Source organism: Acinetobacter sp. H1(2024) (genome assembly GCF_046557555.1).
Classification (GTDB): Bacteria; Pseudomonadota; Gammaproteobacteria; order Pseudomonadales; family Moraxellaceae; genus Acinetobacter; species Acinetobacter seifertii.
Window position 1 is genome coordinate 401988 of record NZ_JBKGFO010000003.1, and the last position, 89791, is coordinate 491778.

At 40.7% G+C, this 89791-nt stretch carries 77 protein-coding genes, 2 tRNA genes, 3 rRNA genes and 2 pseudogenes; 41 read left to right on the plus strand and 43 right to left on the minus strand.

All coding sequences use genetic code 11. The features are described from left to right. Positions 1-83: 83 nt before the first annotated feature. Positions 84-527, plus strand: a complete 444-nt coding sequence (dtd, locus tag ACLCEG_RS11490) for a D-aminoacyl-tRNA deacylase (protein ID WP_019458570.1) — start codon at positions 84-86, stop codon at positions 525-527. Positions 528-572: 45 nt separating this feature from the next. Here dtd and ACLCEG_RS11495 read toward each other — a convergent pair whose 3' ends face one another. From ACLCEG_RS11495 to serB, 3 genes are all read right to left on the minus strand, one after another. Continuing rightward, the gene (locus ACLCEG_RS11495; protein ID WP_019458571.1) at positions 573-1052 is read right to left on the minus strand and encodes a hypothetical protein; all 480 of its coding nucleotides are present in this window, start codon (positions 1050-1052) and stop codon (positions 573-575) included. Between the two features lie 253 nt (positions 1053-1305). Further along, positions 1306-1641: a ciprofloxacin tolerance protein AciT gene (gene aciT / locus ACLCEG_RS11500; RefSeq protein ID WP_004704819.1), complete on the minus strand. Its 336-nt coding sequence runs from the start codon at positions 1639-1641 to the stop codon at positions 1306-1308. Positions 1642-2050: 409 nt separating this feature from the next. Further along, the gene (gene serB / locus ACLCEG_RS11505) at positions 2051-3274 is read right to left on the minus strand and encodes a phosphoserine phosphatase SerB (RefSeq protein WP_410567589.1); all 1224 of its coding nucleotides are present in this window, start codon (positions 3272-3274) and stop codon (positions 2051-2053) included. A 59-nt stretch (positions 3275-3333) separates the two neighbouring features. Here serB and ACLCEG_RS11510 point away from each other — a divergent pair, with 59 nt between their 5' ends. The 8 genes from ACLCEG_RS11510 (at position 3334) to glmS (ending at position 11604) form a co-directional block, all read left to right on the plus strand. After that, positions 3334-4641 carry a hypothetical protein gene (locus ACLCEG_RS11510; protein WP_410567591.1) on the plus strand — a complete coding sequence of 436 codons (1308 nt, stop codon included), beginning with the start codon at positions 3334-3336 and terminating at the stop codon, positions 4639-4641. A 238-nt stretch (positions 4642-4879) separates the two neighbouring features. After that, positions 4880-6001: a bifunctional 3,4-dihydroxy-2-butanone-4-phosphate synthase/GTP cyclohydrolase II gene (gene ribBA / locus ACLCEG_RS11515; protein ID WP_039252405.1), complete on the plus strand. Its 1122-nt coding sequence runs from the start codon at positions 4880-4882 to the stop codon at positions 5999-6001. Positions 6002-6012: 11 nt separating this feature from the next. Next, positions 6013-6483 (plus strand): 6,7-dimethyl-8-ribityllumazine synthase, encoded by a 471-nt coding sequence (ribE, locus tag ACLCEG_RS11520; RefSeq protein WP_001007829.1) that lies wholly within the window; start codon positions 6013-6015, stop codon positions 6481-6483. Positions 6484-6486: 3 nt separating this feature from the next. Continuing rightward, positions 6487-6936, plus strand: coding sequence for a transcription antitermination factor NusB (gene nusB / locus ACLCEG_RS11525; RefSeq protein WP_004704812.1), 450 nt, complete (start codon positions 6487-6489; stop codon positions 6934-6936). Between the two features lie 15 nt (positions 6937-6951). Further along, a complete protein-coding gene (thiL, locus tag ACLCEG_RS11530) occupies positions 6952-7869 on the plus strand; it encodes a thiamine-phosphate kinase (RefSeq protein ID WP_410567593.1) in 918 nt (305 codons plus the stop codon). Beyond that, complete coding sequence (locus ACLCEG_RS11535) at positions 7847-8380, plus strand: phosphatidylglycerophosphatase A (protein ID WP_000380679.1); 534 nt, start codon at positions 7847-7849, stop codon at positions 8378-8380. The genes thiL and ACLCEG_RS11535 overlap by 23 nt, the downstream gene beginning before the upstream one ends. 8 nt (positions 8381-8388) lie before the next feature. Further along, positions 8389-9753 (plus strand): bifunctional UDP-N-acetylglucosamine diphosphorylase/glucosamine-1-phosphate N-acetyltransferase GlmU, encoded by a 1365-nt coding sequence (glmU, locus tag ACLCEG_RS11540; RefSeq protein ID WP_410567595.1) that lies wholly within the window; start codon positions 8389-8391, stop codon positions 9751-9753. A gap of 12 nt (positions 9754-9765) precedes the next feature. Further along, entirely contained in the window at positions 9766-11604 is a 1839-nt protein-coding gene (gene glmS, locus ACLCEG_RS11545; protein ID WP_191028758.1) for a glutamine--fructose-6-phosphate transaminase (isomerizing), read from the plus strand. 222 nt (positions 11605-11826) lie between these two features. On the opposite strand, the pseudogene ACLCEG_RS11550 reads toward glmS, so the two are convergent. Then, positions 11827-12059, minus strand: a pseudogene (locus ACLCEG_RS11550) (hypothetical protein). Positions 12060-13055: 996 nt separating this feature from the next. On the opposite strand from ACLCEG_RS11550, the gene ACLCEG_RS11555 reads away from it, so the two are divergent. Both ACLCEG_RS11555 and ACLCEG_RS11560 read left to right on the plus strand, forming a co-directional pair. Beyond that, positions 13056-14282, plus strand: coding sequence for a hypothetical protein (locus ACLCEG_RS11555; RefSeq protein WP_410567597.1), 1227 nt, complete (start codon positions 13056-13058; stop codon positions 14280-14282). Between the two features lie 185 nt (positions 14283-14467). Continuing rightward, positions 14468-15091 carry a LysE family translocator gene (locus ACLCEG_RS11560; RefSeq protein WP_191000952.1) on the plus strand — a complete coding sequence of 208 codons (624 nt, stop codon included), beginning with the start codon at positions 14468-14470 and terminating at the stop codon, positions 15089-15091. Here the strand turns inward: ACLCEG_RS11560 and murI are convergent. From murI to hutC, 10 genes are all read right to left on the minus strand, one after another. Continuing rightward, positions 15078-15878: a glutamate racemase gene (gene murI, locus ACLCEG_RS11565; protein WP_410567599.1), complete on the minus strand. Its 801-nt coding sequence runs from the start codon at positions 15876-15878 to the stop codon at positions 15078-15080. The genes ACLCEG_RS11560 and murI overlap by 14 nt on opposite strands. A gap of 23 nt (positions 15879-15901) precedes the next feature. Further along, positions 15902-16540, minus strand: coding sequence for an HAD family hydrolase (locus ACLCEG_RS11570; RefSeq protein ID WP_410567601.1), 639 nt, complete (start codon positions 16538-16540; stop codon positions 15902-15904). Positions 16541-16639: 99 nt separating this feature from the next. Further along, positions 16640-18466, minus strand: a complete 1827-nt coding sequence (locus ACLCEG_RS11575; protein ID WP_410567603.1) for a DUF885 domain-containing protein — start codon at positions 18464-18466, stop codon at positions 16640-16642. 253 nt (positions 18467-18719) lie between these two features. Further along, complete coding sequence (gene hutG, locus ACLCEG_RS11580) at positions 18720-19640, minus strand: formimidoylglutamase (RefSeq protein WP_410567605.1); 921 nt, start codon at positions 19638-19640, stop codon at positions 18720-18722. A gap of 10 nt (positions 19641-19650) precedes the next feature. Beyond that, entirely contained in the window at positions 19651-20856 is a 1206-nt protein-coding gene (hutI, locus tag ACLCEG_RS11585; RefSeq protein WP_151749422.1) for an imidazolonepropionase, read from the minus strand. Between the two features lie 51 nt (positions 20857-20907). Continuing rightward, on the minus strand, positions 20908-22320 hold the full coding sequence (locus ACLCEG_RS11590; protein ID WP_004704780.1) for an amino acid permease: 1413 nt from the start codon (positions 22318-22320) through the stop codon (positions 20908-20910). Between the two features lie 64 nt (positions 22321-22384). Next, positions 22385-23923: a histidine ammonia-lyase gene (gene hutH / locus ACLCEG_RS11595; protein ID WP_410567606.1), complete on the minus strand. Its 1539-nt coding sequence runs from the start codon at positions 23921-23923 to the stop codon at positions 22385-22387. Between the two features lie 87 nt (positions 23924-24010). Continuing rightward, positions 24011-25687, minus strand: a complete 1677-nt coding sequence (gene hutU / locus ACLCEG_RS11600; protein WP_002054061.1) for a urocanate hydratase — start codon at positions 25685-25687, stop codon at positions 24011-24013. Between the two features lie 251 nt (positions 25688-25938). Then, entirely contained in the window at positions 25939-26514 is a 576-nt protein-coding gene (locus tag ACLCEG_RS11605; protein WP_410567608.1) for a HutD family protein, read from the minus strand. Further along, positions 26511-27263, minus strand: coding sequence for a histidine utilization repressor (gene hutC, locus ACLCEG_RS11610; RefSeq protein ID WP_005300446.1), 753 nt, complete (start codon positions 27261-27263; stop codon positions 26511-26513). The genes ACLCEG_RS11605 and hutC overlap by 4 nt, the downstream gene beginning before the upstream one ends. A 354-nt stretch (positions 27264-27617) precedes the next feature. On the opposite strand from hutC, the gene ACLCEG_RS11615 reads away from it, so the two are divergent. Continuing rightward, positions 27618-28730: an acyltransferase family protein gene (locus ACLCEG_RS11615; protein WP_410567610.1), complete on the plus strand. Its 1113-nt coding sequence runs from the start codon at positions 27618-27620 to the stop codon at positions 28728-28730. Positions 28731-28762: 32 nt separating this feature from the next. Here ACLCEG_RS11615 and zigA read toward each other — a convergent pair whose 3' ends face one another. The 3 genes from zigA to ACLCEG_RS11630 all read right to left on the minus strand — a co-directional run bounded on the left by zigA (position 28763) and on the right by ACLCEG_RS11630 (position 32404). Then, the gene (zigA, locus tag ACLCEG_RS11620; protein ID WP_410567612.1) at positions 28763-30028 is read right to left on the minus strand and encodes a zinc metallochaperone GTPase ZigA; all 1266 of its coding nucleotides are present in this window, start codon (positions 30026-30028) and stop codon (positions 28763-28765) included. A 148-nt stretch (positions 30029-30176) separates the two neighbouring features. Next, positions 30177-30857 carry a YcbK family protein gene (locus ACLCEG_RS11625; RefSeq protein ID WP_100191943.1) on the minus strand — a complete coding sequence of 227 codons (681 nt, stop codon included), beginning with the start codon at positions 30855-30857 and terminating at the stop codon, positions 30177-30179. A gap of 158 nt (positions 30858-31015) precedes the next feature. Then, the gene (locus ACLCEG_RS11630) at positions 31016-32404 is read right to left on the minus strand and encodes an amino acid permease (RefSeq protein WP_019458593.1); all 1389 of its coding nucleotides are present in this window, start codon (positions 32402-32404) and stop codon (positions 31016-31018) included. 357 nt (positions 32405-32761) lie between these two features. Here ACLCEG_RS11630 and fahA point away from each other — a divergent pair, with 357 nt between their 5' ends. The 4 genes from fahA to ACLCEG_RS11650 all read left to right on the plus strand — a co-directional run bounded on the left by fahA (position 32762) and on the right by ACLCEG_RS11650 (position 36328). Further along, entirely contained in the window at positions 32762-34069 is a 1308-nt protein-coding gene (gene fahA / locus ACLCEG_RS11635; RefSeq protein ID WP_410567614.1) for a fumarylacetoacetase, read from the plus strand. Further along, positions 34056-34688: a maleylacetoacetate isomerase gene (gene maiA, locus ACLCEG_RS11640; protein ID WP_077163762.1), complete on the plus strand. Its 633-nt coding sequence runs from the start codon at positions 34056-34058 to the stop codon at positions 34686-34688. The genes fahA and maiA overlap by 14 nt, the downstream gene beginning before the upstream one ends. A 16-nt stretch (positions 34689-34704) precedes the next feature. Further along, positions 34705-35253 carry a VOC family protein gene (locus ACLCEG_RS11645; RefSeq protein ID WP_004704758.1) on the plus strand — a complete coding sequence of 183 codons (549 nt, stop codon included), beginning with the start codon at positions 34705-34707 and terminating at the stop codon, positions 35251-35253. Positions 35254-35548: 295 nt separating this feature from the next. Continuing rightward, positions 35549-36328 carry an IclR family transcriptional regulator gene (locus ACLCEG_RS11650; RefSeq protein WP_410567617.1) on the plus strand — a complete coding sequence of 260 codons (780 nt, stop codon included), beginning with the start codon at positions 35549-35551 and terminating at the stop codon, positions 36326-36328. A 65-nt stretch (positions 36329-36393) separates the two neighbouring features. Here the strand turns inward: ACLCEG_RS11650 and hppD are convergent, their stop codons facing one another. Then, positions 36394-37449, minus strand: coding sequence for a 4-hydroxyphenylpyruvate dioxygenase (gene hppD, locus ACLCEG_RS11655; protein WP_039254007.1), 1056 nt, complete (start codon positions 37447-37449; stop codon positions 36394-36396). A gap of 519 nt (positions 37450-37968) precedes the next feature. On the opposite strand from hppD, the gene ACLCEG_RS11660 reads away from it, so the two are divergent. Continuing rightward, positions 37969-38439 (plus strand): DUF523 domain-containing protein, encoded by a 471-nt coding sequence (locus ACLCEG_RS11660; RefSeq protein ID WP_410567619.1) that lies wholly within the window; start codon positions 37969-37971, stop codon positions 38437-38439. Positions 38440-38454: 15 nt separating this feature from the next. Here the strand turns inward: ACLCEG_RS11660 and ACLCEG_RS11665 are convergent, their stop codons facing one another. The 3 genes from ACLCEG_RS11665 to pncA form a co-directional block, all read right to left on the minus strand. Next, complete coding sequence (locus tag ACLCEG_RS11665; RefSeq protein WP_410567621.1) at positions 38455-39798, minus strand: MATE family efflux transporter; 1344 nt, start codon at positions 39796-39798, stop codon at positions 38455-38457. A 176-nt stretch (positions 39799-39974) separates the two neighbouring features. Next, the gene (locus ACLCEG_RS11670) at positions 39975-40913 is read right to left on the minus strand and encodes a bile acid:sodium symporter family protein (protein ID WP_410567623.1); all 939 of its coding nucleotides are present in this window, start codon (positions 40911-40913) and stop codon (positions 39975-39977) included. A gap of 54 nt (positions 40914-40967) precedes the next feature. Continuing rightward, positions 40968-41612 carry a bifunctional nicotinamidase/pyrazinamidase gene (gene pncA, locus ACLCEG_RS11675; protein WP_191000939.1) on the minus strand — a complete coding sequence of 215 codons (645 nt, stop codon included), beginning with the start codon at positions 41610-41612 and terminating at the stop codon, positions 40968-40970. 328 nt (positions 41613-41940) lie between these two features. On the opposite strand from pncA, the gene dapA reads away from it, so the two are divergent. The 5 genes and pseudogenes from dapA (at position 41941) to ACLCEG_RS11700 (ending at position 45760) form a co-directional block, all read left to right on the plus strand. Continuing rightward, entirely contained in the window at positions 41941-42834 is an 894-nt protein-coding gene (gene dapA / locus ACLCEG_RS11680; protein ID WP_004704743.1) for a 4-hydroxy-tetrahydrodipicolinate synthase, read from the plus strand. A 15-nt stretch (positions 42835-42849) separates the two neighbouring features. Continuing rightward, the gene (locus tag ACLCEG_RS11685) at positions 42850-43449 is read left to right on the plus strand and encodes a lipoprotein-34 precursor (NlpB) (RefSeq protein WP_077165362.1); all 600 of its coding nucleotides are present in this window, start codon (positions 42850-42852) and stop codon (positions 43447-43449) included. Positions 43450-43485: 36 nt separating this feature from the next. After that, entirely contained in the window at positions 43486-44205 is a 720-nt protein-coding gene (purC, locus tag ACLCEG_RS11690) for a phosphoribosylaminoimidazolesuccinocarboxamide synthase (RefSeq protein ID WP_002119240.1), read from the plus strand. Positions 44206-44396: 191 nt separating this feature from the next. Next, positions 44397-44600 carry a hypothetical protein gene (locus ACLCEG_RS11695; RefSeq protein ID WP_019458601.1) on the plus strand — a complete coding sequence of 68 codons (204 nt, stop codon included), beginning with the start codon at positions 44397-44399 and terminating at the stop codon, positions 44598-44600. A gap of 321 nt (positions 44601-44921) precedes the next feature. Beyond that, positions 44922-45760, plus strand: a pseudogene (locus tag ACLCEG_RS11700) (formate/nitrite transporter family protein). Positions 45761-45774: 14 nt separating this feature from the next. Here the strand turns inward: ACLCEG_RS11700 and ACLCEG_RS11705 are convergent. The 3 genes from ACLCEG_RS11705 to ACLCEG_RS11715 all read right to left on the minus strand — a co-directional run bounded on the left by ACLCEG_RS11705 (position 45775) and on the right by ACLCEG_RS11715 (position 48885). Then, on the minus strand, positions 45775-47040 hold the full coding sequence (locus tag ACLCEG_RS11705) for a replication-associated recombination protein A (RefSeq protein ID WP_004704731.1): 1266 nt from the start codon (positions 47038-47040) through the stop codon (positions 45775-45777). Positions 47041-47145: 105 nt separating this feature from the next. Continuing rightward, entirely contained in the window at positions 47146-48315 is a 1170-nt protein-coding gene (locus ACLCEG_RS11710) for a PQQ-dependent sugar dehydrogenase (protein ID WP_410567656.1), read from the minus strand. A 111-nt stretch (positions 48316-48426) separates the two neighbouring features. Next, positions 48427-48885: a YcgN family cysteine cluster protein gene (locus ACLCEG_RS11715; protein WP_004704725.1), complete on the minus strand. Its 459-nt coding sequence runs from the start codon at positions 48883-48885 to the stop codon at positions 48427-48429. 193 nt (positions 48886-49078) lie between these two features. Between ACLCEG_RS11715 and ACLCEG_RS11720 the strand changes: the two genes are divergently transcribed. The 8 genes from ACLCEG_RS11720 (at position 49079) to ACLCEG_RS11755 (ending at position 54364) form a co-directional block, all read left to right on the plus strand. Continuing rightward, positions 49079-49237, plus strand: a complete 159-nt coding sequence (locus tag ACLCEG_RS11720; RefSeq protein ID WP_002053759.1) for a DUF1328 domain-containing protein — start codon at positions 49079-49081, stop codon at positions 49235-49237. Positions 49238-49408: 171 nt separating this feature from the next. Then, on the plus strand, positions 49409-50146 hold the full coding sequence (locus ACLCEG_RS11725; RefSeq protein ID WP_019458605.1) for a dienelactone hydrolase family protein: 738 nt from the start codon (positions 49409-49411) through the stop codon (positions 50144-50146). Between the two features lie 182 nt (positions 50147-50328). After that, positions 50329-50691 carry an HIT family protein gene (locus ACLCEG_RS11730; RefSeq protein ID WP_002053765.1) on the plus strand — a complete coding sequence of 121 codons (363 nt, stop codon included), beginning with the start codon at positions 50329-50331 and terminating at the stop codon, positions 50689-50691. Positions 50692-50832: 141 nt separating this feature from the next. Continuing rightward, positions 50833-51867 carry an A/G-specific adenine glycosylase gene (gene mutY / locus ACLCEG_RS11735; RefSeq protein ID WP_410567625.1) on the plus strand — a complete coding sequence of 345 codons (1035 nt, stop codon included), beginning with the start codon at positions 50833-50835 and terminating at the stop codon, positions 51865-51867. Between the two features lie 47 nt (positions 51868-51914). Next, positions 51915-52451: a M23 family metallopeptidase gene (locus ACLCEG_RS11740; RefSeq protein ID WP_151761148.1), complete on the plus strand. Its 537-nt coding sequence runs from the start codon at positions 51915-51917 to the stop codon at positions 52449-52451. 9 nt (positions 52452-52460) lie between these two features. Beyond that, positions 52461-52706, plus strand: coding sequence for a hypothetical protein (locus tag ACLCEG_RS11745; protein ID WP_001287364.1), 246 nt, complete (start codon positions 52461-52463; stop codon positions 52704-52706). A 30-nt stretch (positions 52707-52736) separates the two neighbouring features. Next, a complete protein-coding gene (locus ACLCEG_RS11750) occupies positions 52737-53297 on the plus strand; it encodes a DNA-3-methyladenine glycosylase I (protein WP_348885367.1) in 561 nt (186 codons plus the stop codon). 38 nt (positions 53298-53335) lie between these two features. Then, positions 53336-54364 (plus strand): NAD(P)-dependent alcohol dehydrogenase, encoded by a 1029-nt coding sequence (locus ACLCEG_RS11755; RefSeq protein WP_410567627.1) that lies wholly within the window; start codon positions 53336-53338, stop codon positions 54362-54364. Between the two features lie 2 nt (positions 54365-54366). On the opposite strand, the gene ACLCEG_RS11760 is transcribed toward ACLCEG_RS11755, so the two are convergent. Then, positions 54367-55791 carry a PLP-dependent aminotransferase family protein gene (locus ACLCEG_RS11760; RefSeq protein ID WP_410567629.1) on the minus strand — a complete coding sequence of 475 codons (1425 nt, stop codon included), beginning with the start codon at positions 55789-55791 and terminating at the stop codon, positions 54367-54369. A gap of 90 nt (positions 55792-55881) precedes the next feature. On the opposite strand from ACLCEG_RS11760, the gene ACLCEG_RS11765 reads away from it, so the two are divergent. Next, a complete protein-coding gene (locus tag ACLCEG_RS11765) occupies positions 55882-56256 on the plus strand; it encodes a hypothetical protein (protein WP_198071871.1) in 375 nt (124 codons plus the stop codon). Here ACLCEG_RS11765 and ACLCEG_RS11770 read toward each other — a convergent pair. Continuing rightward, entirely contained in the window at positions 56240-57142 is a 903-nt protein-coding gene (locus tag ACLCEG_RS11770; protein ID WP_077163774.1) for a LysR family transcriptional regulator, read from the minus strand. The genes ACLCEG_RS11765 and ACLCEG_RS11770 overlap by 17 nt on opposite strands. Before the next feature lie 120 nt (positions 57143-57262). On the opposite strand from ACLCEG_RS11770, the gene dkgB reads away from it, so the two are divergent. Together dkgB and ACLCEG_RS11780 are read left to right on the plus strand one after the other, a co-directional pair. Then, positions 57263-58066: a 2,5-didehydrogluconate reductase DkgB gene (gene dkgB / locus ACLCEG_RS11775; RefSeq protein WP_410567631.1), complete on the plus strand. Its 804-nt coding sequence runs from the start codon at positions 57263-57265 to the stop codon at positions 58064-58066. Between the two features lie 4 nt (positions 58067-58070). Then, a complete protein-coding gene (locus ACLCEG_RS11780; RefSeq protein ID WP_410567633.1) occupies positions 58071-59261 on the plus strand; it encodes an MFS transporter in 1191 nt (396 codons plus the stop codon). 40 nt (positions 59262-59301) lie between these two features. On the opposite strand, the gene ACLCEG_RS11785 is transcribed toward ACLCEG_RS11780, so the two are convergent. Both ACLCEG_RS11785 and dapB read right to left on the minus strand, forming a co-directional pair. Further along, positions 59302-59955, minus strand: coding sequence for an START domain-containing protein (locus ACLCEG_RS11785; RefSeq protein WP_004704705.1), 654 nt, complete (start codon positions 59953-59955; stop codon positions 59302-59304). A 51-nt stretch (positions 59956-60006) separates the two neighbouring features. Next, entirely contained in the window at positions 60007-60828 is an 822-nt protein-coding gene (gene dapB, locus ACLCEG_RS11790) for a 4-hydroxy-tetrahydrodipicolinate reductase (protein WP_004704703.1), read from the minus strand. Positions 60829-61012: 184 nt separating this feature from the next. Here dapB and ACLCEG_RS11795 point away from each other — a divergent pair, with 184 nt between their 5' ends. Further along, on the plus strand, positions 61013-61369 hold the full coding sequence (locus ACLCEG_RS11795) for a hypothetical protein (RefSeq protein ID WP_410567635.1): 357 nt from the start codon (positions 61013-61015) through the stop codon (positions 61367-61369). Between the two features lie 113 nt (positions 61370-61482). Here ACLCEG_RS11795 and dnaJ read toward each other — a convergent pair whose 3' ends face one another. From dnaJ to ACLCEG_RS11815, 4 genes are all read right to left on the minus strand, one after another. Beyond that, positions 61483-62595: a molecular chaperone DnaJ gene (gene dnaJ / locus ACLCEG_RS11800; RefSeq protein WP_004704700.1), complete on the minus strand. Its 1113-nt coding sequence runs from the start codon at positions 62593-62595 to the stop codon at positions 61483-61485. A 104-nt stretch (positions 62596-62699) separates the two neighbouring features. Further along, positions 62700-63077, minus strand: coding sequence for a hypothetical protein (locus ACLCEG_RS11805; protein ID WP_004704698.1), 378 nt, complete (start codon positions 63075-63077; stop codon positions 62700-62702). Between the two features lie 139 nt (positions 63078-63216). Then, positions 63217-66342 (minus strand): efflux RND transporter permease subunit, encoded by a 3126-nt coding sequence (locus tag ACLCEG_RS11810; RefSeq protein WP_410567637.1) that lies wholly within the window; start codon positions 66340-66342, stop codon positions 63217-63219. Then, positions 66339-67445, minus strand: coding sequence for an efflux RND transporter periplasmic adaptor subunit (locus ACLCEG_RS11815; RefSeq protein ID WP_410567639.1), 1107 nt, complete (start codon positions 67443-67445; stop codon positions 66339-66341). Before ACLCEG_RS11815 ends, ACLCEG_RS11810 begins: the two co-directional genes overlap by 4 nt. 149 nt (positions 67446-67594) lie before the next feature. On the opposite strand from ACLCEG_RS11815, the gene ACLCEG_RS11820 reads away from it, so the two are divergent. From ACLCEG_RS11820 to ACLCEG_RS11835, 4 genes are all read left to right on the plus strand, one after another. Next, positions 67595-68218 carry a TetR/AcrR family transcriptional regulator gene (locus ACLCEG_RS11820; protein WP_039254035.1) on the plus strand — a complete coding sequence of 208 codons (624 nt, stop codon included), beginning with the start codon at positions 67595-67597 and terminating at the stop codon, positions 68216-68218. Between the two features lie 171 nt (positions 68219-68389). Further along, positions 68390-71074, plus strand: a complete 2685-nt coding sequence (gene ppc, locus ACLCEG_RS11825; protein WP_410567641.1) for a phosphoenolpyruvate carboxylase — start codon at positions 68390-68392, stop codon at positions 71072-71074. Between the two features lie 297 nt (positions 71075-71371). Beyond that, the gene (locus ACLCEG_RS11830) at positions 71372-72667 is read left to right on the plus strand and encodes a solute carrier family 23 protein (RefSeq protein ID WP_068933368.1); all 1296 of its coding nucleotides are present in this window, start codon (positions 71372-71374) and stop codon (positions 72665-72667) included. A 79-nt stretch (positions 72668-72746) separates the two neighbouring features. After that, positions 72747-73637, plus strand: a complete 891-nt coding sequence (locus tag ACLCEG_RS11835) for a LysR family transcriptional regulator (protein ID WP_151750262.1) — start codon at positions 72747-72749, stop codon at positions 73635-73637. A gap of 9 nt (positions 73638-73646) precedes the next feature. Here the strand turns inward: ACLCEG_RS11835 and ACLCEG_RS11840 are convergent, their stop codons facing one another. The 3 genes from ACLCEG_RS11840 to ilvD form a co-directional block, all read right to left on the minus strand. Further along, positions 73647-74378 carry a sulfite exporter TauE/SafE family protein gene (locus tag ACLCEG_RS11840; protein ID WP_410567642.1) on the minus strand — a complete coding sequence of 244 codons (732 nt, stop codon included), beginning with the start codon at positions 74376-74378 and terminating at the stop codon, positions 73647-73649. A 79-nt stretch (positions 74379-74457) separates the two neighbouring features. After that, a complete protein-coding gene (locus ACLCEG_RS11845; protein WP_410567644.1) occupies positions 74458-75747 on the minus strand; it encodes a hypothetical protein in 1290 nt (429 codons plus the stop codon). Positions 75748-76060: 313 nt separating this feature from the next. Continuing rightward, positions 76061-77890: a dihydroxy-acid dehydratase gene (gene ilvD / locus ACLCEG_RS11850; RefSeq protein ID WP_019458622.1), complete on the minus strand. Its 1830-nt coding sequence runs from the start codon at positions 77888-77890 to the stop codon at positions 76061-76063. A 348-nt stretch (positions 77891-78238) separates the two neighbouring features. Between ilvD and fmt the strand changes: the two genes are divergently transcribed. Both fmt and rsmB read left to right on the plus strand, forming a co-directional pair. Continuing rightward, positions 78239-79201, plus strand: a complete 963-nt coding sequence (gene fmt, locus ACLCEG_RS11855; protein ID WP_410567646.1) for a methionyl-tRNA formyltransferase — start codon at positions 78239-78241, stop codon at positions 79199-79201. Continuing rightward, positions 79198-80502, plus strand: a complete 1305-nt coding sequence (gene rsmB / locus ACLCEG_RS11860) for a 16S rRNA (cytosine(967)-C(5))-methyltransferase RsmB (protein WP_410567648.1) — start codon at positions 79198-79200, stop codon at positions 80500-80502. Before fmt ends, rsmB begins: the two co-directional genes overlap by 4 nt. Before the next feature lie 42 nt (positions 80503-80544). On the opposite strand, the gene ACLCEG_RS11865 is transcribed toward rsmB, so the two are convergent. Together ACLCEG_RS11865 and ACLCEG_RS11870 are read right to left on the minus strand one after the other, a co-directional pair. After that, positions 80545-80688, minus strand: coding sequence for a methionine/alanine import family NSS transporter small subunit (locus ACLCEG_RS11865; RefSeq protein WP_004704675.1), 144 nt, complete (start codon positions 80686-80688; stop codon positions 80545-80547). Between the two features lie 12 nt (positions 80689-80700). After that, complete coding sequence (locus ACLCEG_RS11870; protein WP_004704674.1) at positions 80701-82179, minus strand: sodium-dependent transporter; 1479 nt, start codon at positions 82177-82179, stop codon at positions 80701-80703. 629 nt (positions 82180-82808) lie between these two features. Here ACLCEG_RS11870 and ACLCEG_RS11875 point away from each other — a divergent pair. Continuing rightward, complete coding sequence (locus tag ACLCEG_RS11875) at positions 82809-83501, plus strand: TIGR04219 family outer membrane beta-barrel protein (RefSeq protein WP_025465232.1); 693 nt, start codon at positions 82809-82811, stop codon at positions 83499-83501. 48 nt (positions 83502-83549) lie between these two features. On the opposite strand, the gene ACLCEG_RS11880 is transcribed toward ACLCEG_RS11875, so the two are convergent. The 6 genes from ACLCEG_RS11880 to ACLCEG_RS11905 all read right to left on the minus strand — a co-directional run bounded on the left by ACLCEG_RS11880 (position 83550) and on the right by ACLCEG_RS11905 (position 89661). Next, on the minus strand, positions 83550-84146 hold the full coding sequence (locus tag ACLCEG_RS11880; RefSeq protein WP_019458627.1) for a glutathione S-transferase family protein: 597 nt from the start codon (positions 84144-84146) through the stop codon (positions 83550-83552). 186 nt (positions 84147-84332) lie between these two features. Further along, a 5S ribosomal RNA gene (gene rrf, locus ACLCEG_RS11885) occupies positions 84333-84447 on the minus strand. 178 nt (positions 84448-84625) lie between these two features. Continuing rightward, positions 84626-87516 (minus strand): 23S ribosomal RNA (locus tag ACLCEG_RS11890). Between the two features lie 340 nt (positions 87517-87856). Next, positions 87857-87932 (minus strand) — tRNA-Ala (locus ACLCEG_RS11895). A gap of 55 nt (positions 87933-87987) precedes the next feature. Continuing rightward, positions 87988-88064 (minus strand) — tRNA-Ile (locus ACLCEG_RS11900). Between the two features lie 59 nt (positions 88065-88123). After that, positions 88124-89661, minus strand: a 16S ribosomal RNA gene (locus ACLCEG_RS11905). Together the 16S, 23S and 5S rRNA genes with 2 tRNA genes alongside form the textbook arrangement of a ribosomal RNA operon. Positions 89662-89791: the final 130 nt, after the last annotated feature.

Sequence of the window (89791 nt, forward strand, 5' to 3'; positions counted from 1 at the left end):
ATGAAATTTCCTTTTAAAAATCATTTAAATTAATTTCTGCTAAACTGCATCAATTCAAACAATTGCAGAAACTCTCTCTAACAATGCGCGCTTTAATACAACGAGTTCTTGAAGCTAAAGTGGTCGTAGACGGTGAAACGACCGGCGAAATCCAGCATGGCTTATTGGTTTTTTTAGGAATAGGCCGAGATGATACCTTCGCCATGGGTCAGAAGCTTATCGATAAAATTTTGAAATATCGTATTTTTGATGATGAGCAAGGCAAAATGGGCTGGAACGTCTCTCAGGCAAATGGTGGGATTCTGCTTGTTTCTCAGTTCACCCTGATGGCTCAAACCCAAAAAGGTTTACGTCCGGACTTTGGTCCAGCTATGCCACCTAGCGATGCAAAAGCACTCTATGAACAGTTGGTTGAATATACCCGTTCACAGTTTGAAGAAGTTCAGACAGGAATTTTTGCAGCCGACATGAAAGTACATCTCATAAATGATGGGCCAGTCACTTTCAATCTGGAAGTTGAAGCATAAATATAAAAAAAACTCCCAAATGGGAGTTTTTTTTATTTCTGGCAATTAACGACCAGTTTTTTCTTTAATAAAAGCACGTGCCTGACGTACTTTTTCTTTTACTGGTTTTGGTAACTTAGGTGGAATGAGTTTAGCTGCTTGGTTAAACCAAACAAGCAAGCTGAAATCACCTTCCATTTTAATGCTACCGTTTTGCATACCTGTCATAAATGCAGTTGGATCGCCTTTTAATAATGTTTTTACACCTTGTTCACTATCTGCAAATTGCAAAATAAAGTCAGCTTTTTCAGGTGAACCCGCGACTGTGTCGATGTGACCATGGTTAATAATAATTTGGCGAGCAACACCTAAGTCAGTACCAATTTGAATACGGAATGCACGGTCATGAACTAGTTCAATAAACTTAGGACTTGTACGTGCCAACTGTTTCATACGAAGTGCCAAACCTGCTACCAATAAATCTAACGGGTCTGTACTAACATCAACAAGTGGTAACTTAACTACAGGTATAGAAGAAAGTTTCATGAACATTCACGCCTATTGTATTTTTATGAAAATCTTGGGGCAAAACTCGACAAGGGCTTCCCTTTGACTGTTTTGTGCATCGACTGATGATATTCTAATTGGCAACGCAATCTATATATGAAACGTCAACAGACCACGCTATCGTAGCATAACTGGCTATTTTTTAATAAATGCTTTGTATAATAAAAATCATGTTTTCGTAAATAAAAAAGGCATGCTGTGCATACCTTTTTAGCGTTAGATAATACTTTAATTATCGGCTAGAACATTGCTGTTGGTCATCTTCATATACTGGCGTATGTTCTATATATTGGCGATTTGCCAAAGCCTTTTGTGCCTGTTTATCCTCACGTAATAAAACAAATGTGACCATTACCATCGCTAGACTTAGTGCAGTTAAATAACTATATGTGACTGGCATTTCAAAAGTGACTTGAACTCCAAAGCGGACCACTTCCAATAGCCCCCAAAAAAACATCCCTGCAAGCATAAAACCAAGCCAACGACGGTAAGGAGAAAAGAAAACAGCAACAAGCGCGACAGCAATTAAGCTGAATCCGGCGATAGCGGCAAAATTCGCTGTTACCATAGAAACCTCCGTCTTAATGAAAACGTCTAAAAACATTCGGTCTGAACTTCAGACCTCATTCCAAAAACAACTTTAATTCATGATTTGTGTTGAAGCTTAGAAAGCATTATGGATGTTTTTTTTTAGAAAAAAAGACCTGTTATTTGTCGATGCGACACACTTTGTCGCAACATTCTTTTGTCATTACATTTTTCTAAATTTCAAAAAGTTCTACGTCCTATATGGCATCAATTCTGGCGTGTCATTACAAAAAACTATGCTGTTTTTTTGACTGAAAATAAGTTTTTTTCAGTTTTTTTTATTGCCTTTTTTCTGTGCATAATTTTGTCATAACTTGCTTGTTTTTATGACTATTCTGCATAAAAAAAGCGCTACTCTTGAGCAGCGCTTAATGATTGTTCAGTATTATTTAAGCACGGTTCAAATCTTTGTCATGCATACCGAGTAAATACAGTACACCATCTAAACCAACGCTTGAAATCGCCTGATTCGCATTTTGGCGAACAAGCGGTTTAGCGCGATACGCTACGCCAAGTCCGGCAATCGCAAGCATTGGTAAATCATTTGCGCCATCACCGACAGCCATTGCCTGCTCTAATGAAATATCAAGTTTGTTGGCAAGCTCACGTAATAATTCAGCTTTACGTGCGCCATCAACAATTACACCTTTTACTTCACCAGTTACAACGCCATCTTGTACGTCTAAAACGTTGGCATGAACTTCATCAATACCAAGTTTACCTTGTAAATATTCAGCAAAGTATTGGAAACCGCCAGATAAAATAGCCGTTTTATATCCAAGTGCTTTTAACGTTGAAATGAGGCGTTCTGCACCTTCGGTAATGGTTAAACGCTCAGCAATTTTAGGTAAAACAGCAGCATCCAGACCTTTTAATAAAGCAACGCGTGCGCGGAAGCTTTGCTGGAAATCAAGTTCACCTTGCATTGCTCTTTCAGTAATTTCAGCAACTTGTGCGCCTACCCCTGCTTCAATCGCCAATTCATCAATCACTTCTTGCTCAATTAAGGTTGAGTCCATATCGAAGCACACTAAACGGCGGTTACGTCGATAAGCGTTGTCTTCTTGAACAGCAACATCAATATTTAATTCGCTTGAAAGAAGTAAACATGCAGCACGCATTGCTTGTGCATCTAAAGTTAGACCACTGCTTAAACCGAACTGTACACAAGCGCGACGAGGCAATGTACTGTCCTTTTCAATGTCTACACGACCTGATAAACGGGTTACAGTTTCGATGTTAAAGCCTTGGCTAGACACAATTTGTGTAACGGCTTGTAAGTGTGCAGCAGTAAGCTCTGGTGCTAAAGCCGTGACGATATAACGGGTTCGCCCACCTTCACTTACCCATTGATCGTATTCTGCGCCCGAGATTGGTTTAAAGCGCACTGTTAAGCCAATATCATGTGCTAAAATCAAAATCTCTTTCATTGCCAACGCTGTCGCAGTTTCATTATCTGAAGCGACCACGATGCCCAATGTCAGTTGATTATGAATAACGGCCTGACCTACATCCAGTATTTGCAATGAATGTACGGATAGTACTTGCATTAATCGGGTAAACTGGTTTGGTTGGTCCGGTCCTAAAAAGGATATAAGAATGATTTCTCGCATGAATTGACTCTAGTCTGAGTGACAACTATTGTAAGAATCATAATCGAATTTCAATATAATTGCCTTGGAAGTTTAACTTGATTGCGCCTAGACAAGGGCTATTTGCTAGCCTACTGATCATTAGTTTTGCATTGCATACCTTTTTATTGGTGATTGCAACGACACACCAGCTCAATGAAAACCGTGCGAGCCAAGGTCAGCTCATGACCAGCCAACTCGTAGCAGACAGCTTATCTGAGCTTGAACCTGCCAATACGGTATCTTTGGCTCTTATTGCCAATCGCTATGCGACCAATCCAAGTGTGGCATCTATTCGCATTCTTGATGCCAATAAACAAGTCCTAGCGACAAGCGGCATGTCAAAAACTCGCGAAGGCGAAGTTTTTGTTCGTGATGCTCTTCAAAACGAGAAGAAAGTCGGTTCTATTGAAATTACGCTTATTCAACCAAGTATTGGCGAAATCCTTCGTACCCAATGGCTTGCGATTTTAGCTTCGTTATTCTTACATGTTTTATTATGGCTTGCTTATCGTGCCATCGCTCGTCCAACCCGTAGTGAATACCTAGCACGTATTAACGAAGAAAATCGTTTAAAACATGAGATTCAAGAGTTAACACAAGCTCTCGCGCTTGAAAAACAAAATACAGTAACTTTGGTTGCACAAGCTCAGCAACAAGCTAAAGCGAAACCACTTGTTCGCCCACAACCAGAAAAAAGCACAGAATCTACAAACCAAGATAGTTTGGCACTCAACATTCAGTTTTATGACCCTAAACAGTTATTAAGTAGTGTTAACCAGTCTGTTTCTATACCTTATTTTAAACTTTGCCAGCTCTTCTTAAATAAAAGTATCGAGCTATGCACAAAGCATTATCATTTAAAGACTACAGATATTGAGGTCGTAGATGAGTTTCATGCAGAAGGCGCAACACTCGCAATCTCAACTTCACATCAGCACGCTGTAGAATGTCTGCTTATGGTAGGTACAGTTTTCCAATTACTATCAGACGTTTTATATAAACGTTACCGTGAAGATAAACGCTTTGCACTACAAACGCGTAGTGCTGTGTGTCATGCCGTAGAAGCAATGCAAATTGATGCCAAAGAAGCAGCTCAGCGTTTAGCACAACATCTGCATGCTAAAGAGTCTGCGCTTTATCTAGATAATGATCAGCTTAAAGCAATTCAAGACAGTTATCAGCTTGTTGCAATGCCAAACCCGAGCAATATTATGACTCGTCATGCATTTATGATTAATGGTATGAATGCTGAATGTGCAGAGCTTGCCCAAAATATTCGAACTGAAATTTTGATGGGCAAAAAATCAATTCCTCAAAATGATAGTTCGAGCAGTGCAGCATCTTAAAAGTCATTGTGCGCATTCAAACCTAGCCTAAAGGCTAGGTTTTTTTATTTAAATTCATGGTATTTATAATCAAGAATTTTATTTTCTTATGCTTTATTGAGATAAGTAAATCCAGATCTATTATGTTGAGATGTAAATTTGGATAAATCAGAATCATAGGCAAAATTCTCTAAACAGCGTAAACTATGCAAAATTTATTAAATAGAAATTGTCTTACGACAAAAAAAGGTGAAAGCGAATGCCGCTGAGTCGTGTTGAAGATCTTGTCGCCGATATTCGTGCAGGCAAAATGGTTATTTTGATGGATGACGAAGATCGCGAAAATGAAGGTGATCTTGTCATGGCAGCAACGCATGTGCGTCCTGAAGATATCAACTTCATGATTACCCATGCACGTGGTCTAGTTTGCCTAACGTTAAGCCGTGAGCGCTGTAAACAGTTAAATCTACCTTTGATGGTTGATCAAAACGGCGCTCAGCACAGCACAAACTTTACGTTATCAATCGAAGCTGCCGAAGGTATTACAACAGGTATTTCAGCAGCAGAGCGTGCGCATACAATTCAAACAGCTGTCGCAGCGCATGCTAAACCAAGCGATATCGTACAGCCGGGTCATATTTTCCCACTCATGGCTCAACCAGGTGGTGTTTTACATCGTGCAGGCCATACCGAAGCAGGCTGTGATTTAACACGTTTAGCGGGCTTTGAACCAGCTTCAGTCATTTGTGAAATCATCAATGAAGATGGCACAATGGCACGTCGTGCAGATTTAGAAATTTTTGCTGAGAAGCATGGTCTAAAAATTGGTACAATTGCCGACCTAATTCACTACCGTATGACCAATGAGCAAACGGTTGAACGTTTGGATCAAAAAACCATTCAAACTGAATATGGTGCATTTGAACTTTACCGTTATCGTGAGATTGGTAATCCGGACATTCATTTGGCTTTGGTTAAAGGCGAGCCAAAAGAAGGTGTTACAACAGTACGTGTTCATGGTTTCAGTCCAATTCGCGATTTGCTTAAGCTCAATAAAGCTGATGGTGAACCTGCGTGGAATCTAGACCGTGCACTACAGACAATTGCAGCGAGTGATCGCGGTGTTTTAGTATGGATCGGCCAAGATCATTTGCAAGACTTGGGACCAGCGTTGGATGATTTAAATAAGCCAAAACCGGTGAAATCCAATGCAGCACTTTCACATCAATATCAAACGATTGGTGTCGGTGCTCAAATTTTGCGTGATTTAGGTGTTGAAAAAATGAAGCTTCTTAGCTCACCATTACGTTTCAATGCTTTATCTGGCTTTAATTTAGAAGTAGTGGAATATATCACTGCTGATCAAATCACAACGAAATAATCGAGGTTGCTATGGCAATTCGCCGTATTGAAGGTTTATTACATCTCGCAAGCGAAGGTCGTTATGCGATTTTAGTGGGTCGTTTTAACAGCTTTGTTGTTGAACACTTATTAGAAGGCGCGATCGACACATTAAAACGTCATGGCGTAAATGAAGATAACATTACTGTTATTCACGCTCCTGGCGCATGGGAACTCCCGATCGTTGCTAAAAAATTAGCTACATCAAACCAGTTTGATGCGATTATTGCACTTGGTGCAGTAATTCGTGGCAGCACACCACATTTTGACTTTGTTGCTGGTGAATGTGCGAAAGGTTTAGGTGTAGTTGCGTTAGAAAGCAGCTTGCCTGTTATCAATGGTGTATTAACTACTGACAGCATCGAGCAAGCAATCGAACGCTCAGGTACAAAAGCAGGAAACAAAGGTAGCGAAGCTGCTTTAACTGCAATTGAAATGGTTAATTTATTAAAGGCAATTTAAAGCATGTCTCAAACACTGCAAGCCGCTTATGCAGCAAAACGCAAAGCACGTCGTTTTGCTGTACAAGGTATTTATGAGTGGCAAATGAGTCACAACCCTGTACATGAAATTGAAGCGCGTACACGTGCGGAAAATGCAATGCACAAGGTCGACTTAGGCTATTATCACGAACTACTGACTCAAGTCATTGCTCAACGTGAAGAACTTGATGCATTACTTATTCCGGTACTTGACCGGGAACTTAGTGCACTTGATGGCGTGGAACTTGCGACTTTACGTTTAGGTGCTTACGAGTTACGTGATCATTTAGAAATTCCATACCGTGTGGTACTTGATGAAGCAATCGAGCTCGCTAAGCATTTTGGCGGAGCAGACAGTCATAAGTACATCAATGGTGTATTAGACCGTCTGAGTTCGACACTGCGTAGCGCAGAAAAACAGCAAGCAGATTAATAGGCTTGATGTTCTATGGCTGAGTTTTCAATTATTGACCAATATTTTAATCGACAATCAAATCCAGATGTCGCACTTGGTATCGGTGATGACTCAGCCTTAATTACTCCCCCTCCAAATCAACAATTAGTGATCTGTGCAGATACACTGGTTGCTGGCCGTCATTTCCCTCTAGACACCTCCCCTCATGCTATCGGTTGGAAAAGCGTTGCTGTAAATCTTTCAGATATTGCTGCAATGGGTGCTAAACCCCATAGTATTTTGCTTGCAATCAGCTTACCTCAAGTTGACCATGAGTGGCTTGAAGGTTTTAGTCAGGGAATCTACGACTGTTGTAATCAGTTCGGTGTTACCTTAATTGGTGGAGATACCACCCAAGGTCCTCATCTCACCATTACCGTTACCGCAATGGGCTGGATAGAAACCGGCAAAGCCGTGTTACGTTCAGGCGCAAAAGTCGGTGATTATGTTTGTGTAAGTGGTCAGGTGGGTGATGCAGCTTACGGTCTTCAGCATTTGGGACATCCGCTGCAGCAAAGACTCGATTATCCGACACCACGTTGTCAGCTTGGGCAAGAGCTTAAAGGACTTGCCTCTAGCATGATTGATGTTTCAGATGGTTTAGCGCAAGATTTAGGACATATTTTAAAAGCATCTAAGGTTGGAGCACGACTTGCCTTAGAAAAATTACCTGTTGACCCAGTATTGCAACAATTAAAAGAACAACAACGTTGGCAATATGCGCTTGCCGGTGGTGATGACTACGAATTATGTTTTACAATAACACCGCAAAATTATGGAAAACTTTTGCAAAAACAACTGGACGTTAAGATTACAATGATTGGACAGATCGTTGAACAAACAAAACTAACTTTTGAGCATTTGGGTTCAGATTACCCGCTGCAAATTCATGGATACCAACACTTTGCATAAACCGCCGATTCATTTTAAGAACATGTCTTGGTTCAACCGCTGCATCGTTTTCTGTGGGGTTGGTTTTGGATCTGGTCTCGCCCCTAAAGCACCGGGTACTTTTGGCTCTGCTTTTGCCTTACTTTTCATTCCTATTTGGCTATCTCTCGGATTTAACTTAAGTTTAATCGCTATTATCATCATGTCGTTGGTGGGTATTTATATTTGCGGTCAAACAGCAAAGGTTATAGATGTACACGATGATGGTCGAATTGTGTGGGACGAATTTGCAGGTCAATCTATTACTCTCCTGCCTTTAATATTTTTTAATATAATGTCGTTACAATGGGCACTAATTGGTTTTTGCTTATTCCGCCTGTTTGATGTTTGGAAACCTTGGCCAATCCGTGTGGCTGACCAGAAAGTTGCTGGCGGCTTCGGAATTATGCTGGACGACATCATTGCAGGGCTTTGGGCGGCACTATGTATCATCATATTTATTACTTTCTGGGGCGTAACGCCATTTAAGTAGGTTTACTCATGTCAACTACCGTCATTATCCTTGCTGCAGGCAAAGGAACGCGAATGCGTTCACAACTACCTAAAGTATTACAGCCTTTAGCTGGCCGCCCGCTACTAGGACATGTTATTAAGACAGCAAAACAACTATTAGCAGAAAATATCATTACCATTTATGGACACGGCGGCGATCACGTAAAGCAGACGTTTGCACAAGAAAACATTCAATGGGTTGAACAAGCAGAACAATTAGGTACAGGTCATGCGGTACAAATGACTTTACCGGTACTTCCTAAAGACGGTATTTCATTAATTTTATACGGCGATGTTCCTTTAGTCCGTCAAACAACGCTAGAGCAACTTGTTGAAGCATCAAGTCAAACTGGTATTGGCATGATTACTTTACATGTCGAAAACCCAACAGGTTATGGCCGTATTGTTCGCCAAGACGGCAAAATTCAAGCGATTGTTGAACATAAAGATGCAACTGATGCACAGCGCCAAATTCAAGAAATCAACACAGGCATTTACTGTGTAAGCAATGCAAAACTTCATGAATGGTTGCCTAAGCTTTCTAATGAAAATGCACAAGGCGAATACTATTTAACTGACATCGTTGCGATGGCGGTTGCAGATGGTTTAGAAATTGCCTCTATTCAGCCAGAACTTGCTTTTGAAGTTGAAGGGGTGAATGACCGCTTACAACTTGCAGCACTTGAACGCGATTTTCAGCAACAGCAAGCAAAAGAACTTATGCAACAAGGCGTAACTTTTGCTGACCCTGCACGTTTTGATTTACGCGGTTCTGTGAAAGTTGGACACGATGTTCGTATTGACGTAAATGTCATTATTGAAGGTGACTGTGAACTCGGTGACTTTGTAGAAATCGGTGCTGGTTGTATTTTGAAGAATACAAAAATTGCAGCAGGAACCAAAGTTCAAGCTTATAGCGTTTTTGATGGTGCAATTGTGGGTGAAAACACTCAAATTGGTCCTTTCGCACGCTTACGCCCGGGCGCTAAATTGGCGAACGAAGTCCACATTGGTAACTTCGTTGAAGTCAAAAACACAACCATTGGTCTTGGTAGTAAAGCTAACCATTTCAACTACTTAGGTGATGCCGAGATCGGTGCTGACTCAAATATTGGGGCAGGTACAATTACCTGCAATTATGATGGTGCAAATAAACACAAAACCACTATTGGCGATGCAGTGTTTATCGGTTCTAATAGCTCGCTGGTTGCGCCTGTGACTATTGGAAATGGAGCAACAGTCGGTGCGGGTTCTGTGATTACGAAAGATGTAGCTGAACAAAGTCTCTCCTTTGAACGTGCTCAACAAATTTCTAAGGCAAATTATCAACGTCCCCAAAAGCGTGAAAAATAAGAGGATTGAATTATGTGTGGTATCGTCGGAGGCGTTGCAGAACGTTGTGTAACTGAGATTTTAATCGAAGGTTTAAAACGTCTTGAATATCGCGGTTATGATTCAGCAGGCGTTGCTGTACTGAATAATGAAGAAGTTTTACGTGAGCGTCGTGTAGGTAAGGTGATTAATCTTGCTGATGCGGTTGCTGATCAGCAGCTCACTGGGGTAGTTGGTATTGCTCATACACGTTGGGCAACACATGGTAAACCAACTGAAAATAATGCTCACCCACATATGTCGGGTAAAGTGGCAGTCGTTCACAACGGTATTATCGAAAACTATCAAGAGCTTAAAGATGACCTTCAAGCTTTAGGATATGTGTTTACCTCTCAAACAGATACAGAAGTTGTCGCTCACTTAGTTGCAGAAGCACTAAAAAGCACTGACAGCTTACTTGAAGCAGTACAATCTGTTGTTCCTCAGCTTAAAGGTGCATACGCACTGGGTATTATCCATAGCGATTATCCAGATGAGTTAATCACTGTACGCGAAGGTTCACCACTTGTGATTGGTGTAGGTATTGGTGAAAACTTTATTAGTTCAGACCAACTTGCGCTTTTACCTGTAACTAACCGTTTTATGTATTTAGAAGAAGGTGATATTGCTCGCCTGACTCGTACTTCAATTGAAGTATTTGCAAACGGTGAACTTGTTGAACGTCCAGTGAAAGAGCTTGACGCAACAGTAAGCAATGCTTCAAAAGGTGAATACAAGCACTACATGCTCAAAGAAATTTATGAGCAACCAGAAGCAATCAAACAAACGATTTCTCAAGCACTTGACGGCAACAGCTTACGCGAAGACTTCTTGCAAAATGCTGAAGCAGACTTTAGCAAAGTTCAAAGCGTACAAATTATTGCATGTGGTACAAGTTATCACTCAGGCATGATCGCGAAATATTGGTTTGAACAACTGATTGGTGTGCCTTGCCAAGTTGAAATCGCAAGTGAATTCCGCTATCGCTCACCTGTGATTGTTGAAAATACGCTTTATGTCTGTATTTCTCAATCAGGTGAAACAGCCGATACTTTAGCTGCATTACGTGAAACTCAAAAACGTGCTAAAGCAAACAAGCTCAGCATTCAGACTTTAACCATTTGTAACGTTGCTACGTCTTCAATGGTACGTGAAACTGATCACCACTTATTGACCCTTGCTGGGCCTGAAATTGGTGTTGCATCAACGAAAGCGTTCACGACTCAGCTTGCTGCGCTTATGCTACTCGTTCTAAAAATTGGACAAGTAAAACAGCGTATTAGCAATGTCATGATTGAAGAGATTGCCCGTGAATTGTGGCACAGCCCGAAAGTCATTCTTGATACGCTTAAAAATAACGATGAAATTTTACGTTTATCAGAATTGTTCGTTGAAAAACAACACTGTTTATTCTTAGGCCGTGGCACACACTATCCAATCGCTTTGGAAGGTGCGTTAAAGCTTAAAGAAATTTCATATATTCACGCAGAAGGTTATGCGGCTGGTGAGTTAAAACATGGGCCATTGGCACTTGTTGATAACGAAATGCCAATCGTGATTCTTGCGCCAAACGACGAAATGCTTGATAAGCTTAAGTCGAATATGGAAGAAGTTCAGGCGCGTGGTGGTGAATTATTCGTTTTCGCTGATGAAAATAGCGGTGTAGTTGAAAAAGATCGTCAACACGTTGTACAAATTCCAGCAGTAAACGAATGGCTTGCTCCAATCATTTATAGCGTACCAGTTCAGTTATTGTCTTATCACGTTGCTGTATTACGTGGTACGGACGTTGACCAGCCACGTAACTTGGCGAAGTCAGTAACTGTAGAGTAATTCAAAAAGATCATTATTAAGGCATCACCTGCTTTAATAACTGATTGATTAAGCCCGACATGTAACGCATATCGGGCTTTTTTATTGCGTTCATACGGCCACACAGCCCTTTCCCGTGAAAGAAAAATAGAGAACTCACCCTAGGCCCCCGTGCCACAACAGTCTTTTACTTTTGCGCTGATTTAAAGTGTGAGAGATCATTGCGACACAGAGATAAAAGAGCTAAGCGAACTTAGCCCATTTCAGTTTTATCGCAGCGTTGAATGCTGCTGAAAAAAGTTAGGGGCAAAGTCCTGTGGGAGAACAGGACTTTGCAAACTGGTGTGTTTTAAACGTTGTACGGTTTGAGGTGAACAAATTTTTTTAAATTCCTGCTGAGCATTGGCATCATCATTTGTAATACTGTAAGCACCGACCACAAGGTTTAAAACCAATAAATATTTATGTAGCTTCATATTATTCTCATGATTATTTATAAATTTAAATAAAATAAAAATATGATGCAAATAAATATTAAAATAATTTTTTAAATAACAGTTAATCCTTCCAAAAATATAGGAAAATAAAATAATTAAAATTTTAAAATAGAAATAATTTATAAATCTAAAAAATCAGGTCGCAAAAAACCCAAATTTTAAATAAATAAAATAGTTAACTAAAAGAGAAAATGAGTTTGAATAATGGCATGGCTAACTCCTTAAAAATGGAGTTCTACCACCAAATCACCGCGAATTAATTTAGGGTGGTAGAACGAAAGAGGGTTAGCAGACTGACCTAGCGACCAGCACGCGCGAACGCGTCCCCCTTCCGCCCTACCATAGAGAAAAAGGGGGCACAAAGGTTCCACACGGGTAATACTGAGGAAGTATAACCCGACACGCTAGGGTACGGTCTGCTAAAACCGACTGGCAATGTAGGCCAGCAACGAGATAATAATCGGTGATTTTAATTACGTCAATTTATTTTAATGAAAAAGTTTAAATATAATCATTTTATTCATATTTAAATAATATTGCCCTTCTTATTATATTCATGGCTTTTAATTAAATTTAAAATATAAACTTGAGTTATATATATTTAGTTAATAAAATAGATTAATCCTAATTTAATAGTTTATATAAATACAGCTAACATGAAGACGATTTAAGTATAAAAACAACTTATAGAACGCCCCTACTCCATAAGTCGATAAGCGAGCACTTCTAGCATCTTTTCCAAAACTTATTTCTCTGTAGCTTTATTGAATTTATAAAGCTCTAAAGCATAGTCTATGCCTTTTATTAAGAAACTCTAATAAATATAAATAAATCAGCATGTTATGTACAAAAATCAACAAAAACACTTGTCTTTTTACATGAAAAATCATGATATAAATCACGCTTCGAAATTTGCCTAATAACTATAAATTTCGACTATTACAAAAACTTTCTAATTATAAGGAGCGACTTATCATGGCTAATGGCTTTCCAGGTGGAAACTTTAGAATCGTTAATAAAGAAACAGGTGCATGTATCGCAAGCGCATACGGTGGACAAACCCATGGCTTACAAGATGCTGTAAGTTCACTTGGAGAAACGGGTAAGATAGCTTACTCTCATACAAATGACCGCCTATTTACGGTACATGACAAAGCTAAAAACATAGAAGAAGAGCTTTGGTATTTTGACAGTAGTGCAGACAGTTGGGGTCACAGAGTGAATATGCTTTATAACAAAGTTAAAGATATCCGTTCTCGTTGGGTGCTCGGTGCTTACGTTAAAACAAAAGTGATTGGATTTAAACTGAAAGACCACGACTTAGAACATTTTATTAGTCTTTTACCACAGCAAGATGAACAAACACTAGCCCATTTAAAAACCAATGATGGTCTGGATATTATTCGTTTATTAGAAACATTTATTGATATTAACGGCGAAGAAACCATTAAATCGGAACTCATTGGCAAACATGATGAGACCAAGCTAAATGACCTTTTAAATCCAGTCCTCGCTCATGAGTCAATTCGTAGCATTGAGCAAAAGTTCTATGAATATGCTCGCTCTCCTTTGCTAGGTTTATTAAATATTCCTGAACTTAAAGGTTTGTCTGAAAATCCTTTCGCTCAGCATAACGAACAACTCTATAAGATCATTCTTGCCTCTGTGCAATTAGATGTCTTGGATCTTAAAGATGAGCATCGAGATTCAGTGTTCCGATTGCATTTAAGACATCAAAATATCAATGCTCTTCTAGAAAAAATTAAAAAAGAGCAGCTTGGGGAACTCCAAGGAAAAGTATGGACAGAGCTTCAAGATGTAGAAGATCCTCAAAAAGAAGCCGTAAAAATTATTCTAGAGCTTAGAAAAACGCTAGATCTACATACTGATGAGAAAAATATGAATACGGCCAAAAAGATTCTGCAGACATGTTTAAAGTCAAATGAATCTTTTGAACAACTGCAAACAGCATTAAAAAGTACAAAAGATAAAGAAAAGCAAGCAGTTCATTGGCATAGTGGCGATATTTTCTTACAAGGCGCTGGTCGTCAGTACCAAACTAAGTGGGCATTTGAAGATGGTTATATCTTTGTAGAAGGCCAACCAGATGCGGTATTGACACATCTCTGGGATTCACATGCAACGATCAGTCAACGCTCTACTAATGATCCGAGACAGCGCTGGGAACTTAAAAGAGCTTAATAGGCAGTGACTCCAAAAACTAAATAAGTTTATTTTCAATCATCCAAAGAATTTAAATCATTCTTTGGATGATTTTGAGTTTGATAGAAGTAAATCTGATTATAAAATTGAAATACTTATAAATTTCTTATACTTTAAATTGTTTAAAATTCATTCAAAAACAGCAACAATAAGATAGGTAAAACATGATTTCTTTAGAGTTATTCATTACATTTTTAATTACTACAATTATTTTTGCTTATATTCCGGGTCCAGCAATGCTGTATACCGCTGCGCAGACGCTTTCACGTGGTAGAAAATCTGGTTTGATGGCAGCATTTGGAATTTTCTTAGGAGGCTGTTTTCATATCATCGCAGCCTCTTTGGGCCTAACAACCATCTTTCAAATAATTCCAAAACTCTATGATATTATTAAAATTTTAGGTGCTTTGTATTTAGTTTGGTTAGGCATTAAATTAATTAGATCGACCTCGTCACCGACTGTTCAGCAAAATGTTGAAAATGGTCAGTTATCTTTAAAGCAGAGCATTCTGGTCGAAGTTTTAAACCCTAAAACCGCTATTTTTTATATCGCATTTTTACCCCAATTTATTAATACCTCATTAGATTTTCCAGTTTGGTCTCAATTCATCATTCTGGGTCTGATTGTGAATCTGATCTTTGTTTCTGCTGATGTGGTTTGTGTGTTTTTAGCCAATTATATTAGCCAAAAATTAACTAAATCGAAGAAGCCCCAAAAATCTATGTCAGTGATGGGTGGACTCATTTTTATGGGGCTAGGCGTTTTTCTTGGCTTTAAAAATCAGTAGTTTCTACGGGTAAACGCGTACCTAACAAAGAAAAAGTAACGTCCGCAACTTCCAACGGGTCTGAACTGGTCCAAATAATATGATTCCCCTCATTTGGACTTTCAGAACTTAACTTATATTGATTGAGCTGACGAATTAATTGCGCTGTTACAGCTTCCGAAGGCTCAATAATTTGAATATTACCACCTACAATTTCCTGAATCGTGTCTGAGACAAATGGATAGTGCGTGCATCCTAAAATAATCGTATCGACTTTTTGCTCGACCAACGGTGCCAAAATATTTTTTAAATAATCTTTAACCTCCGCGGTATGTGCTTTGCCCGTTTCAATTTTTTCAGCCAAACCAATACACGGCACCAAAGACACTTTAATATCTTGCGCATACGTTTCAATTAAACTTTTTAAGTTTTTGCCCTTCACCGTGGTGGCAGTTGCCAAAACAGCAATATGCTTGCTCACGGTCATGGCTACCGCGGGTTTTACCGCTGGTTCTATAGCAATAAGCGGCACATTAATTTGCGCTCTAATCGTTTCAACCGCTACAGCCGTCATGGTGTTACAAGCAATCACGATCGCTTTGCATTTACCATGAGTCACTAGGTTTGAAATTAAATGCGTAGTCCGTGACACAATCCAGTCACTTTCTCTGTCGCCATAAGGGACATATTTCGAGTCCGCGAAATAGATAATATCTTCATTCGGAAGGGCCTGCCGAATATACTTAAAGAGAGACAGCCCGCCTAAACCAGAGTCAATCATTCCAATCGGGTTGTTACTATTATTCATGGTTAGTCCCGTATTTCATGTATTTAGAAAAATTCTTTCATGGTTGCCAAGTCTGTGAGCACGACTTTGGGCTGAATGGTTTTTAATTTTTCGGCCGATGTATATCCCCAACCTACCGCAGCAAAATCAATACCTGCTTTATGTGCAGCTTCGCCATCCGTGGTTTGGTCGCCGACATAAATGGCATGGTTCTTTCTTACGTCCAAAATGTTGAGAACACGCTTTATTCGCTTCGCTTTGCCAAATATAGACGAGCCGCCATCAATATGGCTAAAAAGCTCACAGAGTTCTTCACCCAGTACATTTTGACAATTTTCTTTAGAGTTAGAGGTAATAATTGCGAGCGTATATCCCTGCTTATGCAGTTCAATTAGGTGGTCACGCATACCTTCAAACAAATGAATTTCTTCATCTCTTTCTTTCATTAACCGAATAAAGTCTTTCGCAATCCAAGGCAGTTTCCACCGAGAAACATTCATCTCTTTCATAATTTCTCTAGGCGTAAGTTGTTTGTAGTACTCGACTTCGTGAAGGCTTACCGATTTAAACTTATACTTTGCGGAAAGTTGATTTAAAACATTTAGAAAAAAATGAAAGGAATCGACTAAAGTGCCATCTAAATCAAAAATAATCGCTTGATATTGTTTTAAGGTTTTTTCCATTTCTAATTTCAAAAGTATATTTTTCATTATTATATTATGTTTTTTATATCTTTTTAAATCAGGCCCAACGAGGACCTGACCTAAATTTTGAATTTTATTTTACGCTGCCGCTTTTTGTTCCTTTATCCAATTTTTAATACGGGCATCGAGTATATTTAAAGGCAAGGTTCCTGCATTTAAAACCATGTCATGGAATGCTTTGATATCAAAACGATCTCCAAGCTCCTGTTTCGCAAGCTCCCGTAGCTCTAAAATTTTGAGTTGGCCCATTTTGTATGCCAATGCTTGGGCAGGAATAGCAATATAGCGGTCTGCCTCTGCCTGAATATCTGGTTCATCTAAAGCTGAGTGTTCGCGCATAAAATCAATCATTTGCTGACGCGTCCATTTTTTATAATGCACACCAGTGTCCACCACTAGACGACAAGCCCGGAACAACTCACTCGAGAGTCTTCCATAGTCTGAAAGCGGGTCTTTATAGAAACCAACATCTTTACCCAATTGCTCTGCGTAAAGTGCCCATCCTTCAATATAAGCGGTATGGTTAGGTTGCTTTCGGAACATCGGCAAATTTGGCAGGTTTTGGGCAATATCAATCTGCATATGGTGGCCGGGAATTGCCTCATGGTAAGCAGTCGCTTCCATGGATATTTTGGAACGTTCAGAGAAGTCGCCAGTATTTACATATACTTGTCCAGGACGTGAACCATCAGGCGTGCCTTGGTGATACTCCGCACCTGCCGCTTCTTTTTCTCGATATTGCTCTACAGGTAAAACTTCGACTTTATTTTTTGGCAATAAACCAAACAGCTTCGGCAACTCTGGTTGCATTTGGGCAATATATCCACGATAAATCTCTAAAATTTCTTCACGAGATTTTGGGAAAACAGCGGGATTTATTTTTAAAGATTGTTGGAAACTTTTTAAGTCATTGAAGCCTTGTGCTTTGGCAATTTTCAGCATTTCCGCCTCTATACGAGCAACTTCTTTTAATCCCAATTGATGAATAGATTCAGGACTTTCCGAGGTGGTTGTATTGTTTTCTACATAAAAACGATAGAGCTCGTCACCGTTTGGCAAGCTCCAGATACCCTCGTGCTGTCGTCCATAGGGTAAGTAATCTTTCTGAATAAACGTGCCGAGTTTTTGATAAGCAGGCCGAACATTCTGATCTATGGCCTGTAGTATTTCACGGCTTAAACGCTCTTGTTCTGCTTTCGAAATGTTTTTTGGAAATTGCTTTAATGGAGAAGCAAAAACACTATCTTTCCCTGCTGGAGTTGCAATGCTATCAATCTGCTTTGCCACTTTTTCAAGTAAATATTTCGGTGGTATCAAACCATCTTTTTGTCCTTGTTTCGCTAACTGAATACCTTGATCAAGAATAAGAGGAATTTGTTTTAAACGAGCAATATAGTCTTGATATTGCTTAGTATTATTAAATGGAATCGAACTAATAAATCCCGGAAATTGTAAATGCAGCCCCCACATTTGATTGAAAGGCATCTCATAGAGTTTCAAATCATAATTTTTAAGTGTCTCTTTCAACTGATAAATCATTAAACCTTTATTTAATTGATCGGTTGCTGAAAACCCTGTGCTATCAATCGCTTCAAAACGTTTTAAAAAATTTTGAGTAGTTTTTTTATCTTTCTCAATCTGATTTTTTGAAGACTCGGTCCATCGATCGTTGTAGCGTAAATCGCCTAATGTCGTGGCAGTTTCGGGGTTATTTTTCAAAGTATATTCCCATTGTTCTTGTAAAAGCTGATTTAAAGCTTTCACCCGAACAGAGACATTACTGTTTTGTTTAGCTTGTGATTTTTCGGTGGTATTTGTACTTATTTCGGGGGTTGTAGCATTAGACGAATGAGACATCCAAAATAAAACACTGATACAAGCAAAATGTAAGGTTCTGTTTTTCATTTAATTATCCAAACATATTTAACGAAGTTTAAAATATAGACAAAACAAATTACGTGCCAAGCAGCCTATAAAATAGTGTAAAAATCGAGTATTTTTTTAACTCAATGATTTTATAAATTAATTTTCTTTTTAATTAAATTATTTATAGTTGCTATCTATATTCCATATTTGACTTTAATTTACCAGAAAGTCAAAAAAAGCGCACATGAGCGATCTCAGTGCACTTTTTCATTTCTACATTAAAAATTGTTTCTCAAGAAAACAAATATTGATAAACAATATAGGCAGCCAGTTTTGCTGTTCGATTGTCCAAATCAAATTTTGGATTGCACTCGGCAATATCTAAAAGTTTGATTTTGCCAGTCTCTTGAATATGCTTAAAAATTGCTTCAAAAGTGGCTAAATCAATTCCTTTTACAGCAGGTGCACTGACCCCTGGTGCAACCGCAGCCGCGAAGACATCTAAATCAATCGTAACGTACAAACAGTCTACTTTTGCAATAAAAGCATCAACCGCCGCGAGCACGTTTGGTAGGTTAAAAATATTAACCTCATGATCGCGTAAATATGAACAATTTAAAGCATCGGCCGTATCAAACAAAACTTTAGTATTGGCATGGTTAGCAACCCCAATACATAAGTAATTAAATTGTTTTTGATGCTGTTCTGAAAGTCGAGCTGCTTGTAAAAAAGGTGTTCCAGAGGTGGCATGCTCTGCTTCACGCAAATCAAAATGGGCATCAAAATTAATAATGCCTATTTTTTTATCTGGCGCGTGGGCTTGTACATATTGGAACAGACCACTAAAGCTACCAAATGCAACTTCATGTCCACCGCCCAACACAATCGGCTTTAAACCATTTTGCAGGCTATTGGCGACTTGTTCTGCTAACTCGCTTTGTGCTTGCTCTAAATTCTCATATTCGCAAGTCACTGTACCCAAATCGACCAGGCTCACTGTGCGATGAATCGGTAAGTTAGCCAGTTGTGTACGAATCGCATCTGGCGCATCGGCAGCACCAACTCGGCCTTTGTTACGTTTCACGCCTTCATCAGAGCTAAAGCCAATCAGGGCAAACTCGGCATGTTGGGTTTTATTCATAATATGATGGATACGTTGATGTGCTTCACCATCGCCATCATGACGGCCTTGCCATTTAAATGTGTGATTCATATGCCACCGTCTAAAAAATAACTTCTTGTCCATGCTGAACGACTCGCTTAGGCAAATCTCCGCCAAGCCAGTAAACAATTTCAGATGGATGCTCAATATCCCAAGCCACGAAGTCAGCGACTTTACCTTGCTCTAAACTGCCGTGTGTTTGCTCTAAACCGAGTGCTTGTGCCGCATGAATGGTGACACCCGCTAATGCTTGCTCAGGTGTTAAGCGGAATAACGTACTGCCCATATTCAGCATTAAACGTACAGAAAGTGCTGGAGATGTACCTGGATTTAAATCACTCGACAGTGCAATACGCACGCCATGCTTAATAAGGCTTTCAATCGGTGGGTATTGTGTTTCACGTAATAGGTAAAAGGCACCCGGCAATAACACAGCAACCGTACCCGACTCTGCCATAGCTTTGACATCATCTTCGGTCATGTACTCTAAATGGTCAGCCGACAAAGCATGATAACGTGCTGCCAAGCTTGAACCACCTAGCGATGAAAGCTGCTCAGCATGAAGCTTAACGGGTAGACTCAATGATTGTGCTGTTTTAAAAACACGTTCAACCTGAGCAGGTGAAAATGCCAAATGCTCGCAGAACGCATCTACTGCATCGACTAAACCTTCAGCGTGCAATTTAGGCAGCATTTCTGTACAGATATGCTCAATATAAGCGTCGCTTTGATCTTTGTATTCTGGCGGTAAAGCATGGGCAGCCAAACAGGTGCTTTTGACCGTCATTGGTAAAGCTTCACCAATTTGACGGATCACACGCAGCATTTTGCGCTCGTTTTCGTAGTTGAGTCCGTAGCCAGACTTAATTTCGATAGTCGTTACACCGTCTTGCTGCATGCAGCGAATACGCTTAAGGGCTGATTTAAGTAATTGTTCTTCGCTGGCTTCACGGGTTGCGCGTACTGTACTTGCAATACCGCCACCGCTTGCAGCAATTTCAGCATAACTTACGCCTTGTAAGCGCTTTTCAAACTCAACGCTACGGTTGCCACCAAATACACTATGCGTATGACAGTCGATGAAACCTGGGGTCACCCAAGCACCATTTAGGTCAACTGTTTCGGAATAAGTGTCGGTAGGAAGTTGTTGTTGTTTTCCAATCCAATGGATGAGATGCCCTTCGGTAACAATTGCAGCATCTTCGATATAAGAATATTGCCCATTTTGCATGGTGGCAATATGGCAGTTCTGCCAAAGTTTTTTCATTAGCCTATCCTCGAAACTGCCCAACAGTTAAACCATTGGGCAGTTGATTTGTTAGCTTTCCATTTCTATGTTTTGCTGGACAGGCTCACTTTCCTTTCCCAAGCTTTGCTCCGGCTTTACCCAAATGCGATACGCAATGGTTAATAGAGCAAGCCATGCCGCACCTACATAAATTGCAGGACGCGAGTCTGGGAAGTAGCCCATCATCACTAAAATGAACACCATAAACCCGATTGCGAACGCAGGAGCATATGGCCAGCCAAATACAGGGAAATCCAGTGCCTTAATTTCAGCAGTAGATAATTTACGGCGCATTGCCACTTGCGAGAGCAAGATCATGAGCCATACCCAAACGGTAGCAAACGTTGCAATTGATGCAATGATGACAAATACATTTTCAGGAATCAGGTAGTTCAGTACCACACCAATTAACAGCACGCCAGCCATAACCACAACAGTCATCCAAGGCACACCATTACGTGAAAGTTTCTTGAACACTTGCGGTGCTTGACCACGATTTGCCATACCGTACAACATACGGCCTGCACCAAATACATCACTGTTAATTGCTGAAATTGCAGCAGTTACCACCACAACGTTTAAAATATTTGCAGCAGATTTAATGCCTAAGTTTTCAAAAATTTGTACAAACGGGCTACCTTGGCTACCAATCTGGTTCCATGGGAAAATCGACATCAGTACAAAAATAGTGAGTACATAGAACAGTAAAATACGGACTGGAACAGCATTAATTGCTTTTGGTAAGGTGGTTTTCGGGTCTTGTGACTCACCTGCGGTTAAACCAATGATTTCGATACCGCCAAAGGCAAATACAACTACAGATAAACATGCCACTAAACCTGCAATACCATGCGGCATGAAACCATCATAAATCCATAGGTTTTGAAGCCCCGGTACAACATTGCTGTGATCAACATGGAAGCCATAAAACATAAGGCCTAAACCACCGATAATCATGGCAACAATAGCACTGACTTTGACAATTGAAAGCCAAAATTCGAGTTCACCAAAGACTTTTACATGAATAAGGTTAATTGCACCTAGGAACATAATGAGAGACAAAATCCAGATCCACCGCGGTACATCGGGATACCAGAACCCCATATAAATACCAAACGCAGTGACATCGGCAATTGCAACAATCACCATCTCAAAAACATAGGTCCAACCTGTGGTAAAACCAGCCAATGGACCAATGTACTGAGATGCATAGTGGCTGAATGAACCAGAGACAGGGTTATGGACAGCCATTTCACCCAGTGCGCGCATAACGATATAAATTGCAATCCCTGCAACGATATACGCAAGTAATACTGAAGGCCCTGCCATTTTGATGGCAGTCGCCGAACCATAGAAAAGCCCAGTTCCAATTGCTGAGCCCAATGCCAAGAAACGAATATGGCGGGTGTTTAAACCCCGCTGTAGTGTGGAGTTTTGTGACATTTTAATCTCCAATCCTTGAGGAAATTTAGTTGGATTCGGCCACTCCATGTGACCGTTTTATCAATCACACTTCAGATAAACTAGGGAGCAGTTTTGGAATGAGTAACTTGTTTAGGCAACCACTCGCAAGCAATTCGCTAGCTTGTTCGATATCCGGAGCAAAGAAACGATCTTCGCTGTAGTAAGGAACTTGATCGCGCAAGATTTTACGAGCTTGTTCAAGTTTAGGCGAGCTTTTTAAACCTTCACGGAAGTCTAAACCCTGACAAGCGCCTAACCATTCAACAGCTAAAATGCCACGAACGTTGTCAGCCATGTACCAAAGACGCTTACCGGCATTCGGAGCCATCGATACGTGGTCTTCCTGATTGGCAGAAGTTGGTAAACTATCAACACTTGCAGGATGTGCTAATGCCTTATTATCGCTCGCAAGTGCAGCAGCTGTCACTTGTGCAATCATAAAGCCTGAGTTAACACCGCCATTTGCAACCAAGAATGGTGGAAGTTGTGACATGTGGCGGTCCATCATCATCGAAATACGACGTTCTGACAGTGAGCCAATTTCAGCGATCGCCAATGCTAAATTATCTGCTGCCATTGCAACAGGTTCTGCATGGAAGTTACCACCAGAAATCACGTCGCCTTGTTCAGCAAAAACAAGCGGGTTATCCGATACAGCATTTGCTTCAATTGCTAATACTTCAGCCGCCTGACGGATTTGGGTTAAACATGCACCCATTACCTGTGGTTGGCAACGTAAAGAATATGGGTCTTGAACTTTGCTACAGTCTTCGTGTGAATGTGCAATTTCACTTGAGTCTGTTAATAGGTCACGATATGCCGCAGCTACATCAATTTGACCACGTTGACCACGTACTTCGTGAATACGCGCATCGAATGGTGCACGTGAACCCAGCATTGCTTCAACACTTAAGCCACCACAAACCGTTGCAGCAGCAAATAAGTCTTCAGCTTCAAACAAGCCACGTAACGCATAAGCCGTTGAAACTTGTGTACCGTTTAAAAGTGCCAAACCTTCTTTAGCTGCTAAAGAAATGGGTTCTAGACCTGCAACTTTTAAAGCTTCAACTGCTGGTAACCATTCACCCTTATAACGTGCTTTACCTTCACCAAGTAAAACTAAAGACATGTGTGCAAGTGGTGCTAAGTCACCTGATGCCCCTACTGAACCTTTCAGTGGAATCTGCGGATAAACTTCGGCATTAATTAAAGCCAACAAAGCATCAATTACTTTACGACGAATACCAGAGAAACCACGCGCCAAGCTATTTGCTTTCAATAGAATAATTAAACGAACCATTGCATCATCAAGTGCTTCACCTACACCTGCTGCATGCGAAAGAACCAATGAACGTTGTAACTTTTCTAAATCTTCAGGAGCGATTTTGGTTGACGCGAGTAAGCCAAAGCCTGTGTTAATACCGTAAGCTGTACGCCCTTCATTTACAATTTTCTCAACGCAAGCCACACTTGCATTAATTGCAGAAGAAGCACTTTCATCTAATTTCACTTTAATCGGATTGAGATACGCTTGACGTAAATCGGCTAAGGTCAATTTTCCCGGTTGGATAAGTAATTCCATGTTGGCTTCCTAATTTTTTGCACTATATTCTGCTGAGACGGTGCTTTTCACAATTGCAAAAAGCACCGCTTGTTCTTCCATGTATTTTTATTGCGTGATCATTGGCAAGTGTAAGCCTTGCTCTTTCGCACAGTTGATCGCAATTTCATAACCTGCATCGGCATGACGCATAACACCTGTTGCAGGGTCATTAGTCAATACGCGAGCAATACGTGCAGCAGCTTCATCTGTACCATCACACACAATCACAACGCCTGAGTGTTGAGAGAAGCCCATACCTACACCACCACCGTGATGTAAAGACACCCAAGTTGCGCCGCCTGCTGTATTGAGCAATGCATTTAATAAAGGCCAGTCTGATACTGCGTCTGAACCGTCTTGCATTGCTTCAGTTTCACGGTTTGGACTTGCAACCGAACCCGAGTCTAAATGGTCACGTCCAATCACAACTGGTGCAGACAATTCACCGCTACGAACCATTTCGTTAAATGCCAAACCAAGTTTTGCACGTAAGCCTAAACCAACCCAGCAAATACGCGCTGGTAAGCCTTGGAAGCTAATGCGCTCACGAGCCATGTCTAACCAGTGATGTAAATGCTCATCATCAGGAATTAATTCTTTAACTTTAGCATCTGTTTTATAAATATCTTCTGGGTCACCAGAAAGTGCTGCCCAACGGAATGGACCAATACCACGGCAGAACAATGGACGGATGTATGCAGGTACGAAGCCTGGGAAATCAAAAGCGTTTGCTACGCCTTCATCTTTCGCCATTTGACGGATGTTATTACCATAGTCAAATGTTGGAACACCCATTTTTTGGAAATCAAGCATCGCTTGTACGTGTTTTGCCATCGACTGTTTTGCAGCTTTTACCACAGCTTCCGGTTCAGTCTTCGCACGTTCACGGTATTCGTCCCAAGTCCAGCCTACTGGTAAGTAACCGTTAAGTGGATCGTGTGCACTTGTTTGGTCAGTCACCATGTCTGGACGTACACCACGGCGAACAAGCTCAGGTAAAATTTCAGCAGCGTTACCATGAAGCGCAATTGAAATTGCTTTACCTTCTTTTGTATAGCGATCAATACGCGCTAAAGCGTCGTCTAAATCAGTCGCTTGTTCGTCTACATAACGGGTACGTAAACGGAAATCGATACTTGCTTGTTGGCATTCAATGTTTAAAGAACACGCACCTGCAAGTGTTGCAGCTAAAGGCTGAGCACCACCCATACCACCTAAACCAGCAGTAAGCACCCAACGACCTTTTAAGTCACCGTTGTAGTGTTGACGGCCTGCCTCAACGAAAGTTTCGTAAGTACCTTGTACGATACCTTGGCTACCAATGTAGATCCATGAACCTGCTGTCATTTGACCGTACATCGCCAAAGCTTTTGCGTCTAACTCGTTGAAGTGTTCCCAGTTTGCCCAGTGTGGCACGAGGTTTGAGTTTGCAATTAAAACACGAGGTGCATCTTTATGAGTTTTAAATACACCTACTGGTTTACCTGATTGAACTAATAAAGTTTCGTCAGTTTCAAGATTTTTTAACGTATCTACAATTTTGTCGAAACATTCCCAGTTTCGTGCTGCACGACCAATACCGCCGTATACAACCAACTCTTTCGGGTTTTCTGCAACGTCCGGATCAAGGTTATTCATCAACATACGTAATGGGGCTTCAGTTAACCAACTCTTAGCCGTTAATTCAGTGCCGCGTGGTGCACGAATTTCTACATCACGAAATTTTGTTGTCGTTGTTGTCACAGTCGGACTCCTTCCTTTGAGCTTACATCAGCAGAACATCACTTGTTTCTGCATTTGTATAGTAATGTATTAACTTGTATATACATCCATATACTACACAAATATTTTTCGGCGTGAAGAGGGTGATTCATATTTTTTTGAAAAAAATGAATAAGCCTATGAATTAAATTAATTTATTTTTATATGAGGCATAAAAAAAGCACATATCTTTTCACTCGATATGTGCTTCTTAATATGCCAATTACTTCGCTTTAATGTTGAATTAACTCAATAACATAGCAACTTTGGCGTTGTTTTTTTGAAAAATTGATTGAGGTCACACTCGCATTTTTTTCAATTTTTAGCGTCTCGTAAGCAGCAAGTTGAAAGAGATCACCCTCAACGCTTACTTGTGTCTCACCACCCTGATTAAAAATAAAAATCAGGTCTGCCGAGCTGATAAATGCCTGCTCCGCTGCATCATTCAACCACTGAAAACGAGCATGAAACTTTGCAGGGTCATAAATTAAATTTAAATCTCGAATTGCCCCATTCACCAGTTCACTTTGAACCTGACTCTCACCATGAAAAGCAAAAATATCGCCTTGGTGTAGCGTCTTGGCAGGCAGATCATCGACATGCAATACCATGCCCTGTCCATCAAGTACGCTAATAATGCGCTGCTTATTGGGAAATAACGAAAATGGCCCAGAAGTGCTCACATCTGCCATCGAAATGCGCCACTCAAAGTCAGCCTCACCTTGGCTTCGCGCAATTTCTAAAGTGAAACCCGCACCGTTTTTCCAAAGCATTTTTGTATATTGATCGGCCCTGATCAATTCAATCATGGATTAAATTTTCCTTCGAGATAATAGCGGCTACCCGGATAAATCAAACGCGCACTTGAAATGAGTTGTTTGTTTGACCATGTACGGCGACGGATGAGTAAACAAGGCTCAGCTTTAGTAATTTTCAACCACTTACACTCTTGCGGAGATGCTAAAACTGCCTCGACAATATGCTCACCTTCTGAGACAGGAGCTTTTGCCATGAGGTAAGCATTTGGGGTAATGGTTTTAAAATCTTGTTGTAGATAATCTGGAATAAGTGCTGCATCGACTAAACGATCTTCGACCTGAACAGGTACATCATTTTCATAATGCACAATAATCGAGTGAAATAATCTTTGCCCTTCGCGAGTCTGCATTAAGACGCTTTGCTCTGCATTTGCATAAATTTGTTCTAAGACTAAAACTTCAGCGTGGTGCTTATGGTTTCGTGCAATAATCTCATCGGCAATATTATTAATCTGAAAAAGTGCAGTTCGGCCTTGCCCTTCCGCAACGAAAGAACCAACGCCCTGAATTCGAACGAGTAGGCCCTCAGTCGTTAACTCACGAAGCGCACGGTTTACCGTCATACGACTACAGCCGAGTTGATTAACGAGTTCACTTTCAGAAGGAATTTTTTTATTTACAGCCCAAGTACCTTCATAAATTTTTTGTGAAATCAGTTGTTTTACGCGTTGATATAAAGGAACTGGACTATCAGCTTCAATCGAAAGCTCAGTATGTTCTTGTTTTGATGTTCTGGGCATAACTAATTACTCAAAAAAGGCAGCAGGCAAAAATGTATTTTAGTTGACATGCTATGTATATACAACCACATACAACATGTTAATTTATGAATTAAATAGATTTTAAAAAGTTTAAAAAACAAACATATCTCAATAAGAGCTAATTTAAAGTTTTATGTAGAAAAATTCAAATATATAAATGCTTTATAAATATTTATTTAATAATTATTTCTGCTATGCCTCGGCTCAATTCAAAGAAGCAAAAATGTAGTCTTTTTTGGTTTACGAAATGCTGCTTAAAATTTTTATTTAAAATAACTGATCGATAGTATTCTTCTGCCACACAGTATATTAATAAAGCTGGAAGCACATCGAATGCGTAATTATAAAATAGATATTCTGCGTGGAATGTCTATCCTGTTGGTTCTTTTACACCATTTTAATATTCCTTATAAACTTAAAGATACATGGTTAGGTTTTGATTTTTTAGGTGAAGCATTTAGTACTGTCATCGCAAGAAATGGAAATTATGGTGTCACCATGTTTTTTGTGATTTCAGGTTTTTTAATTACCCATCATACGTTAAAACGAGACAAACAGTTTTCCGCAATTAACCTCAAGCATTTTTATATCCGACGGGCAGCCCGTATTTTACCGTGTCTGATATTACTCATTTTAGGGGTAAGCATACTTGGTTCATTTGACTTAAAAACCTTTATGAACCAAGCACCGAATGGCATTGAGGTTTCCTATCCCTTAACCATATTTGCAGCTCTAACCTTCTGGATGAATATCCTGATTATTAAATTCGGTTGGGTAAACTATGCTTTGGGCGTGTTGTGGTCACTCTCTGTAGAAGAATTTTTTTACTTTGTTTTTCCATTATTGTGCCTGTTCACACGTAGTAATAAGGTCTTTATTGCTGTACTTGTTGGAGTGATTTTATACGGGCCTTATTTTAGGTCCCTGCATTTTGGGGAAGAAAGCGGCGCCTATTTATATCACTATTTTTCGAGTTTTGATGGCATAGCGATTGGCTGTTTAACGGCGATTTTTTCTCATACATATCGACCAAACTGGACTTATAAAAAACCTTTTTCTTGGTTGCTTATTTTGAGCATGAGCGCGCTATATTTATATGCTCCAATTAAAGAAGTCAGCACATGGGGTATTAGCTTATTTGCTTTTGCCACAGGCTTACTGATTTTGTGTTTTCAGCATCCTTCCGAAACACAGACGCATAACCTATTGACTAAAGTGATGGTCTGGTTGGGGCAAAGAAGTTATGAGACTTATTTGTTTCATCTGGTTGTGCTGGGTCTTATGAAAGTTGCTTTTATTCCGGCGCAAACCGACGCTAGGATCAAAATTATGCTTTTAATTGGCTATTTGGCTCTGACTTTTGTTATTAGCGCAGCAATTGAAAAATATTATTCGACACCGCTCAACAACTACATTCGAAAGATTTTTATTAAAGACAAATCATAAAATAAGCCCCTTTTAAATAGGGGCTTATTTAATTAAGCAATCAACATGGTTTCATCATCTTGCTTAAAAGGGTTCGACCAGTTCTGCCAAGCTTGTGGCCCTAAAGCCATTTCTTCATCACTTAACAGGCAACGGTCTAAGCGTTGTATTAAGGCTTGCTCATCCATTTGCATACCAATTAAAACCAGTTCCTGACGTGCATCACCTGTACGAGCGTCCCAATTTTTCTTAATTTGCTCAATGCTGGCTAGGTCACTCGGCCAATCTTCTTCTGAAACAGCAGCCCACCAATAACCTGCTAGGCCGTGTCGAGCCATTGCACCAGCTTGCGACCATGAATAAGCCAAGGTAGGGTCAGCAGCCAACCAGAAAAAGCCTTTAGAACGCACGACTCCTGGCCATTCTGACTGAACCAAATCATAAAAACACTCTGGATGGAAAGGTCGACGCGCGCGGTAAACAAAGCTACTGATGCCATACTCTTCAGTCTCTGGCGTATGCTCGCCGCGTAGTTCTTTTAACCAGCCCGGCGCTTGTGCGGCTTCATCAAAGTCAAATAACTGTGTATTTAAGATTTTATCTAAAGCGATCTTTCCAAACTGAGCAATTTCAATTCGGGCACGCGGGTTTAACGTTTTTAAAATTGCGATGAGCTGGTCTTGCTGCGCCTGATCAATCAAATCAATTTTATTCAGCACGATTACATCACAAAACTCGATCTGATCGATAAGAAGGTCAACTACAGTTCGCTCATCTTGTTCACCCAATGATTCACCACGTTGTTGCAGTGAGTCGACTGAGCTGTAATCTTTAAGAAAGTTAAAAGCATCGACTACCGTGACCATGGTGTCGAGTCGAGCGAATTCATTGAGAGAATTTCCATTTTCATCTTCAAAGGTAAAGGTTTCTGCTACTGGTAATGGCTCTGAAATACCAGTCGACTCAATTACCAATTGATCAAAGCGCCCTTCATCGGCTAAGCGTCTCACCTCAACCAATAAATCTTCTCGTAATGTACAGCAAATACAGCCATTACTCATTTCAACCAGTTTTTCATCCGTTCTTGAAAGCTCTGCCCCACCTTCACGTACTAATGCCGCATCAATATTTACCTCAGACATATCATTAACAATCACGGCAATACGACGGCCTTCACGATTATTTAAAATATGATTAAGTAATGTGGTCTTTCCTGCACCCAAAAAGCCAGATAAAACGGTAACTGGAAGCTTGGCAAATGAGTTGGCGATTGCAGTGTGCATGGCTTGATCTCTTCGAATAATATTTAAACTGATCATGGCTGGCCATTGAAATATGGCCAGATCACAGGCGTAATCTATTTCTAAACCACAATAATGTTATGTTATAACATAACTATTGATCAAGTTTTTATTCTGCTTTTATTCAAACCAACTCATTTAGTCTTTGAAAGAATTGCTTTTATAGTCACTGACAAATCGAGGTTCTATAGTGATGGTCAGGTCCCCATGATCGGAAGCCTTGGCTATCAATATGAATTTGTCCCGAAGCATAAACACCCAGACCCATATTAAGAGCTTGCCCCTTGGTTTCCCAGAACTGACAAAGTTTAGTTTTGGTTTGCTGAATATTGAATTGGTCTAAGTCGCTAGGCTGTTCTGGTCCAATTCGAAAATCAAGCGCTGCATTAAAGACATGTCGAGAAGCATCTGCACCACCTGCACAGCGGTTTAAAGATAAAGCTCGATAGGCTGATGTCACTTCAAAATCGTTAATCACGCCCTCGTCAACCAATGCTTTTAAAATGCTAAGCGTAGGAACGATGTTGGACCAAATCTCTCTCGGTGGCACCGCATAAGGCTCGACTCCACATTTTTGCCAGTCACGAGCTGAACGTAATAACTCATAATCTGGCACTAAATTGGCAAGTCCTTTCTGCTTCAGAAATTGCTTATAAGCCTGCACAGACTGCGCGTGATCTGCGGTTGCGATCCAAACAATATAATCTTCAGGTTGTTGTTTTATTCTTACCACTGTTTTAGATGGCTGAGGCAAAGAGTGAGGATGCTTAGAAACCGTTGGCTTAGGTGTTTGAGTCGTACACGCGGTAAGAGAAAGTAAGATTAAACCTAAATAGGAATATTTCATAAATATGTTGTTCCTCCCTCAACATCGGGAAGCCTTAGTTATTCATTCAACAGATGTTATAATATAACAATTATAAAGTCCTTTAATTTCTGTTGTAAATTTTAAAAATAAAAAAGGACGTATTAATACGTCCTTTTTAGTTTCTAACTCAGACCTGATTACATATCTGCTTCTAAAGCATGTACAGGCTGCTCAGCTTTTAACTTACGGCGTTTAAATTGATAAGCCACCATTAAGCATAAAATCCATCCCGGAATCATCATCACAGCCACACGCATATCTGGCGTTAGCGACATGACAACTAAAATTCCAAGCATAAACACCATGCAGAGATAGTTGCTAAATGGGTACATGAAACTTGGGAATTTCGTAGTTTGACCTTGGCGCATCATAAACTTACGGAATTTTAAATGTGTCCATGAAATTACCACCCAGTTAATCACAATCGCTGCAACCACGAGCATCATGAGTAAGCCAAACGCTTTTTCAGGGAAAATGTAATTTAACAACACACATAAAATAGTGACTGCCGCAGAAAGGATCACTGCATTGGTTGGGATACCGCGTTTATTAATACGTGCAAATACTTTTGGTGCATTTCCTTGCTGAGCAAGGCCTAACAACATACGGCTACTGCAATAGCTTGTACCGTTATAAACTGAAACCGCAGCAGTCAAAATCACGAAGTTAAGTAAAGTCGCAACACCTTGGCTGTCTAAAGAAGCAAACACCATTACAAAAGGACTGCCACCTTGTGCCATTTGATTCCAAGGGAATAATGAGAATAAAACAAGAAGCGTTGCAATATAGAAAATCAAAATACGATAGATAATCTGATTTACCGCTTTAGGTAAGGTTTTGTCTGGGTCACGTGCTTCAGCCGCAGTAATACCGAAAAGCTCGATACCACCAAAAGCAAAAATAATGACTGCCATGGCCATCACCAAGCCTTCAACACCAAACGGGAAGAATCCGCCTAATGCCCAAAGGTTACTGATACTTGCTTGTGGCCCTGCTGTACCGGTTGCAAGTAAATACGAACCGAAAGCAATCATGGCTAAAATTGCTAAGATTTTAACAATGGAAAACCAAAATTCCATTTCGCCAAAAAACTTAACGTGCAATAAATTAATACCATTAATGAGAATAAAGAACGTTAGCGCGGATGCCCACGTTGGGATTTGCGGCCACCAATATTGAATATACAGACCAATTGCACTTAACTCTGCCATGCATACCAGTACGTTAAGTACCCAGTAGTTCCATCCTGACATGAAGCCTGCAAATGGTCCCCAATATTTGTAAGCAAAATGACTAAAAGAACCACTTACTGGCTCTTCGACCACCATTTCACCAAGCTGGCGCATCATTAAAAAAGCAATAAATCCTGCAATCGCATAACCCAAGATTACCGACGGACCTGCCAATTTAATCGATTGTGATATACCAAGAAACAGCCCTGTACCAATCGCTCCACCCAATGCAATCAGTTGGATGTGACGATTACTCAAACCGTGTTTCAGGTTTCCTTGCTCTTGTGTTGACATATGATTATTCTCATCCTTGTCACGTAATTTTTTTCCAATAAATTACGTATATCATAAATTGATCAGATTTTCATAGAGATTGATGAAAAAATAATTGCGTTACTTTTCTCATAACCGCGCATGAAAACAGAAAATGCAAGAAATAACAATTATTATGCAATGTGTAATCAAATTATGTATTGCGTAATTTTATGAATTCAGTATTATAAGAACCATGAAGCAATTGGTTGTGCTCGGTCTATATCAAACTCATAAGTAAAAAAATGATCTAACCAAGGTTAAAACTTATTGAGTAGCTCAGTCCCTAGGCCGAACTTTTATTTGTATAAGACACGAGATGAAGACAAGGAAGCGAAAATGGAACAAAAACTAAACTCTTTTATTGAAGTTTCACCTCAATCTGATTTCACTATTCATAATTTGCCTTATGGTATTTTTAGTAGAACAGCCGAAGGCGAGCGTCAGGTCGGTGTAGCTATCGGTGATTGGGTCATTGATCTCGCTGCTCTTGAAAAGCACGGTCTTTTAAAACTTTCAGATCAAGACACATACTTTAACCAGCCTACACTGAATAAATTTATTGAATCAGGCAAAGCCAATTGGTCTAAAGTTCGTAAAACATTACAGTCTCTTCTTTCAGTTGAAAATTTAACACTTCAAGAAAACCAAGCATTGCGTCAGAAAGTTCTAGTTAAGCAAGACAGCGTGACTTTACATTTACCTGTTCGCGTACCAGGCTATACCGATTTTTATTCTTCTAAAGAACACGCGACCAATGTCGGCTGTATGTTCCGCGACCCTAAAAATGCATTGCTGCCAAACTGGACCGAATTACCTGTAGGTTATAACGGTCGTGCTAGCTCTGTTGTCGTGAGCGGAACTCAAGTGGTACGCCCATCAGGTCAGATCAAACTTCCAAATGAAGAGCGCCCAGTTTTCTCAGCAACGCGTAAACTCGATTTCGAACTTGAAACAGCATTTATTGTGGGTAAACCAACTCAATTGGGACAGCCTATCTCGATTGAAAATGCTTGGGACCATATTTTTGGAATGGTTCTGCTAAACGACTGGTCAGCACGCGATATCCAGCAATGGGAATATGTTCCTCTTGGCCCATTCAATGCAAAAACATTTGCAAGTTCGATTTCACCTTGGGTGGTAACGCTTGAAGCACTTGAACCATTTAAGGTTGAAGGCCCGAAACAAGAACCGAAACCACTGACTTATTTACAAGAAAATATCGCCAACAGTTACGACATTAATTTGAGTGTTGAGATTCAAACACCAAAATCAGCACAAGCTGATGTGATCTGTAAAACCAACTTCAAATATATGTATTGGTCTATGGCTCAGCAGCTGACTCACCACACCATTGGAGGCTGTAACGTTCAGGTCGGTGACTTAATGGGCTCAGGTACCATTTCAGGTTCTACACCGGACTCGTATGGCAGCTTGCTTGAGCTGACTTGGAATACCACTAAACCTCTGACACTTGCGAATGGTGAAACTCGTGGTTTCTTACAAGACGGCGATACGCTCATTATGAAAGGTCACTGTGAGAAAAATGGTATCCGTATTGGCTTTGGTGAAGTTCGAAACACTGTACTTCCTGCATTAGATTTTGATTTTGCAGAAACTTCGGAGCCTGACTATGAAGCTGTATAGTTACTTTCGTAGCTCTGCAGCTTACAGAGTACGGATTGGACTCAACCTTAAAAGTCTCGCTTATGAAACTCTACCCGTTCATTTAGTTAAAAATGAGCAGCAAAGTGAAGACTATTTAAAGTTAAATCGCAGTGCCTTAGTGCCAACTTTAGTGGACGGCGATTTAACCTTGTCACAGTCATTAAGTATTTTGGAATATCTAGATGAACAATATCCAGAAACCAAACTACTTCCAAATGATGTGAAAGAGAGAGCCAAAATCCGTGCTTTTGCACAAGCAATCGCTTGTGATATTCACCCCTTAAACAACTTACGCGTTCTGAAATATTTAAAAAATGACTTAAATGTCTCGGACGAACAAAAAAATTATTGGTATCAGCACTGGATTATCGAAGGCTTTCAAAGTCTCGAACAGCAACTTCAAGATTCAAATGGACAATTTTGCTTTGGACAACAAGCAACGATTGCCGATTGCTGCCTGATTCCACAGGTCTACAACGCGAAACGCTTCAAGATAGATTTATCTGCGTTTCCAAAAATTGAATCAATTTATCAACATTGTTTGTCTATCCCAGCCTTCTATAACGCGGCACCAGAACAACAACCAGATTGGGAATAGTAAAAGGAGTTTCAACATGACATTTGCCATTAAAAAAATACATCACGTTGCATATCGTTGTAAGGATGCGAAAGAGACTGTTGAGTGGTATAAAAAAATGCTCAACATGGACTTTATCTTAGCCTTTGCTGAAGACCATGTTCCTTCAACAAAAGCCTTTGACCCTTATATGCATTTATTCCTAGATGCTGGTCAAGGCAACGTTTTAGCATTTTTTGAGTTACCAACTCAACCAGAAATGGGTCGAGACGAAAATACGCCTCAATGGGTTCAACATATTGCTTTTGAAGTTGAAGATTTAAATGCCCTAATGGCTGCGAAACAACATTTAGAAGAAAATGGCGTTAAAGTGTTGGGCGTGACGAACCATGGAATTTTCCACTCAATTTATTTCTTCGACCCAAATGGCCATCGTTTAGAACTGACTTATAACGATGTTCATGCTGAAGAAAAAATTGCAAAAATTACTGAAGAAATGAAAGCTGAAATGTTAGATGAATGGAGCAAAACCAAACGCGCTCCACACCACACTCACTTCTTACATGAAGAAGAGTTAGGAACCTAATTTTAAAACAGCAAACTAAAAAATCGGCATTGATTAGAATTGTTTGAATAAACGTTTCTATATCAATGCCGATTTATATTATTTAAAAACGCTAAATTTCTAGAAAATTGCGCTATAAATGAGAGCATAGTGATTTTAGAAAATTGTTGATTATTAAACATGCCAATTTCGCTAATAGAAAAAGGTGATTTCTATTTCTCGCGAGGCTCAGGCATGATGTAAATCGCAGCAATTTCAATTTATGTTTTGATCGTCACTGTTTAACAGCTGAAGTAAATTTATTAAGGGTATTTAAATGATTGAAGAAAAAGTATCTGGGGGGGTTCAATCACTTGAAGTCGGTTTATCTGTACTAAACGCCCTCTTGGAACACAATCAACCTATTATTCTCAAAGATCTATCTAGCAAGCTAGAAATGCATCCGGCTAAAGTACACCGCTATCTGGTTAGCCTTATTCGTATGGAATATGCAAAACAGCTTGATGATGGTCAATACGCCCTAGGCGATCAGGCATGGCGCTTAGGTCTAAACTGTGTTCAACATAGCGACACACTACAGCTCGTACAGCATTTAATTTACGACCTACAAAACAAAATTGGTTGCGGCATACAAATTAGTAAATGGTCCCCGAAAGGGCCTGTCGTGGTTCAATCAATTGAGTCTAACCACCCTATTTCGATTGTCACTAAAGTCGGCTCGATTATGCCTTTAGTCAATTCTGCTGCGGGACGTTTATTTGCTTCTTATCTTCCAGAGCATTTTGTTCGTCCCTTAATGGAAGCCGAATGGCAAAAGCATCAGGAACTTGGACTAAATATTGCACCACACAACTGGCAAGAGTTTTTAGAACTTAAAGATACGATCCGCCAGCAACAAATGTCGGCAGCTAAAGGTGATTTACTCACAGGTATTAACGCAGTCGGTCTACCAGTATTTAACTCAAATCAAGGAATTGAGTTTTGTATTGTGGCACTTGATAGCGAAATGTTTTTACCCGTCGACCCACAAAGTAAAATTATCGAAACGCTTAAAAATGAGATTAATTTAATTAATCAATATATTAAAAGCCGCTAGACATTAGCCATAAAAAAACCAAGAGCACTGCTCTTGGTTTTTTTAGATTAGAGACAAAGCAAAACTTATTTTGCTTCTAGAACGCCACGGCGAATTTGGTCACGTTCAATCGATTCAAACAGTGCCTTGAAGTTACCTTCACCAAAACCGTCGTCATCTTTACGTTGAATGAATTCGAAGAAAACTGGCCCAATCATGTTTTGAGAGAAGATTTGTAATAAAAGCTTCTTCTGACCATCTTTAGTATTACCGTCAAGCAAAATACCGCGCTGCTGTAATTCATCAGTCGGTTCACCATGCTCAGGTAAACGGTCTTCCAACATTTCATAATACGTGTTTGGCGGTGGAGTCATAAATTGCAGACCCAAGCCCTTTAACTTATCCCAAGTCGAAATTAAGTCATCACAAATAAACGCGATATGCTGAATACCTTCGCCATTAAAATCAGCTAAGAATTCTGCAATCTGACCGTTACCCTTGTCTGAGTCTTCATTTAAAGGAATACGGATCATGCCATCTGGAGCAGTTAACGCTTTAGATGTTAAACCTGTATATTCACCTTTAATGTCGAAGTAACGAATTTCTTGGAAGTTAAAAATCTTCTCGTAGAAATTTGCCCAGTACTCCATACGGCCTTTGTAGACGTTATGAGTTAAGTGGTCAATTTCATTTAAACCCGCACCTTCTGGGTGACGCTGCGCATCATCAAAGAAAACAAAGTCATTTTCATAAATGTCACGGTCAACCAAGAAGATTGGCATGCCACCAATACCTTTAATTGCCGGAATGTTAAGCTCCATTGGCCCAATATTAGATTGCATTGGTTCTGCACCAAGCTCAACAGCCTTTTTAAAAGCTTTTGCCGCATCACGTGTTTTGAATCCCATTGCGCAAGCAGATGGGCCATGCTCATTGAAAAAGAATGAAGCATAAGATTCTGGCTGATAATTCAGGATAATATTGATATTTCCTTGACGCCATAAGTACACTTTTTTCGATTTATGCTTGGCTACTTTTGAAAAGCCGATGGTTTCAAAAATTGTATCTAATTCATTTTCTTTTGAAACAAACTCAATAAATGCAAAACCGCATAGTTCTAATGGGTTCTCTAAAATATCCATCTAGTTTCCCTCTGGTGATTACCTGATCCGTTTATTTCTGCTGATCTGGTCAGCTCCTTTCTCTATAGAATACGCATTTGCTGGGAGAGTGTTTGAACCGTCAAAATGCCTTAGCCCAACGCATCCTATGAGAAAAAAACCAATAATTAAAACGATGATTGAGTGAGCACGAAGCCGATGATTAATTTCCCTTCTATATGGTGTTTATTTTCCATACACACAGTCCTTTCTTATCTAAAAGTACGATTGAGATTTTTCAATAAACCTTTAAAAATCGCCTTTTCCTAAAGTCATTCCTAGATTTATGGAGGCCAACATCCTTGTTGGACCTCCAATGGCCATTTACCTTAAAACAGATGCTACTAAAAACAATTAAATTATGCAATACATAATTTAATTATGAATTGTGTAATTTATTAATCAAATTACGCCGTTTGTTTACGCCCGTTTTTGATTTCATATTTTATAAATCATTGGGTACACTCACATGGCTTTTAAAGTTCTAAGGGCGGGAAACTCATGCTTTTAATCAGTGCTTGTTTAATTGGTGAACCTGTACGTTATGACGGCCGTTCATGCTTGAACAGTAAGCTTCAGCAGTTATTTTTAAATAAAAAAGCCCACGCACTTTGCCCAGAGTTATTAGGCGGTTTTAGCACGCCTCGTTTACCTGCAGAAATTGTGGGGGGAACAGGTCAAGATGTGCTTGATGGGAAGGCAAAAATTACTGACTCATCTGGTTTAGATGTGACAGCGCTCTATTTAAAAGGTGCTCACCGCACTTTGGAAATTGCACAGCAAATAAAAGCAAGTTGTGTGGTTTTAAAAGAAAATAGCCCATCTTGTGGCAGTCAAAAAATTTATAACGGTACTTTTCAAGGCGAGAAGATTACGGGTGTTGGGATTACCACAGCACTGTTACAGCGCCATGGTTTTAAAGTGATTTCTGAAAACGAAATTGAAGAATGGTTAGCAGCACATCCCCTTTAACCATTGCCTGCTCAATCAAAACCCTTTTAATTGCTTTCTAAAACGGAAACACAAAGCACTCAATATACAAGCTACTAAATAGCTTATGACTGCCATACTCCAAAAACCATAAATTCCCATTGCAGAAATCGAATGACTCCCCCAATACAGCCCTTTATAGGCCATCCACCAACCACCACCCAATCCGAAACATAACACCACGACTAAAAAAATCAGCATGGGTAAAATTGAGACATCCCAACAGCGCAGCAAAGAGGTGAGTAAGGTCATGAAGCCATCTAGAAAATGAGATATACAGACAATTAACAGCAGTGATGCAGCCAAAACTTGCACAGCCCAATCATCTGAATAGAAGGTAACAATTAAGTCCCGCTCCAACCATAAACCTAAGGACAGACTGCCACTCACTGCCATAATTACCCATATACTTTGTCTGGCAATTTTGTTTGCTTCTTCCATGTTGCCACTGCCCATAGATCGCGACACCAAAATGCTATAAGCCGAGGCAATTGAGGAGGGAAAAATAAACATAAAACCACCCGTGCTCGCGACAATTTGATGGGCTGCCGACACTACACTCCCAAAAGGCAAAATCAGAATAGCAACCGAACAAAATGCAACGACGTCCATCAACGCCATGATCGCCGTGGGTATGCCTATTTTTAAAATCATACGCAGACTTTGTCGGCTATCTTCAACCGAACGTTCTGGATGTTCAATAAAGATGTAGCTTTTCTCTAAGAAAAACAGGTAATAAACAGCCAACATAAACCACCGTACAATGAGAGTGGCTAACAAAGCCCCTATCGCACCGAGTGGTGGAATTGAAAATAAAGCGACACCATAAATTAAAAGATAGGACAAAATAATTTTAAGAATGAAGAAAATGCTATCTGATAGTAAAACCTTATGCGCATTTTCAGTGACCTGAGACAAAGCTGTAAATAAACGCATTAGTAAATGCGCAGGTAAAATAAATACCAAAGCCCAAATACAGTTTTTGGTAATTGAAACGACATGTTCAGATGCACCAAATAATTTTGGTAAATCACGGAACAAGTAAAGCAAGCCAATACTCACCAATGCCGAACATAACATCAGCCAAATGCCTTGAATAAAAATTTGACGAATACGTGGTATGTCATGGCAACCATAAGCTTCCGAGAGCTTGAGGATCACACCTTGCAGAATACCCATCCCAATGACATAAATCACTGTATATAAAGATAAGGTCACCGATAATGCGGCGACATGGTCATTGCTAAAATGCCCTACATAAGCAAGATCAATCAATCCACTTAAAACTAGAATTAAATTGCTTGAGAGCATGGGAATAAATAATTTAAAAATCTGGTTCATCTAGGAAATACCTTATTTTTCTTTGCGATTTATACTCATATTCACGTTATTTTTAGTGCATCAATCCAAAGCAAAAGACATACCAGTTCTAAATTCAGCTCCCGCAAAATATGCTCTAAATAAAAAGGCCAAACTATTCGTTTGGCCTTCTTTTATATTATATGTTGTTCATGCAGTTATTCTTGTTTGTGTTTACTTGCCCAATAAGTCGCAAGTGCGGGACCAGAAATATTGTGCCAAAGGCTGAAAATCGCGCTTGGTACGGCTGTAATTGGAGAAGCAGCAAAATGTACTGCTGCAAGCGCTACACCCAAACCTGAGTTTTGCATCCCTACCTCAATAGCAATTGCCTTACTGTCTGCATAAGGCAATTTAAAGAATCGCGCTGCTGCAAAGCCCAATAAATACCCAAATCCATTATGTAAGATCACCACAGCTAAAATGAGCAAACCAGACTGTAAAATTGCTGCTTTGCTCCCACCAATAATGGCTGCCACGATCGCAACAATTGCAATCACTGAAACTAACGGCATAACTTGAATATACGATTCGACTTGACGTTTAAGCCATGTTCTTAAAATCAGACCAACCACAATAGGAAGCAATACCACCTGCAAAATCGAAATAAACATCGAAGCTGCATCTATCTTTAACCATTGGCTAGCAAGTAAATAAAAAATCGCTGGTGTTAATACTGGTGCTAAAAGCGTTGATACTGATGTACAAGCCACCGATAAAGCCACATTGCCTTTGGCCATGTAGGTAATCACGTTTGAAGCAGTTCCACCGGGACAGCACCCCACTAAAATCACACCTACAGCGATTTCAGGCGGTAAGTTAAATAATTTACATAGAACATATGCTAAACCGGGCATCACCACAAACTGGGCAACTACCCCAATCAACACAGCTTTAGGGCTTTGCAATACCCCTTTAAAGTCATCAACGGTCATGGTCATTCCCATACCGAGCATAATAATCCCTAAGATCCATGGGATGTACGCTTTAAGCCAGACAAAAAACTCAGGTTGCCATAGCGCTAGAGCCGCAAAAACGATGACCCATAAAGCAAACGTTTTCTGAACAAATTGAGTAAAACGTAATAATGCAGACATGCTGTTCATCCATATCAAATCGCAATTAAAGCCCAAACAACATGAGCACTCTCTCTAACATTCACTCAACAAGTCAGTCGATTGAATACGGACAACACCCTGTTGCTGCATCGCTTGCCATGCCTGTTCTAAAGAGCCGTTCAGATTAATACCCTTACAGGCATCTTCAATCACTAAAGTTTTAAAGCCGAGTTGAACTGCATCTAAAGCAGTCCATGCAACACAAAAGTCCGTAGCAATTCCGACCACATAAACCGTATCAATGCCGCGCTCTTTTAAGTAACCCGTTAAACCCGTCATTGTGCTGTGGTCTGCTTCCATAAAAGCCGAGTAGCTATCAATATGAGCATGAAAACCTTTTCGGATAATCAGCTGGGCCGTTGGGATATTCAAATCTGGATGAAATTCGGCATCATGGCTACCTTGTACACAATGTTTAGGCCAAAGCACTTGCGGTCCATAATCGAGCTCAATGGTTTCAAATGGCTGTTTACCCAAATGGTTGGTGGCAAAAGAAATATGATTATCTGGATGCCAATCTTGTGTCAGAACGACATTTTCAAAACAACGCGCCAATTGGTTAATGGTTGGAATAATTGTATCGGCATCGGCAACTGCTAAATTTCCACCCGGTGTAAAACCATTTTGTACATCAACTACGACTAAAGCCGAATTTTGTGGTTGCTTCTTCATTTTCATGCCATCTTAAGTCCCATTCGGGAAAAATATGCATTTTATCTTGCCATAAAAAGACCGTAGCAAGTAAGGATTCGCAGAATTGAACCATATTGTCATATTTACTGTCTTTTACTTGAAATGATCAAATTGGCATTCTATGTTTTGCTCAAGTTTACATAGGGTTTATCAGTTAAGCATATTGTTCTTATGCGTCTGATCAGTCATAATTTGCATAATTGTCATTCAACAATCTGTTATTGTTAGAACTGGACAATCAAAATACTGCAACCATCCCACATTTTGTTTTTCTTACCTCAGATTCGGATGGATAAATAGGATATTTTTTAAAATGACTCAGCAAGCACAGACCATTCAAGGCTCAATCGTCGCAATTGTCACTCCCATGTTGAAAGATGGCGGTGTAGATTGGAAGGGTCTTGAGAAGCTGGTTGAGTGGCACATAGAACAAGGTACAAACAGTATTGTAGCCGTCGGTACAACCGGCGAAGCCTCAACATTGAGCATGGAAGAGCACACACAGGTTATTAAAGAAATTATTCGTGTAGCCAATAAACGTATTCCAATTATTGCCGGTACTGGTGCAAACTCAACCCGCGAAGCAATCGAATTAACTAAAGCAGCTAAAGACCTCGGTGCTGATGCCGCTTTACTTGTAACACCATACTATAACAAACCAACCCAAGAAGGCCTTTTCCAACACTATAAAGCGGTTGCCGAAGCTGTTGAATTACCTCTTATTCTTTATAACGTACCGGGTCGTACAGGCGTAGACTTGTCAAACGATACAGCGGTACGTTTAGCAGAAATTCCTAACATTGTAGGTATTAAAGACGCAACAGGTGATGTGCCTCGTGGTAAAGCTTTAATCGATGCTTTAAACGGCAAAATGGCTGTTTACTCAGGTGACGATGAAACTGCATGGGAACTTATGCTTCTTGGCGCAGATGGTAATATCTCGGTTACTGCAAACATTGCACCTAAGGCAATGAGCGAAGTATGTGCGGTTGCAATTGCTAAAGATGAGCCACAAGCGAAGACGCTTAACAATAAGATTGCAAATTTACACAATATTCTATTTTGCGAATCAAACCCAATTCCTGTGAAATGGGCACTACATGAGATGGGACTGATTGATACTGGTATTCGTTTACCACTCACTCCTCTCGCTGAGCAATATCGCGAACCTCTCCGCAATGCCCTAAAAGATGCGGGAATTATTTAATAAGAGCAATTTATGATGCAATTACGTCTTGGTTTAGTCCTTGCAGTTTCAGCCTTAAGTTTAGCTGGCTGTGGTCGCTTCGCACTCAATAATCACTCTTTAGATTATAAAAAAGCAAAGCAACTCGCCCCGCTTGAGTATCCTGCCGATGCAACTGTACGACCAGCGACGCCTTTGTATCCTGCACCAACAGTAGACCAGCTCGCTATCGATCACGCACCGAAGTTTGAAAACAAGCGTGGCAATCGTTTTGCATTGCCTCGCCCTGAACAAACTCAAGGTGATACAGCAGATACATCTGCTCAATCAGGTAGCGCGCTTAGTCGCCCTCAACTTGTAACAGATGGTAATAAAAACCCACTGTTAAAAATTGATGGAAGTACCGCTGAAATTTGGCAATACACCAAAGCAACCCTAAGCACGTTAAATTACAACATCATCGCTCAAGGCAGTAATCAAGCGACGATTAAAGTAAATGACAAAACTTATGTGCTTAAACTGACTGGTGTTGGCTCTAGTCATAGCCTTGCTCTCTTTAATCCAGACAACACTTTTGCAAGCCCTGAAGTTGCGGCAGAAGTGTTAAACCAGATTTACCAAAATTGGCCAGCCTAGTCGTTTACTAGGCATTTTTTTTTAAAAGGTTCCCTCATGTTAAAACAAACCTTGCTCTATACTGGTAAAGCAAAATCTGTATATGAAACAGACAATGCCGACCATCTGATTTTAGTCTTTCGTGATGATGCCTCTGCGTTCAATGGCGAAAAAATCGAACAACTAGATCGTAAAGGCAAGGTGAACAACCGTTTTAACGCCTTCATCATGGAAAAACTTGCTGCTGCGGGTATTGAAACGCATTTTGAAAAATTGCTTTCTCCAACTGAAGTTCTCGTTAAAAAACTTCAAATGATTCCTGTTGAATGCGTAATTCGTAACTACGCAGCTGGTTCTCTATGCCGTCGCTTAGGTGTAGAAGAAGGTAAAGAACTTACTCCTCCTACATTTGAATTGTTCTACAAAGATGATGGCTTAGGCGATCCAATGGTTAACGAATCTCAAGCGATTGCTTTAGGTTGGGCGACTGCTGAACAGTTAGAACAAATGAAAGTGTTAACTTATAAAGTAAATGATGTATTAAAAGCATTATTTGCTGAAGGCAATATGATCTTGGTGGACTTCAAACTTGAATTTGGTGTTTTCCATGACCGTATCGTACTTGGTGACGAATTCTCTCCAGACGGTTGCCGTTTATGGGATAAAGACTCTAAGAAGAAACTCGACAAAGACCGTTTCCGTCAAGGTTTAGGCGGTGTTGTTGAAGCTTATGAAGAAGTTGCAGCTCGTTTAGGCGTAGATTTATCTGACATCTAATTAGCCAGACTTTATAAGAAACCGAGCTGAATTGCTCGGTTTTTTATTTTCTAGGCACTAAAATTCAGGAAAAGTAGACAGATTTGTATATTTAATTAAATTATGACTTGCACAATATAAAAGCAAAGCACTAAAATCTAAAAAAACATTAATTGCATCACAATAATTAAATTTAAAGTATGGTGAACCCTATGGAACTACTTAAGCCTGAAAAGAGATTAATGAATCACTCGATACATTTTGGTGAAAATCCATTAGTGATTTTATCTAATTTTAGCGACTCTGCTTTGAAACAAGGTTGGAGCGAAGCTGAAGTGGAAACCGTCATTTCTGAAGCTTCTCAAGGTGACTATATGAAACTCATACGCACTTTGAGAACATATACCTTACTTTAATTACTGATTTTATCTGATTTGCCGTAAATCTTTAGCGTCAACCCTATACTGATTTCTGACTTCTTCATCATAATTGCTCCCCTTTGACTCAGGCGGCAATTCGTCTTGTCATCCAAAGTTTTATCGACCTCTTCTTATATTTAGCTGTCCTATCTGGTTAATTGCTTTTATTCGCATACTATTTTGCTTAGCGTCGTATCTTTCAATTTATAAAAAGATACATAAAGCTGTTATGAATCAACTAGATTTATTCTGAATGCTGCCTTAACAATAAACAAAAATAATAAGTAGAAAATATTTATTCTATGAGGAGTAGGCATGATGGACCATGAAATAGAGGAAAAAAAGGTCGAGCAAACCTTAAGCTGGCGTGAAAAAATGGCAGTCGAAGAACATGAAAAACTGTCACCCCGTTTAGTCTATGAAATTATTCGCCGTGATGGCGCAGAAGAGCTGGATCGACCAACAGCTGCACTAATCTTTTCAGGAATTGCGGCAGTCTAGTCATCAGTTTTTCTTTTGTGTTTAAGGCGATTATCGCTTCTTATCTTCCAGCTGATGCAGTCTGGACCGATTTAATCACCAATGTCGGTTATACCATTGGTTTTTTGATCGCTATTTTGGGCCATATGCAACTCTTTACCGAAAATACCATCACCACAGTTGTACCTCTATTCAAGCCCTTTACTCTCGAAAAATTACAAGCTGTAGGCCGATTATGGGGAATTGTGATTTTATGCAACATCATTGGAACAGCTTTAGCGAGTTTATTTTTCCTCACTACCCACCTGTTTACACCCGATATTGACAAGGCACTAGACGAGCTAGCACATCATGTTGCGTCTTTTTCTGCGACCGAAAACTTGCTGAAAGGTATTATGTCAGGGCTGTTAATTGCTGCACTAGTCTGGATGCTGCCTTCAGTTAGCAATAAATTCCTACTCATCTTTTTCATGACATATTTGATAGGACTCGGTGACTTTACCCATGTAGTAGTAGGTTCTACCGAAATGTCTTATCTAGTTTGGCAAGGAGATGCCTCTATTAGTGAATATATTTTTAATTTCCTGATTCCAACGACTATTGGAAATATTATTGGTGGTACAGGCGTGTTTACCCTGCTGATTTATGGTCAGGTTACTGAGGAATTGGAACAATAGCAGGACTCAATAAACTATTGTTCCTGCTGCCATCTGCGTTGCTGTAAGCGTTCGCCTTCAACCTCACGCTTATTTCTCGCGGACTCGTAGAGTTTGGTTCCCTTCAACTCAGGTGGCAAATAGTCTTGCAACACAAAGTGCTCTGGGTAATCATGCGGATAGAGATAATTGATGCCATAGCCTTGCTGTTTCATCAGCTTGGTTGGTGCATTTCTCAAGTGTAAAGGCACTGGTAAATTTGCCGTTTTCTCGGCAAGTTCCAATGCTTTGTTAATTGCTAAATAAGTACTATTACTTTTTGCACTTGTTGCCAAATAAACCGCGGTTTGGCCCAAAATAATTCGACCTTCAGGCATACCTACTGCTTGAACAGAGCGGAAACATTCACCTGCAAGCAAAAGCGCATTTGGATTCGAGTTTCCAATGTCTTCTGAGGCTGCAATCAACATACGTCTTGCAATAAAAACAGGATCTTCTCCGCCTTTAAGCATACGAGCCATCCAGTACAGAGCTGCATCTGGATCACTACCACGAATCGATTTAATAAATGCAGACACGAGGTCGTAATGCTGCTCACCCGATTTGTCATAACGTGCAATGTTTTGCTGGGCAACTTTTACCACCACAGCATTGGTAATGGTATTTTCAATTTCTGGCTCAAAAGTACTCGCAATTAAGTCTAGTAAATTAAGCGCTTTACGGGCATCGCCTGCTGCAAACTGCAAAAGGGCATCGTACTCTTCAATATGAATGTAGCGTTCTTTTAAGAATTTATCTGCTTGGAGAGCATTGTTGAGTAGCGTCTGAATTGCTTCGCTGTCTAAACTGTTTAAGGTATAGACCTGACAACGTGATAAAAGTGCACTATTGACTTCAAAAGACGGGTTTTCTGTGGTCGCACCTATTAAGGTAATTTTTCCTTTTTCTACAGCCCCTAGTAATGCATCTTGCTGTGATTTATTAAAGCGATGAATTTCATCAATAAAAACCACAGGTGTTAGTAAATCACCACTTTCTGCAATGACTTCACGTAATTCTTTTACACCTGTATTCAGAGCAGACAAACTCACAAATGGGCGGTCTATTGCTTGCGCCAAAAGCAAAGCAATTGTTGTTTTACCAACGCCTGGCGGTCCCCAAAAAATAATAGAAGGTAAATGCCCCTGATCAATCATTTGACGCAGTGGTGCGTGTTCACCTAACAAATGATCTTGCCCAATAATTTCAGACAAATCTCTCGGGCGCAGGCGTTCAGGAAGTGGAATATGGGTGTCTGACATCTCAAATAGCTTTATCGTCTTTTCACTATAGTCTATTGCGTCTCACAGAAATCTACAATTTGAATCTATGAGACGCGTTCTTTATTTACAGGCTAACTCGTAGCATTAAGATGGTTTATTACTGAGTTTCAGCAAACGTGCATCCGGGCCATCTTCAATTACCCAAATTGAACCGTCTTGTGCTTCATGTAAACCACGAATACGTTGCTTCATCTCTAATCTTTGTATTTCTTTTACAGGTTTATGCTCTAAATCTACAACCACAATGGCTTTGGAAGATAACCCACCAATTAAGGCTTTATTTTGCCATGCAGGAAATTGTTGGCCTCGATAAATGATTAGGCTCGACGGTGAAATGACAGGTGTCCAATCAATCCCAGGTGCTTTAAATTCAGGGCGAGTATGGTGGTCTGGAATAGGCTCACCCGAGTAGTGGTCACCATTTGAGACAATTGGATAACCATAATTTTCACCTTTGGTAATAATATTAAGCTCATCACCACCTTTAGGCCCCATTTCAACTACCCAAAGTTGTCCTTGGCCGTCAAAAGCCATACCTAAGGGATTACGGTGTCCAAGTGACCATATTTCCGCAGTAACCCCACCTTGTTTATAAAAAGGATTACCTACGGCTGCTGAACCATCCTCATTTAAACGCAAGACTTTGCCCAAATTACTCTTCATGTCTTGGGCAGGGTCAAACTTTTGGCGCTCACCTGAAGTGACCCAAAGCTTACCATCTGCATCAAAGAGCATACGATGTCCATAATGGCCTTGTCCTGAGACTTTAGGCACCTGCTGCCAAATCTGTTTCACCTCTATAAGTTTTGGCTGATTAGGGTTAGATAAGTCTAATTTCGCACGTGAAATCACTGCACCAGATCCGCCTTGCCCTTTAGCTGCATAACTGAGATATATCCAATGATTTTTGGCAAAATCAGGATGTAAAACAACATCGCCTAAACCACCCTGTCCGCCATAGTTCACCGCTGGAACACCTTCAACATCTAACATTTGTTTATTTTGGGGGTTAAAAAGTTTTAACTTACCTTGTCGCTCAGTGACTAATAAACGATGGTCTGGCAAACTGGTAATCGCCCAAGGTTCATTAAAATGTGCGACTGTCTCGACCTGATAAATTTGTTTGGCAGCACTAGTTTGCTCTGTTTTTGCAGTTGTATTTTGTTCAGGATTTTTTGAGTTGGTATTGTTAGAACCACAAGCCATTAATAAGAAAAAGCTACTACATAATAAGGGGGCTGCTAGTCGTTTCATCATTTTTATCTCCTTCGCTTTTATTTTTATATAACGGAGATGGTTAAAAACTTTACGATTAAAATGTTACTTTATTATACGCTGTAATTAAAAATGTCGATTGGGAGCGTATTAACGCACCCAACGTACCACATAATCTTCAAGATCATCTTCATGTACATCAGTTTCAGGAATACAACGCCCTGCAACAGACTTTTTTGCCTTAACTACGCTTTGTCTCGTACCCGTATTTAAATAATGCCAAGAAGGTAAATTTTTACCCTCATTCAAACGTTTATAGGCACAACTTGAAGGTAACCAGTGAATTGTTTTTAAGCTTTCTGGCGTCAACTGTAAACAGTCAGGCACTTGCTGCTGACGATTTGAATAGTCTGAGCAACGCCCTGTACCACAATCAAGCAATTTACACGCTACCTTGGTGTAAGCAACCTCATGAGTATCTTCATCTTCTAGCTTGACCAAGCAGCATAAACCACACCCATCGCACAAAGCTTCCCACTCAGCCTGACTAAGCTGCTCTAGCGTGTAATTTTTCCAAAATAATGGACGAAGTGAGGTCTCGGTAGACATAGGTTTTAACAGCTGTATACATAAAGCAAAGTCAGATTATAGCATTGAAGGCAGTGTGCTTAAGGAAAGAAACTGTATTTTTAGCATCACAAAATGATTGTTTAATATACATTTCAACCACATAAACGACACATTCCGTGCAAAAAAGCCACTATATAGTAAAAACACAATGAAAAATAAGGAGGACAACATTATGTTCCGTTGGGCAATAATTTTTGCAGTGATTGCACTCATTGCCAGTCTATTAGGGTTTGGTGGTGTTGCAGGGTTATCTAAAGACTTTGCCGTGATTTTATTGGTTGTGGCTGTAATTCTCGCAGTTATTGGTTTTATTTCGCGAGGCCGAACCTAATTCAATCATGACTACATAAAAAGAAGGAACTTGTTTCCTTCTTTTTTATTGCCTAAATGTTTCTATCTTTTTCTTTTGACGTAGATTTTTACATAGTTATTAATATGAATTTTAATTTTTTATGCTTTAATCAAGCGTGTTTAAACCAAGTTTAATTTCAGGATTAATGTCATGAGTACAGCAATTAAAACCCGTGAAATTCAATATACTGCACCAGACGGCAGCCATTTAATTGGTTATTTTGCAGCTCCAGAAAGTGAAACACCTGTACCAGGTATTATTATTGGTCCTGAATGGTGGGGCCGTAATGAATATACTGAACAACGCGCACGTGAACTTGCTGAACACGGCTATGCGGCTCTTGCGATTGACATGTATGGCGATAAAAAAGTCACATCAACCGCAGCTCAAGCATATGAATGGATGATGCAGACATTTGAAGAGTTAGACACGGTGACTGATCGTGCCAATGCAGCACTTCAGACACTTGCTGCACAACCAGAAGTAAATAGTGAAAAACTGGCTGCAATTGGCTTTTGCTATGGTGGTAAAGTTGTATTAGACCTTGCGCGCTCAGGTGCACCACTTAAAGCAGTTGTGACATTCCATGCTACATTAGCACCGAAAGCACCTGCTCAAAAAGGCAACATTCAAGGTGAAGTTTTAGTTCTACATGGTGAACAAGACAGCATGGTCACCTTAGAAGATGTTGCTAATTTTGAAAAAGAGATGCAAGCTGCTGAAGTTAAACATGAGGTAGTGGTTTTAAAAGGTGCTAAACATGGCTTTAGTAACCCGCTTGCAGATGAAAAAGCGAAAGCGAATGGTGTAGACCTTGGCTACAACAGCGAAGCGGAGAAACAAGGCCTTGCTAAAATGTACGCTTTGTTAGAACGTACTTTAAAATAAAAGAAGCAAATTTGGAGCAAATGTTTTTTGCATTTGCTCCCTTAAATGTTTATGACTTTGCAATATTTTTACTGTATTTTTTAAACCATACTTCAATAACTATACTCCCGTTGAGCTAGAGCAAAGCCTAGTCTTATTTCCCGCACTCGGGGTTTAATGGAATAACATGAGAGGATACAACAATGACTGACAAGAAATGTCCGTATTGCAATTTTGATGAATATGACATCATTGATAAGAATGAATTTGCTGTAATTTTACCTGACCCAAATCCATTGTCTAAAGGCCATTGTGTAGTGACTCCACTGCGCCATGTAAGCTCGTTTTTTGACATTACCTCTAAAGAGCATGAAAGCTTACTGACACTTCTTGAAATTGCCCGCCACGAAACCCAGCTTCGTCATCAGCCTGCCGGTTTTCATATCGGCTTTAATGATGGTGAAGTATTTGGCCAGACTTCCGATCACTTCCACATTCATGTCATTCCTTACTATAAAAACCAACCGTTGAAACTTGATCAACGTTGGGGCGTAAAAGAGGATTAATCCTCTTTATGCTTGAAGCAGAGACCACTTATTTTCAAGTGATCTCTGTTTTAACAGGCTCGTTCTGGTTGCCTGCTTTAAACAAAACTTCTCTCCAATTTCAGCTATAATTTAGTCCTTACTTTTCTTCTATAGCTGTTCATGCCTGAATTTTCTTTTTCTGATGCCCTCTTAAACTGGTTCGATCAACATGGTCGTCACGATTTGCCTTGGCAAGTTGCAGATGATCCATACAAGGTTTGGGTTTCTGAAATTATGCTACAGCAGACTCAGGTGAAAACGGTTCTGCAATATTTTGACCACTTCATGGAGCGCTTTCCAACGGTAGAAGCTCTAGGTCATGCAACTTGGGATGATGTCGCTCCTTATTGGGCTGGCCTTGGCTATTACGCTCGTGCTCGCAATTTGCATAAAGCCGCTGGCCTTGTAGCACAACAAGGTAAATTTCCTGAAACCCTAGAAGAATGGATTGCTCTACCCGGCATTGGACGCTCTACAGCAGGCGCACTTATGTCTTTAGGTTTGCGTCAGTATGGTGTGATTATGGACGGCAATGTGAAACGTGTTTTAGCGCGTTTCTTTGCCATTGAAGATGACTTAAGTAAGCCACAGCATGAACGTGAAATGTGGAAACTCGCTGAAGAGCTTTGCCCTACGCATCGTAACCATGACTATACTCAAGCCATAATGGACTTAGGTGCAACTATCTGTACGCCTAAAAAACCGCTGTGTTTATATTGTCCAATGCAAACTCATTGTCAGGCCTACCAACAAGGTTTAGAACAAGAACTACCTTTTAAAAAACCTAAAAAAACTCCGCCTGTTAAAACGGCAGACGTTCTTATTATTCAGTGTGAAGATGAATGGTTCTGGCAACAACGCCAAGCCCATGGTCTATGGGGTGGTTTATTCTGTTTACCTATTTTAGAAAATGAACATGAACGACTGAGCATAAGCCAGCAATTTAAATTACAGCCTCAAGCACAAACTTTTCAGATTAGTCATAGCTTCACTCATTTCACATGGCTACTTAATGCTCACACGTTCCACGTGGAACCTGATCAAAAAGAACATCTGGCGATTGAGTTTGAAGGCCAATGGTTGACTCCAGAACAAGCAATTTCCAAAGGTGTACCAACTGCAATGAAAAAATTGATCTCGACTAGCCGTTCATGACATAGTGGTCAAAATAATTTTGATATAACTATGACAGGGAGTATTTCGTGCGACGTTTTGTTTCTCATCTCTCACTTGGTTTTCTCATTATTCTATTGGCAGCTTGTGCCAGTGCACCTAAAAAACCTACACCACTTTCCCCCACTCAAGTCAGTAAGCTCAAAAGTATGCAGCTTCCAAATCGACTACCTGTACCTGTAAAAGGTGTCGATCGAGATGAACTAACAGACACGTGGGGAGCTGCTCGTAGTCAAGGCCGTAGCCATGAAGGAATTGATATTTTGGCTCCACGTGGAACCAAAGTGTATAGCACAACCGAAGGACTCGTTGCTGATCTTCGTAATAATAACCTCGGAGGCAAAGTCATCTGGATTTTAGGTCCAGCAGGAACATGGCATTATTATGCTCATCTTGACGGTCATAAACGTGGCCTAAATGTAGGTGACTATGTCAAAAAGGGCGATTTAATTGGATATGTCGGCAACACGGGCAATGCACGTTATACTTCACCTCATCTCCACTATGGTCTTTATCTAGATGGTAAAGGACGTGGTGCCGTTAATCCTTATTCATATTTACGCTAGGAACATTTTATGTCGGAAGCGCTGATCAATCGCTTAGTAGAGTTTGCCGAGTCGGGCAACCAGCAAAAGATCATTTTAAATGGCAATAGCTATCAAGGCTGGATCATGGAAATCAGTGATGATGCCCTGCTAATCAGTACCGGTTTTTCAGATAAAGTAGGCAAAGACTTTTGGCTAAAGTTTGAAGACTTAACTCAAGCTGAACTGTATTATTGGGATACTCGCCCAAATGAATGGGTGTTATTTAAACTTTAAAATTCTAAGATAAATATAAGGAGCATTATCATGAAAACTCAACGTTGCGGATGGTGTTCCGACGATCCCCTTTATATTTCCTATCATGATGAAGAATGGGGCAAGCCAGAACACGACGAAGCACGGTTATTTGAAATGCTTTGCCTCGAAGGTCAGCAAGCTGGCTTATCATGGATTACCGTACTAAAAAAAAGAGAAAGCTACCGTCAACACTTTTTTAATCATCCAATTGAAGATATTGCTTCATTCACTGATGACTTTTTAGAATTAAAATTATCCGATGCAGGCTTAATTCGTCACTTGGGTAAACTCAAAGCCATTCGTGATAATGCTATTGCTTGGCAAGCACTAAAAGCACAAATTGGTGATGTACCAACATGGCTTTGGCAGTTTGTAGATGCAGCTCCACAAAACAATGATGTTGCAGACTACCGTCAGGCTCCTGCACAGACTGAACTCAGTGTAAAACTTTCCAAGACTCTTAAAAAGAATGGTTTTAAATTTGTCGGCCCAACCACTTGCTATGCGTTTATGCAGGCTGTAGGTATGGTCGATGATCATGAAAACGATTGTCAATTTAAAGCTTCATAACCCACCAGAACGGTTCAAATCCGCTTAAGGAGTTTCCGATGAGCAACAATACGATTCAGGCCTATGCTGCAATGCAAGCAGGTGAAAAACTGGTTCCTTACCAATTTGACGCAGGTGAATTACAGCCGCATCAGGTTGAAGTAAAAGTTGAATACTGTGGTTTATGTCATTCTGATATTTCAGTTCTGAATAATGAATGGCGCTCGACTGTCTACCCTGTGGTTGCAGGTCATGAAATTATTGGAAGAATTGTAGCTTTAGGTTCAGAAGCCAAAGGTCTACAAATCGGGCAACGTGTCGGTATCGGCTGGACAGCTGAAAGTTGCCAATCGTGTGATGAATGTATTGGTGGTCAGCAAGTACTTTGTACGGGCAAAAATGTTGCAACAATCGTCGGGCATGCTGGTGGTTTTGCCGATAAAGTTCGTGCTGGCTGGCAATGGGCTATTCCCCTTCCTGAAGATTTAGACCCCGAAAGTGCAGGTCCTCTACTTTGTGGCGGAATTACCGTTTTTGATCCACTCCTCAAACACAAGATTCAGGCAACCCATCATGTGGGTGTGATTGGCATTGGCGGTTTAGGTCATATGGCGATTAAGCTCCTTAAAGCTTGGGGTTGTGAAATCACGGCATTTAGTTCTAACCCAGACAAAACAGAAGAGCTTAAAGCTATGGGAGCCGACCATGTCGTCAATAGCCGCGATACAGAGGCAGTAAAAGCTCAAAAAGGTAAATTCGATTTATTGCTGAGTACCGTGAATGTGACTCTAAATTGGTCTGCTTTTATTGCAACACTGGCACCAAACGGAACCTTACATTTCTTAGGTCTTACGCTTGAGCCTGTTCCTATTTCTGTTGGCTCTCTTATTGGTGGTGCTAAGTCAGTGACTGGTTCACCTACAGGCTCACCTGCTGCACTACGTCAGCTTTTAAAGTTTGCTGCACGCAAAAAAATTGCGCCTCAAATTGAACTGTTTCCAATGTCACAGCTCAATGAAGCAATTGAACGTCTACACTCAGGTCAAGCACGTTACCGAATTGTACTTAAAGCAGACTTCGCAGAATAAACCTAACTTACGGTTTTCATCTGTTGTCGTGACCAGTTCGCCAAGTGTTTAATCGCTTGGCGGACATCTACTGTTAACTCATGACCTGCATTTAAACGAATAAAATGCCGATAGCGTTCATCCTCACCAAAAACATGCCCGGGAACTACGGTAATTCCGTGAGATTTTGCAGTGTAATAGAGCGCCAAACTATCTACAGTTTTAGGTAACTGCATCCATAAGGCATAACCTCCTTCTGGTTGGCTCAATGCAATTGGAATACCTTCGAAAGCATTTAAAATACAACTACGATACTCCTCGACTTGCCGCATCAAATTCGGTCTTAACTGCTCTAAGTGCTCCCTGTAACCACGACTATAAATAAAATCAGCTAAGCCTAATTGTAGCGGTGTATTAACCCCAATATTACTGGCTACCAGCTCAAGCCTTAAATGCTGTAGCTTCGCGCTTAAACAGAACCACCCTACGCGATATGCACTCGATAATGACTTAGAAACCGATCCACACCAAATTACATAGCCTTCACGGTCCCAATAGCGAATAGATAATGGTCGCTCACCACTGTAGCCACACTCTCCATAAATATCGTCTTCAATAATAAAACACTGATACTTTGCTGCTAATTCGGCAATCTTTTGTTTTTCTGCATTACTTAAACAATATCCCAATGGGTTCTGATAGTTGGCTGTCATTAAGCAAACTTTAGCTAACCCCTGCTTCATAAATGATTCTAAGCGCTCAAGATCGATACCACGATGATGCGCTGGAATTTCAATAATCTGTCGTTTTAAACTGGCTATAAGCTGTAGTTGTCCATTAAAAGTAGGCGTCGGAATTAAAATACTATCGCCTACTTCTGTTAGATGTTGAATCACCAAAGATAAAGCAGGCATGCAGCCATTGGTAATAAAAATATCTTCTGCCGCGATAAAAATCCCATCTTCACGCCAATGATCAGATAGTGCTTTTCTTAACTGCTCATGACCCTGTTTATTACAATAAAGAAAATCTTGGGGCTGACAATTTTTTAAAGCGCGTTGAATAGAGCGGCGTAAACCCTCAACAGGAATAAAATGAGGTGTCAACTGAATAGAGCCTAATGGTACAAGATGACTTTGTAAGGCAGCCTCCTGAATTTGGTTATGTAACTCCAGATTGGAGACTTGTCGCGGCAAAGATAAGAAATCTGGACTATCTGGAATAGGACTAGATTGGGTACGAGCAACCACAAAATAACCTGACTTTGGCTTTACATAAATGAGTCCCCTCGCCTCAAGCAATTCATAGCAACTTTTTGCCGTACTTAAGCTAATGCTGTGCTGACGGGCAAAATCTCGTAACGAAATAAGCTTCTGATGCGGTTTCAGCTCATCTTGATAAATACGATGTGCTAATTGATTGGCAAGAACCTGATATTGGAAAGTCATTCTGTGCTGCTTTTTTAAAAATTTCTGTATCTGTACTGCTTTATAGAACACCTTTAGGCTATAGAAATCAACTCCAAGAGTAGTAACATAATGAAATTAAAAGCTATATTATTGTTTACCATTGTTTTGACAGGTTGCCAGTCACAACCCAAAACTGAACAGCACAGACATACGGTTTGCCAGAGTTTAATTGAAGGTTATTTAAAAATGACCAACCAACAAGACTACAAACTAGAGCAGCGCACTGATGATAAAGCCAATACAATTTCTCATTATCAATACAAACGTAATAACTCAAACGAAGTTGTCATGGTAAATTCGGTTTATTCAAACTTATATTTTAGTTGTCGAGAACAGCAACAAAGCTATTTTCTGTCTCAACATTCATCACAAGGACAAACGACTCCTATTTTAGAAGTTCATTTTCCAAGTGATGCTTATGGTAGGTTTAGAGACAGGTTTTAAAACCATCTTTTAATTGATCTGCCAAAAACTCAATGAATAAACGGATTCGTTTTGGTAGATGCTCTTGTTGATAATAGACAGCATGGATGCTTTGATATTGATGTTCTATTTGATCTTCAAATAACGCGGTCAATCGTCCCTCTTGAATATCTTTCCAAATTTCAAATTCAGATAGCCGTGCAATACCATGTCCTCTAACCGTAAGCTGACGCACAGTCTCACCACTTGAAGCTTTAATATGTGCTTGTGCGAAAAAATATTCATCTCCGACTTTAATCGGCCAGTTATTAATATAATCAGGTCTGGTAAAACCAATCAAATCATGATGCTCAAGTTGTTCAGGTTGAGTCGGTGTACCTTTGATCGCCAAATATTCTGGACTTGCCACAATATATAAACGGCTCTTGCACACTAACTTGGCATGAAGACTCGAATCATTGAGTTCCCCAAATCGAAATGCCACATCGGTCTTATGTTGTAATAGATCAATCACCTGATCATTACTATTTATTTCGATTTCAATGTCGGGATAGCTCTTACGGAACTTATGCATTAATGGTGCAATCACGTGCAAAACAAACGGCGTTGCAGAATCAATACGAATCAGTCCCGCGGTACCCTGATCAGATTTTTGCAAATCTTCTTCAGCAGCATTTAGCTCATTTAAAATTTTACGAGCCTTTATCAGAAACTGCTGCCCTTCTTGTGTGAGTTTTAACTTACGTGTTGTTCGCTCTAATAAAGTCACGCCTAACTTTGCTTCTAAACGTGTAAGAGAACGACTCATTCCTGAAGGCGTTTGTTTTAAGTGTTCTGCTGCGGCTACAAAGGAACCTGTATCAACAATTGTGATAAAGGCAACCAGTTCTTCAATTGTTGATTTCATGACTTATTCTATTATTGACTAATCATCAAAGATATTTTGCTTATTCATCTATTTTTTCGCAACAATAATCCAAGCAAAATGCACCTCAAGTTAAACAATTATTTAAATTTAGGTGAACACATGAATATCCCACGTTTTGGTTTAGGAACTTATCGCCTTAAAGAACAAGCGGTGATTGATTCTGTTAAAACAGCTTTAGAAGTAGGTTACCGTGTAATTGATACAGCTCAAATCTATGAAAATGAAGCTGCGATTGGACAAACCATTGCTGAAAGTGGTGTAGCGCGTCAGGACTTATTTCTAACCACAAAAATTTGGGTAGATAATTTTGCACAAGATAAGTTTATTCCGAGCTTAAAAGAGAGCTTACAAAAACTTCGTACTGACCATGTCGATCTTACTTTGATTCACTGGCCAGCACCGGACTTAGGGGTTTCTATTCCTGAAATTATGCAGCTTTTACTTGAAGCGAAACAACTAGGTCTTACCAAACAAATTGGTATTTCAAACTTCAATATTGAGCTTACCCAACAAGCCATTGACACAATCGGTGTACAGCATATTGCGACAAATCAGATTGAGCTAAGTCCTTATCTTCAAAACCATAAACTTGTAAATTTCTTACAAGACAAGAACATAGATGTCACTTCCTACATGACACTGGCATATGGCAAAGTGCTTCAAGACCCCGTTCTAGCTGAAATTGCAGCAGCGCATAAAGCAACAACAGCACAAATTGCATTGGCATGGGCATTGCAACGAGGTTTTGCAGTCATTCCATCTTCGACTAAACGTGAAAACCTGATTAGCAATTTAAAAGCACAGGATATCGAGTTAACTTCAGCTGAAATGCAAATGATTGCTGAACTCGACCGTAACAGTCGTGAAGTTAGCCCAGAGCCATGGGCACCAGTTTGGGACTAAACTCATGAACACTCAATCAAATACGGCGTTCTCGTTATTGGCATTGGCAATTGGTGCCTTTGCTATTGGCACCACGGAATTCTCTCCAATGGGATTACTTCCGAATATCGCTCATGATTTAGGTATTTCCATTCCAACAGCCGGAATGTTAATTACGGGTTATGCACTTGGCGTGATGCTAGGTGCCCCATTCATGACCCTGTGGTTTGGTGGTTTTGCTAGACGTAATGCACTGATTTTTCTGATGGCAATCTTTACGGTGGGTAACCTGATCGCAGCGTTTTCACCAAGCTATATGAGCTTATTAGGTGCACGTCTCATTACTAGCCTTAACCATGGTGCCTTCTTCGGAATTGGTTCTGTTGTAGCAGCGAGTATTGTACCCGCGCACAAACAAGCCAGTGCTGTAGCAATCATGTTTATGGGCTTAACCATTGCCAATATTGGTGGTGTACCGTTGGCAACATGGGTTGGACAAAATATTGGCTGGCGTATGTCTTTCCTTGCAATCTCTTTGCTTGGTGTGATTACCATGCTCGCTTTATGGAAGGCACTGCCACAAGGTATGGTTGCCCAAAAACCAAATGTGAAAGCGGAGTTAAAAGTATTAACACGTACTCCTGTAGTACTGGCTCTACTCACCACAGTGCTTAGTGCGGGTGCAATGTTTACGCTATATACCTATATTGCGCCAAGTTTGACTGAGTTTACCCATGCTTCACCAGCCTTCATTACGTTCATGTTGGTATTAATTGGTGTCGGTTTCTCAATTGGTAACCATTTAGGTGGTCGTTTTGCAGACTTGTCCATCAACAAAACTCTAATCGGTTTTTTCATTTTGTTGATTGTCATGATGGTGACTTTCCCAGTGGTTGCACAAAGTCAGGCTGGAGCAGCCATTGCCTTAGTAATCTGGGGTGCCGCAACCTTTGCTTTAGTACCACCATTACAAATGCGTGTAATGTCAGTTGCTCATGAAGCACCAGGACTTGCCTCCTCTGTAAATATCGGTGCGTTTAATCTAGGTAACGCAGTCGGTGCGGCAGCAGGTGCGGTAGTGCTCGATTTAGGTTTGGGTTATAACGCAGTATCATTTGCTGGTGCATTACTGGCTGGGTTAGGTTTGTTGTTAGTTTTATTTCAAATCAAACGCGAAAGCAGCTCTGAACAAAAATTGCAGCAATGTTCCGACTAATAAAAAAAGCGCCTCATCTCAGGCGCTTTTTTATTGCTTATTATTTTAAAATATCGGGCAATTTAGGTTGCTCATAAATCGGGTTCATTACTTCCCGCTTCATTTTAAGCAGCATCTGATATGGTTGCTGCTGAACAAACATATTTACAAAGCTTAAAGGAATTGAACCTGCTGGGTCAGCATAACCACTCGTGGTTACTTTAACTTTGTTATTCGCTAGTTTCTGGAATGTCCATTCACCTTCATAACGAGTTAAACGAACCACATCGGGCTGAATCGGATAATTACTATTAATCGCTGTGTTCTTAATCGTAATAGTGCCATTAGCGGCTTTACTCATTTTCCCTTTCACCACAACATCGCGGTCTTTTAGCGGAAAAGGAAAATCCAACACCATATATAACGTAAATTCGCCCTTCTTCTCATCCTGAGAAAGCATTTCAACTTTACCCATATAAGGCACCCACTGCGCTGCGCGATTTACATCTAAAATCACCGCCACAGCACGCTCAATGGGTACATCAAATGTTGTTTCAGCTTTGTACTGAAAGACAGGGTTATCAGCCTTCTGATAGGTCCACACTTTAATATGATTACGGTCAAGGCTGAGTTTCGCCTTGTCTGTAGAGGCAGCCCCTGCATAGAGGCTGCTTAAGCAAAGAAGAGTGGTCAAAGCAATTTGTTTTTTATTCATGTTCTGCTCTATCTTGTTTTTCTCGCCACATGTAGGACGTGTACAGATGGCTTACACCTGTACGTCGTTCAACCCTAAAACATCTTTCATGTCATATTTACGCGCTTCACGACCTACAACCCATGCAGCAGCTCGTACTGCACCAGCAGCAAAGTTCATACGGTTCGTGGCTTTGTGAGTGACTTCAACACGCTCACCTTCACCAATAAACATAACAGTGTGTTCACCTACAATATCACCACCACGGATTGTTTCAAAACCAATGGTTTGGCGGTCACGTGGCCCTGTATGCCCTTCACGACCATAAACAGCAACTTCTTTTAAGTTACGGCCTAAAGTATCAGCAATCGCTTCACCCATCATTAACGCTGTACCAGATGGTGCATCTACTTTATGACGGTGGTGAGCCTCAATCACTTCAATATCTACTGTATCGCCAAATACTTTAGCTGCAAGCTCAAGTAACTTGATTGATACATTTACGCCAACAGAGTAGTTCGCCGCATATACTACAGGTGTATGTGTTGCCGTTTCATCAAGCTCAGCTTTTTGTTCATCGGACATACCTGTTGTTCCAATCACCATGGCTACCCCAGCTTCACGGCATAGCTTTAAATGCTGAGCAGTTGCAACCGGTGCAGTAAAATCAATGATGACATCACAGTCTTTAAGAACTTCTGTCAAACTTCCTGAAACCTTTACCCCCACTGAGCCAATTCCTGCAAGTTCACCAGCATCAGTGCCGACCAAACTACTCTCTGGACGTTCTACTGCTGCAGCCAATTGATAACCTGCTTGTTGAACTGCCTGAATAAGTGTGCGACCCATACGGCCACCTGCGCCCAAAATACCAATGCGTGGAGCTGCTGACATAATCCTTCCCAATCTTGTGTTTTACGTAATTGGCTTACTATATCAAAACTCTTTGCTCACAATAAAAAGTAAAAAATATTTTTTAAGATGAACCGAAATTTAATCAGTTTTCACAAAAGTTAAAGAATTGATCTGCACACTACCGAGCCACGAATGAAAAAAAGATGACTATAAGGAGTTCAGCATGCATTCGAAAATTATGGGCTTAATAGCCGTTATGGGGATGATGAGTTCAATGGCATTTGCAGAGCCTGCAATCCAATCAGGGGACACACTAGAAAGCTTATCTAAAGCACGCATTATCACGAATGTAAATGCGAAAGCGGCGATATCTACAGCTCAAACAAGCATAGCAAGCAATACTACTGCTGAAGTTAAAGTTGAAGATATTGACCCAATCATTGAAGAAAAAACTGCCGATGTAGAAACAGTAAAAGTAGCTGTAAAACCAGTAACTCAAGCTGCTGTAGTAGCTCCAGTTGCATCAAACGAACTTATTGTAAGTGTTGACGACATCGATGTTGCTCACCCTACAGAGTAAGCAGACGTAATTTTCTTTTAAGCAGAATAAAAATAATAAGATGAATCAGCGCAATAAAAAGGCGGATATTTTTGAATATCCGCCTTCTTTTTAATTTACGATCTAATCAAGCATTAATCGAATAAACGATCAAAGAATGATTTTTTCTTTGGTGAAGAAGCACTGTCCTCGCCATCGAAAGATGCTTGTAATTCTTTGAGTAATTCACGTTGACGAGACGTTAAGTTGACTGGTGTTTCTATGACGATACGGCAAAGCAAATCACCCACCATGCTGCTACGTACAGGACGAACACCCTTACCACGTAAACGGAATAATTTACCTGTTTGAGTTCCCTCAGGAATCTTCAAGCTAACGCGACCTTCTAAAGTCGGGATTTCAATTTCTTTACCAAGTGCAGCATCAGCAATGCTTACTGGTACGTCCATATATAAATCGGCGCCATCACGTTGGAAAATTTCGTGTTCACGAACAACCACTTCAACGTATAAGTCACCCGCTTGACCATCACGGATAGCCTCGCCTTTACCACTTAAACGAACGCGGTCGCCATTATCTACACCAGCAGGAATAGTAACTTCTAATGTTTGCTGGCGATCAGCTACGCCTGAACCATGACATGCATGGCATGGATTTTTAATAATTTTGCCTTGGCCACGACACGTGCCACAAGTTTGTTGTACAGAGAAGAAACCTTGCTGCATACGTACTTGTCCTGAACCATGACAAGTTTTACAGGTTTCTACATCTTTTGGATTTTGAGAGCCTTTACCATCACACACATCACATGGTGCCGGAGCAGTAAAGGTAATTGTTTTTTTAACCCCTTTTACAGCTTCCTCAAGGGTAAGTTCCATGACATAGCGTAAGTCTGAACCGCGACGTTGGCGTTGCTGACGTCCGCCGCCACCAAACGCTCCACCAAAGATATCACCGAACTGGCTGAAAATATCTTCTGCACTGAAACCGCCAAAGCCACCACCAGCGCCACCAAAGCCGCCTTCAAATGCATTATGTCCCATACGGTCATACATGCTGCGCTTTTCGCTGTCGGATAAAATCTCATAAGCTTCAGAAGCTTCTTTAAACTTTTCTTCAGCCTCGGCATTGTCAGGGTTTCTGTCAGGATGATATTTCATCGCCAATTTACGATAGGCTTTTTTGATCTCATCATCACTTGCGGTTTTTGAAACGCCTAAAACCTCATAATAATCACGTTTAGCCATGTTTGGCGGTGCTCCTCACGGAAATTTTATCAATACTCTATTGCCGACTAAATGGGGGGCTTTAGCCGAATTTACAAGGGGAAAATGTTTAAAAAATAGATATATTAAAAAACTGCCTTATTTTTTAAATATTTAGACAAGCCTTTTAACCATGCATTTAATAAAAACAACCAAGCAATAGCGCTAAAAACAACACCAGCAACTGTTGATGCCGTTACCCAAAGATTGCTGTTCCATGCAAAAAAGAAGAGAGGAATAAACCAAACAACAGCAAAAACTGACATGAAGAGGAATAGAATACCATTGCGCATAATCCAGAGCGCATGGGCATGAATCCAAACTTCAGCATTATCCACAACAGCTACTTTACGAGCGACCAGATAAGCAAAGGCCGCGAAAATAACCGTAAACAATGCAAGAAACATGAACGCATAAGAAATTACAATATAACGGCGATGCTGTTCGATATGGTCTTGCCCCATCTGTATTTCACCTCAATTCGCTGCACTATGCCTATTTTTTATGCAGCGAAGTAATCCTGTATTTTTTGTGTAAAGACAGGTGCTACTATATTGGAGTTTTCAATATTTCGCACCTTTATTCACAAAAAAATTATGTATTTTATGCGGTTTTTTTCACCTTAAACCACGCAGCATACAATGCAGGTAGGAAAAATAATGTCAGCATGGTCGCTACAATCAGTCCGCCCATAATTGCAACAGCCATTGGACCGAAGAAAATACTCCGCGAAAGTGGAATCATCGCTAACACAGCTGCTAAAGCTGTCAGAATAATTGGACGGAAACGACGTACTGTTGCATCAATAATCGCTTCCCATGTTGGATGCCCTGCTTGCCTATCTTGTTCAATCTGATCAATCAAAATGAGCGAGTTACGCATAATCATACCGGACAAGGCAATGGTTCCTAGCATGGCCACAAAACCAAATGGTTTATTAAATAGAAGTAAGAACAGAACAACACCGATTAAACCTAATGGTGCAGTCAAGAACACAATCGTTGCCCGAGACAGACTCTTAAGCTGAATCATCAGTAATGTCATCACAACCGCTAAAAACAGTGGCATACCCGCATTAACTGAACTTTGCCCACGTGCTGACTCTTCGACAGTTCCACCCACTTCAATCAGATAACCACTTGGTAACTCAGCGCGTAACTTGTCCATTGATTCGGCTAACTCACCCACAACAGTCGCTGGCTGTAATTTAGTACGAATATCTGCACGCACAGTAATCGTTGGTAAACGGTTACGGTGCCAAATCAGGCCATCCTCAAACTTATATTCAATTTTCGCAATCTGGGCTAACGGTACTGTCGTTCCATTGGCTGTTGGGACTGCTAAACTTGCCAGTGAAGCGACTTCAACACGCTCAGCTTGATCTCCACGTAAACGGATTTCAATGAGTTCACGCTTTTCACGATACTGTTCAATTGCACTACCTGTAATTGAAGCGTTCAGGAAGTTCGCCAAATCCACACTAGAGACACCCATTTGTCGAGCACGGTCTTGATCAATCTGAATTGCAATAATCTTACTCGGCTCACCCCAGTCTAAATGTACATTGGTGGTATTTGGGTTTTCACTAATGACCTTAGCAACCTGCTGCGCCTCTTTACGTACCAGATTTAAATCTTCACCTGACACGCGATACTGCAATGGATAACCCACAGGTGGGCCATTTTCTAGTAATGACACACGAGTACGGACTTGTGGAAGCAGCTGTTTAATTTGGGTTTCTAACGAGCGACGAATTTCATCACGGTCATCAAGTGAAGTGGCTAAAACCACAAATTGTGCAAAGCTAGCCTGTGGCAATTGCTGGTCTAACGGTAAATAAAAACGCGGTGAACCTGTACCCACATAAGCCACATAGTTATCAATACCTTTTTGTTTAGCCAGAAACTGTTCAACCTTTTTCACCGCTTGTTCTGTAGCGGTTAATGAAGCCCCTTCTTCAAGTTTTAAATCGACTAAAATCTCGGTACGGTTTGAAGGTGGGAAAAATTGCTGAGGAACCATTTTAAACATCAGCACAGAGAGCACGAATATCCCGACTGTTGTTGCAATTACAGTTTTACGATAGGTCACGCAAAACTCGACCATTTTCCTAAAACGTAAATAGAAGCTAGACTGATAAGGATCATAATGATGGTCCTCTGAAATCCCGATCGTTTGTGGTTGCGGTTTTTTCGTTAATCTTGCCCATAAACGAACATACCAAGGTGCTTGATGTCCCGTCTTAGTAAAATCAGGCAGTAGTTTTTCACCCAAATAAGGCACAAATAAAACTGCGGCAACCCAAGACACCAATAAGGCAATGGTCACCACCTGAAAGATCGAACGCGTGTATTCACCTGTACTAGACTGTGCCGTAGCAATAGGTAAAAAGCCCGCTGCCGTAATGAGTGTCCCTGTCAGCATTGGAAATGCTGTGGTTTTCCACGCAAATCCGGCGGCCTTAATTCGGCTATAGCCCTGCTCCATCTTAATTGCCATCATCTCGACCGCAATAATCGCGTCATCGACCAGTAAGCCTAAAGCTAAAATCAGAGCACCCAGAGAAATCTTATGTAGTCCGACATCGAATATATTCATGCCGGCAAAAGTCATTGCTAAAACCAAAGGAATGGAAAAAGCGACCACTAAACCTGTACGGAAACCTAAAGAGAAAAAGCTCACTAACAAAACAATAATGACTGCTTCAGCAAGTACTTTCACAAACTCATGAATACTGCGTTGCACAGCTACCGGTTGGTCAGACACCTTCTGTAATTTCATACCTAAAGGCAAACTCTTTTGCAGCTGGGCAAATTCCGTTTCCAGATTTTTACCCAAGGCAATAATGTCACCACCCTTACGCATTGATACAGCAAGACCAATACCGTTCTCGCCCATGAAACGCATACGTGGCTGAGCTGGTTGACTAAAACCGCGGTAGACATCAGCGACATCACCCAGTTGGATCGTTTTATTCCCTACCAGTAGAGGCGTTTTCTTAATTTCATCAACGCTCTGTAAATGTCCACTTACACGAATTTGAATACGATCCGTACCGGTTTCAAAGAAACCAGCGCTTGCCATACTATTTTGCTTTTGTAAGGCTTCTTGAATTGCAGAAAGAGGAATACCGAGCTGAACGGCTTTAGTGTTTGAAATCTCAATCCAGATTTTTTGGTCTTGTAAGCCAACCAATTCGACTTTGCTAACGTCCTTGACACGTTGCAGCTGTAATTGCAAACGATCGGCATATTCTTTCAAAAGGGCGTAGTCAAAGTCCTTGCCTGTCAGTACATAAATATTACCGAAAGTATCACCGAACTCATCATTGAAAAAAGGGCCTTGTACACCGCTTGGGAGTTCAGTGCGAATGTCATTGACCTTTTTACGAACGTTGTACCAAACATCAGGAATCTGTGCCGACTTCAATGAATCCTTGGCAAAGAAAGTAACCATAGACTCACCCGGGCGGGAGTAGGCCATAATCTTTTCATACTGCCCTGTGGTCATCAGTTCCTTTTCAATGCGGTCAGTTACCAACGTTGAAACTTCTTTGGCAGTCGCTCCAGGCCAGTAGGTTTTGACGACCATTACTTTAAAGGTAAAAGGCGGATCTTCACTTTGTGATAGTTTTGAATAAGAGATTGCACCGATAATGCCAAGCAACAGCATGAAATAAAGGACAATACCTTTATTATTCAGTGCCCATTCCGAGAGATTGAATTTCATGGCTTCGTTGCCCCCTGAATTTTCACCGCACGGTTTTCACGGTCAATCGGATGAATCTTCTGCTTATCGCGTAGCAAATGAACCCCACCAATCACAACCCAATCATTTGGTGTTAAACCAGTTAACACAGGCACACTATCTCTGCCATATGCCCCAACTGTTACAGGTACTTTACGTAAAGTTTGGTTGGCATTGACTACCCATACATAAGCTTGATTATCTGTAGCTGAAACACTCGAAAGTGGCACACTCATGACATTAGTTTGAGTCGAGCTAAAAAATACGCGAGCACTTTGTCCAAGCTGAATAGCAGATTGACCTTCTTTGAGTGCAACTTTCACTGTAAAGGTACGAGACTGATCAGCCGCAGGAGAAACTTCGCGTACATACCCGGCAAATTTTTCATTCGGTTTAGACCACAAAGTAATCCAAGCTGCTTGACCAACTTTAATCTCGGCAACTGCTTGTTCAGGTACACCAATGACCACTTCACGCTCACCATCAATCGCCAATTGATAAGCTGCTTGACCTGCTGAAACGACTTGTCCAATCTCAATATTACGCGCTGTAATCACCCCGTTTTTATTAGAAATGAGTTGGTTGTAACCACTTTGGTTTGCAGAAACTTCATAGTTAGAGCGGGCTTGTTGTAACGCTGCTTGAGCCGCGTCGTACTGATTTTTGACCGTATCAAATTGTGAACGGCTTACTGCATTAACAGGTAATAATTGTTGAAAACGTTTAAGTTCATCTGATGCTGTTTTCGCTGCTGCCTGTGCATTTTGTAATTGAGCTTTGGCAGCATTTAATTGTAGCTGAGCATCTGCTACATCGAGCTTTGCTAATACTTGTCCAACTTTAACTCGGTCGCCGACATCGACATAGCGAGCCGTAACTTGTCCACCCACCCGAAATGCCAAGGCAGTTTGTTGTCGAGCCTGTACATCTCCTGCATAGCTTTTTAATTCGTTTAGTGTGGTCGAAGGCTGCGTCACCATCACATAGGGTATTTCTTCTGTTTTGGGAGCCTCTTTACTACACCCCATTAATGTGACCGTGCAAACAATCACCATACTCATGATGAGAGGTTTTAACAGATTCATATCTTATCGCTCTTATTCAAACTGGTTTTTTAAGGCACAATATGCTTGCATCATAGTTTGTTTGTTTTTTAATTAATATACCCATGGGTACATTAATTAAAGAAAAACTTATAAATATCTATTTTTTTAAAATTTTATTAGAGGGTTTTGTGCAAACAGTTAATCAAAGTGGTCGTCCTAAAGATCTGGAAAAGCGTGCTCGTATCTTACAAGCCGCTAAAGCTATTTTTTTAAAATCTGGTTATCACGGGACCAGCATGAACCAGATTGCACAGGAAGCCGGAGTTACTAAACTCACGGTTTATAACCACTTTCAAGACAAAGCAAACCTGTTTATCTGCGCGATTACAGAAACTTGCGAAGAGACTCTAGGCACTAAACCATTTGAATTAGATGCATCGGCAGATTTTTATCAAACACTGTATATGGTGTGTTCGCGTGCCTTGCAGATTATTTATTCACCTGAAGCATTAAAGCTTGAACATGTGTTATTTGAACTCGCAGCAGAACAGAGCCCTTTAGCTGAACAATTTTTCACGGCATCCCATACCCGACTTCAAAATCTGTTAGCCGCGTTCTTCCAAAAAGCAGCTGAGCTAGGTTTTATTCAGGCCGATGATCCCGTTTATCAAACAGAGCTTCTTTTAACGTTGTTGCTTGGTGTACGTCACCATAAAGTTCTACTTAGGATTATTGCTGTACCGAATGCGCAAGAGTTAGACCAGATTATTCAAGATGCAATTCATTTATTCCTGCTTAAATATCGAAATTAAACCAAAGTCCGATTGCCAAAAGTTGCACTGAGTGCATGTCATCTTTTAAGTCGCTATAAGCGAATTAAATGTTATTTTTTAAGCAAAAATTCACATTTTCTTACGCTCAAAGCTTGGAATGTTTGTTAATCGCGCTATATTCGATAAGAATAAGAACAGGAGAAAAATAGCATGGTTCAGCAAATCGATGCGCCACTGCGTGAGGATGTCCGCTTACTTGGCAATTTGTTAGGTGAAACCCTAAAACAACATGCAGGACAGGAACTGTTTAATCAGATCGAGCAAATCCGTGCGCTTGCCAAAGGTGCACGTGATGGTCAAGCTGAAGCCGAAAAGCAATTAGAACAATTATTTTTAGAACTGCCCGATGAAGAGCTATTACCTCTCACCCGCGCTTTTTCTCACTTCCTGAATTTTGCCAATATTGCCGAGCAATACCATGTCGTGCGTAGCCGCAGACAGGCAGAATTTGATTCGGAGGCTAATTCTCCAAATACACTTGTTCACTTATTTCAAAAATTTAAAGATAAAAGTATTTCGACAGAAAAACTATTTCAGCAAATTTGTGATTTAAATATTGAACTGGTACTTACGGCGCACCCAACCGAAGTCAGCCGTCGTACCCTCATTCAAAAATATGACGATATCAACGCTTGTCTTTCACAGCTTGATCAGCAAAAACTTACTCCACGTGAACGCCAAAATGCTCTTGCCAACTTAAAACAACAAATTAGTTCGGCTTGGCAAACAGATGAAATTCGTCAGCACCGCCCGACTCCTGTCGATGAGGCAAAATGGGGCTTTGCAACCATTGAGCAAACGCTTTGGAATGCCGTACCTAAATTCATTCGTGAATTAAATGAATTAGTTCAAGACAATTGCCAACAAAACTTACCACTCAATATTGCGCCAGTGCGCTTTGCATCTTGGATGGGTGGAGACCGTGATGGTAACCCAAATGTTACGCATCAAATTACGCAAGAAGTGCTGTGGTTATCACGCTGGCAAGCTGCTGACCTTTACCTGAGAGATATTGAAAACTTACGTTGGGAACTTTCAATCCAGACGTGTTCCGAAGAAATGATTCAAGCGATTGGTAGCCAACATGCAGAACCTTATCGTGAGTATTTACGTGCTACACGCGAACGCTTAAAAGCAACTCGTCACTGGTTAGCGCAGCGTCTACAAGGTTTAGAAGCAGATGACAGCAATGTCATTAAAAGCAAAGATGAGCTGTTACAACCATTATTGCTGTGCTATCGCTCTTTAATTGACAGTAACCTTCCTGAAATTGCGAATGGTCAACTTCTCGACTTTATCTACCGTGTGAACTGTTTTGGTATTGAATTACTTAAACTTGATATTCGCCAAGAATCAGGTCGTCATCGCCAAGCCATTTCAGCCATTACCGAATATTTAGGTTTAGGTAATTTTGAGTCATGGACTGAGCAAGCACGCCAAAACTTCCTCATTCAGGAACTCCAAAGCAAACGCCCACTTCTACCGAAATATATTAATGAACCGGAAGGGAGTTTAATCGGCCACCCAGATGTCCAAGAAGTATTTGCAACCATGCGTACTTTGGCAGACCAACCGCCTGAGTCTTTAGGTGCCTATATTATTTCGATGGCTGAATATCCAAGTGATGTTTTGGCGGTATTGTTATTGCAAAAAGAAGCAGGTATTCAGCATCCTTTACGTGTGGTGCCTCTGTTTGAAACTCTAAAAGATTTAGATGGCGCTGCAACAACCATGAATACGCTGTTCAATATGCATTGGTATAAACAGCATATTCAGGGTAAACACGAAGTGATGATCGGTTACTCCGACTCCGCAAAAGATGCTGGCTTTATGTCTGCCAACTGGGCGCAATATCGTGCTCAAGAAGAACTGACTGCTATTGCTCGTACACACGGCGTACAGTTGACCCTATTCCACGGTCGTGGCGGCTCAATTAGCCGTGGTGGTGCCCCAACCCAACAGGCACTATTCTCACAACCACCAGGTTCAATCTCTGGCGCAATTCGTGTGACAGAACAAGGTGAAATGATCCGCTTCAAATTCGGTCTAGAAGGTATTGCAATGCAAAACCTTGAAATCTATACCGCAGCAACACTTGAAGCGACACTGTTGCCACCACCAGAGCCTAAAGCAGAATGGCGTGAACTCATGAACCGTATGACAGATCATTCTGTGAAGGTTTATCGTCAAACAGTTCGTGAAAATCCACATTTTGTGAAGTATTTACGTACTGTCACGCCTGAGCTTGAATTACAAATGTTGCCTCTAGGCTCGCGTCCAGCAAAACGTAAAGTGAGTGGCGGCATCGAGTCTTTACGAGCCATCCCATGGGTATTTGCATGGACTCAAATCCGTTTGATGTTACCTGCATGGTTAGGTACAGGTGCTGCCATTAATGAAGTAATTGCCGATCAGCAAAAAGCAACACTTGATGAAATGCTTCAGCAATGGCCTTATTTCCAAACGCTCATTGATATGTTGGAAATGGTATTGTCTAAAGCCGATGCCAACATTGCACTCTACTACGAATCTCATTTAACTGAAGATGAAGATTTAAAAGTACTCGGCAACCAGTTACGTCAGCGCCTAAAAGATGCTGTACAAACTTTATTAACCTTAAAAGATGAGTCAAAACTTCTTAGCAATAATGATGTTCTTGATCAATCTATGCAGGTTCGCAAACCATACTTACTTCCTTTGCATCTTTTACAGGCTGAACTCATGAAACGCCGCCGCGATTACCTAGCGGAGCGTCAGGCAGAGAATACCCCCGTTGACCATGCACTGATGGTCAGTATTGCGGGTATTGCTGCTGGTTTACGCAATACGGGTTAAGCTTTTTTACCAATCGTTTGACAAAGCAGCACATCACAGATGTGCTGCTTTTTACTTGCAAAGTTCCCCATTTTTCATAAATTTTCCCCGATTTTTTATTTTTTTAAAAATTTTTCTAAAATCATAAAATTAAGCTTTATTATAAAAAAATAACTAATTCCGCATATTTAGAATTATTAAAATTATACCAATCGTTAAAAAATAATTACTTTTCTCCCATATACTTCTCTCTAGAGATTAAATGCTTTCCCAAGAAAGGGTATGATTGCACCAATTAAAGAATAATGAGCTTATTTTATGTCCAACTGGTTTCCAAAATGGCAGCCTTACCAAGGTGATGTTGACCATCGACCGGTCTCTACCAATGAATATCTCCCACCAGTTCAAAGTGCCGTTTTAGGTATCCAACATGCATTTGCCATGTTTGGAGCTACTGTTTTAGCGCCGCTACTCATGGGTTTTAATCCTAACCTTGCTATTTTAATGTCCGGTATCTGTACCATCCTGTTTTTCTTAATTACAGGTGGTCGTGTTCCAAGTTACTTAGGATCAAGTTTTGCCTTTATTGGTGTGGTTGCAGCAGCGACTGGGCACATTACAGGTTCGGGTGCCAATCCAAACTTATCTATGGCGTTAGGTGGAATCGTAGCGTGCGGTATCTTTTACGCACTCATCGGTTTCATCGTAATGCTTACGGGTACACGCTGGATTGAAAAACTCATGCCGCCTGTAGTGACTGGCGCAATTGTGATGATTATTGGTCTAAACCTTGCACCTGTTACCATTAAAGGCGTTGCAGGCCAACCATTTGAAATGTGGATGGCATTAATTACTGTGCTTTGTATGGGCAGTATTGCAGTCTTTACACGTGGCCTACTACAACGCCTACTTCTGTTGGTTGGTTTAATCTTGGCTTATGCAATTTATGCCATCACCACCAATGGTTTAGGTTTAGGTAAACCAATCGATTTTAGCCAGATATCACAGGCTGCATGGTTCGGTATTCCAAGCTTTTCACATCCTACTTTTGATACCAAAGCTATGCTAATTATTGCGCCAGTTGCACTTATTTTAGTAGCAGAGAACTTAGGCCATATTAAAGCTGTTGGTGCAATGACTGGCGAAAACCTAACACCGCAATTAGGCAAAGCATTTGTTGCAGATGGTTTGGCAACAACGCTTTCTGGTAGTGTCGGCGCGCCGGGGATGACCACTTATGGTGAAAACATTGGTGTGATGGCAGTCACTCGTGTGTACTCAACTATTGTTTTTGTGATTGCGGGTGTCTTCGCAATTTTCTTAGGTCTATCTCCAAAATTTGGCGCGGTAATTAGTACCATTCCAAGCGCAGTTTTAACAGGCGCGTCTATTGTCGTGTTTGGTTTAATTACCATTGCCGGTGCAAAAATCTGGATTGAAAATAAAGTTGATTTTTCTAACAATAAAAACCTGATTGTTGCTTCTGTGACGATTATTTTAGGTGCTGGTAACTTTGAATTATTGTTCGGTAATTTCAATTTAGGTGGTATTGGTACCGCAACTTTTGCAGCCATTATTCTCAATTGGTTGTTCAGTTTAAAAGATAAAACTTAAATTCAAAAAGGCAGCGTAAGCTGCCTTTTTTCATTCCGATTTAGTATGATGATTTTTTGCGCTTCAATACGTTCCTATCATGCGTTTTGATTTTTTTGATTTACAGCTGGTTCTTCATATTGTCTCTACAGGTAGCCTAACTAAAGGTGCTGATCGCTCTGCTATTTCACTTCAAGCAGCGAGCGAGCGTATAAAAAAACTCGAACAATATTTTGAAACACCTTTATTTATTCGCCAAACTACAGGTGTAGAGCTCACCACAGCGGGACATGCTTTTGTAGAACATGCTCGTCAGCTTTTAGCTCAAAAAGATCAACTCGAACAAGAAATGCAGCGCTTTAAGTCATCTACAACACAAGCCTTAACGCTTTGGTGTAACTCTTCAGCTCAAAGCGAATATTTGCCTCCGTTATTACCGCAATATTTAGTGCTTCATCCTGAAATGAATATCGATTTGCACGAAGCAGAAAGCTCAGAAATTGTAGATGCATTAACCCAAGGAATTGCGAGCCTTGGCTTGGTCTCAAGCTTTTTCGATACCCAACATTTGCAAACTAAAGAATTTGCGAGTGATCCTCTAGTTTTGATTTGTCCTGCTACACATGAGTTAGCTCAATATCAAAAGCTAAATTTGGTAGAGGCTTTAAGCTATGGTTTTATTGGCCTTAAAGCCCACCACTCTTTGCAACAGTCCATTGAAACTCAAGCGAAATTATTAGGCTTTAACATACAGTACCGTTTGCGCTTACCTAACTTTAGCGCAATTGCTGAAGTCGTTGCCAAAGGCGTGGGTATTGCGATTATGCCTGCCCGTGCTGCGCAGCGCCTGCAATCGGACTATGATTTCCACTCCATCCAATTACTCGGCGCATGGGCAAACCGAAAACTACTTTTAGCAACGCAAAATTTCAGCCAGTTGCCTAGCAGTTATAAGCAATTTGCAGATTTTCTATTAGAGCATCGCCCTTAGAAATTTGGCTCAGTGCAAAATCATATAAAGCCCTAACGACACCAACCCTATAAAAAAGATACGGCGAAATAACTGCTCATTAAGTCGATAACGGATTTTTTTACCGATCCACATTCCAATGAGTGCAGCCAACAATGCAGCAAAAGATAAACGATAGTCCAGTGTTACTCCAGACATCGGGTTATGGTGTAAAAAGACTGCAAGACAAATGGTAGAAACCGTAAACGTTAATCCCAAAGCCTGAACCAGCTCGTCACGTTTTAAATGTAAAGACTGCAAATATGGCACTACAGGAATGATAATAACGCCTGTGGCTACGGTGACTGCCCCACCAATATATCCAATAATCGGCGATAACCAGCGCTCATGTTTCCCTAAGTGTGGAAGCTTTTTGACACACAGTCCATAAAGCCCATATAAAGCCAACATACAGCCTAATAAAATCTCACTACTGTGCCCGTGACTTTGACTTAAAGTGGGTAGAAAGCTCCATATTGAACCAATCACAATGCCTACGAGTAAGGTCCAGAAACGGCGAATAAAAGCCCAAACATGCCCCTCAGCAAAAAGCTGCCAAACATTGGTGACCATTGAAGGAACAATCAAAAGAGATGCAGCCTGAAAAGGGCTCATTGCGATGGTGAGTAAACCCATTGATACTGCGGGCAAACCTAGGCCAATCATGCCTTTGATCATGCCAGCAAAGGCAAACACCATCATAATAATTGCTAAAAAAGTCACTGTTTATCTCCGATTCCCTACATGGTTATGCTACGGAAAAAAACAGGTTTTGCCCTATTCTTGTTTTTAGGAGTAGGCCTCAATTAGAAGTTGAGGCCGTCTTGTATTTTTCTTCTAAAACATTACTAAAAATACTTTCAATCATCCAAACTCGGTACAAGCTATTAAACACATAGCTGTGACCATCAATACGTAGTTCTAAAACCGGCAGATCAGGCTGATGCTTGTCTTTGCAAAGTGCATCATTTTGTTCCAAGAGAGAAGGGACATCCTGTTCGGTTAAGTGCTCAATACCGAGTTGCTGTTGTAACTCTTGAAAATGCCTCTGGAAAGATAGGTCTTTTCCTTTCGTCCAAACTGCCTGCAAAATAGTAAAAATTGCATCGAGTTGCTGACTTTCCGGCACACTATAAAAAAGCTTTGCCATCTCAAGCGTACTTTCTTCTGTAGGGCGGCAAAAAGGTGTAAAAGCCACCTCAGTACGTTTAGAAACACGGGTTGCCAAGCTCCAGTCAAACCAGTCTCTGCCTTGGTAACTAAGCGGATAGACTTTTAACTGAATATCATAATAGTCTGCGAGTTCTTCTTTAATATATGCGAGAAGTAACCAGCTCATTGGATCTTCTAAAGCAATAAATACATCAAGCTCAGGGTGAAGAGCCTGAATTTCATTGAGTGCTTCAGCATCATTAATCAAATGTTCACGCCATTCGATATGATTAATTAAAAAAATCGGAATACCTGTCAGTAACTTTTGTTGTTTTAAACGACGGGTTAGACGTAATAAATCATCCACTGCGTGATATTTACGTCCACCAAATTCAAAGTACGCTGCCTGTACAGGCTCATCTGTAAAAATACGTTCTGGGAAATGCTGTGGCATCTGATGCTTCACCGCCATGGCATGTAAAGTACGTAACTTTCCATATTGCTGTTGCCAAAGCATGTGAAAGATATCTTCAAGTAAATGGAAGAAGTTCTGACCTTGTAATGGAGTTCTTTTTAGTATGACAGTGGCTTGTTTTAAAGCTTCTTGGCTTGGGATTTCTGGGAACTCATCAAAAGCAAATCGATGCTGATTTGCTAAAATCTTGGCATCATTTAAACAATAATGCTGCCATTCCTCATGCGTCATGCTGTTCGGAGGTTCAGAAGCTGTATGAGAAATAATAATTTTTAAAGGTTTAAGCTCATCACTTAAAATTTCATCTAGCTGAGACAATTGCTGAACAGCCAGATAGCTATACACATCATCAAGTCGTAAATAAATACTTAAACCATTTTCCGTGGGTAACACCGCTTGACGAGAAGGTTTTTGGTAAAACCAGCTCGATCGGATAGGGTCAAACCAACGGCGTAGCAGTGACATGAGTAGTGCCTCTAAAAAATAAATCCTAAGCGAGATCAAAAGTTATTTTGATCATAGTGCAAGGTTAAACAGTAGTCGAGATAGAAAAATGACTACCTAAGTTCGCGCAGAAAATATGTCATGTTATTTCGCGAGTTTCTGCGTAGGTGAAGATTTTATCACCATTTATGGTAAACCCATAGAATGATCTGAAAACACCTTTTTCTACAAGCGGATTTTTTTTACCAGACATAAAAAATGCACCCATAACATGATAGCAATTCATCGTGTTAATGGGTGCATGTTTCCTATTCAATTATTAAAATTGAACATTTTATAGAACGCGTACAGCTCCTTTTGCCGCACTTGTTGTATGCATTGCATAAACTTTTAACGCTTTTGATACTTTACGTTTACGTTCTTCTTTCGGATGCCAGCCTTTCGCTTCCTGAACTGTACGGCGGTGCGCCATAGTCGCATCATCAACGTTCAAGTGAATCGTACGGTTTGGAATATCAATTTCAATGGTATCGCCATCTTCAACTAAACCAATTGCACCACCTTCCGCAGCTTCCGGCGAAACATGTCCAATTGAAAGACCTGATGAACCACCAGAGAAACGACCATCTGTCACCAATGCACAGTCTTTTCCTAAACCTTTCGATTTAAGATAGCTGGTTGGGTAAAGCATTTCTTGCATACCCGGACCACCACGTGGACCTTCATAACGAATCACCACAACGTCACCAGCTTTAATTTCATGACCCAAAATTGCATCTACAGCAGCATCCTGGCTTTCAAATACGCGTGCTGTACCCGTAAATTTCAGGATCGATTCATCTACACCCGCAGTTTTCACGATACAACCATCAAGCGCGATGTTGCCGTATAGAACTGCTAAACCACCATCTTTAGAAAATGCATGCTCTGCATTACGAATCACGCCTTTTTCACGGTCGCCATCTAAAGTTGAATAGTAGCGATTTTGAGAGAAAGCAACTTGAGTTGGTACGCCACCCGGAGATGAACGATAGAACTCATAAACATCTGCATCTTCAGTACGAATAATGTCCCACTTATCTAATGCATCTTTTAAAGTTTTCTCATGTACAGTCGGTACAGATACATCAAGTAAATTCGCACGATCAAGCTCACCTAAGATCGCCATAATGCCGCCCGCACGGTGAACATCTTCCATATGAACATCTTGTTTTGCAGGTGCTACTTTTGAAAGTACAGGAACTCGACGTGATAATTCGTCGATGTCATCCATGGTGAAATCAACTTCAGCTTCACTTGCCGCAGCCAATAAATGTAGAACTGTATTGGTTGAACCACCCATTGCAATATCAAGCGTCATCGCATTTTTAAATGCAGCCTTAGTTGCAATTGAACGAGGTAAAATACTTGCATCTTCTTGTTCGTAATAGCGCTTAGCCAATTCGACAATAAGCTGACCTGCTTTTAAGAATAATTTTTTACGGTTTGCATGCGTCGCAACAATCGAACCATTACCCGGTAAAGATAAGCCTAAAGCTTCGGTTAAACAGTTCATTGAGTTTGCAGTAAACATACCTGAACATGAACCACAGGTTGGACATGCTGAACGTTCAAATTCTGCAACTTCTTCGTCTGTATAACTTTCATCAGCCGCAACAACCATGGCATCTACAAGGTCAATCGCTTTTTCATTACCGCGGAATTTAACCTTACCCGCTTCCATTGGTCCGCCAGAAACAAAAACTACTGGAATATTTAGGCGCATCGCAGCCATCAACATTCCCGGTGTAATTTTGTCACAGTTCGAAATACATACCATCGCATCGGCGCAATGAGCATTCACCATATATTCAACTGAATCCGCAATTAAATCACGTGATGGTAATGAATACAGCATGCCATCATGCCCCATTGCGATCCCGTCATCTACTGCAATTGTATTGAACTCTTTAGCAACACCACCTGCTGCCTGAATTTCTGCTGCGACAAGCTGCCCTAGATCTTTTAGATGGACATGGCCCGGAACAAATTGAGTAAATGAATTGACCACCGCAATAATCGGTTTGCCGAAATCTTCATCTTTCATTCCTGTTGCACGCCATAAGCCACGTGCGCCAGCCATATTTCTTCCGTGTGTCGATGTTTTTGAACGATAGTCAGGCATTTGTGTTTCCAACAAGTTGTGCTTGAGCGGAATTTCTTCCACTCTGGCTGAATGATACTGATATAGCGTTAGATCAGTCGGAATATTGACTCATCATCATAATTTGATCATTCTCCATTCTATAGAAGCAAATAATATAGGGAAAGCCAATAACGATAATACTCAGTCAATATTTAGCAAAACTTACATGAATAATTTTTTATTTTTTTATAACCTTTTTTTATCAATAAAATTTTTTCAATAATTTTTTGTTCACTATTAAAAAACTAAAACGCTCAAGCGCTATGAGTTTAGGGCTTCAAACGTTTTTCACGTATACTACCCATAAACTCTTTTTGGATTGCATTTGTGAAAATTATTTTTGCTGGCACCCCCGAATTTGCTGCAATAGCATTGGCGGCTTTATTAAAAACTTCCCATGAAATTATCGCGGTTTATACTCAGCCAGATCGTAAATCGGGTCGTGGACAAAAACTAACGCCATCTCCTGTAAAACAGCTTGCACTTGAACACAATATTCCTATTTATCAACCACTCCACTTCAAAGCTTCAACTGAAGAAGGCTTGGCTGCTCAACAAGAACTTGCTGCTTTAGGCGCTGATGTGATGGTGGTTGCAGCCTATGGTTTGATTCTTCCACAAGCTGTGCTCGATACACCTAAATATGGTTGCTTAAATATTCACGGTTCATTATTACCACGCTGGCGTGGAGCAGCGCCCATTCAACGCGCGATTGCAACAGGTGATGAAGAAACTGGTATCACCATCATGCAAATGGCTGCCGGTTTAGACACAGGCGATATGATGTATAAAACCTATTGTCCAATCACTGTCGAAGATACTTCTGCGACTTTACATGACAAACTTGCAGATCAAGGTGCAACAGCAATTTGTGCGGTACTTGAGTCAGAAGAAACACTACAAAAATATTTGGCAGAACGCGAAGTCCAAGACGAAAGCTTAACGGTCTATGCTCATAAACTTGTAAAGTCAGAAGCTCGTATTGATTGGTCAATAGATGCTGTTCAAATTGACCGAAATATCCGTGCATTTAACCCTTGGCCAGTCGCTTTTGTTCAGCTTGATGAAAACAATGCACTGCGTGTTTGGAACTCAACAGTTTCTAGCCAAAGTAAAGCAGATGCCCAAGCTGGTGAAATTATTGCAATTGATAAACAAGGCGTGCATGTTGCTTGCGGTGAAAATACATTTGTTTGTTTGACGAGTGTGCAATGGCCGGGTGGTAAAGCATTAAATGCTCAGCAAATTGCACAAACTCAAAAACTTCACGTAGGACAGATTCTGCCATGAGTCAGGTTAATTCAAATTCATCACGTTTTAACCTACGTGCTCAAGTCGTCCAGACGTTATTAAAAGTTCAGCAAGGACAATCACTTGCTAGTATTTTAAATACACAGCTCAATCAAGTGGCAGAGCGTGACCGTGCTTTATTCCATGAGCTTGTATTAGGTACATTGCGTCAATGGTTTGCCCTTAAATCAATTAGCTTACCTCTACTCAGTAAGCCTTTAAATAATGAGACAGTAGAAACCTGCCTATACGTTGGTCTTTATCAAGTTTTATGTACGCGTATTGCAGCACATGCTGCCATTTCGGAAACAGTAGATGCGACCAAACAACTTGGATTCCCTGCACTCAGCGGCATTGTAAATGCTATTTTACGCCGAGCTACTCGTGAAACTGATGATTTTCAGCAAGGTTTACAGCAAGCGCATGGCTTACCAAGTTGGCTCTTTAAGCGACTAAAAAAAGATTGGGGTGAACAAACCGAAGCACTCTGCCAATCATTAAAACAAGTTGCACCTTTAACTTTACGAGTGAACCAGCGACACATTGGTCGAGATGCTTATTTAGCAAAACTACAAAGTCTAGATATTCAGGCACGTGCATGTGCTCTATCTGAAGCAGGTATTGTTCTTGAGCAATCTGTACAAATTACCCAGCTGCCTGGTTTTGAAGATGGATGGCTTTCTGTACAAGATGAACATGCACAGCTATGTGCAACTCTATTGCCTGATTTAAACAATAAAACAGTGATTGATGCTTGTGCTGCTCCGGGTGGTAAAACAGCTCACTTACTAGAAAAATTTAAACCAGCACAGTTAATCGCGATTGATCAGGACGCGAGTCGTTTAGTCCGCGTGACTGAAAACTTAAACCGACTAGCACTAGATCAAAGCCATACTGAAATTCTGGCTGCCGATGCAACCGAGTGGACTCCGACTGAACCAGTAGATTGTATCGTGCTTGATGCACCTTGCTCTGCGACAGGTGTCATTCGACGTCACCCTGACATACGCCTATTACGTCAATCTACCGATATAGCGCAAACCATTGAGCTACAAAAGCAGATTTTGGAACACATGTGGCAACAACTTAAAGTTGGCGGCATATTGCTCTACATCACTTGTTCAATTTTAAAAGCTGAAAATGAACAACAGATGATCGACTTCTTTGCAGAGCATACTGATGCAAAAGAAGTGAAAATCGAAGCAGCTTGGGGAATTGAACAAACTCATGGCAAACAATTGTTGCCACAAGCTCAATCTGGTGATGGATTTTATTATTGTAAAATCCAAAAAATTGCATAAAAAAAGCAGGCTTAAGAGCCTGCTTTTTTTTCTAGACCAGTATCAAAGTGTGTGCTGGTCTTTTACTTCTTCTAAAACTTCATCTAACTCTTCAGGATGCTTAGATAAATGTAAGATGGATAAAGCCAGCCCACCCCATACAAACACCATTGAAATAATCATCATCACGATTGCCGAAGTATTCATTCCTTTATCCTCCTAGCGATCTTTCATTTTGCTTAGCACGATAGCAACGACTGCACAGAAAATTACACTGCCCCAGCCGAATATACCTTGTAAGCTCATACTATAAGTATCATAGCCATTTTTGATCAAATTAAAAACAGTCATAGAAAGTGTTGTTAATAAGATTAAAGAAGTAATGACTGTTAAAGTGAAGTCCCAACCTTTACCCAATTGAATGGTTGAAATTCGGTTTACATGGTCACGAAGCTCTTTAAGTGCTGAACGTTTAAACCAAGCTACACTAATAATTGAGATCAATGCACCACCAATAATCCCAATGTTATTAATAAAGTGATCAACAATATCAACAAGCTTAATTGCATTTACACTTGAGAATAAAATAATTGAAACTAGAGCACTACCGCCACCAATAATGGTTACAGCTTTCTTACGTCCCCACTTCAACTTATCTTGCATCGCTGCAATAGGTACTTCTAAAATACTGACCATTGAAGAAATACCAGCTACAAATAATGAAGAGAAGAACAAAAGACCAAATAGGTCAGCACCAGAACCTAAACTTGAAATAATTTTAGGGAAAGCAATAAATGCGAGTCCAATACCACCACTTACAACATCTTTAACTTCAGTACCTGCTGCATGTGCCATAAAACCAAGCGCAGCAAAAATACCAATACCCGCTAAAATCTCTGTTGATGCATTGGCAAAACCAACAATAAGACCAGAACCTGTCAAATTGGTTTTTGGTTTTAAATAAGATGCATAGGTCACCATGATCCCGAAACCAACAGAAAGTGAAAAGAAGGTATGACCGTAAGCAGCTAACCAAACTTTATAGTCCATCATGGCAGACCAGTTTGGGGTAAAGAATGCATTTAAACCTTGTGCCGCACCAGGTAAACGCAATGACTGAATCACTAAAATAGTAAACAAAACAAATAACAAAGGCATGAAAATCTTATTCGATAATTCAACACCTTTTTTCACTCCACCATATAAAATGATTAAAGTCAGCGCCCAAATTCCTACAATTGGCCAAAATAGATGACTTACAAACTGCAAATCAAAGCCTGTTGCTTTTGAGGTCTGTAAGTAAGTATTGAAGAAGAAGCCTTCTGGGTCACTTCCCCACATTTGACCAATAGAGAAATAAATATAACTGCCAGCCCAAGTCAGTACACTTGCGTAGTACAAACCGATGATGATACAAACACAAACCTGCCACCATCCTAAAGTTTCTCCACCCTTAAACAAAGCTCTATAGGCTTTAGGTGGTGAACCTGTACTACGATGACCTACCGCATAATCTAAAAATAGTAACGGTAAACCAGCAGTAATGAGTGCAAGTAAGTAAGGAATAAGAAACGCACCACCACCATTTTCATATGCAACGTATGGAAAGCGCCAAATATTACCTAAGCCTACAGCCGAACCAACGGCTGCAATAATAAAACCAGATCGTGACGTCCAGTTTTCACGAGAATCTGTCATAGAACACCTAATGTTAAGAGATTACTTATTTTTACTGCTATTGTTGATTGTTATTCCGCATGCAAAAAAGAACCAAAAAATACTTTTGTGTTTGTAGAAAATAAAATGAACCTTTTGAGTATTTTTCTTCCCTAAACAAACAAGCAAAAATAGAAAATTCTTCCTTAAAGATTTTTGTCCATTTTTTGCCCCTATATAGCTGAACAATACCTGCTTTTATTTCTTTTTACTGTAATTTCCATCTGAAATTTTACGTTTTTTTAGAAATTTTGATCTAGTCTGATCATTTTTTAACTGATATTAGTATTTTAAAGCATATTATTGTGCTGCTATATACAATGATATTTTCTACCATTTAAATTCTTTTAGATTTCACAAAGTGGATATATCAACTAATTTTTCTCATAATAATGAGCAAAACATCATTTTCTGTTTTCACAAAATTTATACTAAGTTCTATAAAATAATTTCCACAACAAAATACATATTTTTATATAAAAATCAAAAACATATAATATTTTAAAAAATTAAAACTTTATTAGCTTTTTATACACTATTTTTCATCAATGCATAACTACCCAGATATCTATATCATGCCCTCAAAGATTTCTTTTACTTAGGATATGATGATGAAGATATTAAAAATGTCTTTTCTAGCACTCGGGATGAGTCTTAGCGGATTTGCTCAAGCGGATTTTATAGGGGTTAAAGGAGACGTGAGTTACTGGTTTTACGATGGTAAAGCAAACATGTCTTCACAATTACCAGATGACCAAGATTTAGATCGAAAAGGTAGTGCTCAACTATCATTAGCTTTTGAGCACCCAATTCCATTTATTCCAAATGCAAAAATTCGCTATGTAAATCTAGATACGCAAACCAAGTCAGAAACCTTAGGTCAAGCTAACTATAAAATTAATTTAGATCATAGCGATTTTATTCTTTACTACGAGTTACTCGATAATATTGTGAGTGTAGATGCTGGTCTTGGGGCAACTGTATTAAATGGTGATATCACTGCTTATACTGGCAAACGTGTGGATATAGATAAAACATATCCTATCGCTTATTTGTCAGGCGAAGTAAAACTTCCATTCACAGGTTTAAGTGCTAAAGGCGAAGCAACCTATACAAACTTTAATGATGCAAAAATTACTGATGCATTAGCAGAGGTAAAGTATAAATTCATCGATAATTTAGCAGTTGATTTAGGCTTGAAAGCTGGCTACCGCGTACTCAATATTGACTTAGATGATTATGATAATAATGACCTAAAATTTGAGTTTAAAGGTCCTTATGTAGGTTTAGAAGCACATTTTTAAATCAGACTTTCAGATATAAAAAAGAACTCTATATGAGTTCTTTTTTATTTAAATCATATCTACATAACCTAAATGTTCTCGAATTCTTTGACACCATGCTCGAATATTTGGATATAACTTTAAATCAAAGCCGCCTTCGTCAGCGACATGTGTATATGCATATAAGGCGATATCCGCAATGGTTAATTGATTTCCAACAAGATAATCATACTCTACTAAAGCTTTATCTATAATTGATAACGCTTTATGCCCTTTTGGTTGTAAATTATGATATTCATCTATTCTTTCTGGTGGTAAACCTAAATATTTATTAATAAAACGAGCAACTGCAATAAACGGTTCATGGCTATATTGCTCAAAGAACATCCATTGGTACATTTTTGCTTTAATAAAAGGATCTGTAGGAATAAATTTTGTTCCTTCAGCCACATAACCTAAAATAGCATTGGATTCACTCAAAACACGACCATCATCCAGCACTAATACAGGTATTTTTCCATTCGGATTTAACGACAAAAAATCATCTGTTTGAGTTTCTTTGTTTAAAATATCAACATGGATCCATGTATGATTAATTTTTAATAAGGAAAGTAATAATTTAATTTTATAACAGTTACCAGAACCTACATCACCATAAATTATCATCGATTCACTTCCCTTATTATGCTTACTTAAAAGATTAATTTTCTTATTATTTATAACAGAACTCTTTCTTAGAATTAATATATATCTGCTTTTATTGTCTACTTTATTCAGAGTTTTATCTTTATTTTTTTATTATCCATAAAAAAACACCCCGGTTTCTTTCGAGACCGGGGTGTTTGAATAATGAGCTGGCGATGACTTACTCTCACATGGGTAACCCCACACTACCATCAGCGCTAAGAGGTTTCACTTCTGAGTTCGGGAAGGGATCAGGTGGTTCACTCTTGCTATGGTCGCCAGCACAACTGTTTATGGATACTTGCTTTGGTCTTATTGATTGCCGAAGCGTTTTCCAAATCTTTACAGATTGGGCTGATTGAATCTGACTTGTTCATTTTATCTAGTGAAGTAACTAAATCAAGTTTGTTTGTAGATTTATGAATCGATTGATGCTTTATATACAACTGCTTGGGTGTTGTATAGTCAAGCCTCACGAGCAATTAGTATTGGTCAGCTTCACATATCACTATGCTTCCACATCCAACCTATCAACGTCCTAGTCTCGAACGGCTCTTTAGAGGAATAAATTCCTAGGGAAATCTTATCTTGAGGTAGGCTTCCCGCTTAGATGCTTTCAGCGGTTATCCCTTCCGAACATAGCTACCCGGCGATGCGACTGGCGTCACAACCGGTACACCAGAGGTTCGTCCACTCTGGTCCTCTCGTACTAGGAGCAGATCCTCTCAAATTTCCAGCGCCCACGGTAGATAGGGACCGAACTGTCTCACGACGTTCTAAACCCAGCTCGCGTACCTCTTTAAATGGCGAACAGCCATACCCTTGGGACCTGCTTCAGCCCCAGGATGAGATGAGCCGACATCGAGGTGCCAAACACCGCCGTCGATATGAACTCTTGGGCGGTATCAGCCTGTTATCCCCAGAGTACCTTTTATCCGTTGAGCGATGGCCCTTCCATACAGAACCACCGGATCACTAAGACCTACTTTCGTACCTGCTCGACTTGTGGGTCTCGCAGTTAAGCGCGCTTTTGCCTTTATACTCTACGCGTGATTTCCGACCACGCTGAGCGCACCTTCGTACTCCTCCGTTACTCTTTAGGAGGAGACCGCCCCAGTCAAACTACCCACCAGACACGGTCCTCGTCCCGGATAACGGGACAGAGTTAGAACCTCAACATTACCAGGGTGGTATTTCAAGGACGGCTCCATTGGAACTAGCGTTCCAACTTCAAAGCCTCCCACCTATCCTACACAAGTAAGGTCAAAGTTCAGTGTCAAGCTGCAGTAAAGGTTCACGGGGTCTTTCCGTCTAGCCGCGGGTACACTGCATCTTCACAGCGATTTCGATTTCACTGAGCCTCTGCTGGAGACAGCGCCGCCATCATTATGCCATTCGTGCAGGTCGGAACTTACCCGACAAGGAATTTCGCTACCTTAGGACCGTTATAGTTACGGCCGCCGTTTACTGGGGCTTCGATCAAGAGCTTCGCTTACGCTAACCCCATCAATTAACCTTCCAGCACCGGGCAGGCATCACACCCTATACGTCCACTTTCGTGTTTGCAGAGTGCTATGTTTTTAATAAACAGTTGCAGCGGCCTGGTTTCTGCGGCTGTCATCAGCTCAGGAAGCAAGTTCCATCACCAACAACAGCGTACCTTCTCCCGAAGTTACGGTACCATTTTGCCTAGTTCCTTCAGCAGAGTTCTCTCAAGCGCCTTGGTCTACTCGACCTGACCACCTGTGTCGGTTTCGGGTACGATTCCTGTGTAACTGAAGCTTAGAGACTTTTCCTGGAAGCATGGTATCAGCCACTTCACTGTACAAGTACAGCTTGCTATCGGATCTCAGTATAGAGTACCCCGGATTTGCCTAAGATACATACCTACATCCTTCCACCTGGACAACCAACGCCAGGCTGACTTAACCTTCTCCGTCCTCTCATCGCATTACACAGAAGTATTGGAATATTAACCAATTTCCCATCGACTACGCCTTTCGGCCTCGCCTTAGGGGTCGACTCACCCAGCCCCGATTAACGTTGGACTGGAACCCTTGGTCTTTCGGCGAACGGGTTTTTCACCCGTTTTGTCGTTACTCACGTCAGCATTCGCACTTCTGATACCTCCAGCATACTTCTCAATACACCTTCATCGGCTTACAGAACGCTCCCCTACCACTTGACTAATGTCAAATCCGCAGCTTCGGCACATAGTTTTAGCCCCGTTACATCTTCCGCGCAGGCCGACTCGACTAGTGAGCTATTACGCTTTCTTTAAAGGGTGGCTGCTTCTAAGCCAACCTCCTAGCTGTCTATGCCTTCCCACATCGTTTCCCACTTAACTATGATTTTGGGGCCTTAGCTGGCGGTCTGGATTGTTTTCCTCTTGACTACGGACGTTAGCACCCGCAGTCTGTCTCCCGGATAGTACTCATAGGTATTCGGAGTTTGCATCGGTTTGGTAAGTCGGGATGACCCCCTAGCCGAAACAGTGCTCTACCCCCTATGGTATTCGTCCGAGGCGCTACCTAAATAGCTTTCGGGGAGAACCAGCTATCACCAGGCTTGATTAGCCTTTCACCCCTATCCACAAGTCATCCCCTGGCTTTTCAACGACAGTGGGTTCGGTCCTCCAGTTAGTGTTACCCAACCTTCAACCTGCTCATGGATAGATCGCCTGGTTTCGGGTCTATACCCAGCAACTAAACGCCCTATTAAGACTCGATTTCTCTACGGCTCCCCTATACGGTTAACCTCGCTACTGAATATAAGTCGCTGACCCATTATACAAAAGGTACGCAGTCACCGAACAAGTCGGCTCCCACTGCTTGTATGCATGCGGTTTCAGGATCTATTTCACTCCCCTCACAGGGGTTCTTTTCGCCTTTCCCTCACGGTACTGGTTCACTATCGGTCAGTCAGGAGTATTTAGCCTTGGAGGATGGTCCCCCCATATTCAGACAAGGTTTCACGTGCCTCGCCCTACTCGTCATCATTATGTGTGCCCTTTCGTGTACGGGAATATCACCCTCTACGTTCGCACTTCCCAGAGCGTTCCACTAAAACACACATAACTTAATGGGCTGATCCCCGTTCGCTCGCCGCTACTGAGGGAATCTCAATTGATTTCTTTTCCTAAGGGTACTGAGATGTTTCACTTCCCCTCGTTCGCTTTGCAACACTATGTATTCATGTTGCAATACCTACCTTAAAGTAGGTGGGTTCCCCCATTCAGAAATCTCCGGATCACAGGATATTTGCCGCCTCCCCGGAGCTTTTCGCAGGCTATCACGTCTTTCATCGCCTCTGACTGCCAAGGCATCCACCACATGCACTTAATTACTTGACTATACAACCCCAAACAGTCGATGTTACCTACAAGTTAGTAACTTCAACATTTCAGTTTAGAGTACTGTGTACTTAAACACTGTACAGCTTCAATCTAAATTCATATACCAAAACGCTTGATTCAGTTAATTTGCTAGTTCTCAATTCATCTAGATTAATTACTTAATCTAAACTCTTGAGTGAACAATTTATTTCAGACTCAATTTTGCCAATCTGTTAATGAATAAACACGCCTTCGTCAGGTCATGCTTAATACCGTGATACTTAAATCACAGAAGTTAATAAACCAAGACCGAAATCTCTATTTACTAATTTCTGTAATCCGAACTTCTCTTAAGTTCTGGTGGAGACTAGGAGAGTCGAACTCCTGACCTCCTGCGTGCAAAGCAGGCGCTCTACCAACTAAGCTAAGTCCCCAGCTTACATCATCAGTTATGTATCTTTTATCTATAACTTCAACCAGTCAAAGTCATGGTGGGTCTGACAAGACTTGAACTTGTGACCCCACGCTTATCAAGCGTGTGCTCTAACCAACTGAGCTACAGACCCTCAGATACATCTATGAAGAACAACTTGTTGTGGATTCTTACCAATCGTCAATCTTTCGTTAAGGAGGTGATCCAGCCGCAGGTTCCCCTACGGCTACCTTGTTACGACTTCACCCCAGTCATCGGCCACACCGTGGTAACCGCCCTCTTTGCAGTTAGGCTAGCTACTTCTGGTGCAACAAACTCCCATGGTGTGACGGGCGGTGTGTACAAGGCCCGGGAACGTATTCACCGCGGCATTCTGATCCGCGATTACTAGCGATTCCGACTTCATGGAGTCGAGTTGCAGACTCCAATCCGGACTACGATCGGCTTTTTGAGATTAGCATCACATCGCTGTGTAGCAACCCTTTGTACCGACCATTGTAGCACGTGTGTAGCCCTGGCCGTAAGGGCCATGATGACTTGACGTCGTCCCCGCCTTCCTCCAGTTTGTCACTGGCAGTATCCTTAAAGTTCCCGACATTACTCGCTGGCAAATAAGGAAAAGGGTTGCGCTCGTTGCGGGACTTAACCCAACATCTCACGACACGAGCTGACGACAGCCATGCAGCACCTGTATGTAAGTTCCCGAAGGCACCAATCCATCTCTGGAAAGTTCTTACTATGTCAAGGCCAGGTAAGGTTCTTCGCGTTGCATCGAATTAAACCACATGCTCCACCGCTTGTGCGGGCCCCCGTCAATTCATTTGAGTTTTAGTCTTGCGACCGTACTCCCCAGGCGGTCTACTTATCGCGTTAGCTGCGCCACTAAAGCCTCAAAGGCCCCAACGGCTAGTAGACATCGTTTACGGCATGGACTACCAGGGTATCTAATCCTGTTTGCTCCCCATGCTTTCGCACCTCAGCGTCAGTGTTAGGCCAGATGGCTGCCTTCGCCATCGGTATTCCTCCAGATCTCTACGCATTTCACCGCTACACCTGGAATTCTACCATCCTCTCCCACACTCTAGCTAACCAGTATCGAATGCAATTCCCAAGTTAAGCTCGGGGATTTCACATTTGACTTAATTAGCCGCCTACGCGCGCTTTACGCCCAGTAAATCCGATTAACGCTTGCACCCTCTGTATTACCGCGGCTGCTGGCACAGAGTTAGCCGGTGCTTATTCTGCGAGTAACGTCCACTATCTCTAGGTATTAACTAAAGTAGCCTCCTCCTCGCTTAAAGTGCTTTACAACCATAAGGCCTTCTTCACACACGCGGCATGGCTGGATCAGGGTTCCCCCCATTGTCCAATATTCCCCACTGCTGCCTCCCGTAGGAGTCTGGGCCGTGTCTCAGTCCCAGTGTGGCGGATCATCCTCTCAGACCCGCTACAGATCGTCGCCTTGGTAGGCCTTTACCCCACCAACTAGCTAATCCGACTTAGGCTCATCTATTAGCGCAAGGTCCGAAGATCCCCTGCTTTCTCCCGTAGGACGTATGCGGTATTAGCATCCCTTTCGAGATGTTGTCCCCCACTAATAGGCAGATTCCTAAGCATTACTCACCCGTCCGCCGCTAAGATCAGTAGCAAGCTACCTCTCTCCGCTCGACTTGCATGTGTTAAGCCTGCCGCCAGCGTTCAATCTGAGCCATGATCAAACTCTTCAGTTAAAATCATTTTGTACCTTATTTAAAGACAAGGTACCAATTCTGGCTCATCAATTACTGACTTAAATTTCGCTCAAATAAACTTCGAGTAATTTAAACCAATCAATCAATGAAAATTATTTCGATTAATCAA

Coding starts and splice junctions, on each gene's coding strand:
- dtd (WP_019458570.1), top strand. CDS start 84: ATGCGCGCTTTAATACAACGAGTTCTTGAAGCTAAAGTGGTCGTAGAC.
- ACLCEG_RS11495 (WP_019458571.1), bottom strand. CDS start 1,052: ATGAAACTTTCTTCTATACCTGTAGTTAAGTTACCACTTGTTGATGTT.
- aciT (WP_004704819.1), bottom strand. CDS start 1,641: ATGGTAACAGCGAATTTTGCCGCTATCGCCGGATTCAGCTTAATTGCT.
- serB (WP_410567589.1), bottom strand. CDS start 3,274: ATGCGAGAAATCATTCTTATATCCTTTTTAGGACCGGACCAACCAAAC.
- ribBA (WP_039252405.1), top strand. CDS start 4,880: ATGCCGCTGAGTCGTGTTGAAGATCTTGTCGCCGATATTCGTGCAGGC.
- ribE (WP_001007829.1), top strand. CDS start 6,013: ATGGCAATTCGCCGTATTGAAGGTTTATTACATCTCGCAAGCGAAGGT.
- nusB (WP_004704812.1), top strand. CDS start 6,487: ATGTCTCAAACACTGCAAGCCGCTTATGCAGCAAAACGCAAAGCACGT.
- thiL (WP_410567593.1), top strand. CDS start 6,952: ATGGCTGAGTTTTCAATTATTGACCAATATTTTAATCGACAATCAAAT.
- ACLCEG_RS11535 (WP_000380679.1), top strand. CDS start 7,847: ATGGATACCAACACTTTGCATAAACCGCCGATTCATTTTAAGAACATG.
- glmU (WP_410567595.1), top strand. CDS start 8,389: ATGTCAACTACCGTCATTATCCTTGCTGCAGGCAAAGGAACGCGAATG.
- glmS (WP_191028758.1), top strand. CDS start 9,766: ATGTGTGGTATCGTCGGAGGCGTTGCAGAACGTTGTGTAACTGAGATT.
- ACLCEG_RS11555 (WP_410567597.1), top strand. CDS start 13,056: ATGGCTAATGGCTTTCCAGGTGGAAACTTTAGAATCGTTAATAAAGAA.
- ACLCEG_RS11560 (WP_191000952.1), top strand. CDS start 14,468: ATGATTTCTTTAGAGTTATTCATTACATTTTTAATTACTACAATTATT.
- murI (WP_410567599.1), bottom strand. CDS start 15,878: ATGAATAATAGTAACAACCCGATTGGAATGATTGACTCTGGTTTAGGC.
- ACLCEG_RS11570 (WP_410567601.1), bottom strand. CDS start 16,540: ATGGAAAAAACCTTAAAACAATATCAAGCGATTATTTTTGATTTAGAT.
- ACLCEG_RS11575 (WP_410567603.1), bottom strand. CDS start 18,466: ATGAAAAACAGAACCTTACATTTTGCTTGTATCAGTGTTTTATTTTGG.
- hutG (WP_410567605.1), bottom strand. CDS start 19,640: ATGAATCACACATTTAAATGGCAAGGCCGTCATGATGGCGATGGTGAA.
- hutI (WP_151749422.1), bottom strand. CDS start 20,856: ATGAAAAAACTTTGGCAGAACTGCCATATTGCCACCATGCAAAATGGG.
- ACLCEG_RS11590 (WP_004704780.1), bottom strand. CDS start 22,320: ATGTCACAAAACTCCACACTACAGCGGGGTTTAAACACCCGCCATATT.
- hutH (WP_410567606.1), bottom strand. CDS start 23,923: ATGGAATTACTTATCCAACCGGGAAAATTGACCTTAGCCGATTTACGT.
- ACLCEG_RS11605 (WP_410567608.1), bottom strand. CDS start 26,514: ATGATTGAATTGATCAGGGCCGATCAATATACAAAAATGCTTTGGAAA.
- hutC (WP_005300446.1), bottom strand. CDS start 27,263: ATGCCCAGAACATCAAAACAAGAACATACTGAGCTTTCGATTGAAGCT.
- ACLCEG_RS11615 (WP_410567610.1), top strand. CDS start 27,618: ATGCGTAATTATAAAATAGATATTCTGCGTGGAATGTCTATCCTGTTG.
- zigA (WP_410567612.1), bottom strand. CDS start 30,028: ATGATCAGTTTAAATATTATTCGAAGAGATCAAGCCATGCACACTGCA.
- ACLCEG_RS11625 (WP_100191943.1), bottom strand. CDS start 30,857: ATGAAATATTCCTATTTAGGTTTAATCTTACTTTCTCTTACCGCGTGT.
- ACLCEG_RS11630 (WP_019458593.1), bottom strand. CDS start 32,404: ATGTCAACACAAGAGCAAGGAAACCTGAAACACGGTTTGAGTAATCGT.
- fahA (WP_410567614.1), top strand. CDS start 32,762: ATGGAACAAAAACTAAACTCTTTTATTGAAGTTTCACCTCAATCTGAT.
- maiA (WP_077163762.1), top strand. CDS start 34,056: ATGAAGCTGTATAGTTACTTTCGTAGCTCTGCAGCTTACAGAGTACGG.
- ACLCEG_RS11645 (WP_004704758.1), top strand. CDS start 34,705: ATGACATTTGCCATTAAAAAAATACATCACGTTGCATATCGTTGTAAG.
- ACLCEG_RS11650 (WP_410567617.1), top strand. CDS start 35,549: ATGATTGAAGAAAAAGTATCTGGGGGGGTTCAATCACTTGAAGTCGGT.
- hppD (WP_039254007.1), bottom strand. CDS start 37,449: ATGGATATTTTAGAGAACCCATTAGAACTATGCGGTTTTGCATTTATT.
- ACLCEG_RS11660 (WP_410567619.1), top strand. CDS start 37,969: ATGCTTTTAATCAGTGCTTGTTTAATTGGTGAACCTGTACGTTATGAC.
- ACLCEG_RS11665 (WP_410567621.1), bottom strand. CDS start 39,798: ATGAACCAGATTTTTAAATTATTTATTCCCATGCTCTCAAGCAATTTA.
- ACLCEG_RS11670 (WP_410567623.1), bottom strand. CDS start 40,913: ATGTCTGCATTATTACGTTTTACTCAATTTGTTCAGAAAACGTTTGCT.
- pncA (WP_191000939.1), bottom strand. CDS start 41,612: ATGAAAATGAAGAAGCAACCACAAAATTCGGCTTTAGTCGTAGTTGAT.
- dapA (WP_004704743.1), top strand. CDS start 41,941: ATGACTCAGCAAGCACAGACCATTCAAGGCTCAATCGTCGCAATTGTC.
- ACLCEG_RS11685 (WP_077165362.1), top strand. CDS start 42,850: ATGCAATTACGTCTTGGTTTAGTCCTTGCAGTTTCAGCCTTAAGTTTA.
- purC (WP_002119240.1), top strand. CDS start 43,486: ATGTTAAAACAAACCTTGCTCTATACTGGTAAAGCAAAATCTGTATAT.
- ACLCEG_RS11695 (WP_019458601.1), top strand. CDS start 44,397: ATGGAACTACTTAAGCCTGAAAAGAGATTAATGAATCACTCGATACAT.
- ACLCEG_RS11705 (WP_004704731.1), bottom strand. CDS start 47,040: ATGTCAGACACCCATATTCCACTTCCTGAACGCCTGCGCCCGAGAGAT.
- ACLCEG_RS11710 (WP_410567656.1), bottom strand. CDS start 48,315: ATGAAACGACTAGCAGCCCCCTTATTATGTAGTAGCTTTTTCTTATTA.
- ACLCEG_RS11715 (WP_004704725.1), bottom strand. CDS start 48,885: ATGTCTACCGAGACCTCACTTCGTCCATTATTTTGGAAAAATTACACG.
- ACLCEG_RS11720 (WP_002053759.1), top strand. CDS start 49,079: ATGTTCCGTTGGGCAATAATTTTTGCAGTGATTGCACTCATTGCCAGT.
- ACLCEG_RS11725 (WP_019458605.1), top strand. CDS start 49,409: ATGAGTACAGCAATTAAAACCCGTGAAATTCAATATACTGCACCAGAC.
- ACLCEG_RS11730 (WP_002053765.1), top strand. CDS start 50,329: ATGACTGACAAGAAATGTCCGTATTGCAATTTTGATGAATATGACATC.
- mutY (WP_410567625.1), top strand. CDS start 50,833: ATGCCTGAATTTTCTTTTTCTGATGCCCTCTTAAACTGGTTCGATCAA.
- ACLCEG_RS11745 (WP_001287364.1), top strand. CDS start 52,461: ATGTCGGAAGCGCTGATCAATCGCTTAGTAGAGTTTGCCGAGTCGGGC.
- ACLCEG_RS11750 (WP_348885367.1), top strand. CDS start 52,737: ATGAAAACTCAACGTTGCGGATGGTGTTCCGACGATCCCCTTTATATT.
- ACLCEG_RS11755 (WP_410567627.1), top strand. CDS start 53,336: ATGAGCAACAATACGATTCAGGCCTATGCTGCAATGCAAGCAGGTGAA.
- ACLCEG_RS11760 (WP_410567629.1), bottom strand. CDS start 55,791: ATGACTTTCCAATATCAGGTTCTTGCCAATCAATTAGCACATCGTATT.
- ACLCEG_RS11765 (WP_198071871.1), top strand. CDS start 55,882: ATGAAATTAAAAGCTATATTATTGTTTACCATTGTTTTGACAGGTTGC.
- ACLCEG_RS11770 (WP_077163774.1), bottom strand. CDS start 57,142: ATGAAATCAACAATTGAAGAACTGGTTGCCTTTATCACAATTGTTGAT.
- dkgB (WP_410567631.1), top strand. CDS start 57,263: ATGAATATCCCACGTTTTGGTTTAGGAACTTATCGCCTTAAAGAACAA.
- ACLCEG_RS11780 (WP_410567633.1), top strand. CDS start 58,071: ATGAACACTCAATCAAATACGGCGTTCTCGTTATTGGCATTGGCAATT.
- ACLCEG_RS11785 (WP_004704705.1), bottom strand. CDS start 59,955: ATGAATAAAAAACAAATTGCTTTGACCACTCTTCTTTGCTTAAGCAGC.
- dapB (WP_004704703.1), bottom strand. CDS start 60,828: ATGTCAGCAGCTCCACGCATTGGTATTTTGGGCGCAGGTGGCCGTATG.
- ACLCEG_RS11795 (WP_410567635.1), top strand. CDS start 61,013: ATGCATTCGAAAATTATGGGCTTAATAGCCGTTATGGGGATGATGAGT.
- dnaJ (WP_004704700.1), bottom strand. CDS start 62,595: ATGGCTAAACGTGATTATTATGAGGTTTTAGGCGTTTCAAAAACCGCA.
- ACLCEG_RS11805 (WP_004704698.1), bottom strand. CDS start 63,077: ATGGGGCAAGACCATATCGAACAGCATCGCCGTTATATTGTAATTTCT.
- ACLCEG_RS11810 (WP_410567637.1), bottom strand. CDS start 66,342: ATGAAATTCAATCTCTCGGAATGGGCACTGAATAATAAAGGTATTGTC.
- ACLCEG_RS11815 (WP_410567639.1), bottom strand. CDS start 67,445: ATGAATCTGTTAAAACCTCTCATCATGAGTATGGTGATTGTTTGCACG.
- ppc (WP_410567641.1), top strand. CDS start 68,390: ATGGTTCAGCAAATCGATGCGCCACTGCGTGAGGATGTCCGCTTACTT.
- ACLCEG_RS11830 (WP_068933368.1), top strand. CDS start 71,372: ATGTCCAACTGGTTTCCAAAATGGCAGCCTTACCAAGGTGATGTTGAC.
- ACLCEG_RS11835 (WP_151750262.1), top strand. CDS start 72,747: ATGCGTTTTGATTTTTTTGATTTACAGCTGGTTCTTCATATTGTCTCT.
- ACLCEG_RS11845 (WP_410567644.1), bottom strand. CDS start 75,747: ATGTCACTGCTACGCCGTTGGTTTGACCCTATCCGATCGAGCTGGTTT.
- ilvD (WP_019458622.1), bottom strand. CDS start 77,890: ATGCCTGACTATCGTTCAAAAACATCGACACACGGAAGAAATATGGCT.
- rsmB (WP_410567648.1), top strand. CDS start 79,198: ATGAGTCAGGTTAATTCAAATTCATCACGTTTTAACCTACGTGCTCAA.
- ACLCEG_RS11865 (WP_004704675.1), bottom strand. CDS start 80,688: ATGAATACTTCGGCAATCGTGATGATGATTATTTCAATGGTGTTTGTA.
- ACLCEG_RS11870 (WP_004704674.1), bottom strand. CDS start 82,179: ATGACAGATTCTCGTGAAAACTGGACGTCACGATCTGGTTTTATTATT.
- ACLCEG_RS11875 (WP_025465232.1), top strand. CDS start 82,809: ATGAAGATATTAAAAATGTCTTTTCTAGCACTCGGGATGAGTCTTAGC.
- ACLCEG_RS11880 (WP_019458627.1), bottom strand. CDS start 84,146: ATGATAATTTATGGTGATGTAGGTTCTGGTAACTGTTATAAAATTAAA.